This is a genomic window from Pseudomonas sp. GD04019 (assembly GCF_029837695.1).
Lineage (GTDB): Bacteria > Pseudomonadota > Gammaproteobacteria > Pseudomonadales > Pseudomonadaceae > Aquipseudomonas.
Window position 1 is genome coordinate 55743 of the sequence record NZ_JAOEEA010000007.1, and the last position, 109332, is coordinate 165074.

Annotated in this window: 107 protein-coding genes, 4 tRNA genes and 1 pseudogene (2 of these 112 running past the window's edge); 68 read left to right on the forward strand and 44 right to left on the reverse strand. The window is 65.6% G+C overall.

Features of this window, described 5'->3' with window-relative positions:
• The 5 genes from N7607_RS12500 to N7607_RS12520 all read right to left on the reverse strand — a co-directional run.
• A protein-coding gene (locus N7607_RS12500) for a TusE/DsrC/DsvC family sulfur relay protein (RefSeq protein ID WP_279865424.1) crosses the window boundary here: on the reverse strand, nt 1-153 show its 5' portion. It extends 183 nt beyond the left edge of the window; the window shows 153 of its 336 coding nt (coding positions 1-153); its start codon is at nt 151-153; the stop codon falls past the left edge of the window.
• A complete protein-coding gene (gene tusB / locus N7607_RS12505) occupies nt 150-449 on the reverse strand; it encodes a sulfurtransferase complex subunit TusB (RefSeq protein WP_279865422.1) in 300 nt (99 codons plus the stop codon). The genes N7607_RS12500 and tusB overlap by 4 nt, the downstream gene beginning before the upstream one ends.
• Entirely contained in the window at nt 449-808 is a 360-nt protein-coding gene (gene tusC / locus N7607_RS12510; protein WP_279865421.1) for a sulfurtransferase complex subunit TusC, read from the reverse strand. Before tusC ends, tusB begins: the two co-directional genes overlap by 1 nt.
• Nucleotides 808-1200 carry a sulfurtransferase complex subunit TusD gene (gene tusD, locus N7607_RS12515; protein WP_279865420.1) on the reverse strand — a complete coding sequence of 131 codons (393 nt, stop codon included), beginning with the start codon at nt 1198-1200 and terminating at the stop codon, nt 808-810. The genes tusC and tusD overlap by 1 nt, the downstream gene beginning before the upstream one ends.
• Nucleotides 1201-1292: 92 nt before the next feature.
• Nucleotides 1293-1961, reverse strand: a complete 669-nt coding sequence (locus N7607_RS12520; RefSeq protein ID WP_279865419.1) for a Bax inhibitor-1/YccA family protein — start codon at nt 1959-1961, stop codon at nt 1293-1295.
• A 121-nt stretch (nt 1962-2082) separates the two neighbouring features.
• Between N7607_RS12520 and N7607_RS12525 the strand changes: the two genes are divergently transcribed.
• The 8 genes from N7607_RS12525 to N7607_RS12560 all read left to right on the forward strand — a co-directional run bounded on the left by N7607_RS12525 (nt 2083) and on the right by N7607_RS12560 (nt 7506).
• Nucleotides 2083-2172, forward strand: a tRNA-Ser gene (locus tag N7607_RS12525).
• Between the two features lie 674 nt (nt 2173-2846).
• Nucleotides 2847-3491, forward strand: coding sequence for a UvrY/SirA/GacA family response regulator transcription factor (uvrY, locus tag N7607_RS12530; RefSeq protein ID WP_137973333.1), 645 nt, complete (start codon nt 2847-2849; stop codon nt 3489-3491).
• Nucleotides 3492-3560: 69 nt separating this feature from the next.
• Nucleotides 3561-5396: an excinuclease ABC subunit UvrC gene (uvrC, locus tag N7607_RS12535; RefSeq protein ID WP_279865417.1), complete on the forward strand. Its 1836-nt coding sequence runs from the start codon at nt 3561-3563 to the stop codon at nt 5394-5396.
• Between the two features lie 33 nt (nt 5397-5429).
• Nucleotides 5430-5990: a CDP-diacylglycerol--glycerol-3-phosphate 3-phosphatidyltransferase gene (gene pgsA, locus N7607_RS12540; protein ID WP_137973331.1), complete on the forward strand. Its 561-nt coding sequence runs from the start codon at nt 5430-5432 to the stop codon at nt 5988-5990.
• A 65-nt stretch (nt 5991-6055) separates the two neighbouring features.
• Nucleotides 6056-6131: transfer RNA gene (locus N7607_RS12545), tRNA-Gly, on the forward strand.
• 42 nt (nt 6132-6173) lie between these two features.
• Nucleotides 6174-6247 (forward strand) — tRNA-Cys (locus N7607_RS12550).
• A 122-nt stretch (nt 6248-6369) separates the two neighbouring features.
• Nucleotides 6370-6456: transfer RNA gene (locus N7607_RS12555), tRNA-Leu, on the forward strand.
• 639 nt (nt 6457-7095) lie between these two features.
• The gene (locus N7607_RS12560; protein ID WP_279865416.1) at nt 7096-7506 is read left to right on the forward strand and encodes an MAPEG family protein; all 411 of its coding nucleotides are present in this window, start codon (nt 7096-7098) and stop codon (nt 7504-7506) included.
• A gap of 47 nt (nt 7507-7553) precedes the next feature.
• Here N7607_RS12560 and N7607_RS12565 read toward each other — a convergent pair whose 3' ends face one another.
• Together N7607_RS12565 and N7607_RS12570 are read right to left on the reverse strand one after the other, a co-directional pair.
• On the reverse strand, nt 7554-7844 hold the full coding sequence (locus N7607_RS12565; protein ID WP_279865415.1) for a hypothetical protein: 291 nt from the start codon (nt 7842-7844) through the stop codon (nt 7554-7556).
• Nucleotides 7845-7967: 123 nt separating this feature from the next.
• Nucleotides 7968-8234, reverse strand: coding sequence for a hypothetical protein (locus N7607_RS12570; RefSeq protein ID WP_279865475.1), 267 nt, complete (start codon nt 8232-8234; stop codon nt 7968-7970).
• 137 nt (nt 8235-8371) lie between these two features.
• Here N7607_RS12570 and N7607_RS12575 point away from each other — a divergent pair, with 137 nt between their 5' ends.
• The 8 genes from N7607_RS12575 to N7607_RS12610 all read left to right on the forward strand — a co-directional run bounded on the left by N7607_RS12575 (nt 8372) and on the right by N7607_RS12610 (nt 18713).
• The gene (locus N7607_RS12575) at nt 8372-8833 is read left to right on the forward strand and encodes a PaaI family thioesterase (protein WP_279865414.1); all 462 of its coding nucleotides are present in this window, start codon (nt 8372-8374) and stop codon (nt 8831-8833) included.
• Complete coding sequence (locus N7607_RS12580) at nt 8833-9279, forward strand: PaaI family thioesterase (protein WP_137973326.1); 447 nt, start codon at nt 8833-8835, stop codon at nt 9277-9279. Before N7607_RS12575 ends, N7607_RS12580 begins: the two co-directional genes overlap by 1 nt.
• A 39-nt stretch (nt 9280-9318) precedes the next feature.
• Entirely contained in the window at nt 9319-10569 is a 1251-nt protein-coding gene (locus N7607_RS12585; RefSeq protein ID WP_279865413.1) for an MFS transporter, read from the forward strand.
• 99 nt (nt 10570-10668) lie between these two features.
• Entirely contained in the window at nt 10669-12573 is a 1905-nt protein-coding gene (gene htpG, locus N7607_RS12590) for a molecular chaperone HtpG (protein ID WP_279865412.1), read from the forward strand.
• Between the two features lie 189 nt (nt 12574-12762).
• Complete coding sequence (locus tag N7607_RS12595; protein WP_279865411.1) at nt 12763-16425, forward strand: PAS domain S-box protein; 3663 nt, start codon at nt 12763-12765, stop codon at nt 16423-16425.
• Complete coding sequence (locus N7607_RS12600) at nt 16422-17420, forward strand: two-component system response regulator (protein WP_279865410.1); 999 nt, start codon at nt 16422-16424, stop codon at nt 17418-17420. Before N7607_RS12595 ends, N7607_RS12600 begins: the two co-directional genes overlap by 4 nt.
• 35 nt (nt 17421-17455) lie before the next feature.
• Nucleotides 17456-17935, forward strand: a complete 480-nt coding sequence (locus N7607_RS12605; RefSeq protein ID WP_192398054.1) for a hypothetical protein — start codon at nt 17456-17458, stop codon at nt 17933-17935.
• Between the two features lie 55 nt (nt 17936-17990).
• Nucleotides 17991-18713 carry a dienelactone hydrolase family protein gene (locus tag N7607_RS12610; protein ID WP_279865409.1) on the forward strand — a complete coding sequence of 241 codons (723 nt, stop codon included), beginning with the start codon at nt 17991-17993 and terminating at the stop codon, nt 18711-18713.
• 168 nt (nt 18714-18881) lie between these two features.
• On the opposite strand, the gene N7607_RS12615 is transcribed toward N7607_RS12610, so the two are convergent.
• The 3 genes from N7607_RS12615 to N7607_RS12625 all read right to left on the reverse strand — a co-directional run bounded on the left by N7607_RS12615 (nt 18882) and on the right by N7607_RS12625 (nt 21113).
• Nucleotides 18882-19745 (reverse strand): pirin family protein, encoded by an 864-nt coding sequence (locus tag N7607_RS12615; RefSeq protein ID WP_279865408.1) that lies wholly within the window; start codon nt 19743-19745, stop codon nt 18882-18884.
• Nucleotides 19742-20140: an OsmC family protein gene (locus N7607_RS12620; RefSeq protein ID WP_279865407.1), complete on the reverse strand. Its 399-nt coding sequence runs from the start codon at nt 20138-20140 to the stop codon at nt 19742-19744. The genes N7607_RS12615 and N7607_RS12620 overlap by 4 nt, the downstream gene beginning before the upstream one ends.
• A gap of 67 nt (nt 20141-20207) precedes the next feature.
• Nucleotides 20208-21113: a transporter substrate-binding domain-containing protein gene (locus N7607_RS12625; protein WP_279865406.1), complete on the reverse strand. Its 906-nt coding sequence runs from the start codon at nt 21111-21113 to the stop codon at nt 20208-20210.
• 65 nt (nt 21114-21178) lie between these two features.
• On the opposite strand from N7607_RS12625, the gene N7607_RS12630 reads away from it, so the two are divergent.
• The 3 genes from N7607_RS12630 (at nt 21179) to N7607_RS12640 (ending at nt 24455) form a co-directional block, all read left to right on the forward strand.
• The gene (locus N7607_RS12630; protein WP_279865405.1) at nt 21179-22207 is read left to right on the forward strand and encodes an amidohydrolase family protein; all 1029 of its coding nucleotides are present in this window, start codon (nt 21179-21181) and stop codon (nt 22205-22207) included.
• A gap of 62 nt (nt 22208-22269) precedes the next feature.
• Nucleotides 22270-22740: a DUF3859 domain-containing protein gene (locus N7607_RS12635; protein WP_279865403.1), complete on the forward strand. Its 471-nt coding sequence runs from the start codon at nt 22270-22272 to the stop codon at nt 22738-22740.
• Nucleotides 22741-22829: 89 nt separating this feature from the next.
• Entirely contained in the window at nt 22830-24455 is a 1626-nt protein-coding gene (locus N7607_RS12640) for a methyl-accepting chemotaxis protein (protein ID WP_279865402.1), read from the forward strand.
• 56 nt (nt 24456-24511) lie between these two features.
• On the opposite strand, the gene fabB is transcribed toward N7607_RS12640, so the two are convergent.
• The 3 genes from fabB to N7607_RS12655 form a co-directional block, all read right to left on the reverse strand.
• Nucleotides 24512-25729: a beta-ketoacyl-ACP synthase I gene (gene fabB / locus N7607_RS12645; RefSeq protein WP_279865400.1), complete on the reverse strand. Its 1218-nt coding sequence runs from the start codon at nt 25727-25729 to the stop codon at nt 24512-24514.
• A gap of 13 nt (nt 25730-25742) precedes the next feature.
• Complete coding sequence (fabA, locus tag N7607_RS12650) at nt 25743-26258, reverse strand: 3-hydroxyacyl-[acyl-carrier-protein] dehydratase FabA (RefSeq protein WP_279865399.1); 516 nt, start codon at nt 26256-26258, stop codon at nt 25743-25745.
• A gap of 176 nt (nt 26259-26434) precedes the next feature.
• Nucleotides 26435-28309 (reverse strand): ATP-binding protein, encoded by a 1875-nt coding sequence (locus N7607_RS12655; RefSeq protein WP_279865398.1) that lies wholly within the window; start codon nt 28307-28309, stop codon nt 26435-26437.
• 277 nt (nt 28310-28586) lie between these two features.
• Between N7607_RS12655 and N7607_RS12660 the strand changes: the two genes are divergently transcribed.
• From N7607_RS12660 to N7607_RS12675, 4 genes are all read left to right on the forward strand, one after another.
• A complete protein-coding gene (locus N7607_RS12660; protein WP_192398064.1) occupies nt 28587-29609 on the forward strand; it encodes an NAD(P)H-dependent glycerol-3-phosphate dehydrogenase in 1023 nt (340 codons plus the stop codon).
• 18 nt (nt 29610-29627) lie between these two features.
• Nucleotides 29628-29975: a DUF4389 domain-containing protein gene (locus tag N7607_RS12665; protein ID WP_279865396.1), complete on the forward strand. Its 348-nt coding sequence runs from the start codon at nt 29628-29630 to the stop codon at nt 29973-29975.
• Nucleotides 29972-30424: a phosphohistidine phosphatase SixA gene (gene sixA / locus N7607_RS12670; RefSeq protein ID WP_279865395.1), complete on the forward strand. Its 453-nt coding sequence runs from the start codon at nt 29972-29974 to the stop codon at nt 30422-30424. The genes N7607_RS12665 and sixA overlap by 4 nt, the downstream gene beginning before the upstream one ends.
• Nucleotides 30425-30542: 118 nt before the next feature.
• A complete protein-coding gene (locus tag N7607_RS12675) occupies nt 30543-32207 on the forward strand; it encodes an AMP-binding protein (protein ID WP_279865394.1) in 1665 nt (554 codons plus the stop codon).
• A 156-nt stretch (nt 32208-32363) separates the two neighbouring features.
• Here N7607_RS12675 and cobA read toward each other — a convergent pair whose 3' ends face one another.
• From cobA to N7607_RS12705, 6 genes and pseudogenes are all read right to left on the reverse strand, one after another.
• The gene (gene cobA, locus N7607_RS12680) at nt 32364-33101 is read right to left on the reverse strand and encodes a uroporphyrinogen-III C-methyltransferase (RefSeq protein ID WP_279865393.1); all 738 of its coding nucleotides are present in this window, start codon (nt 33099-33101) and stop codon (nt 32364-32366) included.
• Between the two features lie 11 nt (nt 33102-33112).
• Nucleotides 33113-37094 (reverse strand): annotated as a pseudogene (locus tag N7607_RS12685) (molybdopterin-dependent oxidoreductase); the annotation flags it as partial.
• A 382-nt stretch (nt 37095-37476) separates the two neighbouring features.
• Nucleotides 37477-39141 carry a bifunctional protein-serine/threonine kinase/phosphatase gene (locus N7607_RS12690; RefSeq protein ID WP_279865392.1) on the reverse strand — a complete coding sequence of 555 codons (1665 nt, stop codon included), beginning with the start codon at nt 39139-39141 and terminating at the stop codon, nt 37477-37479.
• A 209-nt stretch (nt 39142-39350) separates the two neighbouring features.
• Nucleotides 39351-40562: a NarK/NasA family nitrate transporter gene (locus N7607_RS12695; protein ID WP_279865391.1), complete on the reverse strand. Its 1212-nt coding sequence runs from the start codon at nt 40560-40562 to the stop codon at nt 39351-39353.
• 513 nt (nt 40563-41075) lie between these two features.
• Entirely contained in the window at nt 41076-41678 is a 603-nt protein-coding gene (locus N7607_RS12700) for a hypothetical protein (protein ID WP_279865390.1), read from the reverse strand.
• 673 nt (nt 41679-42351) lie between these two features.
• Nucleotides 42352-42792 carry a thioesterase family protein gene (locus tag N7607_RS12705; RefSeq protein WP_279865389.1) on the reverse strand — a complete coding sequence of 147 codons (441 nt, stop codon included), beginning with the start codon at nt 42790-42792 and terminating at the stop codon, nt 42352-42354.
• 88 nt (nt 42793-42880) lie between these two features.
• Between N7607_RS12705 and N7607_RS12710 the strand changes: the two genes are divergently transcribed.
• The 4 genes from N7607_RS12710 (at nt 42881) to N7607_RS12725 (ending at nt 46351) form a co-directional block, all read left to right on the forward strand.
• Nucleotides 42881-43603 (forward strand): hypothetical protein, encoded by a 723-nt coding sequence (locus N7607_RS12710; RefSeq protein ID WP_279865388.1) that lies wholly within the window; start codon nt 42881-42883, stop codon nt 43601-43603.
• Between the two features lie 56 nt (nt 43604-43659).
• On the forward strand, nt 43660-44355 hold the full coding sequence (pyrF, locus tag N7607_RS12715; RefSeq protein ID WP_279865387.1) for an orotidine-5'-phosphate decarboxylase: 696 nt from the start codon (nt 43660-43662) through the stop codon (nt 44353-44355).
• A 148-nt stretch (nt 44356-44503) separates the two neighbouring features.
• Nucleotides 44504-45265 (forward strand): SDR family oxidoreductase, encoded by a 762-nt coding sequence (locus tag N7607_RS12720; RefSeq protein ID WP_279865386.1) that lies wholly within the window; start codon nt 44504-44506, stop codon nt 45263-45265.
• A gap of 189 nt (nt 45266-45454) precedes the next feature.
• Nucleotides 45455-46351 carry a bile acid:sodium symporter family protein gene (locus N7607_RS12725; RefSeq protein ID WP_279865385.1) on the forward strand — a complete coding sequence of 299 codons (897 nt, stop codon included), beginning with the start codon at nt 45455-45457 and terminating at the stop codon, nt 46349-46351.
• A 57-nt stretch (nt 46352-46408) separates the two neighbouring features.
• Here the strand turns inward: N7607_RS12725 and N7607_RS12730 are convergent, their stop codons facing one another.
• Together N7607_RS12730 and N7607_RS12735 are read right to left on the reverse strand one after the other, a co-directional pair.
• Nucleotides 46409-47614, reverse strand: coding sequence for a benzoate/H(+) symporter BenE family transporter (locus N7607_RS12730; protein WP_279865384.1), 1206 nt, complete (start codon nt 47612-47614; stop codon nt 46409-46411).
• On the reverse strand, nt 47614-48228 hold the full coding sequence (locus tag N7607_RS12735) for a LysE family translocator (protein WP_279865382.1): 615 nt from the start codon (nt 48226-48228) through the stop codon (nt 47614-47616). Before N7607_RS12735 ends, N7607_RS12730 begins: the two co-directional genes overlap by 1 nt.
• A gap of 137 nt (nt 48229-48365) precedes the next feature.
• Here N7607_RS12735 and N7607_RS12740 point away from each other — a divergent pair, with 137 nt between their 5' ends.
• Complete coding sequence (locus N7607_RS12740; RefSeq protein WP_279865380.1) at nt 48366-48989, forward strand: hypothetical protein; 624 nt, start codon at nt 48366-48368, stop codon at nt 48987-48989.
• Here N7607_RS12740 and N7607_RS12745 read toward each other — a convergent pair whose 3' ends face one another.
• Entirely contained in the window at nt 48990-49445 is a 456-nt protein-coding gene (locus N7607_RS12745) for a MarR family transcriptional regulator (RefSeq protein WP_279865377.1), read from the reverse strand.
• A gap of 82 nt (nt 49446-49527) precedes the next feature.
• Between N7607_RS12745 and N7607_RS12750 the strand changes: the two genes are divergently transcribed.
• Together N7607_RS12750 and N7607_RS12755 are read left to right on the forward strand one after the other, a co-directional pair.
• A complete protein-coding gene (locus tag N7607_RS12750; RefSeq protein WP_279865375.1) occupies nt 49528-50706 on the forward strand; it encodes a PLP-dependent aminotransferase family protein in 1179 nt (392 codons plus the stop codon).
• Between the two features lie 2 nt (nt 50707-50708).
• Nucleotides 50709-51311: a glutathione S-transferase family protein gene (locus N7607_RS12755; RefSeq protein WP_279865374.1), complete on the forward strand. Its 603-nt coding sequence runs from the start codon at nt 50709-50711 to the stop codon at nt 51309-51311.
• Nucleotides 51312-51470: 159 nt separating this feature from the next.
• Here the strand turns inward: N7607_RS12755 and N7607_RS12760 are convergent, their stop codons facing one another.
• Nucleotides 51471-51842 carry a glutaredoxin domain-containing protein gene (locus N7607_RS12760; protein WP_279865372.1) on the reverse strand — a complete coding sequence of 124 codons (372 nt, stop codon included), beginning with the start codon at nt 51840-51842 and terminating at the stop codon, nt 51471-51473.
• 166 nt (nt 51843-52008) lie between these two features.
• On the opposite strand from N7607_RS12760, the gene N7607_RS12765 reads away from it, so the two are divergent.
• Nucleotides 52009-52356 (forward strand): GFA family protein, encoded by a 348-nt coding sequence (locus N7607_RS12765; protein ID WP_279865371.1) that lies wholly within the window; start codon nt 52009-52011, stop codon nt 52354-52356.
• A 48-nt stretch (nt 52357-52404) separates the two neighbouring features.
• Here the strand turns inward: N7607_RS12765 and folE are convergent, their stop codons facing one another.
• Both folE and N7607_RS12775 read right to left on the reverse strand, forming a co-directional pair.
• The gene (gene folE, locus N7607_RS12770) at nt 52405-52953 is read right to left on the reverse strand and encodes a GTP cyclohydrolase I FolE (protein ID WP_279865370.1); all 549 of its coding nucleotides are present in this window, start codon (nt 52951-52953) and stop codon (nt 52405-52407) included.
• An 85-nt stretch (nt 52954-53038) separates the two neighbouring features.
• The gene (locus N7607_RS12775; RefSeq protein WP_279865369.1) at nt 53039-53380 is read right to left on the reverse strand and encodes a helix-turn-helix domain-containing protein; all 342 of its coding nucleotides are present in this window, start codon (nt 53378-53380) and stop codon (nt 53039-53041) included.
• Between the two features lie 80 nt (nt 53381-53460).
• Here N7607_RS12775 and N7607_RS12780 point away from each other — a divergent pair, with 80 nt between their 5' ends.
• The gene (locus tag N7607_RS12780) at nt 53461-54009 is read left to right on the forward strand and encodes a carboxymuconolactone decarboxylase family protein (RefSeq protein ID WP_279865368.1); all 549 of its coding nucleotides are present in this window, start codon (nt 53461-53463) and stop codon (nt 54007-54009) included.
• Here the strand turns inward: N7607_RS12780 and N7607_RS12785 are convergent.
• The 3 genes from N7607_RS12785 to N7607_RS12795 form a co-directional block, all read right to left on the reverse strand.
• Nucleotides 54006-54566, reverse strand: coding sequence for a Smr/MutS family protein (locus N7607_RS12785; RefSeq protein ID WP_279865366.1), 561 nt, complete (start codon nt 54564-54566; stop codon nt 54006-54008). The two genes, N7607_RS12780 and N7607_RS12785, sit on opposite strands and share 4 nt — an antisense overlap.
• A 35-nt stretch (nt 54567-54601) precedes the next feature.
• Nucleotides 54602-54931, reverse strand: coding sequence for a hypothetical protein (locus N7607_RS12790; protein WP_279865365.1), 330 nt, complete (start codon nt 54929-54931; stop codon nt 54602-54604).
• A gap of 79 nt (nt 54932-55010) precedes the next feature.
• Nucleotides 55011-55604, reverse strand: coding sequence for a cysteine hydrolase family protein (locus N7607_RS12795; protein ID WP_279865364.1), 594 nt, complete (start codon nt 55602-55604; stop codon nt 55011-55013).
• 203 nt (nt 55605-55807) lie between these two features.
• On the opposite strand from N7607_RS12795, the gene prmB reads away from it, so the two are divergent.
• A complete protein-coding gene (prmB, locus tag N7607_RS12800; RefSeq protein ID WP_279865362.1) occupies nt 55808-56722 on the forward strand; it encodes a 50S ribosomal protein L3 N(5)-glutamine methyltransferase in 915 nt (304 codons plus the stop codon).
• A 233-nt stretch (nt 56723-56955) separates the two neighbouring features.
• Here the strand turns inward: prmB and N7607_RS12805 are convergent, their stop codons facing one another.
• The gene (locus N7607_RS12805; protein ID WP_279865361.1) at nt 56956-57738 is read right to left on the reverse strand and encodes a hypothetical protein; all 783 of its coding nucleotides are present in this window, start codon (nt 57736-57738) and stop codon (nt 56956-56958) included.
• A 170-nt stretch (nt 57739-57908) separates the two neighbouring features.
• Between N7607_RS12805 and aroC the strand changes: the two genes are divergently transcribed.
• The 7 genes from aroC (at nt 57909) to N7607_RS12840 (ending at nt 62964) form a co-directional block, all read left to right on the forward strand.
• Complete coding sequence (gene aroC, locus N7607_RS12810; RefSeq protein ID WP_192320778.1) at nt 57909-59000, forward strand: chorismate synthase; 1092 nt, start codon at nt 57909-57911, stop codon at nt 58998-59000.
• A complete protein-coding gene (locus N7607_RS12815; RefSeq protein WP_279865359.1) occupies nt 58997-60151 on the forward strand; it encodes an MFS transporter in 1155 nt (384 codons plus the stop codon). The genes aroC and N7607_RS12815 overlap by 4 nt, the downstream gene beginning before the upstream one ends.
• Nucleotides 60148-60759: a methylthioribulose 1-phosphate dehydratase gene (locus N7607_RS12820; RefSeq protein ID WP_279865358.1), complete on the forward strand. Its 612-nt coding sequence runs from the start codon at nt 60148-60150 to the stop codon at nt 60757-60759. Before N7607_RS12815 ends, N7607_RS12820 begins: the two co-directional genes overlap by 4 nt.
• An 85-nt stretch (nt 60760-60844) precedes the next feature.
• Nucleotides 60845-61390: an acireductone dioxygenase gene (locus tag N7607_RS12825; protein ID WP_279865357.1), complete on the forward strand. Its 546-nt coding sequence runs from the start codon at nt 60845-60847 to the stop codon at nt 61388-61390.
• 142 nt (nt 61391-61532) lie between these two features.
• The gene (gene mtnC / locus N7607_RS12830; protein WP_279865356.1) at nt 61533-62219 is read left to right on the forward strand and encodes an acireductone synthase; all 687 of its coding nucleotides are present in this window, start codon (nt 61533-61535) and stop codon (nt 62217-62219) included.
• A gap of 53 nt (nt 62220-62272) precedes the next feature.
• The gene (locus N7607_RS12835; protein ID WP_279865355.1) at nt 62273-62485 is read left to right on the forward strand and encodes a PLDc N-terminal domain-containing protein; all 213 of its coding nucleotides are present in this window, start codon (nt 62273-62275) and stop codon (nt 62483-62485) included.
• An 89-nt stretch (nt 62486-62574) separates the two neighbouring features.
• Nucleotides 62575-62964, forward strand: coding sequence for a hypothetical protein (locus N7607_RS12840; RefSeq protein WP_279865354.1), 390 nt, complete (start codon nt 62575-62577; stop codon nt 62962-62964).
• Nucleotides 62965-63015: 51 nt separating this feature from the next.
• Here the strand turns inward: N7607_RS12840 and N7607_RS12845 are convergent, their stop codons facing one another.
• Together N7607_RS12845 and N7607_RS12850 are read right to left on the reverse strand one after the other, a co-directional pair.
• Complete coding sequence (locus tag N7607_RS12845) at nt 63016-64161, reverse strand: catalase family protein (RefSeq protein ID WP_279865352.1); 1146 nt, start codon at nt 64159-64161, stop codon at nt 63016-63018.
• A gap of 12 nt (nt 64162-64173) precedes the next feature.
• Nucleotides 64174-66051, reverse strand: a complete 1878-nt coding sequence (locus N7607_RS12850) for a di-heme-cytochrome C peroxidase (RefSeq protein ID WP_279865351.1) — start codon at nt 66049-66051, stop codon at nt 64174-64176.
• Nucleotides 66052-66273: 222 nt separating this feature from the next.
• Here N7607_RS12850 and N7607_RS12855 point away from each other — a divergent pair, with 222 nt between their 5' ends.
• Nucleotides 66274-67554, forward strand: coding sequence for a sigma-54 dependent transcriptional regulator (locus N7607_RS12855; protein WP_279865350.1), 1281 nt, complete (start codon nt 66274-66276; stop codon nt 67552-67554).
• 28 nt (nt 67555-67582) lie between these two features.
• Here the strand turns inward: N7607_RS12855 and N7607_RS12860 are convergent, their stop codons facing one another.
• Both N7607_RS12860 and N7607_RS12865 read right to left on the reverse strand, forming a co-directional pair.
• Nucleotides 67583-68197 (reverse strand): hypothetical protein, encoded by a 615-nt coding sequence (locus N7607_RS12860; protein ID WP_279865349.1) that lies wholly within the window; start codon nt 68195-68197, stop codon nt 67583-67585.
• A 7-nt stretch (nt 68198-68204) separates the two neighbouring features.
• On the reverse strand, nt 68205-69836 hold the full coding sequence (locus N7607_RS12865; RefSeq protein WP_279865348.1) for a methyl-accepting chemotaxis protein: 1632 nt from the start codon (nt 69834-69836) through the stop codon (nt 68205-68207).
• A gap of 188 nt (nt 69837-70024) precedes the next feature.
• Here N7607_RS12865 and N7607_RS12870 point away from each other — a divergent pair, with 188 nt between their 5' ends.
• Together N7607_RS12870 and N7607_RS12875 are read left to right on the forward strand one after the other, a co-directional pair.
• The gene (locus tag N7607_RS12870) at nt 70025-70858 is read left to right on the forward strand and encodes an undecaprenyl-diphosphate phosphatase (RefSeq protein ID WP_279865347.1); all 834 of its coding nucleotides are present in this window, start codon (nt 70025-70027) and stop codon (nt 70856-70858) included.
• Nucleotides 70859-70865: 7 nt separating this feature from the next.
• Entirely contained in the window at nt 70866-71570 is a 705-nt protein-coding gene (locus N7607_RS12875) for a DUF1294 domain-containing protein (RefSeq protein WP_279865346.1), read from the forward strand.
• On the opposite strand, the gene N7607_RS12880 is transcribed toward N7607_RS12875, so the two are convergent.
• The gene (locus N7607_RS12880; RefSeq protein ID WP_279865345.1) at nt 71567-71914 is read right to left on the reverse strand and encodes an MmcQ/YjbR family DNA-binding protein; all 348 of its coding nucleotides are present in this window, start codon (nt 71912-71914) and stop codon (nt 71567-71569) included. The two genes, N7607_RS12875 and N7607_RS12880, sit on opposite strands and share 4 nt — an antisense overlap.
• 75 nt (nt 71915-71989) lie before the next feature.
• On the opposite strand from N7607_RS12880, the gene N7607_RS12885 reads away from it, so the two are divergent.
• A complete protein-coding gene (locus N7607_RS12885) occupies nt 71990-72496 on the forward strand; it encodes a DUF1993 domain-containing protein (RefSeq protein WP_279865344.1) in 507 nt (168 codons plus the stop codon).
• Between the two features lie 57 nt (nt 72497-72553).
• On the opposite strand, the gene N7607_RS12890 is transcribed toward N7607_RS12885, so the two are convergent.
• Complete coding sequence (locus tag N7607_RS12890) at nt 72554-74140, reverse strand: ABC-F family ATPase (protein WP_279865343.1); 1587 nt, start codon at nt 74138-74140, stop codon at nt 72554-72556.
• A gap of 393 nt (nt 74141-74533) precedes the next feature.
• On the opposite strand from N7607_RS12890, the gene N7607_RS12895 reads away from it, so the two are divergent.
• The 3 genes from N7607_RS12895 to N7607_RS12905 all read left to right on the forward strand — a co-directional run bounded on the left by N7607_RS12895 (nt 74534) and on the right by N7607_RS12905 (nt 77581).
• The gene (locus tag N7607_RS12895; protein ID WP_279865342.1) at nt 74534-75721 is read left to right on the forward strand and encodes an NnrS family protein; all 1188 of its coding nucleotides are present in this window, start codon (nt 74534-74536) and stop codon (nt 75719-75721) included.
• A gap of 9 nt (nt 75722-75730) precedes the next feature.
• Nucleotides 75731-76171: a hypothetical protein gene (locus tag N7607_RS12900; protein WP_279865341.1), complete on the forward strand. Its 441-nt coding sequence runs from the start codon at nt 75731-75733 to the stop codon at nt 76169-76171.
• 162 nt (nt 76172-76333) lie between these two features.
• Nucleotides 76334-77581, forward strand: coding sequence for an acyl-CoA dehydrogenase family protein (locus tag N7607_RS12905; RefSeq protein ID WP_279865340.1), 1248 nt, complete (start codon nt 76334-76336; stop codon nt 77579-77581).
• Nucleotides 77582-77638: 57 nt separating this feature from the next.
• On the opposite strand, the gene N7607_RS12910 is transcribed toward N7607_RS12905, so the two are convergent.
• Together N7607_RS12910 and ytfE are read right to left on the reverse strand one after the other, a co-directional pair.
• Nucleotides 77639-79918, reverse strand: coding sequence for a nitric-oxide reductase large subunit (locus N7607_RS12910; RefSeq protein ID WP_279865339.1), 2280 nt, complete (start codon nt 79916-79918; stop codon nt 77639-77641).
• Complete coding sequence (gene ytfE, locus N7607_RS12915; protein WP_279865338.1) at nt 79911-80594, reverse strand: iron-sulfur cluster repair protein YtfE; 684 nt, start codon at nt 80592-80594, stop codon at nt 79911-79913. Before ytfE ends, N7607_RS12910 begins: the two co-directional genes overlap by 8 nt.
• Nucleotides 80595-80731: 137 nt before the next feature.
• Here ytfE and norR point away from each other — a divergent pair, with 137 nt between their 5' ends.
• The 5 genes from norR to N7607_RS12940 all read left to right on the forward strand — a co-directional run bounded on the left by norR (nt 80732) and on the right by N7607_RS12940 (nt 84183).
• A complete protein-coding gene (gene norR / locus N7607_RS12920) occupies nt 80732-82261 on the forward strand; it encodes a nitric oxide reductase transcriptional regulator NorR (protein ID WP_279865337.1) in 1530 nt (509 codons plus the stop codon).
• Between the two features lie 13 nt (nt 82262-82274).
• Nucleotides 82275-82742, forward strand: coding sequence for a cyclic pyranopterin monophosphate synthase MoaC (gene moaC, locus N7607_RS12925; protein WP_279865335.1), 468 nt, complete (start codon nt 82275-82277; stop codon nt 82740-82742).
• 75 nt (nt 82743-82817) lie between these two features.
• Nucleotides 82818-83465: a pyridoxamine 5'-phosphate oxidase gene (gene pdxH / locus N7607_RS12930; RefSeq protein WP_279865474.1), complete on the forward strand. Its 648-nt coding sequence runs from the start codon at nt 82818-82820 to the stop codon at nt 83463-83465.
• Nucleotides 83466-83480: 15 nt separating this feature from the next.
• Nucleotides 83481-83729: a MoaD/ThiS family protein gene (locus N7607_RS12935; protein WP_279865334.1), complete on the forward strand. Its 249-nt coding sequence runs from the start codon at nt 83481-83483 to the stop codon at nt 83727-83729.
• 1 nt (nt 83730) lies between these two features.
• Nucleotides 83731-84183, forward strand: a complete 453-nt coding sequence (locus tag N7607_RS12940; RefSeq protein ID WP_279865333.1) for a molybdenum cofactor biosynthesis protein MoaE — start codon at nt 83731-83733, stop codon at nt 84181-84183.
• 5 nt (nt 84184-84188) lie between these two features.
• Here the strand turns inward: N7607_RS12940 and N7607_RS12945 are convergent, their stop codons facing one another.
• Nucleotides 84189-84398, reverse strand: a complete 210-nt coding sequence (locus tag N7607_RS12945; protein ID WP_279865332.1) for a DUF3079 domain-containing protein — start codon at nt 84396-84398, stop codon at nt 84189-84191.
• Nucleotides 84399-84570: 172 nt separating this feature from the next.
• On the opposite strand from N7607_RS12945, the gene moaB reads away from it, so the two are divergent.
• From moaB to N7607_RS12970, 5 genes are all read left to right on the forward strand, one after another.
• The gene (gene moaB / locus N7607_RS12950; RefSeq protein WP_279865331.1) at nt 84571-85125 is read left to right on the forward strand and encodes a molybdenum cofactor biosynthesis protein B; all 555 of its coding nucleotides are present in this window, start codon (nt 84571-84573) and stop codon (nt 85123-85125) included.
• A complete protein-coding gene (gene glp, locus N7607_RS12955; RefSeq protein ID WP_279865329.1) occupies nt 85122-86354 on the forward strand; it encodes a gephyrin-like molybdotransferase Glp in 1233 nt (410 codons plus the stop codon). The genes moaB and glp overlap by 4 nt, the downstream gene beginning before the upstream one ends.
• A gap of 91 nt (nt 86355-86445) precedes the next feature.
• Nucleotides 86446-87441: a U32 family peptidase gene (locus N7607_RS12960; RefSeq protein ID WP_279865327.1), complete on the forward strand. Its 996-nt coding sequence runs from the start codon at nt 86446-86448 to the stop codon at nt 87439-87441.
• Nucleotides 87442-87448: 7 nt separating this feature from the next.
• The gene (locus tag N7607_RS12965; protein ID WP_279865326.1) at nt 87449-88336 is read left to right on the forward strand and encodes a U32 family peptidase; all 888 of its coding nucleotides are present in this window, start codon (nt 87449-87451) and stop codon (nt 88334-88336) included.
• Nucleotides 88333-88812 (forward strand): SCP2 sterol-binding domain-containing protein, encoded by a 480-nt coding sequence (locus N7607_RS12970; RefSeq protein WP_279865325.1) that lies wholly within the window; start codon nt 88333-88335, stop codon nt 88810-88812. The genes N7607_RS12965 and N7607_RS12970 overlap by 4 nt, the downstream gene beginning before the upstream one ends.
• Here N7607_RS12970 and N7607_RS12975 read toward each other — a convergent pair.
• The 4 genes from N7607_RS12975 to N7607_RS12990 all read right to left on the reverse strand — a co-directional run bounded on the left by N7607_RS12975 (nt 88799) and on the right by N7607_RS12990 (nt 91980).
• Complete coding sequence (locus tag N7607_RS12975; protein ID WP_279865324.1) at nt 88799-89206, reverse strand: putative zinc-binding protein; 408 nt, start codon at nt 89204-89206, stop codon at nt 88799-88801. The two genes, N7607_RS12970 and N7607_RS12975, sit on opposite strands and share 14 nt — an antisense overlap.
• Before the next feature lie 29 nt (nt 89207-89235).
• The gene (locus N7607_RS12980) at nt 89236-89913 is read right to left on the reverse strand and encodes a Crp/Fnr family transcriptional regulator (RefSeq protein WP_279865323.1); all 678 of its coding nucleotides are present in this window, start codon (nt 89911-89913) and stop codon (nt 89236-89238) included.
• A gap of 82 nt (nt 89914-89995) precedes the next feature.
• Nucleotides 89996-90736: a hypothetical protein gene (locus N7607_RS12985; RefSeq protein ID WP_279865322.1), complete on the reverse strand. Its 741-nt coding sequence runs from the start codon at nt 90734-90736 to the stop codon at nt 89996-89998.
• Nucleotides 90733-91980 (reverse strand): hypothetical protein, encoded by a 1248-nt coding sequence (locus N7607_RS12990; protein WP_279865321.1) that lies wholly within the window; start codon nt 91978-91980, stop codon nt 90733-90735. Before N7607_RS12990 ends, N7607_RS12985 begins: the two co-directional genes overlap by 4 nt.
• 196 nt (nt 91981-92176) lie before the next feature.
• Between N7607_RS12990 and modA the strand changes: the two genes are divergently transcribed.
• The 7 genes from modA (at nt 92177) to can (ending at nt 98515) form a co-directional block, all read left to right on the forward strand.
• Nucleotides 92177-92914 (forward strand): molybdate ABC transporter substrate-binding protein, encoded by a 738-nt coding sequence (modA, locus tag N7607_RS12995; RefSeq protein ID WP_279865320.1) that lies wholly within the window; start codon nt 92177-92179, stop codon nt 92912-92914.
• 12 nt (nt 92915-92926) lie between these two features.
• Entirely contained in the window at nt 92927-93607 is a 681-nt protein-coding gene (gene modB / locus N7607_RS13000; RefSeq protein WP_279865318.1) for a molybdate ABC transporter permease subunit, read from the forward strand.
• A gap of 2 nt (nt 93608-93609) precedes the next feature.
• Nucleotides 93610-94305 (forward strand): ATP-binding cassette domain-containing protein, encoded by a 696-nt coding sequence (locus tag N7607_RS13005; RefSeq protein ID WP_279865317.1) that lies wholly within the window; start codon nt 93610-93612, stop codon nt 94303-94305.
• Between the two features lie 55 nt (nt 94306-94360).
• Nucleotides 94361-96346: a TonB-dependent receptor gene (locus tag N7607_RS13010; RefSeq protein ID WP_279865316.1), complete on the forward strand. Its 1986-nt coding sequence runs from the start codon at nt 94361-94363 to the stop codon at nt 96344-96346.
• Nucleotides 96347-96365: 19 nt separating this feature from the next.
• Complete coding sequence (locus N7607_RS13015) at nt 96366-96905, forward strand: molybdopterin-dependent oxidoreductase (protein WP_279865314.1); 540 nt, start codon at nt 96366-96368, stop codon at nt 96903-96905.
• Between the two features lie 84 nt (nt 96906-96989).
• Nucleotides 96990-97799 carry a TOBE domain-containing protein gene (locus N7607_RS13020; RefSeq protein WP_279865313.1) on the forward strand — a complete coding sequence of 270 codons (810 nt, stop codon included), beginning with the start codon at nt 96990-96992 and terminating at the stop codon, nt 97797-97799.
• A 74-nt stretch (nt 97800-97873) separates the two neighbouring features.
• Nucleotides 97874-98515 (forward strand): carbonate dehydratase, encoded by a 642-nt coding sequence (gene can, locus N7607_RS13025; protein ID WP_279865311.1) that lies wholly within the window; start codon nt 97874-97876, stop codon nt 98513-98515.
• Nucleotides 98516-98524: 9 nt separating this feature from the next.
• On the opposite strand, the gene narL is transcribed toward can, so the two are convergent.
• On the reverse strand, nt 98525-99154 hold the full coding sequence (gene narL / locus N7607_RS13030; RefSeq protein ID WP_279865310.1) for a two-component system response regulator NarL: 630 nt from the start codon (nt 99152-99154) through the stop codon (nt 98525-98527).
• Entirely contained in the window at nt 99151-100953 is a 1803-nt protein-coding gene (locus N7607_RS13035) for a HAMP domain-containing protein (RefSeq protein ID WP_279865309.1), read from the reverse strand. The genes narL and N7607_RS13035 overlap by 4 nt, the downstream gene beginning before the upstream one ends.
• A 233-nt stretch (nt 100954-101186) precedes the next feature.
• On the opposite strand from N7607_RS13035, the gene N7607_RS13040 reads away from it, so the two are divergent.
• From N7607_RS13040 to narH, 4 genes are all read left to right on the forward strand, one after another.
• Nucleotides 101187-102455 carry a NarK/NasA family nitrate transporter gene (locus N7607_RS13040; protein WP_279865308.1) on the forward strand — a complete coding sequence of 423 codons (1269 nt, stop codon included), beginning with the start codon at nt 101187-101189 and terminating at the stop codon, nt 102453-102455.
• A 10-nt stretch (nt 102456-102465) separates the two neighbouring features.
• A complete protein-coding gene (locus N7607_RS13045; protein ID WP_279865307.1) occupies nt 102466-103881 on the forward strand; it encodes a NarK family nitrate/nitrite MFS transporter in 1416 nt (471 codons plus the stop codon).
• A gap of 67 nt (nt 103882-103948) precedes the next feature.
• Nucleotides 103949-107707 carry a nitrate reductase subunit alpha gene (locus N7607_RS13050; protein ID WP_279865306.1) on the forward strand — a complete coding sequence of 1253 codons (3759 nt, stop codon included), beginning with the start codon at nt 103949-103951 and terminating at the stop codon, nt 107705-107707.
• Nucleotides 107708-107807: 100 nt separating this feature from the next.
• Nucleotides 107808-109332, forward strand: partial view of a nitrate reductase subunit beta gene (gene narH, locus N7607_RS13055; RefSeq protein WP_279865305.1) — the 5' portion only. Its footprint extends 14 nt past the window's final position; only the first 1525 of its 1539 coding nucleotides appear in the window; its start codon is at nt 107808-107810; its stop codon lies beyond the right edge, outside the window.

Consider the following 109332-nt stretch of genomic DNA (forward strand, 5'->3'; position numbering starts at 1 on the left):
CAGCTCAAGGATTTCCCAGTGCTCGGCGGACAGCTGCAACTCTTCGCGGGCGGCCAGGGCTTCGGCGGTGGCCTGCGACCAGTCGCTCAGCTCTACCAGGAAGCCGTCCTTGTCCAGGGCGATTTCGCGCCCCTCGATCGACAGCGTGCTCATAGCCAGCTGTTGACCTTGGCGTAGCGGCTGCAGAGCTCGACGAAGGCTGGGTAGTCGATGGCCTGGGCGCGGGCGGGAGCGCGTAGTGCACGGGCCTGCAGGTCTTCGTCCAGCGCATACAGAGCGATACCGGCGGGCATCAGCTGCAGCGCCTGCAGCTGGGCGGTGCCGGGCTGCAAGGCATAGACGGCGTCGCCGCTCAGTAGCAGGCCATCTTCAGGGCCGAGCAGGCGCAGGCAGCTGCTCAGGCGGCTGTCGCTGAAGGGCGAGTGGGAAAGCAGGTGCAGGGTGGCCATCAGATCGTCACTACCAGATCGAAACGCTCGAGAAGCAGGGTGAGGGCGGTATCGTCCAGGCGTTCGGCGGGCAGCGCCAGCGCAGCTTCATCCAGACCACGTTCGGCCAGGCTACGGCTGGACACGAACAGCTGCTCCACGCCGAACAGCGGCAGCACCTGCAGGTTGGCGCTCAGGTCCTTTTGCTGCAGTGCGCCGGGCTGTTGGTCGGCGGCCAGCTGGAACACCCCATCGTCGAGAAACAGCAGGCCCAGCGGCAGGTCGAAGGCACCGCCGGCCAGGGCGATATCCAGCGCCTCGCGAGCGGACGGGCCGGCCCAGGGCGCCTGGCGGCTGATGATCAACATCGACTTGCTCATCAGTGACCTCCGAAGCAGACCAGGCGGTCCGCCATCTGCGCCGCTTCATGCAGCTGGCCGAGGCCGGACAGCTCCCAGGGCGCTTCCAGGTTGGCGGCCGGCTTGCCGTAGCGCTGCGCTTCCTCGGCATTCAGCACACCACGACGCAAGGCGGCGGCGATGCATACCACGGCATCGAGCCTGTTTTGCTGGACGAAGGTGCGCCATTCGCCGGAGAGGTCGAGTTCATCCTGGGGGCTGGCGATGTTGCCGGAGGCGCTGTGCACACCGTCCTGATAGAAGAACAGGCGGGCTATCTCGTGGCCACCGTCCAGTGCCGCCTGGGCGAAGCGCAGGGCGCGGCGCGAGGAGGGCGCGTGGCTCGGGGCGAACAGGGCGATGGCGAACTTCATGGCGAGTCTGCGGCTATGTGCGGATGTCGCCATGATAAACGGCGAGGCATGAAAAAGCCCGCCGAAGCGGGCTCATTCAACGGTGCGGCGAATCAGTCGTCGCTGCCCATGATGCCGAAGATCTGCAGCAGGCTCACGAACAGGTTGTAGATCGAGACGTACAGGCTGATGGTGGCCATCACGTAGTTGCGCTCGCCGCCGTGGATGATCTCGCTGGTCTGGTACAGGATGCAGGCCGAGGCGAACAGCACGAAGCCGGCGCTGATGGCCAGTTGTAGGCCGCTGATCTGGAAGAAGAAGCCGGCAACCATGGCGCCCAGCAGGACGAAGCAGCCCGCGGTGATGAAGCCGCCGAGGAAGCTCATGTCTTTGCGGGTGGTCAGCACATAGGCGGACAGGCCGAAGAACACCAGAGCGGTCATGCCCAGGGCGCTGGCGATCAGCTCGCCACCGTTGGCCATGCCCATGTACAGGTTGAGGATCGGGCCCAGTACATAGCCCATGAAGCCGGTCAGGGCGAAGGTGCTGAGCAGGCCCCAGCCGCTGTTACGCAGCTTGGCGGTGAGGAAGAACAGGCCGTAGAAGCCGACCAAGGTAATGAGGAAGCCTGGGTGCGGCAGGTTCAGTTGGGCGCTGAAGAAGGCGCAGAGCGCGCTGAACACCAAGGTCATGGCCAGCAGGCCATAGGTGTTACGCAGGACTTTGCTGGTTTCCAGCTGATCCGTCTGCGCGTGGGCGAGTGCGTAGTCTTGTTCGTGCATGGCATCCCTCCTGAAGGGGTGAAAATCCGTGGTCGGGTCGATCATAACAGAGCAAGTAGGCCTGCCAATTGCCAGAGTTTGACAGTGTGTTGCGTTCGGGTAGTATGGCGGCCCGCTACGCGGAGGGTTGGCAGAGCGGTTGAATGCAACGGTCTTGAAAACCGTCGAACGTGAAAGCGTTCCCAGGGTTCGAATCCCTGGCCCTCCACCAAATCGACAATCAAGGGTCTAGATGCCGTCTAGGCCCTTTTTTGTGCCTGTAGAAAAATGCTCCATACGGCTTCAATTGGCGAGAGCCCTCCGGGCTGTCGTCGAAGCCGCTGATCTGCGGCAGCCGGCCTGGTGAGGTCGACGCTGGTGGGTGACTGGAAGGGCTGCGAGCAGCCGATCAGCTGCGGGAGAGACCGAGCATTGCGGCAGCTCTAGTCATTGTCATAGTCGGTTCCCTGGTTGCTGCTGAGGTCTTTCGCTTGGCGCCTGTGTGTCGATGCTGCTGCACTTCCATAACTTCGCGTTGCGGTTCTGGAAGAAGGATGAGTCCTGGATGAATTTGCAATCTTGTTGCGATTGGATTGACTTGGTGTCAATTAAGTTATTGATATTTATGGAAATTGATTTTTAATTTCGATGTGCCAAAATCGCCGCTGCGCTTTGCTGGTGGCGGGTGATGCGTGTAACATTCGTGGCCTATTGCTGACCCGATTCAGGACGAAATCGGAGCGGCTAACGCGGCGAATCGCAATCTCTGGGAGAGCTGGCCCGCGCCACTTTTCCGTATCGAATTTCCTGCCAGGTACGGTTTTCTGGCGTTTGCTTTCTGGCGCAGATGCGCCAAGCTAAGTTCGTTGATTGCTCTGTTGCGACAAAGGTGCAGCGAGGTGTCGCTTGATTAAGGTGCTGGTGGTCGACGACCACGATCTGGTTAGAACGGGTATCACCCGCATGTTGGCCGATATCGACGGCCTGCAGGTGATCGGCCAGGCCGACTCCGGTGAAGAAGCGCTGAAGAAGGTGCGCGAGGTGCGTCCGGACGTGGTCCTGATGGACGTCAAGATGCCCGGCATCGGCGGCCTCGAAGCCACCCGCAAGCTGCTGCGTAGCCATCCCGATCTGAAAGTCGTCGCGGTCACCGCCTGCGAGGACGATCTGTTTCCCACCCGTCTACTGCAGGCCGGTGCCGCCGGTTACCTGACCAAAGGCGCGGCGCTGGAGGAAATGGTCCAGGCCATCCGCATGGCCTTCGCCGGCCAGCGCTACCTCAGCCCGCAGATCGCCCAGCAACTGGCGCTGAAGTCCTTCCAGCCGAACAGCGGCGGTTCGCCGTTCGACCTGCTGTCCGAGCGCGAGATTCAGATCGCCCTGATGATCGCCAACTGCCAGAAAGTGCAGACCATCTCCGACAAGCTGTGCCTGTCGCCGAAGACGGTGAATACCTACCGCTATCGCATTTACGAGAAGCTCTCGATCACCAGTGACGTGGAGCTGGCCCTGCTGGCTGTGCGCCACGGCATGGTCGATGCCGTCAGCTGAGAGTCTTAGGCAAGCCTGGGAAGAGGACGTAAACTGCGTCCTCTTCGTCTTTTCAGACTGCCGATTTCGATGACTTCCACGCACGTCGCACCTTTCGATCCAAGCGCTTTCCTCGCGACCTGCAGCGGGCGGCCGGGCGTGTATCGGATGTTCGACGACACGGGCAAGCTGCTATACGTCGGCAAGGCCTCCAATCTGAAGAAGCGCCTGGCCAGCTATTTCCGCAAGACCGGCCTGGCACCCAAGACCGCAGCCCTGGTGGCGCGTATCGCCCAGGTCGAGACCACCATAGTCGCCAACGAGACCGAGGCGCTGTTGCTGGAGCAGACGCTGATCAAGCAGTGGCGGCCGCCGTACAACATTCTGCTGCGCGACGACAAATCCTACCCTTACGTGCTGCTTTCCGATGGCGACTACCCGCGGCTGGGCATCCATCGCGGCGCAAAGTCGGCCAAGGGGCGCTACTTCGGTCCCTATCCCAGTGCTGGTGCCATTCGCGAGAGCTTGGCCCTGTTGCAGAAGACCTTCCTGGTGCGCCAGTGCGAGGACAGCTACTTCAAGAACCGTACGCGGCCCTGCCTGCAATACCAGATCAAGCGTTGCAAGGGCCCTTGCGTGGGCCTGGTGGAGCCGCAGGAGTACGCCGAGGATGTGCGTCACTCGGTGATGTTCCTCGAGGGGCGCAGCAGTGCGCTGACCGACGAACTGTCCGCGGCCATGGAGAAGGCGGCGATGGGCCTGGAGTTCGAGCGCGCCGCCGAACTGCGCGACCAGATTGCCCAGCTGCGCCGGGTGCAGGACCAGCAGAGCATGGAGGGCGGCAGCGGCGATGTGGATGTGGTGGCCGCCATCGTCAATCCGGGCGGTGCCTGCGTTCACCTGATCAGCGTGCGTGGCGGACGAGTGCTGGGCAGCAAGAACTTCTTCCCGCAGGTGGGCATCGAGGAAGAGGGCGGTGCGGTGCTGTCGGCCTTCCTAGCGCAGTACTACCTCTCCAGCCACGAGCGCGATCTGCCGGGTGAGCTGATCGTCAACACTGATCATGAGGATCTGCCGACAGTAGCCGCAGCCATTGCCGAGTCACGCGGCCGCGAGATCGGTATCAGTCACCGGGTACGCGGCACGCGCGCGCGCTGGCAGCAATTGTCGGTGACCAATGCCGAACAGGCCCTGAGCGCGCGCCTGGCCAATCGTCAGCACGTGGCCGCGCGCTTCGAGGCGCTGGCCGATGCCCTTGATCTGGACGAGCCGCCGCAGCGGCTGGAGTGCTACGACATCAGTCATTCCAGCGGCGAGGCCACCGTGGCTTCCTGCGTGGTGTTCGGTCCGGAGGGGCCGCTGAAGTCCGATTACCGCCGCTACAACATCGAGGGCGTCACCGCCGGCGACGACTACGCAGCCATGCATCAGGCGCTGACCCGGCGCTTCAGCAAACTCAAGGATGGCGAGGGCAAGCTACCGGACATCCTGCTGGTCGATGGCGGCAAGGGCCAGTTGACGATGGCGCGCGAGGTGCTGCAGGAACTGGCGGTGCCGGAGTTGATTCTGCTCGGGGTGGCCAAGGGTGTGACCCGCAAGCCGGGATTGGAAACCCTCTATCTGAACGACGCCGATCACGAGTTCACCCTGCCGGCCGACTCGCCGGCATTGCATCTGATCCAGCAGATCCGCGACGAGGCGCACCGCTTCGCCATCACCGGCCACCGGGCGCGACGCGGCAAGGCAAGGCGCACCTCCAGCCTGGAGGATGTCGCGGGCATCGGGCCCAAGCGCCGCCGCGAGCTGCTCAAGCACTTCGGTGGGCTGCAGGAGCTGAATCGCGCCAGCGTCGAAGAAATCGCCAAGGCGCCAGGTATCAGTAAAAAGCTCGCCGAGTCGATTTATGCGGCCCTGCACAGCGAGTAGAATGCGCGCTCAACTCGCTGGCCAGTGGTCCCGATGAACATCCCGAACCTGCTCACCGTACTGCGCGTCGCCCTGATTCCGGTCTTTATCCTGTTCTTCTATCTGCCGTTCGCCTGGAGCTACTGGGCGGCCAGTGCGGTATTCGCCCTGGCGGCAGTGACCGACTGGTTCGACGGCTACCTGGCTCGTCGCTGGGAGCAGAGCACCCCCTTCGGCGCCTTCCTCGATCCGGTGGCCGACAAGCTGATGGTGGCAGTAGCCCTGGTTCTGCTGGTTGAGGAGCACGCCAATCTGTGGCTGACCCTGCCGGCGGTGATCATCATCGGTCGCGAGATCGTGGTGTCGGCGCTGCGCGAATGGATGGCCGAGCTGGGCGCGCGGGCTCATGTGGCGGTCTCCAACTTGGGTAAATGGAAGACTGCGGCGCAGATGGTGGCGCTGGTGATCCTGCTGGGCAATCCGCCGCAGCTGACCATCTGGGTTGGCGGTGGCTATGTGCTGCTGATCGTGGCAGCGGGCCTGACCCTGTGGTCCATGCTGCAGTACCTGCTGGCCGCCTGGCCGCACCTCAGCATTGATGCCGAAAAGAAATAAAGTTTTTTGAATCAAGGGGTTGACGCGGCGTTTCGAATCTATAGAATTGCGCCCGTCACCAAGACGCGGGAATAGCTCAGTTGGTAGAGCACGACCTTGCCAAGGTCGGGGTCGCGAGTTCGAGTCTCGTTTCCCGCTCCAATTTGTTGACGTTGACGCCGCTTTTGCGGCGTCTTCGTTTGAGGCCGATTAGCAGAGTGGTTATGCAGCGGATTGCAAATCCGCGTACATCGGTTCGATTCCGGTATCGGCCTCCACTATAGAAAGCCCCGTAGATCTTTGATCTACGGGGCTTTTTCTTTGCAGTGCCGGCGTTCCTACAATCTTGCCGGGCTGGCACGGGCTGTATATAGTCCAGCCCTCGCTTCACAGTGCTACCGCCCGAATGGCGAAATCGGTAGACGCAGGGGACTTAAAATCCCTCGCCAGCAATGGCATGCCGGTTCGAGTCCGGCTTCGGGCACCATCTCTTTTCTAGACAACTCCGCTCTAGTACTGCCTCGCTGCTTCGGCTCCCGCCGCGGTCAGTTTGAAGGGCGCGCTCCAGTCCGCTTCTGCTGTCCTGTCCTGAATTAGCTCGCGCGCCTGCAGCTCGACAAGCGCGGCGGCCACGCGTTCGCCGCTAGAGAGTCTCTTTTTCCACGCGCCGATCCCGGCGTGTAGCAGGTTCTTCAGTTTTTCCTTCTCAAACGCTTCATCGATTGCCGTGGTTCCCTCGCAAGGCTTGCCGCAAGCGAGCGCGAGACGACCACTGACCCGCTGTCGGCGTCGATGATTCCGGCAATCTACTGTCGGGCAATGAGGTGCTGTCTGGAGGAGAGGGGGCGTTCACCAGGATTGGCGAGGCGGCTAGGCGTTTTTCGGGCAAAAGAAACCCGGCGCTAGGCCGGGTTGGAATTGGCATTCATGGAGTATCACGGCCCTACTGTGTGCCTTTCGATGTGAAAAGAATGTGAAGAGCACATAGCTCCCGTAACACCAGTGTTCGACTGCTGGGTATGTGCTGCATTTAGTTGCAACAGGCCTTAAGCCAAGCGGCTCCAAACAGAACGGCGTCGCCGTGTGCTACAGCTGATAGGTGGCCAAGTGGCCGAAGGAGAGAAGAATGAGCATTCCGTTCTGGTGTGTCTTTATTGCTGCCTTGCTGATCTACGCTGCCAAGCTGCCGGTCGCCCGGGCAATGAACGCCGAGTCCGGCGGCTACGACAATCACAACCCGCGGGCCCAGCAGGCGCGTCTCACCGGCCTGGGTGCCCGGGCGCATGCGGCGCATCTCAACAGCATCGAGATGTTCCCGCTGTTCGCCGTCGGGGTGCTGATGGCTCATACCACCGAGGTATTCGGCTGGTGGGTGGACCTGCTGGCGATCCTGTTCATCGTCACTCGTGTGCTTTATCTGCTGTTCTACTGGCGCGATCTGGCCTGGCAGCGCTCCATGGTCTGGACCGTCGGCCTGGTCTGCTGCCTGTTGTTGATGCTCAGTCCGGCGATACGTTGGTTGCTGGTAATGCCCTGAAACGAACAAGGCCCGCGTTGCGGGCCTTGTGCTAAACGCTAGCGAGCTTACTGGCCGTCAACGGCGTCCTTGGCTTCGTCGCCGGCATCCTCGAGCGCTTCGCCCGCATCGTCGGCGGCTTCTTCCATTTTCTCGCCGGTGGTGGGCTCATGGCCGGTGGCCTGATCGACCTTCTTCTCCATGGCTTCGCCAGTGTCTTCGGCGGCGTCGCCGAGCGACTCCATGGCTTCGGACGCGTTTTCCTTGGCGGAATCCATCTTGTCTTCTGGCGTCTTCTCGCAGGCGCTCAGGCCGAGGGTCAGGGCGAGAAGCAGGGCATAGGTGAGGGGCTTTTGCACGGTTGGATCTCCTTGTGATGCGAATGCGGGTAACACAGCATTCGTATCGTTTGGAGCGAGGCGGTGCGGCGAAGTTCCTGACGCACCAATGCCTGCGGGCGAGCCGCAGGCATTGGACAAGCATTACTGCTGCTGACCGGCGGGAGGCGGCGGGGCCGGAATAGCCGGAGTCGCCGGGGTTGCTTCGTTGTTTTCCTCGGCGCGTTCCTGGGCAGCCTCATTCGCCGCGCGGGCAGCGTCGTTGCTATGTTCGGCTGCTTCGTTCATCGACTCTTGGGCTTCAGATTGGGCTTCGCGGGCCTCTTCGGCCTTGTCCTCCGAAGGTTTGTCGCAGGCGGCGAGGCCGAGCGTGGCGGCGAGCATGAGCGCATAGGCGAGTGATTTCTGCATGAGATGTTTCTCCTCGTGGATGAAGGCCATCACTGTTTCGAGGCGCAGCCGTTGGCGATGGTTCAGACTGTTTTTTACCGCGACCCGGCGCCGGCGCTATCATGCGTGGCTTTCCGCATCGCCACGAGGTACCGACGATGAGCGACAACCCTGTTCTTGAGCGCGCCCAGCGCTTTCTGGCGGCCTTGCGCCACTGCCAGGTCCTGGGCCTGAGCGTGCACGAGGCCAAGCCGGAAGGGCTGACCCTACGCCTGCCGTACAGCACGCAAATCATCGGCAACCCGGAGTCCGGCGTGATCCACGGCGGCGCCATCACCACACTGATGGACACCACCTGCGGCATTTCCACCGTCTGCGTGCTGCCGGAATTCGAGATCTGCCCGACCCTCGACCTGCGCATCGACTACATGCGCCCGGCCGCGCCGCACAAGGATGTCTATGGCTTCGCCGAGTGCTACCGGGTGACCGAGAACGTCATCTTCACCCGTGGCTATGCCTACCAGGACAACCCTGACGAGCCGATCGCTCATGTGGTCGGTGCCTTCATGCGCATGGGCAAGCCGACTGATCTCAAGGCCGGCGCCAAGGGAGGTGCCTGATGACCGCGCTCAATCTGAATACCCTGGTGCGCCAGGCGCACGAGAAGAACGACTACGACGCGCTGCTCAGCCTGATTCCCTACGCCAAGCTGATCGGCATCGAGTGTCTGCGCCTGGGCGACGACATGGTGTTCCGCCTGCCGGCGAACAAGGACAACATCGGTAACCCGACCCTGCCGGCGCTACACGGCGGAGTGATCGCCGGCTTCATGGAACATGCCGCCATGCTCCATCTGCTGATGTTCATGGGCATTCCACATTTGCCGAAAATCATCGACTTCTCGATAGATTACCTGCGCGCCGGTCATTATCGTGACACCTACGCCCAGTGCCAGGTCTGGCGCCAGGGCCGGCGGGTGGCCAACGTCGCCATCACGGCCTGGCAGACCAGCCAGAGCGAACCCATCGCTACGGCCCGCGCGCACTTCAAGGTCGACGAACCCTGAGGGCGCGGCGGGTGACCGCATAACAACAAGGAATACCGAATGGATGCGCTGTTGATCCTCGGCGGCCTGCTGCTGATTCTCGCCGGCCTGGTCTGGCTGGTGATGCGAGCCTTCTCCACCGGCCTGCTGTGGGGCTGGGGCAGCCTGATCCCGCCGATCACCCTGATCTACGTGCTGCGCCACTGGCGCACCGCGCGCAAGGCCGTAGGCCTGGTGGCGCTGGGCGTGATCCCGCTGGTGGTGGGCATGGTGCTGATGGCCAGCCAAGACGCGGCGCGCCTGGAGGCGATCCTCAGCCTGCGCTGGCTCAAGGAGCAGCCCAAGGCCCCGGCCGAGCTGGCGATCCGCCTGCACGGCGAGCTCGACGGCCAGCCGTTCAACCCGCAGTACGCCGAGCTGGTCGATGGCGTGCTCAGCCTGCGCGAGGGCGAGGATTTCTTCGCCCGCCGCGAGGTGACGATTCGCCTGCCGCAGGGGCAGAAGGCGCCGATCAAGCTGGACGTGCTGCCGGAAGACGCCGGCCAGTTGCCGGAAGTGGAGATCAGCTGGCTGCTGCCGGAGCAGGACCTGCCCGAGGCCCGTCGCCTGAGCAAGGGCTACACCCTGCATCTGGACCTGCAGGCGCTGCCGCCGAACAAGCTGCAGGGCGATTTCCACCTGGTCCTGCCGCCGACCTTCAAGACCAGCCTGAGCGGCAGTCTGGAGCTGTTCTCCGACCGCCTGCGCTACAAGGACGGCCGCCTGGATGCCAGTTTCGATTCCCGCGAGACCCTGGCCAAGGTGATCGACGACTACCTGCAGCGCCGCTTCGCCACCCGCCTGGTGCAACTGGCCGAGTTGCCGGAAGTGGTCTTCCCGGCCACACGCCTTCCGGTGGCGGTACAGGCGCGGGTCAATGGCGAGGCGCAGAATCTGGAGCTGGTGCTGGAGAAGGGGGGCCGCGGCTGGCAGGTGCAGGGCGATCATTACCCGGCCCTGGCCGAACCGCGTGCCGCCGAGCCGGCCAAGCCAGCACCGGAGGCCGAGCCGGTTGTGGCGCAGAACAGCCGTCCGGCGCTGGATCGCCGCCAGCGTTTCTCCCTGCCGCGGCTGCAACGCAATCCGGAACAATACCGCAACCTCAGCATGCGCGTGAGCAAGGCCGCTGGCGGCACGGTGGAAGGACGTTTCATCGGTGTAGACGGCGACGGCAGCATTCGCTTGAGCCAACAGCTGGGCGGTGGCGGTGGCCAGGCCAGCTTCAGTTTCAAGCCGGACGAGATCGGCAAGATCGAATTGCTCGAGCCCTAGCTGTATAAACCTAGCCCCTTGAAATCCCTCACGAACTCCCCATCTGTATGACATCCGCCGCAATGGTGCGGCCTGTCATGCATGTGGAGTTCGACGACCATGAGTGTGGAAACTCAAAAAGAAACCCTGGGCTTCCAGACCGAAGTGAAGCAGCTGCTTCACTTGATGATCCATTCCTTGTATTCCAACAAGGAAATCTTCCTTCGTGAGCTGATCTCCAACGCCTCCGACGCCGCCGACAAGCTGCGTTTCGAGGCGCTGGCCAAGCCCGAGCTGCTGGAAGGCGGCGGCGAGCTGAAGATCCGCCTGAGCTTCGACAAGGACGCCAAGACCGTCACCCTCGAAGACAACGGCATCGGCATGAGCCGCGAGGAAGTGATCGCCCACCTCGGTACCATCGCCAAGTCCGGCACCGCCGACTTCATGAAGAACCTCACCGGCGACCAGAAGAAGGATTCGCACCTGATCGGTCAGTTCGGCGTGGGCTTCTATTCGGCCTTCATCGTGGCGGATAAGGTGGATGTCTTCACCCGTCGTGCCGGTAGCCCGGCCAGCGAGGGCGTGCACTGGTCGTCGAAGGGCGAGGGCGACTTCGAGGTCGCCACCATCGACAAGGCCGAGCGCGGTACCCGCATCGTCCTGCACCTGAAGAGCGGCGAAGAAGAATTCGCCGACGGCTGGCGACTGCGCAACGTGGTCAAGAAGTACTCCGACCATATCGCCCTGCCGATCGAGCTGCCGAAAGAGTTCCACGGTGAAGAGAAAGACAAGCCGGCCGAACAGGAGTGGGAAACCGTCAACCGCGCCAGCGCGCTGTGGACTCGTGGCCGCACCGAGGTCAAGGACGAGGAATACCAGGAGTTCTACAAGCACGTCGCCCACGACTTCGAGAACCCTCTGAGCTGGAGCCACAACAAGGTCGAGGGCAAGCTGGAGTACACCTCGCTGCTCTACGTGCCGGGCCGCGCGCCGTTCGACCTGTACCAGCGTGAAGCGCCGAAGGGCCTCAAGCTGTACGTGCAGCGCGTGTTCATCATGGACCAGGCCGACGAGTTCTTGCCGCTGTACCTGCGCTTCATCAAGGGCGTGGTCGACTCCAATGACCTGTCGCTGAACGTCTCCCGCGAGATCCTGCAGAAGGACCCGGTGATCGACTCGATGAAGTCGGCGCTGACCAAGCGCGTGCTGGACATGCTGGAGAAGCTGGCGAAGAACGAGCCCGAGCAGTACAAGCAGTTCTGGAAGGCCTTCGGCCAGGTGCTGAAAGAAGGCCCGGCGGAAGACTTCGCCAACAAGGAGAAGATCGCCGGCCTGCTGCGCTTCGCCTCCACCCAGGGCGACGACGGCGAGCAGATCGTCGGCCTGGCCGACTACATCGGCCGCATGAAGGAGGGGCAGGACAAGATCTACTTCCTCACCGGCGAGACCTTCGCGCAGATCAAGAACAGCCCGCACCTGGAGGTCTTCCGCAAGAAGGACATCGAGGTACTGCTGCTCACCGACCGCATCGACGAGTGGCTGATGAGCTACCTGACCGAGTTCGACGGCAAGCACTTCGTCGATGTGGCGCGTGGCGACCTGGACCTGGGCAAGCTGGACTCGGAAGAGGACAAGAAGGCCCAGGAAGAAGTGGCCAAGGCCAAAGAAGGGCTGCTGGAACGCCTCAAGGGCGCGCTGGGCGAGCAGGTCGCCGAAGTGCGCGTGTCGCATCGCCTGACCGACTCGCCGGCGATCCTCGCCATCGGCGAGCAGGACCTGGGCCTGCAGATGCGCCAGATCCTCGAGGCCAGCGGGCAGAAGGTGCCGGACGCCAAGCCGATCTTCGAGATCAACCCGCAGCACCCGCTGATCGAGAAGCTGGATGCCGAGGCCGACGAAGACCGCTTCGCCGATCTGTCACACATCCTCTTCGACCAGGCCGCCCTGGCCGCCGGCGACAGCCTGAAGGACCCGGCTGCCTACGTGCAGCGCCTGAACAAGCTGCTGGTCGAGCTTTCTGCCTGACTTGCAGTGGTGATGAGAAAGCCCGCTTCGGCGGGCTTTTTCATGCGCGCCATCCGGCGGGAAGCAGTAGAAAGCGCTGGAGCTTGTGCGGTGGTGGCTATTTAATGGCCATCTAAAGTGCATCGGTTTCTCGACCGATACGCTTGTACCTGCTCAACTTTCCGTAGCCGCCCAGTAGTTGCCGCCTGCATGTCGTATCTGACCCATCTTTTCCTTCTCGACGCCGACCCTGGCCTGCTGCTGCTCGGTAGCTACAACCCCTGGTTGGTGGCGCTGTCGCTGCTGATCGCGGTATTCGCCTCGGGCATGGCCCTGCAGGTGGCCGGCATGGCGCGCCTCAGCGACAACCGCCTGTACCGCCAGGTGGCGCTGATCACCGGCTCGCTGGCCCTGGGCGGCGGTGTCTGGGCGATGCATTTCATCGGCATGCTGGCCTTCCAGCTCTGCGCCCGGGTCGACTACGCCCCCGGTCTTACCCTGTTGTCGCTGCTGCCCAGCCTGGGCGCCTCCTGGGTGGCCCTGCAGTTGCTGGTGCGCCGCACCATCAGCAATGTCCAGTTGATCACCAGCGGCGTGTTGGTTGGCGCGGGCATCGGCGCCATGCACTACAGCGGCATGGCGGCCATGCAGATGGCGCCGTTGCTGCGCTACGACCCGTACTGGTTCGGGGTGTCGATCCTGGTCGCGGTGGTTCTGGCGATTCTCGCCCTGTGGGTCCGCTTCGGCCTGCGCGGGCGCCTGTCGTCGGGCAAGGCCATCATGGCCAGCGGCCTGGTCATGGGCCTGGCCATCGCCGGCATGCACTACACCGGCATGGCCGCGGCGCGCTTCATCGGCAGCGCCGAAGCGCTGGATCAGCAGAGCAATGCGGACAGCGTGTACATCGCCCTGGCCGTGGCCCTGATCACGGTGACCCTGACCGTGTTCGTCGCCGCCACCAACGGCCTGCTGCGCTATCGCCAGCTGTTCCGGCAGATGCAGGACAGCGAGTCGCGTCTGCGCGCGATCCTGGAGACCGCGGTGGACGGCATCGTCATCATCGACGACCAGGGCCTGATCGAGGGGCTCAACACGTCGGCCGCGCAGCTGTATGGCTGGCGCAAGGATGAGCTGGTCGGCCGCCACATCAACACGGTGATCCCCGAGAGCTATCACCAGGGCGTGCTGGACTACCTGCCCAAGGTGATGCGCGAGGGGCAGAGCGACATCGTCGGCGGTAGCCGCGAAGTGGAAGCGCTCTGCAAGGATGGCAGCCTACTGCCGATCCGCCTGGCCATCGGCCTGGTCAACCTGCCGGGCAAGACGCTCTATGTCGGCTTCGTCAGCGATATCAGCGCGCGCAAGAGCATGGAGCAGGCCCTGCGCGAGAGCGAGCAGCAGTACCGCTCGCTGATCGGCAACATTCCCGGCGTGTCGTTCCGCTGCCTGCTGGATGACGACTGGACCATGCTGTTCATCAGCGACGCGGTGGAGAAGCTGACCGGCTGGACCGCCGACGACTTCATGAGCCAGCGCAAGTCGATCAGCAGCCTGTACCACCCCGAGGACTTCCAGCGCGTGGCGGAGGAGGTGCTGGCGGCCATCGGCCAGGGGCGCAACTACACGGTCGAATACCGCCTGTATGACCGCCAGGGCGTGGAGCACTGGATATGGGAAAGCGGCAGCGCGGTGCTCGATGAGCATGGCGAGCCGAAGTGGATCGACGGCGTGCTGCTCGACATCACCGACAGCAAGCTGCGCAATGCCGAGTTCGAGAGCACGGTAACCGCCATCCGCCGGGCCCTGCTGGTGATCGAGTTCGACCTGCAGGGCAATATCCTCGACGCCAACCAGAACTTCCTCGACCTGATGGGTTACCGCCTGGAGGAAATCCAGGGCCGGCATCACCGCATGTTCTGTGCCCAGGACTATGCCGAGAGCCAGGAATACGCCGACTTCTGGGCGCAGCTGGGGCGTGGCGAACTGGAGGCCGGCGAATACCGGCGCCTCGGCAAGGATGGCCGCGAGGTGTGGATCCAGGCCTCCTACAACCCGATCTTCGACGCCGACGGCAAGCCGTTCAAGGTGATCAAGTTCGCCACCGACCTCAGTCAGCGCCGCGAAATGGAAGAGGCCCTGCGCGACGCCAAGGAGGTGGCCGAGCTGGCGGCGGTGGCCAAGACCACGTTCCTGGCCAACATGAGCCACGAGATCCGCACGCCGATGAACGCGGTCATCGGCTTCACCGAACTGCTGCTGGACAGCGTGCTCAACGAGCAGCAGCGGCGCCACCTGGGCACCGTGCGCCAGGCCGCGCGCTCGCTGCTTGGCCTGCTCAACGACATTCTCGATACCGCCAAGCTGGAGCGCGGTGCGCTGGAACTGGAGAGCCGCGACCTGTCCCTGCGCGAGCTGTGTGCACAGGTCTGCGACTCCCTGCGCCTGAGCGCCGAGGCCAAGGGGCTGAGCCTGAGCCTGGACTACCAGGAGAGCCTGGGCGACTACTTCAAGGGCGACTCCCTGCGCATTCAGCAGGTGCTGACCAACCTGGTGGGCAACGCGGTGAAGTTCACCGAGAGCGGCTGGGTGCGCCTGGAGGTGAGTGGCGAGCCGGGACGAGTGCACTTCGCCGTGCGCGACAGCGGCATCGGTATCGCCGAGGACCGCCTGCAGCACATCTTCGATCCCTTCGCCCAGGCCGATGCCTCCATGAGCCGGCGCTTCGGTGGCACCGGCCTGGGCACCACCATCGCCCGCCAGCTGACCGAGCTGATGGACGGCAGCATCACGGTGGAGAGCCGCCTGGGCGCGGGCAGCGTGTTCCATGTGCAATTGCCGCTGCAGGCCGGCGTGGAGCAGCCGAGCGAGCGTGGCGCAGGCGCACGGCGGCTACCGGCGCTGAACATCCTGGCCGCCGACGACGTGGCGCAGAACATCGAGCTGCTCAGCCTCACCCTAGGTGCCCTGGGCCACCGGGTGACCACCGCCGGCGACGGCGAGCAGGCCCTGGCCGCGTTCGTTGGCGGGCGCTTCGATGTGCTGCTGATGGATGTGCAGATGCCGCGCATGGACGGCCTGGAGGCTACCCGCCGTATCCGCCGTCACGAGCAGGACCACGGCCTGCGTGCCACGCCGATCATCGCCCTGACCGCCAGCGTACTGGAACAGGACCGCCGCGCCGCCCACGAGGCGGGCATGGACGGCTTCGCCTCCAAGCCACTGGAGATGGACAAGCTGCTGGCCGAGATCGCTCGCGTGATCGGCCTGGCGCCGGCCACCGAGCAGCCCGCCGCTGTCGAGGCGCCGGTCGACCTGGATATCGACTGGCCGCGCGGCATCCAGCTGTGGGGCAGCCGGCAGGCGATGGCCGCGGCGATTCGCCGTTTCCTCGCCGAACATATGGGCAGTTGCGCCGAAGTCGCCCGCCTGTTGCAGGACAACCGGCAGGAGGCCGCCATCGAGCTGGTGCATCGCCTGCGCGGCGCCGCCGGCAACCTGGCGCTGCTGCGTGCCAGTCGCCTGGCAGGGCAGCTGGAACATGCCCTCAAGGGCGCCATCCCGGCCTCGGTGGATGAGTTGCTGGCGGCGCTGCAAGCCGCGCTCACCCTCTTGCCAGTCGAACTGCCGGCGCCGGCTACAGTGGAAGAGGGCGCTGCGGCAACGATGCCGGCGGATGAGCTGGCCGCGCTGATCGAGCATGCCCGTGCGGCCCTGCAGCATGGCGAGTTGGCCGAGGATGCGCTGCAGCGCCTGAGCGCCGCGTTGCCGGCCCAGCAGGCCCATGCCCTGGAAGGCGCCATCAACGATTTCGACTTCGAGCGCGCCGACGCGCTGCTGGCCGAGCTGCTCGGCCGTGGAGAGATGCCGCAATGATCAAACCCGCCGATGCCCGCCCCAAGCTGTTGCTGGTGGACGACGAGCCGACCAACCTGCAGGTGCTGCGGCAGATCCTGCAGGACGACTACCGCCTGCTGTTCGCCAAGGATGGCGACAAGGCGCTGGAGCTGGCCGAGCGCGAGAGTCCGGCGCTGATCCTGCTCGACGTGATGATGCCGGGCATGACCGGCCACGAGGTGTGCACCCGGCTCAAGGCCCAGCCGGCCACGGCGGCCATCCCGGTGATCTTCGTCACCGCCCTGGCCGATGTGGAGGACGAGGCCAGGGGCTTCGAGGTCGGCGCGGTAGACTACATCACCAAGCCGGTCAGCCCGGCCATCGTGCGCGCGCGGGTACGCACCCACCTGTCGCTGGTGCAGGTCGACGAGTTGCACGAGACCCGCCTGCAGATCGTCCAGCGCCTGGGCCTGGCCTCCGAGTACAAGGACAACGAGACCGGCCTGCATGTGATCCGCATGAGCCACTACACCCATATCCTGGCCAAGGCCGCCGGCTTCAGCGAGCACGAGGCGGACGACCTGTTCAATGCCGCGCCCATGCATGACGTGGGCAAGATCGGCATTCCCGACGCCATCCTGCAGAAGAACGGCAAGCTCGACGATGCCGAGTGGCAGGTGATGCGCAGCCATGCGCAGATCGGCGCGGAGATCATCGGCGAACACCACTCCGGCCTGCTCAGGACCGCCCGCACCATCGCCCTGACCCACCACGAAAAGTGGGACGGCAGCGGCTACCCCAACGGACTCAAGGGCGAGGAGATTCCCCTGGCCGGGCGCATCGTCGCCATCGCTGACGTATTCGACGCGCTGACCAGCGTGCGTCCCTACAAGCCGGCCTGGCCGGTGCAGGAGGCGGTGGACTTCCTGCGTCGCGAGAGCGGCCGCCACTTCGATCCGGAGCTGGTGGAGCTGTTCCTCGCCCAACTGCCGGCAATCCTCGAGGTCAAGGAGCGCTGGGCCGAGACGGAGTAGGGCACAATGCCGGCTTCCGTTGCCTGGAAGTCATCATGAGCTTGCCCACCTGGGAACTGCTGTCCTACATCGTCACGGTGGTGGCGTTGCCGTTCGCCATCGGCGTGTTCCTCTTCGAACAGCGCAAGGAGCGCGAGAACGAGGAGGAGGCCATCTGGCAGCAAATCTCCGACGCCTATATCGCCTTCCTCGAAGTGGTGCTGGCCAACCCCGACCTGCGTCTGCGTAGCCAGGCCGCCACCCCAGACCTCAGCGACGAGCAGCGCGAGCGCATGTGGGTGATCTTCGACATGCTGATCTCGCTGTTCGAGCGCGCCTACCTGCTGGCCTACGAAGATGACATGAGTGAGAAGCAGCGCCGCCGCTGGCACTCCTGGGAGGACTACATGCGCGAGTGGAGCCGCCGCGAGGATTTTCGCGAGCGCCTGCCGCACCTGCTGCGTGGCGAGGACCCGGGCTTCGCCGCCTATATCCAGGGCCTGGCCGACGAAGAGGTGCGCAATCCTCAGGACTGACTAGTCTTGTCGCTTCGCGGCGGCAGCCTGCCGACGCCGGGCCAGAGGAGGCAGCATGAGCCAGATCGTCAACCGACCCCTTCGCCATGAAATCGATGGCCAGCCGTTCGAGGGCCAGCTGCTGTACGACCAGTCGCATGCGCGGCCGCGGCCGGGTCTGCTGCTGGCGCCGAACTGGATGGGGGTGTCCGCCGGCGCCATCGAGATCGCCAGCCAGGTGGCCGAGCGCGGCTATGTGGTGCTGGTTGCCGACGTCTACGGTGCCGGCATACGTCCGCAGAATCACGACGAGGCGGCCGCGGCGATGATGGCGGTGAAGGGCAAGCCGATCCTGCGCCAGCGCCTGCAGGCCTCGCTCGCTACTCTAAAGGCCCAGCCCGGCACGGCGCTGGACCCCAGTCGGCTGGCGGTATTCGGTTTCTGCTTCGGCGGCCATTGTGCGCTGGAGCTGGCCCGTGACGGCGCGGAGGTGAAGGCCGCGGTGTCCTTCCACGGCACCCTGGATACGGCCAATCCGGCCGATGCGCGGAACATCCGCGGTTCCGTGCTGGTGCTCGATGGCGCCGCCGATCCGCTGGTGCCACGCGAACAGCTGGCCGGCTTCATCGCGGAAATGAGCGCCGCCAATGTCGACTGGCAGCTGACCACCTACGGCGGCGCGGCGCACTCCTTCACCGACAAGCAGGCCAACATCCCCGGCAAGATGCAGTACGACGCCAAGGTGGCGCGCCGCGCCTTCGCCGCGATGCACGACCTGTTCGAGGAAGTCTTCGCCTGATTCGACCGACTCAGGGCGCGCTGGCCTTCTCGGTGATGGCCAGCGGATAGTCGATCAGCAGTTCCTCGGCCGAATATAGCGGTGCGGCCAGCCCGAGGGAAGCAGCACATCTGTGTGGTGGATATCGTCACTGCCGGACCAGCGGCCCGGCATGTGATGGACGCCGCATCATGTGCCGGGCAGGTCGATGCGCTCGGTCTCGCCGGGCACCCGTGGCCAGTCCCAGGCGGCCCAGTTCTGCTTGGCCTTCTCCAGCAGGGCGGCATCGCTGGCGACGAAGTTCCAGTACATGCGCCGTGGCCCCAGCGGCTCGCCGCCGATCAGCGCCAGGTGGCACTCGCCGCAGGCGGTGAGCAGCAACTCCTCGCCTTCCGGCAGCACGGCCAAGCCGCGCAGGGGCAGGTCGGCGCCTTCCAGTTGGGCTTCGCCTTCGATCAGGTACAGCGCGCGTTCACGGTGTTCGGCCGGAATCAGCAGGCTGGCGCCGGCCGCAAGCTTCAGCTCGGCATAAAGGGTGGGCGAGTGCATGGGCACTGGCGATTCGAGGCAGAAGCCGCTTCCGGCGATCAGGGTTATGTGCACGCCCATGGACTCGCTACGCGGCAGGCTGGCGGCCGAATGGTGGCTGTAGCTCGGTTCGCCTTCCTCCATTTCCTGCGGCAGGGCCAGCCACACCTGTAGGCCGTGCAGGTGTGAGCCGCTCTGCCACAGATTCTCCGGCGTGCGTTCGACATGGGCGACGGCGCGCCCGGCGGTCATCCAGCTGACGTCGCCGGGCCGCACCAACTGGTCCGAGCCCAGGCTGTCCTTGTGCTGCAGCGCGCCCTCGAACAGGTAGGTGAGGGTGGAAAGGCCGATGTGCGGGTGCTGGTTGATGTTCATGCCGCTGCCGGCCGGGTAGGCCTTTTCCAGCATGTGATCGAAGAACACGAAGGGGCCGACGCTGCGGCACTTGGCCGAAGGCAGCGGGCGCAGGATCGGCTGGCCGGCGATGTCCTCGGCCTTGGGGCGGATCAGCAGCGGCTCGCTCATGCGCCGTCGCCCAGGCGGGTTTCCACCTGCACCTCGGCGTTGGTCATCAGCTTGTGCACCGGGCACTTGTCGGCGATGCGCAGCAGTTGCTGGCGCTGGGCATCGTCCAGCGCGCCGTGCAGCTGCAGTTCGACGTTCAGGCGGTAGATGCCCTGACGCTCCTCGCTGTCGTCGCGTTGCACTTGCACGTCGAGGCTTTCCAGCGGCAGGCCTTTCTGCTTGGCGTAGAGCATCAGGGTCAGGGCCTTGCAGGCGCCCAGGGCGGCGTCGAACAGGTCGTGCGGCTCGGGGCCGGAGGCGCTGCCGCCGAAGGATTCGGGTACGTCGGTGTGCAGCAGGTGTTCGCCGATTTCGATGCTGTGGCGCAGGCCGGACTCGGTGCTGATGCGGATCATGGTGGCTCCCAGGCTAGGTTGGATGGCCCAGCCTAGCCCAAGGGCGCGAGCCTAGACCAGCCTGGTGCTACTGGGGCGTGGTCGGGCGGTACCAGAGTTCTTCGCGCTGGTGGGGCGTCTGCGGCGGCAGGTCGGGGTTTTCCAGTTCGATCACCCGGCGGCGCTGCAGCCCGGCACGCTTGAGGGTTGCGCCGTGGTACTGCTGGAACAGGGCATCGAAGCTGCCATCGGCGATCATCGCCTCCAGGCCGCGCTCGATGCTGCTGGCCAGGTCGGCGCGAGCGCGCGAGGTGAAGAAGTAGAAGGCGCTGGGGTAGTGGATGACGATGTGTTCGTCGACTTCCAGGTTGAGGCCTTGCTTGGCGGCTTGCGCCTGCTCGTCCCAGGCCACCACCACTTCGCGCGGGAACAGGTCGAAGCGCCCCGCGTCGAGCATGCGGAACAGGCTGTCGTAGCTCTGGCTGGTGATCACCTGCAGGCCGTTGCTGCGCAGGATGCGGGTGTCCGGCCAGTCGGCGCGCTGGCCGATGCGCATGGGTTTGAGGTCCGCGGCGCTGTGCACCTTGGTCAGCCAGTCCTTGTCCTCGCGCCGCACCAGGGGCACGCGCCAGCCGATCAGGCCCTTGTAGATCGGAATGCGGATCGGCAGCAGGCTTTCCTCGCGGGCCTTGGTGGTCATGGTCCACATCAGCTGCACGCTGCCGTCGTTCTGCTCCAGCGACTGTTCCGCGCGGCTCTGTGCCATGGGCCGGTGCGACGGCCGCAGCTGGTAGTCGCCGCCGCTCTTGGCCAGGGCCTGGCGCAGCAGCTCGACCACATAGGCCTCGGGGTCGGCGCCATTGGAATGCAGCGGATAGGTCAGCGGCTCGGCGGCCAGCGGTGTGGCGCAGAACAGGACGAGCAGGGTGGCGAGGCGGGCGATGGACATGCGCAGGGTTCGCAGCGAGAGATGCATCATGATGGCCTTTCGCACGCACGCTCGCCAGTGAACGGCACGGGATGGGCGGCGGTCTACTCTTGCTCGAAACGCCAGGAGTGATGCCTTTGTCCGTCCGCCGCCTGTTGTGCGCCGCCCTTTGCGGCCTGCTGGCCCTGCCAGTCAGCGCCCGCGACTACCGCTTCAGCGATGCCCATCTGCACTACGTCGACTTCTTTCAGGAGAGCGAGGGCATGACCCCGCTGCTGGAGGCCATGGAGGCCGGCAATGTCGATCACGCGATGATCAGCGGCATACCGGTGGCGAAGAAATGGCACGAGGACGAGCCCAAGCGCCCGCGCTACTACGCCGGCGACGATGCCGGCGCGTACTGGTACAGCGCTACCGACGTGCTGGTGGCCGAGGCGCTGAAGCGCCTGCCGGCCGAGCAGCGCCGCCGCTTCCACCCCTTCCTCAGTGGCTTCAATCCCGCCGACAAGAATTCCGACGCGCATATTCGCCGCATGCTGGAGCTGGACCCGGGCCTGTGGCAGGGCCTGGGCGAGGTATTCACCCGCCATGACGACCTTACCGCGCTGACCTACGGCGACACGCCCCGGGCCAACAACGAGGCCATGACCCGCATCTATCACCTGGCAGCCGAGTACGACCTGCCGGTGCTGGTGCACAGCAACATCACCTCCAAGCGCGAGCGCAACCCGCTGTATCTGGACGAGATCGAGGAGCCGCTACGCAACCACCCGCATGTGCGTTTCATCTGGGCCCACGCCGGCACCAGCCTGGAGATCCACCGCCACCAGGAGAAGCTGGATTTCCTCCTGCCGACCCTGCAGCGCATGCTCGGCGACTATCCCAATCTGTATATCGACCTGTCCTGGAGCGTGCTGCGGCCCTATCTGCTGGACGCGGCAGGCCGACCCGACCCGCGCTGGGTGGAGCTGGTCAGCCGTTATCCGGAGCGCTTCATGCTCGGCTCGGATGTGGTGGGACGCTTCGATGCCTTGGGGCAGTACATGATCGATTTCCGCCCCTTCCTCGACGCCCTGCCGGAAGAGGTGGCGCGCCAGGTGGCGCGCGACAACTTCCTCGCCGTGCTGCCGCGCAAGCATCGGGCGCAGTTGCGCGACTGACTGTCATCAGCCTGTAACCGCGGCGTCATAGCCTCGCGCCAACTTTCCTCAAGGAGCGCGAGATGAAACTGTTCAGCCTGTCTGTCCTGGCCCTGTCGCTTGGCCTGTTTTCCCACCAGGCCCTGGCCGATGTGCAGGTGCAAGGCCCCATCGAGTACGGCGTGTTCGCCAGCGCGCCGATCAAGGACCCGCAGCCGGGTGAGCGCATCCTCAGCCGCGCCAACCAGCCGATCGAGCAGACCGAGGTGGTGCCGGCGCGCCTGGGCACCAAGTTCGGTGTGCGTTACCAACTGGCCGGCAAGGCCGAGACCGAGCAGCCGCTGACCCTGATGTACTTCACCCCCGGCCTGGTCGGCCCGGACGGCAAGCGTCAGGACAAGATCGAGCTGCAGCAGAAGCTGGTGGTCGGTGCGCCGCAGGACGTAATGGCCTTCGAGTTCACCGAACACCACGAGGTGGTGCCGGGCGAGTGGCAGTTCATGGTCTTCCAGGGCGACCGCAAGTTGCTGGAGCAGCGCTTCACCGTGCGTTGACCGTCAGGCGGTTATCCGCCGCACCGCTGGCGTTTGGCGCGTCCCTTTGCTTGGCTTATCAGTCCATGGACCAAGCCAAGGACGTCGCCATGTTTCTCCGCAATCTGAAAATCGCCCCGCGCGCCGGGTTGGGCTTCGCCTCCCTGGCGCTGCTGATGCTGATCCTCGGTGTCTTCTCGTTGCTGCAGATGGGCCAGATGCAGCGCCAGTCCGCCGAGGTCAACGACAACTGGTTGCCGAGCATCCAGTCGCTCAACGAGATGAGCCAGAGCATCCTGCGCATCCGTGCGTTGACCCTGCGCCTGCTGGTCAACCGCGATCCACAGAGTCTGAGCCAGAACGAGCAGCGCCTGCAGGCGCTGAAAACCGAGCTGACGGATGCGCAACAGCGCTACGAGAAGTTGATCGGTAGCGGCGAAGAGCGGGCCGCCTATGAGCGCTTCCAGCAGTCCCAGAGCAGCTATCTGAGTGAGCAGGAACGGGTCGTCACGCTGTCCCGCGACAACCAGGTGGACGAGGCGCTGGCGGTGGCCAACGGTCCGCTCGGCCAGCATGCCGATGCAATGGCCAAGGCACTGACCGAGCTGGTCGAGCTGAACCAGCGCGGAGCCGAAACGGCGGCGCAAGAAAGCAACGCGGCCTATGGCAGTGCGGTGCGCATGGTGCTCGGCATGTTGCTGGTGGCGGCCAGCGTGACCCTGGTGCTGGCCGTGATGCTTACCCGCAGCATCGTGCGGCCGCTGGCCCAGGCGGTGGAGGTGGCCGAGGTGGTGGCATCCGGCGACCTCAGCCGCGAGTTTTCCATCGAGGGCCGGGACGAGCCGGCGCAGTTGCTGAGCGCCCTGAAAGGCATGCAGCGCAGCCTGCGCGAGACCATCCAGCACATCTCCGACTCCTCCCGGCAACTGGCCTCGGCCTCCGAAGAGCTGACCGCGGTGACCGAGGGCTCGACCCGCGGCCTGCATCAGCAGAGCGCGGAGATCGAGCAGGCGGCCACCGCGGTGAACCAGATGACATCGGCGGTGGAGGAGGTGGCGCGCAATGCGGTGAGCACCTCGGAGGCCTCCCGCGAGTCGGATCGCAGTGCCCAGCACGGCCGCGAGCAGGTCCGCCAGACGGTGGACTCGATCGGCCAGCTGGCCGGCGACGTGACCGAGACCTCGACCCAGATCGGTCGCCTGGCCGAGCAGGTGCGCGGCATCAGCCAGGTGCTCGACGTGATCCGCTCCATCGCCGAACAGACCAATTTGCTCGCGCTCAATGCCGCCATCGAAGCGGCGCGTGCCGGTGAGGCCGGACGCGGCTTCGCCGTGGTGGCCGACGAGGTGCGCGCGCTGGCCCATCGCACCCAGCAGAGCACCCAGGAAATCGAGCAGATGATCGGTGGTATCCAGCAGGGCACGGAGCGGGCGGTCAGCGCCATGCACAACAGCACCCAGCGCACCGGTTCGACCCTGGCCCTGGCCCAGTCCGCCGGGCGTGCGCTGGACGAGATCGCCCTGGCCATCACCTCGATCAACGAGCGCAACCTGGTGATCGCCAGCGCCTCGGAGGAGCAGGCCCAGGTGGCCCGCGAGGTGGATCGCAACCTGGTGAATATCCGCGACCTGTCGTTGCAGACCTCGGCCGGCGCCAATCAGACCAGCGCCGCCAGCCAGGAGCTGTCGCGCCTGGCGGTGGGCCTCAATGGCCTGGTGGCGCGCTTTCGCGTGTGAACGGCACGGAACGAAAAACGGCGCCCGAGGGCGCCGTTTTTCATGTCGCGGGGCGATCAGCCCTTGTAGCGCTGCAGGATCAGCGTGGCGTTGGTGCCGCCGAAGCCGAAGCTGTTGGACATGATGGTATCCAGCTGGGCGTTCTCGCGGGTCTCGCGCAGGATCGGCAGATCGGCCACTTCCGGGTCCAACTCGTCGATGTTGGCCGAGCCGGCGATGAAATTGCCTTCCATCATCAGCAGGCAGTAGATCGCCTCATGAACGCCGGCGGCGCCCAGGCTGTGGCCGGACAGACTCTTGGTCGAACTGATGGCCGGCGCCTTGTCGCCGAACACTTCACGCACGCCACGGATTTCCGCCACGTCGCCGACCGGCGTGGAGGTGCCGTGGGTGTTCAGGTAGTCGATCGGGGCGTCGACGGTGGTCAGGGCCTGCTGCATGCAGCGGATGGCGCCTTCGCCGCTCGGCGCGACCATGTCATAGCCATCGCTCGTCGCGCCATAGCCGACGATTTCCGCATAGATCTTGGCGCCGCGCTTGAGCGCATGCTCCAGCTCCTCGACCACCACCATGCCGCCACCGCCGGCGATGACGAAGCCGTCACGCTTGGCGTCGTAGGCGCGGGAGGCTTTCTCCGGGGTCTCGTTGTACTGGGTGGAGAGGGCGCCCATGGCGTCGAACAGGCAGCTCTGGCTCCAGTGTTCTTCCTCGCCGCCGCCGGCGAAGACCACGTCCTGCTTGCCCAGCTGGATCTGTTCCATGGCCTGGCCGATGCAGTGCGCGCTGGTGGCGCAGGCCGAGGAGATGGAGAAGTTCACGCCCTTGATCTGGAACGGCGTGGCCAGGCAGGCCGACACGGTGCTGCCCATGGTGCGGGTGACACGGTATGGGCCGATGCGCTTGACGCCTTTTTCGCGCAGGGTGTCGATGGCTTCCATCTGGTTGACGGTGGAGGCGCCGCCGGAGCCGGCGATCAGGCCGGTGCGCGGGTTGGAGATCTGCTCCGGCGTCAGGCCGGAGTCCTTGATCGCCTGCTCCATCGACAGGTAGGCATAGGCCGCGGCGTCGCCCATGAAGCGCAGCACCTTGCGGTCGATCAGCTCTTCCAGGTTGAGGTTCACGGAGCCGGATACCTGGCTGCGCAGGCCCATTTCGGCATATTCCGGATTGAAGCGGATGCCCGCTTTGCCGGCGCGCAGGCTGGCGGAAACGGTGTCCTTGTCATTGCCCAGGCAGGAGACGATGCCCAGACCGGTGATCACGACGCGACGCATGCGGAAATGTCCTTCAGAAGCTGTCGGTAGAGGTGAACAGGCCGACGCGGAGGCCTTCGGCACTGTAAATTTCGCGGCCATCGACGCTGACGCTGCCATCGGCGATACCGAGGATCAGCGAGCGGCTGATGGTACGTTTGATATGGATGGTGTAGGTGACTTTCTTCGCGGTGGGAAGCACCTGGCCGAAGAACTTCACTTCGCCCGAGCCCAGTGCGCGGCCGCGGCCGGGGTTGCCCTGCCAGCCGAGGTAGAAACCGACCAGCTGCCACATGGCGTCGAGGCCCAGGCAACCTGGCATGACCGGGTCGCCTTCGAAGTGGCAGGCGAAGAACCAGAGGTCCGGATTGATGTCGAGTTCGGCGATGATTTCGCCCTTGCCGTACTTGCCGCCGGTGTCGCTGATATGGGCGATGCGATCGATCATCAGCATGTTGGGGGCGGGCAACTGCGCATTACCCGGGCCAAACAGTTCGCCGCGGCTGCAGGCGAGCAATTCTTCCCGGGAATAGGCGTTTTGCTTGGTCATGCGAACTCCTCAAATGGTCCCCTTGGCGGGGCTAAAGCTGTGCCGCGAATGTTCTTGTGTAGCGGCAGACTAGTCATAGACTGTTGCGTCCTGGTGAAAGTCACAGCCTCTTGTGAACACTTGTATACCGGCTGAGTGTGGCGCAAATCGTCGACGCTTCGTTCGCTCGGCTGATTCTAGTACTCCTGCTGCAGCGTCTGGTTGCGTTTACCCAGCCAGCGCAGCAATACCCGTTCCAGATCGGCGCGCTTGAACGGCTTGGCTAGGTAATCGTTCATGCCAGCCTGCAGGCAGGCTTCACGATCGCCCTGCAGGGCGTTGGCGGTCAATGCGATGATCGGAGTAGCGCATTGCGGCGCCTGGCGGCGGATCTGCCGGGTGGCCTCGTAGCCATCCATTACGGGCAGACGGCAGTCCATCAGCACGGCGACGAAGCGCTGCGGGTCGAAGTGCTGTACCGCCTGGGCGCCATCGCCGACCAGCTCGACCCGATAGCCCAGGCTGCGCAGCATGGCCTCAATCACCGTCTGGTTGACCGGGTTGTCTTCCACCAGCAGCACTTCCTGGCCTTCGCCGGACGGATACTCGCTGCGCTCCTGAGGTTCCAGGCCGGGGCTGCTCAGACAGAACGGCAGGGGAATCTCCAGGGTGAATACCGAGCCGCTGCCTTCTTGGCTGGTGGCGTGCAGGGTTCCGCCCATGCGCTCGGCCAGGGTGCGGGCGATGGACAGGCCCAGGCCGGTGCCGCCGTAGCGCCGGGAAATCGAGGTATCGGCCTGCTGGAAGGCATCGAACATGTGCTCCAGGCGCTGCGGGGCGATGCCGATGCCGCTGTCGTGCACGGCGCAGGTGAACCACAGTACCTCGTTGTCCAGCGGCTGCCAGTGGGGCTCGATGCGGATGCCGCCTTCCTCGGTGAACTTCAGCGCGTTGCCCAGCAGGTTGACCAGGATCTGGCGGATACGCGTCGGGTCGCCCTGCACCTCGAACTGTTCCAGCCCCGGCGGGGTGTCCAGGCGCAGGTAGAGGCCACGCTGCTGGGCGCTGTGCTGGAACACCTGGATCGAACCCTGCAGCAGTTCCTGCAGGTTGAAGGGAATGCGCTCCAGCTCCAGCGCGCCGCGCTCGATACGGGAGAAGTCGAGGATGTCGTTGATTACCTTGAGCAGGTGCTCGGTGGATTCGGTGGCCAGGGCCGCGTATTCCGCCTGTTCCTGGGTCATCTCGGTGGTTTCGAGCAACTGCAGCATGCCCAGCACGCCATTCATGGGCGTGCGCAGCTCGTGGCTCATCATCGCCAGGAAGTCGGACTTGGCGCGGCTGGCCTGCTCGGCCTCCTCGCGGGTCTGGATCAGCTGCTGCATGGCCTCGCGCTGCTCGCGGCTGGCGTTGTCCAGTTCCTCGGCCAGGTTGTTGATGTGTCGGGCCAGGTCGCCCAGTTCGCCGGTATCGCTCTCCGGCAGCTGGGTCTGGTAGTCGCCGGCCTTGATCGCCTCTACCGCCTCGCCCATGGCGCTGATCGGCTGGGCCAGACGCCGTGCCAGCTGGCGCGCGAGGAAGAAGGTCAGCAGCAGAGCGACCAGGGCCAGCACCGTGGCCTTGAGCAGGATCGCCTGCTGGCGGCTGGTGAAGGCCTCATCGGACATCCCCACCACCACCCGGCCCAGATAGCCGTCGGGCTCGGCGCCGTTCTCCTGACGGATCGGCGCATGGAAGATGCCGACTCGCGAGGCGCTCTGCTCGTTGTGTTGCTCGACGTAGACCAGGATGTTCTCGGCTCGGTCGCGTACCTCGAGGAAGCGCACGTTGGGCGTCTGCAAGGTGGCGCGCAGCAGGTTCTTCAGCACCTTGGTATCGCCGGCCGCGACGCCATGCACCGAGGCCGGCGCCAGCTGGTTGGCCATCAACTGGCCGGCGTGGTTGATCTCCTGGCGCAGGTCTTCCAGCCGCGAGTGGGTGAAGAAACCGGTGAGCAGCAGCGTCAGCAGCAGGGCAGGGCCGACGCTGATCAGCTGGGTGCGGGTATGGATGTCCCAATTACGCCCGAACATCGGCCGGCTCGCGCAGTCGCAGATAGAGGCCTGCCATGCCGGCAGGTTCGGGTGTCGCGCGCCGCGCGGCCCGGTTGAATAGGCGCGGGAGTCGGCGGGGAAGGGATGTGAGCACGGAACGGCCTTGTTCTCTGGGCATGACTGCCGCATGTTAACCGAGAAGCCGCGCTTTGCCAGCGCAGGCTCTGCGCGGCGGGTCACGCTGGGGACTGGTCGGTCGGCCGGGGCTTCGTGATAATGCGGCTTTCGCCATCTGGATGGCCTGTTTGGAACTCATATGACCGAGCAACAACCTGTTGCAGTACTGGGCGGCGGCAGCTTCGGCACCGCCATCGCCAACCTCCTGGCCGCCAATGGCCAGCGCGTCCTGCAATGGATGCGCGATCCCGAGCAGGCCGAGGCGATGCGCACCCAGCGCGAGAACCCGCGCTACCTCAAGGGCATCAAGCTGCTGCCCGGCATCGAACCGGTCACCGACCTGCCGGCCACCCTGGCCGCTTGCGAACTGGTCTTCGTCGCCGTGCCGTCTTCGGCTCTGCGCAAGGTTCTGCAGCCGATCGCCGACTCCCTGGCCGGCAAGCTGCTGGTCAGCACCACCAAGGGCATCGAGGCCGACGGCTTCAAGCTGATGAGTCAGATCCTCGCCGAAGTGGCACCGCAGGCGCGCATCGGCGTGCTGTCCGGCCCCAACCTGGCCCGCGAGATCGCCGAACACGCACTGACCGCCTCGGTGATCGCCAGCGAGGACGACGAGCTCTGCCAGCGCGTGCAGTCGGCCCTGCACGGCCGCACTTTCCGCGTCTACGCCAGCCGTGACAGCTTCGGCGTGGAGTTGGGCGGCGCGTTGAAGAACGTCTACGCCATCATCGCCGGCATGGCCGCGGCCATGGGCATGGGCGAGAACACCAAGAGCATGCTGATCACCCGCGCCCTGGCGGAGATGACCCGCTTCGCCGTCAAACTCGGCGCCAACCCTATGACCTTTCTCGGTCTGGCCGGCGTCGGCGACCTGATCGTCACCTGTTCCTCGCCGAAGAGCCGCAACTACCAGGTCGGCTATGCGCTGGGCGAGGGCCTGAGCCTGGAGGACGCGGTGGCGCGCCTGGGCGAGGTGGCTGAGGGCGTCAATACCCTCAAGGTGCTGAAGACCAAGGCCGAGGAGCTGCAGGTATACATGCCGCTGGTGGCCGGTTTGCATGCCATTCTGTTCGAGGGCCGCACCCTGGCCCAGGTGATCGAAGCGCTGATGCGCGGCGAGCCGAAGACTGACGTCGATTTCATTTCCCCCAGCGGTTTCTGACCATCCAAGGAGAGCACCATGAGCGAACCGAACAAGGAACTGGAGCGCGAGTCCATCGCCCTGCGCATTCTGTGGATGGTGATCTTCGCCATCGTCTGGCAACTGGCGGAGATCATCCTCGGCGGCGTGGTCCTGCTGCAGATCGGCTATCGCCTGTTCTACGGCGCGCCCAACGGCACCCTGCAGGGCTTTGGCGACAGCCTCAGCCAGTACCTGCAGCAGATCGGCCGCTTCGGCACCTTCAATAGCGAGGAGAAGCCCTGGCCGTTCGCCGATTGGCCGACGCCGCGCGCCCCGGAAGGTAACGAGCCGCACAGCATTCCGCCGGCGCCGCATCCCGTGCGCGACGAAGAGCCCAAGCTGTGACCCTCTGGCTGCTGCGCCACGGCGAGGCCGAACCGCGTGCGCGCAGCGACGCGGAGCGGGCCCTCACCGAGCGCGGCCGCAAGGAAGTGCGCAAGAGCGCCGAGCACCTGCGTGGCCGGGATCTGGCGCACATCCTGGTCAGCCCCTACCTGCGTGCCCAGCAGACCGCCGAGCTGGTGCGCGAGACCCTCGGCCTCACGCTGCCGCTGACCACGGTGGACTGGGCCACGCCGGATGACTCGCCGCGCACGGCCGCCGATCGTTTCGAGCACTACCCGGGCGAGTGCCTGCTGGTCAGCCACAATCCGCTGCTCGGCAGCCTTTCCGGCTTTCTGCTGCATGGCAATCTGCAGCAACCTCTGGGCCTGCACACCGCCAGCCTGGTCGCCCTCGACGGCGACATCGTGCCTGGCCTGATGCACCTTTCCGGCCTGCATCACCCGCACTAGAGCGACACCGCGCTCCTGTAACATTTCTTCACTTGCCGCACCTCCTGACGCATGGAATATTCGACCAAGCAAGTGCTTGGTTGCTCCCTGTGACAAAAACAACAAACAAGGAGGCCCCGTGGCCAGTGCAGTCCGTTTGCCGCTCGAAGCGTTTTTCGAGCGCGAGTCGCGTCATCCGAACAAGACCTACCTGATTCAGCCCCTGGGCGGTGGTCGGGTGGAACAGCTGACCTGGGCCGAGGTGGGTGAGCAGGCCCGTCGTGCCGCCAGCTGGCTGCGCAGCCTGGAGCTGCCGCAGGGCAGCAAAATATCGATCATTTCCAAGAACAGCGCCCACTGGATAGTCACCGACCTGGCCATCTGGATGGCCGGGCACGTCTCGGTGCCGCTGTATCCCAACCTCACCGCCGACTCGGTGCGCCAGGTACTGGAGCATGCGGAGACCAAAGTGGCCTTTATCGGCAAGCTGGACGACTGGCCGGGGATGGCCCCCGGCGTGCCCGAAGGGGTGATCACCGTGGCCCTGCCGCTGCACGCCGAAGGCAGCTTCGACAAGCAATGGAGCGACCTGCAGGCCTGCGCGCCGATCCAGGATCAGCCACGTAGCCAGCCCGACCAGCTCGCCACCATCATCTACACCTCCGGCACCACCGGCATGCCCAAGGGCGTGATGCACAACTTCGGCAACTTCGGCTTTACCGCCAGTCATGCCACCGACCTGTTCGGTGTCGGCGAGCAGGACCGCGCACTGTCCTACCTGCCGCTGTGTCATGTGGCCGAGCGCATGTTCGTCGAGCTCAACTCGCTGTACAGCGGCATGAGCGTGTTCTTCGCCGAGAGCCTGGACACCTTCCTCGACGACCTGCGCCGCGCGCGGCCCACGGTGTTCTTCGGCGTACCGCGGATCTGGACCAAGTTCCAGATGGGCGTCTACTCGAAGATGCCGGCCCAGCGCCTCGATTTCCTTCTGTCTATCCCGCTGCTCGGCCGCCTGTTCGGGCGCAAGGTGCTGCGTGGGCTGGGGCTTGATGCGGTGCAGTTCGCCCTGTCCGGCGCCGCCCCGGTACCCGACGCGCTGCTGGCCTGGTACCGCCGCCTGGGCCTGGAGCTGCAGGAGGTCTACGGCATGACCGAGAACTGTGGCTACTCGCACGTCTGCCGCCCCGGCAAGTTCAAGAAGGGCTGGATCGGCCAGAACAACCCGGGCACCGAGGTGCGTATCAGCGAGGAGGGCGAGGTGCTGGTGCGCAGCGGCTCGACCATGCAGGGCTACTACAAGGAGCCGGGCAAGACCGCCGAGGTGCTGACCGAAGATGGTTACCTGCGCACTGGCGACAAGGGCGAGCAGGATGCCGAGGGCAACCTGCGCCTGACCGGACGGATCAAGGAAATCTTCAAGACCAGCAAGGGCAAGTACGTGGCTCCGGCGCCCATCGAGAACCGCCTGGCCGTGCACAGCCATATCGAGCAGGTCTGCGTGGTCGGCGACGGTCTGCCGCAGCCGCTGGCCCTGTGCGTGCTGTCCGAGGCCGGGCGCAAGGAATCCCGCGAGCAGCTGGAGGGCAGCCTAAAACGTCTGCTGGAGGAAACCAACCAGCTGCTGGACAAGCACGAGCAGCTCAACGGCCTGGTGCTGGTGCCGGAGGTGTGGGCGGTGGACAACGGCTTCCTGACGCCGACCCTGAAGATCAAGCGCGCCTCGGTGGAAACCGCCTACAGCCCGCACTTCGACGCCTGGGGCGAGCGCCGCGAAGGTGTGGTCTGGCACCAGCAGGTCGGCTAGTCACCTGCGCAGCTGGTGATCATCCAAGCCCGGTCATTGACCGGGCTTTTTTGTGGGGGCGCGATCCGGTATCGACAGGCCATGGCCGATGCGCGGGCAAAAAAAAGCCCGGCCAAACCGGCCGGGCTAAGCACTACTCCGCAGGAGCGAAGGGGATCAGGCAATCTCTGCCAAAGCTTGAATCTGTTGCTGCGCGGCCACTTCGCCGATCACCAGGATCGCCGGGCTCTTGAGCTGGAAGTCGTGGGCTGCCTGCTGCATGCCGGCCAGGGTGCTGCGGCATTCGCGTTGTTGCGGCAGCGAGGCGTTCTCGATCATCGCCACCGGCATGTCGGCGCGCATGCCGCCGGCCAGCAGGCTGTCACGCACTTCCGGTAGCTTGGCCACGCCCATGTACACCACCAGGGTGGTGCCGCCCTGGGCCAGGGCCTGCCAGTTGAGGCTGCTGTCGTCCTGGGTGTGGGCGGTGACCAGAGTCACGCCACGGGCCACGCCACGCAGGGTCAGGGGAATGCCGCAGTTGGTGGCGCCAGCCAGGCCGGCGGTGATGCCGTTGACCATTTCCACCTCGACGCCATGCTCGGCCAGCCAGTCGGCTTCCTCGCTGCCACGGCCGAAGATGCACGGATCGCCGCCTTTCAGACGCACCACGCACTTGCCCTGGCGCGCATAGCGCAGCATCAGACGATGGATGAAGGCCTGCGGGGTGGAGCGGCAGCCGCCGCGCTTGCCCACCGGCACAATGCGCGCATCTGGGCAGTGCTCCAGCACGGCCGGGTTGACCAGGTCGTCGATCATCACGATATCGGCTTGTTGCAGGGCCTTCACTGCCTTGAGGGTCAGCAATTCCGGATCGCCAGGGCCAGCGCCCACCAGCCAGACTTTTGCATTCATGTCTCTACTCCTCAGGCTTCCACGGCGACGGCGGCCACCTGGGTGACCAGCAGTCGTTTGATTTCCGGCACGCACGAGCCGCAGCTGGTGCCGCACTTCAACTCGCGCTTGAGTCCGTCCAGGTCCAGGCCGCGCTCGATACCGGCGCACACCGCGTCCTGGCTGACGTTCATGCAGTTGCACAGCACCTTGCTGGCCTTCATGCCGCCACTCGGCGGGGTGGCCAGCGGGGCCAGCAGCCAGCGGCGCAGGTCGGCATCGGTGCTGCCCTGTTCCCACAGCCCCTTGAGCCAGTCGCGGGCGGCGGTTTCGCCGGCCAGGCGCACGGCGACGATGCGCCCGTCCTCGATGCGTACGCGCTTGCCCACGCGGCGCTTGGCGTCGTCATAGGCCAGCACCGGGCCCTGGTCGACGCCGAGCAGGCTGTCGATCTCGGCCAGCAGATCGGCATCCGGCGCCGCCTCGGCGGCGGCCTTGATCAGCAGGGCCGGGCGCTGCTCGCGTCCGGTCGGCGTCAGGCTGGCGTAGGCGAAGCGTTCGAACAGCGGGCGCAGCGCTTCGAAGCGGCTCTGCACCTCGCCTTCGACCAGGGCGAAGAATTGCCACGGCAGCTCGGCACGCTCGACGTCCACGCTGCTGATCTTCAGTTCGGGCTGCTTGGACAGCGGGTCGAAGGCCGGCTGGGTCAGCACGTTGGTGCCCAGGCCCTTGAGGAAGCGGTCGCCCCAGTGCATCGGCAGATAGGCCTGGCCGGGGCGCAGTGCGTCGTCGGCCTGCACCGGCAGGATCAGGCCGCCGCGGCGGCTGCGCAGGTGGATCAGCTCGCCCGCCTGCAGGCCGCGCTGGCGCAGCTCGTCCGGGTGCAGGCTCAGCACCGCCTCGGGGGCGTGGCCGAACAACCGGGCGGCGGTGCCGGTACGGCTCATGCCGTGCCACTGGTCGCGCAGGCGGCCGGTGTTGAGCAGCAGCGGGAAGTCCGCCTCGCGACGCTCGCGCGCCGGTACATAGGCATCGGCGACAAAGCGCGCGCGGCCGCTGGCGGTGGGGAAGATGCCGTTCCCGTACAGCCGCGCGGTGCCTTGGTGGGCGCCGGCCGGGAAGGGCCATTGTTGCGGACCTTGGTCGTCCAGGATCGCGTAGCTCAGACCGGAGAGGTCCAGGTCGCGGCCCTGGGTCAGGTGCTTGTATTCCTCGAACAGCGCTTGCGCGCTGGCGAAATCGAACAGGCTTGGCAGGCCGGGGCGGAGCTTGGGTTCAAGGCGACGGGCGAAGTCACAGACGATCGCCCAGTCCGGCCGCGCCTCTGCGGGCGCTGGCACGGCGCGACGCACATGGGTGATGCGCCGCTCGGAGTTGGTCACGCTGCCTTCTTTTTCTCCCCAGCTGGCGGCTGGGAGCAGAAGGTCGGCGTAGTGGCAGGTTTCGGTGGTGAAGAAGGCTTCCTGCACCACCACGAAGGGGCAGGCGGCCAGGGCCTCGTGGACTTTCTGCTGGTCCGGCAGCGACTGGGCCGGGTTGGTGCAGGCGATCCACAGGGCCTTGATCTTGCCGACGCGCACCGCCTCGAACACTTCGATGGCGGACAGGCCGGTGCTCTCCGGCAGGCTGTCGACACCCCAGTAGCGCGCCACTTCGGCGCGATGTTCGGCATTGCCGGCCTCGCGGTGGCCGGGCAGCAGGTTGCTCAGGCTGCCGGTTTCGCGGCCGCCCATGGCATTGGGCTGGCCAGTCAGGGAGAAGGGACCGGCGCCGACCTTGCCGATCTGGCCGGTGGCCAGGTGCAGGTTGATCAGCGCGCTGTTCTTGGCCGATCCGGCGGTGGACTGGTTGAGGCCCATGCACCACAGCGAGAGGAACGCAGGAGAGCGGCCGATCAGCTCGGCGGCGCGGCGCAGGTCGGCCTCGTCGATGCCGCACAGGCGCGCCACTTCGCTCGGCGGGTAGTCGGCGGCCAGCTCGCGGAGGGCTTCGAAGCCTTCGGTGTGCGCCTCGATGTAGGTGAAGTCGTAGTCGCCATTGACCAGCAGCAGGTGCAGCAGACCGTGGAACAGCGCCACGTCGGTACCCGGGGCGATGGCCAGGTGCAGGTCGGCCAGGTCGCAGGTATCGGTGCGCCGCGGGTCGACGACGATGATCTGCACCTCCGGCCGCGCGGCCTTGGCCGCTTCCAGGCGGCGGAACAGGATCGGGTGGGCGTAGGCCATGTTGCTGCCGGCGATCAGCAGGCAGTCGGCCTGCTCGATATCCTCGTAGCTGCAGGGCGGGGCATCGGCGCCCAGGCTGCGCTTGTAGCCGACCACGGCCGAACTCATGCACAGGCGCGAGTTGCTGTCGATGTTGTTGGTGCCCACCAACGCTCTAGCCAGCTTGTTGAAGGCGTAGTAGTCCTCGGTCAGCAATTGGCCGGAGATGTAGAAGGCCACGCTGTCCGGGCCGTGCTCGCGGATGGTCTCGGCGAACACGTTGGCGGCGTGATCGAGGGCGCTGTCCCAGCTGCTGCGGGCGCGGGCCAGGCCCTTGCCAAGACGCAGCTCGGGGTACAGGGCGCGGGCGTCGAGATCGCCGGTCAGGTGCAGGGTCGAGCCCTTGCTGCACAGACGACCGAAATTGGCCGGATGGCTGGGGTCGCCCTGCACGCCGAGGATCTTTTCGCCATCGTGCTCGATCAGCACGCCACAGCCCACGCCGCAGTAGCAGCAGGTGGCGGCCGTGATCTGGTTGACGGGTTGCAGGGCGGCTTCAGACACGGGCGGCACCTGCTTCCATGCCCAGCCCCGCGGCCTCGATACTGGCCTGGCCGAACATCAGGTGGTCGCGCACGCCGCTGATATCCGCGCCGCCGCAGATCTGCTGGAAGTACCAGCTGCCGTCCAGGGTGTCGCCGTACAGGCAGCCGCCGACCAGCACGTCGTCCTTGATCACCAGCTTCTTGTACACGCTGCCGATGGGGTCGGAGAGGATGATGCTCTCGGTGCCGTCGCCGCCCATGAAGTCACCGGCGGAGAACAGGTCGATACCGGTGACCTTGAGCTTGGTGGAGGTCACCGAACCCTGGTAGCGGGCAGTGCCGAGCATGGCCAGGTGGTTGGCGCAGACCTTGGCCTGCTCGAACAGCGGGGCGACCAGGCCGTAGGCGATGCCACGGTGATTGGCGCATTCGCCGACCGCATAGACGCGCGGGTCGTAGGTCTGCAGGCAGTCGTCCACCTGGATGCCGCGGTTGCAGGGGATGCCGGCCTTCTCGGCCAGTTCGGTGTTGGGCCGCACGCCGGCGGCCATCACCACCAGATCGGCGGGAATCACGTCGCCACCCTTGAACTGCACGGCGCAGACGCGGCCGGTGCCATAGTCGAGCAGCTCGTCGGTCTGTTCGCTGAGGCGGAAGCGGATACCTCGCGCTTCCAGAGCCTGCTTCAGCAGCTCGCCGGCGGTCTTGTCCAGCTGGCGCTCCAGCAGCCAGTCGGCCAGGTGCACCACGGTCACGTCCATGCCGCGCTGGCGCAGGCCGTTGGCCGCCTCCAGGCCGAGCAGGCCGCCGCCGATGACTACCGCGTGGCTGTGGGTGCGCGCGGTCTCCATCATCTGCTCGGTGTCGGCGATGTCGCGGTAAGCAATCACGCCCTCCAGGCGGTTGCCTGGGACCGGCAGGATGAAGGGGTTGGAGCCGGTGGCGAGGATCAGCCGGTCGTACTGGGCGGTGCTACCGTCGTCGGCGGTGACCAGGCGCTTCTTGCGATCGATGCTGACCACCTTGCGGCCCAGGCGCAGGTCGATGCCGTGCTCCTGGTACCACTCGATGCCATTGAGCACGATGTCGGCGAAGCTCTGTTCGCCGGCCAGCACCGGGGACAGCAGGATGCGGTTGTAGTTGGGGTGCGGCTCGGCGCCGAACACGGTGATCTCGTACAGGTCGGGGGCGAGCCTGAGCAGCTCCTCCAGGGTTCTGACGCCGGCCATGCCGTTGCCTACCATCACCAGCTTGAGTTTGTTCATGCCGGTTCTCTCCTGTTGAAATCACGGTAAATGTCGGGAGCACGCTCCGCGACGACTCGAACGTTGGCTGCCGGGGCAGGCCATAACGCAAAAAAGGCGTCCCGCTAGTTGCCTAGCGAGGACGCCTTTGTCCTGGTCCCGATCTGCCGGGAAGCACTGCCTTCTACGTTGACGGCGATGCTTTTATGTAATGTCGATTTGTCTTTTGCAGGGGGCGTGCCAACTTACTGGAGCCCTTGTTTTCTTTGGTTTCTGCCGTCTTTCGCGGGGCTTGTCGGGGTTTTGCGCACTCGTTTAAAGCGGTGTTGCGTCGTTGTGGTGCGACTTGGCGCCGTAGAGCGGGTGAAACCCGCGAGTTGTGGGGCGGGGGTTTCCACCCGCGCTACAGAAGGGCGACCAGCAGGATCAGGTTGAGCAGCAGCGAACCCAGCGCCACGCCACGCCAGACCTTCAACGGTTCGCGCTCCAGCAGCGGGCGCGGGCGTACGTTGAGCGCCTGGCGTTCGCCCTGTTCCAGGCTGAGCAGCCATTCCTCGGCAGTCTCGAAACGCTCCTGCGGGTTGGCGGCCACGGCGCGCAGCAGGCTGTCGTCGAGCCAGCTCGGCAGGTCCGGGCGATAGCGGCTGGGCGCGGCCGGAGTGCCGAAGCGCGGATGCTGGAAGGCCTCGATCTCGCCATAGGGATAGTGGCCGGTGAGCAGGCGGTAGAGGGTGACGCCGGCGGCGTAGAGGTCCTGCTGACGATCCGGGGCGCTGCCGGCGAAAGCTTCCGGGGCGATGTAGCTGGGCGTGCCGGGCAGGGCATGCTGCTCGTCGCGGGACAGCCCGGGGCAGTAGGCCAGGCCGAAGTCGAGCAGACGCAGCTCGCCGTCGTCGCACCAGAGCAGGTTTTCCGGCTTGATGTCGCGGTGCAGGATGTTGCGTCGGTGCAGCAGGCCCAGGGCTTTGAGCAGGCGCGGCGCCAGGTCCAGCCATTCCGGCAGGCCCAGCGGGCCAGAGAGGCGCAGATGCTCGGCCAGGGTCTGGCCTGCGTATTCGCGCTGCACGTAGTAGAGGTGCTGGCGCTGCGGCAGCGGATGGACCTCGGGGAAGTGGCGCCCGGCCACGCGGCGCAGGAACCACTCCTCCAGCAGCAGGGCCGGGCCGGCCTGGGTCTCGTCGTGGCGGCTGTTCGGCAGAGTCTTGAGCAGCCAGCGCCGGGCCTGGTTGTCACGCACCCGGTACACCAGTGACTGGCGCGACTCGGCCAGCACGCGCTCGATCTGCCAGCCCTCGAATTCCTGGCCCTCGCGCAGCTTGGGCGGCAGCGGCCACTGCTGCAGCTGGGCCAGGGTGTCGGCCAGGTCGTTGTCCGGCAGCTCGTCGACCTGCACCAGCACGGCGCTGGCATTGTCCTGGCTGCCGGCCAGGTGGGCGGCGGCGACCAGCGCCTGGCAGGCGGCAGTCGCATCACTCTCGTCCAGCAGCAGGCTGCGGATGCCGGAGTCGCCGAGGGTCGACCACACGCCGTCGCTGACCAGCAGGTAGCGCTCGCCCTCGCGCAGCTCGCCTTCCAGGTAGTCCACTACCAGATGCTGATCGAGGCCCATGGCGCGCTTGAGCACATGCTGCATGCCCGGCTGCTCCCACACATGGTCCTCGCTGAGGCGCTCCAGTTGGCCTGAATGGAAGCGATAGACGCGGCAGTCGCCGACATGTGCCAGGGTGAAGCGGCGCCCGCGCAGGACCAGAGCGGAGAGGGTGGTGAGCAGCGGCTGGCCGCCGCCATTGGCCTGCAGCCAGCGGTTGTGCGCCACCAGCAGACGGTCCAGCGACTGGGCCACGGCCCAGGTTTCCGGCGTGGCGTAGTAGTCCAGGGCCAGGGCCTGCAAGGTGGCGCGGGCGGCCAAGCCGCCATCGGCGCACTGGCTGACGCCATCGGCCAGGGCGAACAGGAAGCCCTTGCTGGCCGCCAGGGTCGGCGCCGGGGTGACTACGCGAATGGCGTCCTGGTTCTCCGTGCGAGGGCCGGTGGCGGTGGCTTCGCCGAAGCTCAGTTGCAGGGCCATCGGGCGCTCCTGTGGCGGGACATGAGGAAGGGCGCCATGGCGCCCCTTGAGTGTTCAAGTCGGTTGAGACAAAGGCTGAGCCGGCGCGGCTCCCAGGAGTGTTGCCACTCCACCTTTCCTGACCAGTGCGAGGAGTCTGTTGCCAGCCCCGCCTTTGTCGCAACCGTCCTGCGGAAAACGCCGGGCGCACGAGGCGCCCGGCGGGTGGATCAGACGCGGGCTGCGGTGACGGCTGCCGAACCCCAGGTGGTGCGCCAGCGCAGCTTGACGCCATGCAGGCCGAACCAGGCCAGCACGCCCAGGCTGGCGAACAGCCACAGGCCCATCTGGTAGTCGCCGGTGGCCTGCTTGATGGCGCCGAGGCCGGCGGTCAGGCAGAAGCCACCGATGCCGCCCGCCATGCCGACCAGGCCGGTCATCACGCCGATTTCCTTGCGGAAGCGCTGCGGCACCAGCTGGAACACCGCGCCGTTGCCGGCGCCCAAGGCGAGCATGGCGGCCACGAACAGGCCCAGGGCGGCGTAGGCGCTAGGCAGGTTGAAACCGACTGCGGCGATGCACAGCGAGGCGCAGGTGTACATCACCAGCAGCGAGCGGATGCCGCCGATGCGGTCGGCCAGGGCGCCGCCCAGCGGGCGCATCATGCTGCCGGCGAACACGCAGGCGGCGGTGTACAGGCCGGCCTTGACCGGGTCGAAGCCGTACTGGTCGTGGAAGTAGCCGGGCAGGGTGCTGGCCAGGCCGAGAAAGCCGCCGAAGGTGATGCTGTAGAAGAACATGAACCACCAGCTGTCGCGGTCGCCGAGCGCCTTGAGGTAGTCGGCCAGGGCCTTGGGCTTGGGCCGCTCGGGAGCGTTCTTGGCTACGCTGGCGAAGATCACCACGGTCAGCACCAGCGGAATCAGCGCCAGGCCGAACACGTTGCCCCAACCGAAGATGGCAGCCAGGCCCGGTGCGAACAGCGCAGCCAGCACGGTGCCGGAGTTGCCGGCGCCGGCGATGCCCATGGCCTTGCCCTGATGCTGCGGCGGGTACCACTGGGAGGCCAGCGGCAGCGCCACGGCGAAGGAGGCTCCGGCGAAGCCGAGGAACAGGCCCAGCAGCAGTGCCTGCTCGTAGCTGTGCACGCCGTGCAGCCAGGCAACGGCAAGGGCGGCGATGACCACGCTCTGGCCGATCAGGCCGGCGGTCTTCGGCGAAGTGCGGTCGGCCAGGGCGCCCATGAACAGGCGCAGCACGGCGCCGGCGAGGATCGGCGTGGCCACCATCATGGCGCGTTGCTGGGTGGTCAGGCCCAGATCGGTGGCGATCTGCACGCCCAGCGGGCCGAGCACGTACCAGACCATGAAGCTCAGGTCGAAATAGAGAAACGCGGCGAACAACGTCGGTGTGTGGCCGGCTTTCCAGAAACTTGTATTCATCCAACACCTCATCATCGAGAACAGAATCCCGCCGGTTGCGCGGCTCGGTGATCGTGGGCACCTTGCCGCGCAACCCTTGGGAGAGGCCCGGAGCTTGTGGCGCCAGGCCCCGTGGCCGGAAGCCACAGACAGGTTGAGAGAGTTACCGGCTGGCGCCCGGATCGCGGCCCGCCAACCGCCCCATTCGCTGGGGCTGAAACGCAAAAAGCGCCGCACCACTGACCGCCTGAGCGGAAGAGGTGCGACGCCTTTGTCGTATCGGTGGCAACCGCCGTTGGATGCCTGTGACAGAGCTTGAGCAAGACTCGGGCCAAGCTTGTTCAGGCCAGGGAATCAGTGGTTCAGAGCGGTTCAGGGAGGGTTTGCTGGTTCAATACGGTGCGCAGGTTTGGGTGTGCGCACTGAGTTGAGGCAGGAGAAATACTGCGGGCGTTATTCTTGGAAATGTCTCCATGCGGACTAGGGCATTGTTCGCGGGAGCACAGTATTCAAACTGGTCTTGGGTAGCTCCGACTAGGGCGCTAGCCAAGCGGTGAGTTCGTAGATCACCTCATCCGCTGACGGCTCTTCAGGCATGAAACCGCTGAATGTTTCCAGGATAATCGCCATGCTCTGATCCTGGGACATGACTGCGATTTCTTCGATATGAAGCTCTAGAGCTGCCTTCCGGACTGCAGAGACGTCTAGCAAAAAAGCTGGAAGATCGGATACCCAAGCGCCTGCATCATCAAAAACCACTCCATTGCCTCTACCGAAGACTACTGCGTATTCACCCTCTGACAGCACCTCCAGGCAGTGCAGTAGCAGTGATTTCGCTTTTTCGTGGGACGAGGTCTGCAGCACAACCAGGCTTGATGTCGATGGGAGTGCCAGTTTCTGTATTTCGTTTGCCTGGTGAATGCGCAAAGCAAAGAGATCGGATACGTCGGGATGATAGATACGTTCAGCCTCATCAAAGGCCGACCTTAGACCGCTGGGTAGTACAGCGATAAACTCCTTCTCCGCATTTCTCTGCGCATTCTTCTGGACTAGGTCGAAGAGCTTACGATCGTAGACATTGCGGTGACCAAAGGATGATGAGTTCTGTGAGTGTCCCAAAATCTGCGGGGCATACAAAATGCCAGCTTCTATCGCAGAGACGTTGGCTTGTAGATGGCGTTATTGATGGTTCTCAGGCTTTGCGAGGATGGACAGCTTTTTCAAAAGGAGATGTCTTGGATGGTCGTTTAGGCCTGTTGGGCCGAAATGCTCTGCAAGGCTTGGATTACCTCTGAGTAGATACCCTGAAGGTCCTTGAGCGGTAGCTCGATGCGCCCCATTTCACCGCTAGTTAAATGCACTGATATCTGAGCGATACCGGAGTTGAGGCGAAGTCTTACTCGCGCATCGTCGGTGTTTGGGCCTAGGAGTAGGAGCGGCATGGGGTAGGCGATCTCATGACCCAATGCATCTAATTCTATCTGCAGCCGGCGGATGAAAGAGGGGAGGTATACGAGATCGTCAACGTAGGTTACGTGCAGCCCCGCACACCTGATACTTACTTTGACCAGACCTCCTTGGTGCTCTGGGTCTATTACGAAGAACAGCTTGTCCGGGGTTCCGACGCTAAGCACTGAGTCCATTTCAGGTGTGTCCCCCAAACAGTCTATTTCTACAAAGTGTCAGTACTTTTGGGGCTTGAGGCAGCCATAACGCCAGACTTCACGAGCTTCCAGTACATATAGCCTTGGTGCTGAATTCGTAATGCGGAACAGAGGGTGAGCTTGCTCGGATTGGAAAATCTGGCCACTCAGCCCAGCCAATTCACATCTGGAAAGGTCGCGCGAAACTCTTCCGGCATCGGCACCACCTTGCCCAGCTGATAATCGAAGAACACGAAGCCGGACTTGGCCAATGCGATCAGAGTGCCGTCCGCCGGGCGGGTGATGCGGAAGATGATATCGCCGCCGTAGCGGTTGAAGTCCATCACGCCGACCTCGAACAGCAGCTGGTCGCGTGAGTGCGACTCGGCGCGGTACATGGTGGCCAGGTCTGTGACTATGATGCCGTGCTGTTGGTCGGCCTCGCGGATGCCGAAATCGAACAGAAAGCGCGCCCTTGCCTCGGAGATCATCGAGATCATGGCGTCGTTGCCCAGGTGGTTGCTGGCATTGATGTCGGTGCTGCGCACGGTCATGTGGGTGCTGTAGCAGAACTGCTGCTGGGAAAAGTCGAGCTGGAGACGGGCCATGACTGCTGCCTGGTCTGGAGGAAAGGGGCGCCAGTCTACCCCTGGCGTCGCGTTACGGAAGCATTGCGGCAGTGAATGAGGAGGGCACATGGAGTTGAGCATGACCCTGCAGGCCGGCCTGTGGGGCTGGTTGGCGGCCAGCAGCCTGTTGCTGGGCGCGGCGATCGGCTTGCTGTGCAAGCTGCCGCGCAAGGTGGTGGCGTCGATCATGGCCTATGGCAGCGGCGTGCTGATCGCCGCCATCTGCTTCGAGCAGTTGCCGGATGCACTGCGCCTGGGCGGGCATCTGGCGACCCTGGGCGGTATGTTCTGTGGCGGCCTGGTGTTCGTGCTTGCCAGTCGCTGGCTGGAACGTCTGCAGGGCGGCGGGCAGGGCGCGCTGGTGGGGCTGCTGATCGCCGCAGGAGCCTTTCTCGATGGTATTCCCGAATCCCTAGGTCTGGGGCTCGGTCTGTTGCAGGGTGGCCAAGTCAGCCTGGTGATGCTGGTGGCGATCTTTCTCTCCAACCTGCCGGAGGGGCTGGCCAGCGCCGCCAGCCTGCGTGACGAAGGGCGCAGCCGGGCCTGGGTGTTCGGCCTGTGGGGCGTCATCGTGCTGCTCTCCGGGCTGGCAGCCATGGCCGGGCCGGGGCTGTTCGCCGGGCTGCCGGACATCTGGCTGGCCTTTGTCCTCGGCTTCTCCGCCGGTGCGGTGCTGTGCATGCTGGTGGACAGCATGATTCCCGAGGCCTTCGCCGAAACCCACGCGCTGACCGGGCTGATCACCCTGAGCGGGTTCATGACCGCGCTGGCGCTGGACAAGGTGATCTGACCGCGGCGGGCGGCTTCCGCTACAATGCCGCGGTTTTCGATTCCTGCGAGCCCGCCATGTCCTGCCAGACCCCGATCATCGTTGCCCTCGACTTCCCCTCCCGTGACGCCGCCCTGGCCCTGGCCGAGCGGCTGGACCCTAAGCTGTGCCGGGTCAAGGTCGGCAAGGAACTGTTCACCCGCAGCGGCCCGGCGGTGGTCGAGGCCCTGCAGGCCAAGGGTTTCGAGGTGTTCCTCGACCTCAAATTCCACGATATCCCCAACACCACGGCGATGGCGGTCAAGGCTGCCGCCGAGCTGGGCGTGTGGATGGTCAACGTGCATTGCTCGGGCGGCCTGCGCATGATGGCTGCCTGCCGCGAGGAGCTGGACAAGCTGGCCGGCGCCAAGCCGCTGCTGATCGGCGTGACCGTGCTGACCAGCATGGAGCAGTCCGACCTGGCCGGCATCGGCCTGGACGTGGTACCGCAGGAGCAGGTGCTGCGCCTGGCCGAGCTGGCCGCCGAAGCCAAGCTGGACGGTCTGGTGTGCTCGGCCCAGGAAGCTCCGGCGCTGAAGATCGCCCAGCCGACCCTGCAGCTGGTCACTCCCGGTATCCGCCCGGCTGGCAGCGCTGCCGACGATCAGCGCCGCATTCTCACTCCGGCCAAGGCCATGGCTGCCGGTTCCGACTTCCTGGTGATCGGTCGCCCGATCAGCCAGGCCGCCGATCCGGGCAAAGCCCTGGCGGACATAGTCGCCGAGCTGGGCTGACCCGCTTTGCATCCAGAGGAATGATAGAGGGTATGAGGCCTTCATCATTCCTTTGGATGATCCTGCACATCGCCCCCTGATAGTGCTGCTCGCCGTCGCTGGCGCTGGCTAGACTCCGCTCACTTCCAACTCCTGCGAGGATGCAGAAATGAGCATGACCTTCTCCGGCAAAGTAGCCCTGGTGACCGGCGGTGCCGCCGGCATCGGCCGCGCCACCGCCCAGGCCTTCGCGGCCGAGGGCCTGCAGGTGGTAGTGTCCGACGTCGACGTGAGCGGCGGCGAAGGCACTGTGCAGCTGATTCGCGATGCCGGTGGCGAGGCCGTGTTCGTGCGTTGCGACGTGACCCGCGACGCCGAGGTCAAGGCCCTCATGGAGCAGGTGATCGCCAGCTTCGGTCGCCTCGACTACGCCTTCAACAACGCCGGCATCGAGATCGAGAAGGGCAAGCTGGCCGAGGGCAGCGAGGCCGAGTTCGACGCCATCATGGGCGTCAACGTCAAGGGCGTATGGCTGTGCATGAAGCATCAGCTGCCGCTGCTGCTGGCCCAGGGTGGTGGCGCCATCGTCAACACCGCCTCGGTCGCCGGCCTCGGCGCCGCACCGAAGATGAGCATCTACGCCGCCTCCAAGCACGCGGTGATCGGCCTGACCAAGTCCGCGGCCGTCGAGTACGCGAAGAAGAAAATCCGCGTCAATGCCGTGTGCCCGGCGGTGATCGATACCGACATGTTCCGCCGCGCCTACGAGGCTGATCCGAAGAAGGCCGAGTTCGTCGCCGGCATGCACCCGGTCGGGCGTATCGGCAAGGTCGAGGAAATCGCCGCGGCGGTGCTCTACCTGTGCAGCGATGCGGCCGCCTTCACCACCGGCCACTCGTTGGCCGTGGATGGCGGGGCGACTGCGATCTGATGAGAAAGGGCGCCGCGAGGCGCCCTTTTTGCATTGCTGCGACTATCCAAGTCGTCTGTCGACCGGATACGGCGCCGCAGTCGAGTAGCTGGGCCATGCCAGGTAACTATTTGGCACACAAAGCCAGTTACAAGGCCTGGCCGGCTCGTCAAGAATCGCAGGGCTAGTTCGTTCTGGAGAACAATAACAATGACAGCAAGTGCCTTGACCACCACCTTCCTCCCCATCGCCCTGGGCATCATCATGCTCGGCCTGGGGTTGTCGCTGACCCTGGCGGACTTCGCCCGGGTGGTGAAATTCCCCAAACCCGTGCTGATCGGCCTCGGCTGCCAACTGCTGCTGTTGCCGCTGGTGTGCTTCCTGATCGCCAAGGGCTTCGGCCTGGCGCCGGCTCTGGCCGTGGGTCTGATGCTGCTGGCCGCATCCCCGGGCGGCACCTCGGCCAACCTCTACAGCCACCTGGCCCATGGTGACGTGGCGCTGAACGTGACGCTGACCGCGGTGAACTCGGTGGTGGCGATCCTCACCATGCCCTTCATCGTCAACCTGTCGCTGGCTCACTTCATGGAAGGCGACCAGGCCATTCCTCTGCAGTTCGCCAAGGTGGTGCAGGTGTTCGCTATCGTCCTCGGCCCGGTGGCCATCGGCATGGTCATCCGCAAGCTGGCGCCGGGCTTCGCCAATGCCATGGAGAAGCCGGTGAAGATCATCTCCGCGCTGTTCCTGCTACTGGTGATCGTGCTGGCCTTCGTCAAGGACTGGCAGACGGTGGTCGACTACGCCCCGGTGGTGGGCCTTGCCGCGCTGCTGTTCAACCTGATCAGCCTGGCCGTCGGCTACGGCGTGCCGCGTCTGATGAAGCTGCCGCGCCGCCAGGCGGTGGCCATCGGCATGGAAATCGGCATCCACAACGGCACCCTGGCCATCGCCCTGGCGCTGAGTCCGATGCTGCTGAACAACGCCACCATGGCGGTGCCGGCGGCGATCTACAGCTTCATCATGTTCTTCACCGCCGCGGCCTTCGGCTGGTGGGTCAATTTCGCCCATGGCAAGGAACTGGCGGCCGAGGAAGCCCAGGCGGCCTGAGCGGTTGCCGCATGAAAAAGCCCGGGACCTGCCCGGGCTTTTTCGTTTCTGCGCGACTCAGCGCTTGCGCCAGTTGAGGATCAGCAGGGTGATGGCGCCGCCGACCAGGCCCCAGAAGGCCGAGCCGATGCCCAGCAGGCTCATGCCCGAAGCGGTAATCATGAAGGTGATCAGCGCCGCGTCGCGCTCGGCCGGGGCGTTCATCGCCTGGGCCAGGCCGTTGCCGATGGAGCCGAGCAGGGCGAGCGCTGCGATGGACAGGATCAGGGCGCTGGGCAGGGCGGTGAACAGTGCGGCGAGGGTGGCGGCGAAGATCCCGGCGATGCCGCAGAACACGCCATTCCACAGGGCTGCGGTGTAGCGCTTGCGCTTGTCCTTGTGGGCCTCGGCGCCGGTGCAGATGGCCGCGCTGATGGCCGCCAGGTTGATACCGTGGGAGCCGAAGGGCGCCAGTAGCAGCGAGGCGATGCCGGTGGTGGCGATCAGCGGCGAGGGTGGCACGGCGTAGCCGTCGGCGCGCAACACGGCCAGGCCGGGGATGTTCTGCGAGGCCATGGCCACCACGAACAGCGGCAGGCCGATGCTGATGGCTGCACCCAGGGAGAAGCTCGGCGTGGTCCATACCGGTACCGCCACTTCCAGCGTGAGGTGGCTGAAGTCCAGCATGCCCAGTGCCGCCGCCATCACCCCACCGACCAGCAATGCGGCGAGCACCGCGTAGCGCGGCGCCAGGCGCTTGCCGAGCAGGAAGGTGAAGAACATCGCCAGCACCAGCGCGGTACTGGTCTGCGCGGCGACGAAGATCTCGCTGCCGATGCGGAACAGGATGCCGGCCAGCAGCGCCGCCGCCAGCGAGCCGGGCAGGTGACGCATGACTCGCTCGAAGGCGCCGGACAGGCCGAGCAGGCTGAGCAGCACGGCGCAGACCACGAAGGCGCCGACCGCTTCCGGATAGCTCACGCCGGGCATGCTGGTGATCAACAGGGCCGCGCCGGGTGTCGACCAAGCCACCACAACAGGCGTGCGATAGCGCAGCGACAGGGCGATGGTGCAGATGGCCATGCCGATCGACAGCGCCCACAGCCAGGAGGAAATCTGCGCGGCGCTCAGCCCTGCGGCCTGGCCGGCCTGGAACATCAGCACCAGCGAGCTGGTGTAGCCGGTGAGGGCCGAGACGAAGCCGGCCACCACGGCGGAAGGCGCGGAGTCGGCGAGGGGGCGTAGTCGACGCGAGGTATCCATGGCTTCCGTGACGTTGCTCATCAGAAGGTTCCCTTGACGTCGATCAGGATAGGGTAGAGCGAAGCCACCAGCAGCAGGGCCATGCCGATGTTGAAGGCACGCAGCACGCGCGGCTTGTCCAGCCAGCGGCGCAGCAGGCTGCCGGCCACCGTCCACAGGCCCACGCTGGGGCAGTTGACCAGGGCGAACAGCGCGGCGATCAGCAGTACGTTGGCCAGGAAGCCGTCCTGCGGGGTGTAGGTGGTGATGGCGCCGATGGCCATGATCCAGGCCTTGGGGTTGACCCACTGGAAGGCGGCCGCCTGGAGAAAGGTGAACGGCTTGCCGGCCGCCTTGCCACTCGCATCCGGGCTGCCTGCGCCGGCGATCTTCCAGGCCAGGTACAGCAGGTAGGCGGCACCAGCGTAGCGCAGCGCGGTGTATAGCGGCGGGAACTGTTCGAACAGCTGGCCGAGGCCCAGGCCCACGGCCGCCACCAGCACCATGAAGCCCAGGCTGATGCCGAGCATATGCGGCACGCTGCGGCGTACACCGAAGTTCACCCCGGAGGCGAGCAGCATCATGTTGTTCGGGCCGGGCGTCACCGAGGTGACGAAGGCGAAGAGGATGAAGGCGATCAGCAGTTCCGGGGTCATGGCGATTCTCCTTGGATGCTGGCAGCCTATGCGCAGCCCGCCCGGGCGTCGCGATACAGCGGCACCGACAATCGTCGGTACAGTTTCAGATGGCTGTTCGGGCGAAGGAGACTGTTCCACTACTCAAGGACATTGCCATGGACCCGACTAATCCTTACGCCGCCCCCACGGTGGAGCTGATCGACGCGCAGGCGCCGCAGAGCCTACCGGGCTGGAGCCCGAGCCAGCTGCGCCTGCAAGGTTGGCTGAATCTGGTGTCACTAATGGCGACCCTGGTGGGTATCGGCCTGGCCTTCGCGCCGGACCTGCTGACGCTGAGCAATTGGCTAAGCGCGGCCAGCACCCTGTTGGGCTGCTACCTGGTCGTGCGGCTCAAGGCATTCCTCGAGGCGCGCTTCGATGCCCGTGGCCTTGGCTGGCCGGTGTGGTCGAGCGTGGTGCTGGGGATCGTGCTGGAGGTGGTTCAGCTGTATTGGGGCGACGCCGAGCTGGCCCAGTTCAGCGCGCCTTCGTTCCTGTACTTCGGGCTGCTGGCCCTGCTGGGCCTGGTCGTGCTGTGGCTGGGCATTGTGCTGCTGAAAGTGGAGAACGCCTACCCGGTGCTGCGTGTGCTGGCGTGGCTGGAGATCGCCAGCGGCGTGATGGTCGCCTCGGTGGTGCTACTGGTGGTGGGCGTGCTGCCGCTGCTGGCGGCCATGGTCGCTACGGCCTTGGTGTTCTTCCGTGGCGCCAAGGAGCTGGAAGGCAGCCAGGCCGCCTGATCAGTCCTCGCCGCCCCCCGCCTGGCGGGCCTTGCCCAGGGCCTGGTTGATTGCCAGCCAGGCCTGCACGGCCGGTTCGCCGGCCTCCTTGAACACTTTCGCCAGCAGCCGCGACTGCTCGTGGCGCAGCGCCTGTTCCAGCTTGGCGCCCTCGACGGTGAGGCCGAGCTGGCGTTTGCGCTTGTCGTCGCTGGCGGCCACGCTCTCCACCATCGACATTTCCTGCAGCTGGCGCAGCGGCGTATTCAGCGCCTGCTTGGTCACGCCCAGGTAGCCGAGCAGCTCCTTCACGCTCAGGCCGGGATGACGGGCGATGAAGAACAGGATGCGGTGATGCACGCGGGACAGGCCGCGGCGCGCCAGCATCTCGTCGGGCTTGGCGGTGAAGGCCTGGTAGCCAAAAAAGAAGGCTTCCATGGCGGCTTGCTGGGAACTCGGCTTTTTCAGGTCAAGCATATTGACGTATCCGTCCTGGCCGTCGTAGTTTCGGTCAAACAGTTTGACCCAATTTATCCTGCCTGTGCTACCGGTGACTCCCATGGCCTTCTCCGAACGCGTTGCCCGCCTGAAAAGCTCCCTGATTCGTGAAATCCTCGCTGCGGCGCAACGTCCGGAAGTGATGTCCTTTGCTGGTGGCCTGCCGGCCGAGCCGATGCTGCCGAAGGTGGACTGGAACGAGATGCCGGCCTCCATCGGTCAGTACGGCATGAGCGAGGGCGAGCCGGCGCTGCGCGAGGCCATCGCGGCCGAGGCCAACAAACTGGGCGTGAAGTGCGACGCCAGCCAGGTGCTGATCGTCTGCGGCTCGCAGCAGACCCTGGACCTGGCCAGCAAGCTGTTTATCGATCCGGGCACCGAGATCCTGGTGGAAGCGCCGACCTACCTGGCTGCGCTGCAATCCTTCCAGCTGTTCGGCGCCGATTGCATCACCGTGCCGCAGGAGGCCGACGGCCCGGAGCTGGAGGCCCTGCGCGAGCGCCTGCAGCAGCACAAGCCGGCCTTCGCCTACCTGATTCCGACCTTCCAGAACCCGTCCGCCGTGCGCTACAGCGAGGCCAAGCGCGATGCAGTGGCGGCGCTGCTGGACGAGTTCAACGTCACCCTGATCGAGGACGAGCCGTACCGCGAGCTGGTGTTCGATGCCGGCAGCGCCACGCCCATCGTCAGCCGCCTGCAGCGCACCAGCTGGATCTACACCGGCACCGTGTCCAAGACCCTGCTGCCGGGCCTGCGCGTCGGTTTCCTGATCGCCAGCCCGGACCTGTTCCCCCATCTGCTGCGCCTGAAACAGGCGGCCGACCTGCACACCAATCGCATCGGCCAGTGGCAGGCGCTGCAGTGGATCGGTACCGAGAAGTACCAGGCCCACCTGGCCGAGCTGCGCGATTTCTACCGCGTGCGTCGCGACGCCATGCAGGTGGCGCTGGAGGAGCATTTCGGTGATCTAGCCACCTGGCAGGTGCCGCAAGGCGGCCTGTTCTTCTGGCTGACGCTGAAAAACAAACTGGATACCCGCACGCTGCTGCAGCCGGCCATGTCGCAGAACGTGGCGTTCATGCCCGGCGAGCCGTTCTTCACCGAGCCGGACGCCAATCCTGGCCATCTGCGACTCAACTTCAGCCATGTGCCGCCGGAGAAGCTGGGCGAAGGCCTGTGTCGTCTGGCGGCCGTTATCCGCGAAGCGCAAGGCGCGCTCGCTGCTCAGGGAGGTCAGTAGTCATGCTCAAGGTTTACGGCGATTACCGTTCCGGCAACTGCTACAAGGTCAAGCTGATGCTCAATCTGCTCGGCCACCCGTATGAGTGGCTGCCGATCGACATCCTCAAGGGCGAGACCCAGACCGCGGAGTTCCTGGCCAAGAACCCCAACGGCAAGATTCCGGTACTGGAGCTGGAGGATGGCACCTTCCTCTGGGAATCCAACGCCATCCTCAACTTCCTCGCCGATGGCAGCGCGTTCATTCCCACGGAGCCGCGCCTGCGCACGCAGATGCTGCAGTGGCAGTTCTTCGAGCAGTACAGCCATGAACCCTATGTGGCGGTGGCGCGCTTCATCCAGCTGTACCTGGGCCTGCCGGAGGCGCGCCGCGCCGAGTACGAGCAGTGCCACAAGGGCGGGCACAAGGCCTTCAAGGTGATGGAGCAGCAGCTGCAGCGCACGCCGTACCTGGTGGGCGAGCAGTACACCCTGGCCGATATCGCCTTGTACGCCTACACCCATGTGGCGGACGAGGGCGGCTTCGACCTGGCCGCCTACCCGGCGATCAACGCCTGGCTCGATCGCGTCGCCAGCCATCCCCGGCATGTGAGCATGTTTGGCTGACAGCTGATCCGGGGCAGTTTGTTTGCCCCGGCTGGTCTGCTGCCGGTGAGCCCATTCGCGGCGTAACGGGCGGTGGAAAATGCTTCGCAGTTTTCCACCCTACGCGGCTGGTTCGTTGCGTAGGGTGGATAACGCTCTGCTTATCCACCATGGCGTGGCTTACTGAGCGGCGAAGCGTTCGTTCAGGTAGGCACCGATGGCCTTGGACTCATACAGCCAGCGCACTTCGCCCGATTCCTCGATGCGCAGGCAGGGCACCTGCACCTTGCCGCCCTGTTCCAGCAGTTCCTGACGGCGCCCGGCGTCGTTCTTGGCGTCGCGCAGCGCCACTGGCACATTCAGGCGGTGCAGGGTGCGGCGGGTCTTCACGCAGAACGGGCAGGCATGGAACTGGTAGAGGGCAAGGCCCTGGGCTGCGTTCTCGACCTGGGCCTGTTCCTGCGGGCTGCGCTTGAGCTTGCGCGGGCGGGTGATGAAGTCGAGAAAGATGATGATCTGGCCGAGGCCGATCCGCAGTGCCTTGATAAGCATCGCCGGTCATTCCTGGAGTGATGAAAGGGGCGGCAGGGTACCCGAGTTGCTCGGGCTTGGCAGCGCCGGATATCGCTTCGCGGGTGATTTTCCCCGACGTAGCTGGCGAGCGAGGTGACGGCGAACTAGCTTGCAGTCCTGTCCAAACCGCACAGGAGTGCCAGCCATGAGCCACCAAGGGAGTTGCCACTGCGGCAAGATCAGTTTCAGCGTGAGCGGCGAGATCGACAGCCTGACCGAGTGCAATTGCTCGCTGTGCAGCAAGCGGGGCGGGCTGCTGTGGTTCGTCGGGCGTGACCAGCTGCAGCTGAAGTCTCCGGACGGCGAGCTGCCGACCTACCGCTTCAATACCCGCAAGATCGCCCACCATTTCTGCGACGTCTGCGGTTGCGCGCCATTCAGCGAGGCACCGGGGCAGGACGGACGGCTGATGGCGGCGGTCAACGCGCGCTGCCTGGACGATGTCGATCTGTCGCCGTTCAAGATCGTGCCGTGGAATGGGCGGGATCACTGAAGCATGAAAAAGCCGGCGCGAGGCCGGCTTCGTTCACCGCGACGTTGCTCAGCCTTTGATCAGACTGAGGAACTCGCTGCGGGTGGCGGCGTTCTCGCGGAACTCGCCGAGCATCACCGAGGTGACCATGGAGGAGTTCTGCTTCTCCACGCCGCGCATCATCATGCACATGTGCTGCGCCTCGATCACCACGGCCACGCCGAGGGCGCCGGTGACCTGCTGGATGGCCTCGGCGATCTGCCGGCTGAGGTTCTCCTGGATCTGCAGGCGGCGGGCATACATGTCGACGATGCGCGCCACCTTGGACAGGCCCAGCACCTTGCCGCTGGGGATGTAGGCCACGTGAGCCTTGCCGATGAAGGGCAGCAGGTGGTGTTCGCACAGCGAGTACAGCTCGATGTTCTTCACCAGCACCATTTCGCTGCTGTCGGAGCTGAACAGGGCGCCGTTGGTGACTTCCTCGAGGGTCTGCTCATAGCCGCGGCAGAGGTACTGCATGGCTTTGGCGGCGCGCTTCGGGGTGTCGAGCAGGCCTTCACGGGATACGTCCTCGCCGAGTTGGCCGAGAATCGCGGTGTAGTGCTGTTCCAGGGACATGGGTCTTCCTGTGGGTGGTAATGCTCAGGGGCGCAGGGTAGGGCGCAGCAGAGGCGCTGGCAAGGGCAGAGTGCGCCAAGACGGCCTATTTCTCCGGCCTCGCGGGTAGCTGCGCGGCCCAGCCTTCGGCCCATACCGCCAGCGGCAGGCAGCGCTGCACCAGCTCAAGGCCGAGGGCGGAAAGCTGGTAGCCGTGCTCGCCGTTCTCCAACAATTGCGCCTCGCGCAGCTCGCCCAGACGGGTGTTCAGCACCGACGGCGACACACCTTCGCAACGCGCCTGCAGCTCGCGGAAGCTGGCCGGCGCCTGGTGCAGTTCCCACAGCACACGCAGGGTCCAGCGTCGGCCGATCAGGTCGAGCAGCGCCATGATCGGCCTGCCGCTGGCGGAGCCGCGGACCGGATCGCCGGGTTGGGGAAAGCTCATGCAAGCTCCTTGCTTCTTTTTTAGTAGCGGTGATAGGTTCTGCTTGCTACTTATTTCGTAGCATGACAGGAGTCCACCTTATGAACCAGCCTCGCGTCCAACCCCTGAACCCTCCCTACAGCGCCGATATCCAGGCAGCCTTCGACCGGGTCATGCCCCCCGGCATGCCGCCGCTCAAGTTGTTCCGCAGCATGGCCCACAATCCGCGCGTGCTGCAGCGCATGTTCGCCGGCGGCCTGCTGGATCGCGGCAGCATCGAGCTGCGCGAGCGCGAACTGTTGATCCTGCGCGCCACGGCGCTGTGCGGTGCGGAATACGAGTGGGGCGTGCATGTGGCGGCGTTCGCCGGCAAGGCCGGTTTCAGTGCCGAGCAGATCGCCGATACCTGCAGCGGGCGTATCGATCCGACCCTGTGGAGCCAGGCGGACCAGGCCCTGCTGGAGCTGGCGGACAGCCTGCACGCCAGTTCCACCGTCGGCGAGGGGCTGTGGCAGCGGCTGGGCACGCACTTCAGCGATGAACAGTTGATCGAGTGTCTGCTGCTGGTCGGCTTCTACCACGCGGTGTCCTTCGTGGTGAACGGCCTGCGGGTGGAACTGGAGGACTACGCTCCGCGGTTCAGCGCCTAGTCTTCGTCGCGCCCGTCGAGCATGGTGCGCTTGAGCAGCACATACACCGCACCGGTACCGCCGTGCTTGGCGATGCAGGAGGTGAAGCCCAGCACCTGCGGGTGCTGGCGCAGCCAGGTGTTGACGTGGCTCTTGATCATCGGCCGCTTGCCGTCGGTGCGTGCGGCCTTTCCATGGGTGATGCGCACGCAGCGCACTTCCATGCGCGCGGCCTCGTCGAAGAAGCTCCACAGGGTCTCACGCGCCCGTTCCACGCTCATGCCGTGCAGGTCCAGGCTGCCTTCGAAGGACACCTGGCCGGCCTTGAGCTTGCGCATCTGGCCGTCCTGCACGCCGTCGCGGGCCCAGTAGAGTTCGTCCTCTGCGCCCACGTCGATGACGAACTGGTCGGACAGGCCATCCACCTTGACCGCGTCGACCTTCACCGTCGCCGCCTGGCGCAGCGTGCTGATGCGCTGGCGATCGGCCTTGGGCTTGCCGGTGTCGGCGCGGTCATGGCTGATCGGCTTGACCCCGCGCACGGCGGATTGGAACAGGGAAAAATCGTCGTCTTGCATGAAAGGCCTCCACGGAAGAAGCCAGTTTACCGGCTTCAGCCGCGCTTTTTCAGCAGGCCTGGTGACAGGCTCAGCTCGTCGCCGTGGCTCCGACGCATACGCCGCCGGCAGCGGCGCCAGACATTGATGCCGCCCCACAGCAGGAACAGGCCGAACAGCAGCAGGACGATGGCAGCGCCGATGCTGTCGTTCAGCGGCCCGAGGGCCGGTGGGCGGCCGAGCAGGGTGGCGGCGCCAGCCATGCTCAGCATCACGCCGAAGGTGGCGAACAGGGCAGCCAGTGCGGCGAGACAACGCCAGCGCCAGCCGGATGCGCCGCGGGGACGCAGGCGGCGGGCATCGAATCCATCTTCAGACAACTTCATCCCGATTTTCCTCTTGGAGTATCGGCGCTATGACCGGTCCTGCCCGCCTGGGTTCCGGCCGAGAAGTCGCTCTGCCCGGTCAGATCAGTGCGCGGGCCTGCGGCACCACCATCGCATAGTTGTCGGCCAGGGCCGCCAGGGTCATGCGGTGCAGGGCGCGCGCCGGAATCAGCTCGCCGTCGTAGGGCAGATCGCGGGTGGCGCAGGCGGCGTCCACCAAGGTGCAGCGGTAACCATAGTCCTTCGCCGCGCGCACAGTGGTGCTGACGCTGGAGTGGGTCATGAAGCCGCAGATGATCAGGTCCAGATGGCCGAGCTGCTGCAGGCGCTCATGCAGATCGGTGCCGGCGAAGGCATTGGGCAGGCGTTTCTCCACGATCGGTTCGCCGGCCTGCGGTGCCAGGCCGTCGATGAAGTGGCCGCGCGGGCCTTGCGGGTCGAGCAGGCCGCCGGGAATGCCCAGGTGGCGCACATGCAGCACCGGCGCGCCGACATTGCGGGCGGCACCGAGCAGGGTGGCGATTTCCGCGATGGCGGACTCCACGTCCGGCAGTTGCAGGGTGCCGCTGCGGTACTCCTCCTGGGCGTCGATCACCAGCAGGGTGGCCTTGCCCAGGATGGCTGGGGCATAACCGCGTCCGAGCAGTTGGAACAGGGTTTTCGGATCGGACATGGGAGGGCTCCTGTGGCGGCGATGTGTCTATTCTCTGCTCGCCAGCGCGATCTGTGAACCTCTAGTGCGCATCGAGGACGCGCAGATGGCCTGGTGATGTGGCTCAGGCCGCGCCTTGCGTGGCGTTGCGCCGTCGTTCATGGGGCAGGGGCAGTTTTGTCACAGCCTGTTAGAATCGCGCACCGCTTTTCGAGGTCAGAACCGTGTCCCCATCCCGCCTGCGCACCGTGCGCGACCATATCCGCTGGGCCGTCAGCCGCTTCCATGAGGCCGGGCTGTTCTTCGGCCACGGCACCGACAACGCCTGGGACGATGCTCGCCAGCTGGTGCTGGGCGCCCTGCACCTGCCGTTCGAGATCGCCGATTCCTACCTGGATTGCCGGCTGGAGGAAGACGAGCAGCAGCACCTGCTGGAGCTGATCCGCCGACGCGTCGAGGATCGCGTGCCCACCGCCTACCTGCTGGGCGAGGCGTGGTTCTGTGGCCTGCCATTCCTGGTCGATGAGCGCGTGCTGGTGCCGCGCTCGCCGATTGCCGAGCTGATCTCCAACCAGTTCGCGCCCTGGCTGCCCGCTACGCCGGCGCGCATTCTCGACCTGTGCACCGGCTCCGGCTGCATCGGCATCGCCTGCGCCTATGCCTTCCCCGACGCCGAGGTGGTGCTGGGCGATCTGTCCTTCGATGCGCTGGAAGTGGCCAACCACAATATCGAGCGGCATGAGCTGGAAGACCGTGTCTACACCGTGCAGGGCGATGGCTTCGCCGGGCTGCCGGGACAGCGCTTCGACCTGATCGTGTCCAACCCGCCCTACGTGGATGCCGAGGACTTCGCCGACATGCCGGCCGAGTACCAGCATGAGCCGGAGCTGGGCCTGGCCTGCGGCGACGATGGTCTGGATCTGGTGCGGCGCATGCTGGCCGAGGCCGCCGACCACCTGACCGAAAAGGGCCTGTTGATCGTCGAGGTGGGCAACAGCCAGGTGCACGTCGAGGCGCTGTACCCGGAAATCGACTTCACCTGGCTGGAGTTCGAGCAGGGCGGCCACGGCGTGTTCCTGCTGGCCGCCGCCCAGTGCCGCGAATACCAGAAGCTATTCCGCTCGCGGGCCAAGGGCTGAGTCCAGCGACGAGGCGGTTGCGTGTAGCCCGGATGCAATCCGGGGTCGGAGCCGCCCGCTTCCCGGATTGCATCCGGGCTACAGACTCAGGTCAATGTTGATGTCGTAGGGCGTACTCGCCGCAGGCAGTGCACCGTAGGGCAGGGCAGTGCTCAATCCGTAGGAGCGAGCTCTGCTCGCGAAGCCCTGCACAGTCATGTGCGAGCAGAACTCGCTCCGACGGTAATTTGGACCTAGCGCGTGGCGATCCAGATCAATAGCCCGGCCTGGAACAGCGCCAGCGCCACCAGGCAGGCGATGGTGAAACGCAGGCCGCTGTCCTCGCGCTTGAACACGTCGATACGTCGTTCCAGCTTGCTGATCTTCACCTGCTGCTCGTGCAGGTTGTGGTCGGCCTGCTGCAGCATGGCGCCACAGTCGAGCAGGTCGATGACCTGCACCCGCTCCTGGTTCCACTCCGGATTGAGCACGCTGACCCGGCTGGCAGCGTAGCTGGCCTTGACCTGTGCCAGGTCCTGGTAGCTCACCTCGAAGCCTTGGACGCGCAGGAAATGGTCGCGGCGCAGGCGCGCGTCCTCGCTGAGGATGTCTTTCGCCGCCAGTGCGCCGCCTTCCACCGTGTAGCTGCCCCAGCGCTGGCGTGCCCAGATGATGCCCTGGGCCAGCAGGAAGCGGCCCAGGCCGCGGTTCTGCGGCTCGATCTGCAGGCCCTTCTCGGCGCCGAAGCGTACTTCGCGGCTGCGATGGTCGACCCACACCTCCAGCAGATTCTGTTCGCGGCGCAGGCGCTGGCCGGGAATGTCCACCGACAGGCGCAGCAGACTCTGCTCGTTGTTGTGCCGCTCGGCGCGTCCGAACCGTACGAAACGCAGGGGGCGCAGACCGGTACTGCGATCGGTCGGCAGTGGCGCCAGGCGCAGCAACTGGAAATGCTCCGCCTCCAGTCCTTCCCACGGATGGGGCTGCGGAGTCTGTTCGGCCTGTTCTTCGGGTTGCTGGGCGTCGGTATCGCTCATCGCGGCGTCCTTGGGCATGCGTACAGGCATTATCGGCAAGTTTCGGCGCAACTGCAGGCTGGCCAACTGCCATTTGCCGCGATCCGCCGCTGTTTCGCAGGTGAACTGGCCGGGCGCGGGGGGTATACTCGCCGACCTTTGTTCGAGGCAGATTTCGCGGAGCGCCCTGCATGTCCGGCAACACCTACGGCAAGCTGTTTACCGTCACCACCGCTGGCGAGAGCCATGGCCCGGCGCTGGTCGCCATCGTCGACGGTTGCCCGCCGGGCATCGAACTCTCCCTGGAAGACCTGCAGCGCGACCTCGACCGCCGCAAGCCGGGCACCAGCCGCCACACTACCCAGCGCCAGGAAGACGACGAGGTCGAAATCCTCTCCGGGGTGTTCGAGGGCAAGACCACCGGTTGCCCGATCGGCCTGCTGATCCGCAATACCGACCAGAAGTCCAAGGACTACTCGGCGATCAAGGACCTGTTCCGCCCGGCCCACGCCGACTACACCTACCACCACAAATATGGCATCCGCGACTACCGCGGCGGTGGCCGTAGCTCGGCGCGCGAGACCGCCATGCGCGTCGCCGCCGGCGCCGTGGCGAAGAAGGTGCTGGCCGGCCTGGGCATCCAGGTGCGTGGCTACATGAGTCAGCTCGGCCCCATCGAGATTCCGTTCAAGACCTGGGACAGCGTCGAGCAGAACGCCTTCTTCAGCCCCGACCCGGACAAGGTGCCGGAACTGGAGGCCTACATGGACCAGCTGCGCCGTGACCAGGATTCCGTGGGCGCAAAGATCACCGTGGTCGCCGAAGGCGTGATGCCCGGCCTGGGCGAGCCGATCTTCGACCGCCTGGACGCTGACCTGGCCCACGCGCTGATGAGCATCAACGCGGTCAAGGGCGTGGAAATCGGCGCCGGCTTTGCCAGTGTGGCCCAGCGCGGTACCGAGCACCGCGACGAGCTGACGCCGGAAGGCTTCCTCAGCAACAACGCCGGCGGCATCCTCGGGGGCATCTCCAGCGGCCAGCCGATCGTCGCCCACCTGGCGCTCAAGCCGACCTCCAGCATCACCACCCCGGGCCGCTCCATCGACGTCGACGGCAACCCGGTGGACGTGATCACCAAGGGCCGTCACGACCCCTGCGTCGGTATCCGCGCCACGCCCATCGCCGAGGCGATGATGGCCATCGTGCTGCTCGACCATCTCCTGCGCCACCGTGCGCAGAATGCCGACGTGCGGGTCAACACCCCGGTACTGCCGCAGCTGTGACCGGCCAGCCGCTGCCGTACTGGCGGCTGTCCGCGTTCTACTTCTTCTACTTCGCCATGCTGGGCGCCACCGCGCCTTTCCTGCCGTTGTACTTCCAGCACCTGGGCTTCTCGCCGGCGCGTATCGGCGAATTGGTGGCCATTCCCATGCTGATGCGCTGCCTGGCGCCCAACCTGTGGGGTTGGCTGGGTGACCGCAGCGGCCAGCGCTTGCGCATCGTGCGCTTCGGCGCGCTGTGCACGCTGCTCAGCTTCGCCCTGATCTTCGTCGACCAGAGCTACGCCTGGCTGGCCCTGGTGATGGCGCTGCACGCGTTCTTCTGGCACGCGGTGCTGCCGCAGTTCGAGGTGATCACCCTGGCCCACCTGCAGGAGCAGACGGCGCGCTACTCGCAGGTCCGCCTGTGGGGCTCGATCGGCTTTATCGTCGCGGTGATCGGTCTGGGCTGGCTGTTCGAGCTGTTCAGTCCGGGACTGTTCCCGATCATGGTGGTGCTGATTCTCGCCGGCATTCTGGTCGGCACCCTGTGGGTGCCCAACGCGGTGCCGCAGCCACGGGCCGGGCAGGGCGGTGAGGGTGGTTTTGTGACCCAGCTGCTGCGCCCGGGCGTGCCGGCGTTCTTCCTCTGCGTGTGCCTGATGCAGCTGTCCCATGGCCCGTACTACACCTTCCTCACCCTGCACCTGGAGGGGCTCGGCTACGAGCGCGGCTTCATCGGCCAGATGTGGGCGCTGGGCGTGGTGGCGGAGATCGTGTTGTTCCTGTTTATGGCGCGCATCCTCAACCGTTTCTCAGTGCGCTGGGTGCTGGCGGCCAGCTTCCTACTGGCGTCGCTGCGCTGGTTGCTGCTGGGCAACCTGGCCGATCACCTGGGCGTGCTGCTGTTCGCGCAATTGCTGCACGCGGCCACCTTCGGCAGCTTCCACGCCGCCGCCATCCATTTCGTCCAGCGCAGCTTCGGGCCCAACCAGCAGGGCCAGGGCCAGGCGTTGTATGCGGCGCTGGCCGGTACCGGCGGCGCCCTGGGCGCGCTGTACGCCGGCTACAGCTGGGTCGATCTCGGCTCGAGCTGGACCTTCGCCATCGCCAGCTTGGTCGCCCTGGCCGCGGCCTTTATCATTGCCATCCGTTTGCATGAGGAGCGGGCATGAACCGTGAACAACTGACCCGCCAGATCATCGAGGCCGGGCGCTTTCTGTACGGCCGCGGCTGGTCGCCGGCCACCAGCAGCAACTACTCGGCGCGGCTGGCGGCCGACCAGGCGCTGCTGACCGTCTCCGGCAAGCACAAGGGCCAGCTGGGCGAGGACGACGTGCTGGCCACCGACCTAGATGGCAACAGCCTGGAACCGGGCAAGAAGCCCTCGGCCGAGACCCTGTTGCACACCCAGCTGTACCGCTGGAAGCCGGAAATCGGCGCCGTGCTGCACACCCATTCGGTCAACGCCACCGTATTGTCGCGCCTGACCATGGCCGACTCGCTGGTGTTCGCCGACTACGAGCTGCAGAAGGCCTTCAGCGGTATCTCCACCCACGAGAGCCAGGTGCTGGTGCCGATCTTCGACAATGACCAGGACATCGCCCGCTTGGCCAGCCAGGTGCAGCCCTGGCTGGACGAGCACGCGGACTGCGTCGGCTACCTGATCCGCGGCCACGGCCTGTACACCTGGGGCGCGACCATGGCCGACTGCCTGCGCCAGGTCGAGGCCTTCGAGTTCCTCTTCGAGTGCGAGCTGAAGGTGCGCGCGCTGCAACGTTGAATACCTGGGGTGCGCACGGCGTACCCTGCACATAAGCATCCAGCCACAGCACGAGCTGAGCGACCCACCCGCGAGGACGCCGCCGATGAGCAGCCTGACCGTCTACCACCAATCCAGCCCCGATGTGCCCAACAAGGTGCTGACCCATGTCGAGGACATCGCCAGCACGCTGGCCACAGTCGGCGTGCACTTCGAGCGCTGGCAGGCCAGCGCGCCGATCCAGCCCGGCGCCGGCCAGGACGAGGTGATCGCCGCCTACCGCCCACAGATCGACAAGCTGATGAGCGAGCGCGGCTACGTCACCGTCGACGTGGTCAGCCTGAACAAGGACTACCCGCAGAAGGACGAGCTGCGCGCCAAGTTCCTCGACGAACACCGTCATGGCGAGGACGAGGTGCGCTTCTTCGTCGCCGGTCGCGGCCTGTTCACCCTGCATATCGACGACTACGTCTATGCCGTGCTGTGCGAGAAGAACGACCTGATCTCGGTGCCGGCCGGCACTCGCCACTGGTTCGACATGGGCGAGTTCCCGCACTTCGTGGCGATTCGCCTGTTCAACAACCCGGAAGGCTGGGTGGCCAATTTCACCGGCGACGATATCGCCGGTCGCTTCCCGCGCCTGGAAGACTGAAAAGGCCGCTTTTTTCCCCTCTCCCTTCGGGAGAGGGGCCAGGGGTGAGGGACTTGAGGGCAACTCACACCCTCACCGGTACGCCGGCCGCCCCAACCCTCTCCCGGAAGAGGGAGTTGTCCGTGTATCCCAGGAGTCATCTATGCCGATCAAAGCCATCCTTACCGATATCGAAGGCACCACCAGCGCGGTGAGCTTCGTCTACGACGTGCTGTTCCCCTTTGCCGCCGAGCACCTGCCGCAGTTCGTCATCGAGCATGCCAGCGACGCCGAGGTGGCGCTGCAACTGGACGCCGTGCGCGCGCTGAGCGGCGAGACCGGGGCGGACCTGATCCGGGTGATCGAGATCCTCCTGCAGTGGATCGCCGAGGACCGCAAGGCCACACCGCTCAAAGCCCTGCAGGGCATGGTCTGGCAGCAGGGCTACGCGGCCGGGCAGCTCAAGGGCCACGTCTACCCCGACGCGGTGGAGGCGCTCAAGCGCTGGCACGAGGAGGGCTACGCCCTGTACGTGTATTCCTCCGGTTCGGTACAGGCGCAGAAGCTGATCTTCGGCTGCTCCGAGGCCGGCGACCTGAGCCCGCTGTTCAGCGGCTACTTCGACACCACCAGCGGCCCCAAGCGTGAAGCCCAGTCCTACCGCAACATCGCCGCAGACATCGGCCTGCCGGGCGAGGAAATCCTGTTCCTCTCCGACATCGTCCAGGAACTGGACGCCGCCCAGCAGGCGGGCATGCAAACGGTCGGCCTGGCCCGTGATGGCGGCCGGTTGGCCGGTCACGAAACGGTGGCCAGCTTCGCGGTGATCGACCTCGACCGTTTGGGTTGAACCCCAGCCCGGCGGCGCGACCCTAACAGGGAACCGCTGCCGGGAGATTGCCGATGTTCGATTCACTGATGCACCTGCCGGACTGGCTGTTCTACGGCGTGCCGGCGCTGCTCTATCTGCTGTTGACGATCTGGGCGCTGTGGCATGTGCAGGGCAGCGCCAGCCGACGCCCGCAGAAGCTGCTGTGGGTGGCGCTGCTGGTACTGTTCCCGCTGCTCGGGCTGTTCAACTGGCTGATCATGGGGCCGCGCCGGGCGCGCAGCTGACGCCGGGGCGTGAGCAGCCGCCATGCCTCGCCGCCAACAAGCGCCGGCCTGCTAGGCTTGGCCAGTCTCAGCCACTGCGAGGGCCAGCAGTGCCCATTGCCCGCCATCTGTTATGGATCGACTCCGCCGCCGCGCTCATGGCCGGCTGCTTCGTGTTGCCGCTCGCCACCTGGCTGAGCGAGCTCTACCGCCTGCCACATGGTCTGTTGCCGTTCATCGGCACGGTCAATCTGCTCTACGCCGGCTACGCGGGCTCGCTGGCCATACGCCGTGAGCGGCCGCGAGCGCTGCTGTATGTCCTGATCATCGGCAACAGCCTGTGGATGGGCGTGTGTCTGGCTCTAGCGCTGCGCTTCGCCAACCAGGCCGCGCCGCTGGCCCTGGCGCACCTGATCGGCGAGGCCCTGTTCGTAGGGGCGCTGGCCGCCTGCGAGTGGCGCTGGCGTGGGCAGATCTGCGCATCGCCTCAACCCGCCTGATCTCGTTACTCGCCACACAGAACAAGGCCGCCCGAGGGCGGCCTTGGCGTTTCAGTGTGCCTGCCGGGCGTCGTTGCGTTGGTGGCGGTACACGCTGACGGCCTCGTACACCGCCTTGCGCAGGCGGTTGATGCCGCCGATGGGACGATGCTCGGGCAGGGCGTGCCAGGGGTTGAAGGAAAGGTTGTCGCAGGCGAGGTTCTTCTCGCGGCTGTCGAAGTCCTGGGCCGGCACCTTGATCGTCGCCACCGTCTCGAACGGCGAGATGTCCTCGCTCCACTCCACGCTGGTGTCCTCGATGGGCATGTAGTAGTTGGCGTCCTGCCGCTGCACCTGCAACGCGAAGCAGGCCGGCACCCGGTCCAGCGACAGCTGCTGGTACAGGGCGTTGCGCAGGAAGTTGGGCAGGGCGGTGTTCTGCTCCGGCAGCTCGTAGGACGGGCAGCTCGTAGGATCGGGGATCACCCGGTACTTGATGTTGTGTGGGCCGAGCTTGAACGGCGCGATGGAGTTGTAGGTGGCGGCCACCGGGCTGTCCGGCGCCGGCGCCAGGGTCTTCAGGGCGATGATCAGGTGGCGGATTTCCCAGGTGCGCGGATCGAGGCTGGGGAAGAACGCCTGGATCTTCTGCCCGCTGGCCTGGGCGGCGAAGTTCTGTTTGTACTCGGCCACGTCGCGCACGAAGAACACCGGATGGTTGAACATCACGAAGTCCTGGTTGCCGGCCGTGGCCTTGCTGCTCAGCAGCTTGTCGCCGGGTACGTCGAGCAGCTTGATCGCCATGCCGCGGGCGTCGCGGGCGCTGTCGAACTGCGGATAGGCGTTGCCGTTGGACAGGCGCATCCAGGCCTGCCAGGTCTTGCCCGGCTCGCCCAGCACGCCGTGGCGCAGGCTCTGGTCGAGGTCCGGCAGCACGGTGAACTGCGCCTTCACGCAGCCGTGGGCCTTGGCGTGGGCGTCGCGCAGTACGCGGGTGTTGTCGCGATGCTGCTCGACGATGCGGATGGCGTCCTCGATGATGCCCTGGGTCAGGGCCGCCTCGTCCTTGGGAATCTCCTCTTCGGCCGACACCGGGCCGGAGAATTTCCAGGCGTAGTAGGCGGCGCCCAGGCCCCAGCCGAGAGCGCCGACGACCAGGAGAATCAACAGCAGACGGCCGAGCAGGCGACCGAGCCAGAGCCAGAAGCGTTTGAGCATGGTGACGATTCCTTAGTTGTTCTGGCAGCTGGGGCCGGGAGTCCAGGGGCGGCTCTCGGCGGGCTTGAGCTGGCTTTCCAGGCGCTCGTCGCCCATCACCTTGAGGTATTCGATCAGGGCGAAGCGCTCCTCCGGCTCGAGGAAGCGGCCGATCACCCCTTCGTTGCGGCAACCGTCGCGGAATTCATGGCCGCGATTGCCGTTGCCGGTAACGCTAGTGTCGAACAGGAAGCCGCCGTCGAACTTGCCGATGAGGAAGCCGGCGCGCTTGGGGTCGTACTCGAAATTGCCGACCCAGAAGCGGGTATCGCGCTCGACCACCGGCGACAGCACCTGGAACAGATTGGGCACCGAGCCGTTGTGCAGGAACGGCGGGGTGGCCCAGATGCCGTGCAGCGGGCGGGCCTTGTAGCCGCGCTTTTCCTGCACGCCGATGGCCAGGCCGTAGCCGTCCATGCGCCAGCGTTCCCGGGGCTGGATGCCGGCGTCGCGGTAGGCGCGGTCTTCCACGTAGGCGGTGACGTAGGCCAGGCCCTTGGCGCTGGAGATGCTGGCGAAGTCGACCTCGTCCAGGCTGGCGCCGAACAGCTTGACGTCGAGCTTGGCGAGTTCGGCCTTCTGCCAGCCCAGTTTGCTGATGTCGAAACGGTGGTCGGCGATGTTGTCGGCGGTGGTCGGGTCGGTGCCGACGATGCGGGTCGGCACGATGCGCAGGTGCCATTCCGGATCGCGCGCCGGCGCCAGGCGCTGGTCGCGCGGCACTGGATCGGGGGCATGGCAGTAGGCGCAGTTCTCGGCGAACAGGGCGCGGCCCTGGCTGGCCAGCTCCAGGTCGACCTTGCCGAATATCTCTTCCGGCCAGGTCGGCGGCTTCAACTGCTTGAGGGTTTCTTCCAGGGTGTAGAGGTCGCGCAGGCGCACGCTGGAGGGGTAGCGCTCGTCGTGGGTCAAGGCCTTGCCCTCGTCATCGAACAGGTGCAGGGACGCACCCACGCCAAGCGCCTCACCGCTATTGCGCGCCATCGGCTGCATGGCCGAGCCGTTCCACTGCACCCAGTCGAACTTCCAGATATCCCACACCTGTGGGTAGCTGACCGGCGCGTTGGCGATCCGGTAGTTGCTCTCGTCGATGGCATCGCCGAACACGCTGTTGGCGATGCGGCCGAAGGCGTCGGTGCGGCCGAAGCCTTCCTCGGTGGGGTAGAGGCCGCGGTGCCAGTCGTTCAGCGCGGTGCCGAGCAGGCGGTCGAGCACGGCCTTGAAGTCGTCGCGCAATTGGCCCTTGTCCCGGTCGTAGTGGTCGCCCAGCACGGTCTTGGCGAAGCGCTTGAACTTGATCGGGTTGTAGTAGGTGAAGGCCATGCTCATGCCCAGCGCCTGGCCGAAGCTGCCGCCCTTGAGGGTGGGCACGGTGGAGGCCAGTGAGTGCAGGGCGGCGCCGCCATCGATGCGCACGGCCTGGCCCTTGTATCGCAGCTCGCCGGTGTGGCAGGCGGCGCAGGTGATGTCGAGGTACTGGTTGCCGGTCTCGTCATCCGCGTGGCGAGCGAAGCCTACCGGCAGGTTGCCCGGGTTGAGTTCGCTGGCCTGCTGGCGCGGATCGGTGAGGAAGCCGAAGCGGGCCAGGTAGTCGGGGTTGGCGAACTTGTCCTGGGAGAAGGGCAGCTCCAGCGCGGTGAACCACTCGTAGCGCAGGCCTTTCACCGTGGTGCCCTGGGGCGTGTAGTAATAGGTCTGGCGCGCCTGTTCGTCCCACTGGCCGAGGTAGTTGACCTGCTCCGGCTTGTCGAACACCGGCAGGTTGGGGCGGGCGATGTAGTAGAGGACGACCGCGAGGGCGGCGAGGGCGAGCAACAGGACGACGATCAAGGCACGGCGCAGCAATCGCATGTCATCAACATCCGTGTGGTGATTTTTTAGTGGGTACGTTTATGCCAATACGTAGGGACGATGGCAAGCGGCCATAACACTTGGAAAGGTGCGCGACTCTTTGCCGTTTTTATAGAGAAACGTTCCTAGAAACTGCCGATTCGCTTGCTAGGGTTGAGTTGTCTGCGCCAAGCGATTGTTTTACCTGGATATTTCAAAAAATTGGCGCCAAGGATTGGTAGATTGCACACCCAGGTCGCTACGCCTCGGCGCCTTCTGGTCGTCGATCCCTGTATCGAATGTGAGCGCTTGCTGCCGCAATTGCGGGCCGGCGGCTGGCAGGTGCAGAGCTGCACACTGGCGGACGCCCAGGACCAGGCCTGCGATGTCGGCCTGGTGCGCCTGGCGCCGGAGCATCTGGACAATCCCCAGCAACTGAAGCGCCTGATCAGCCTCAGCGGCACCGAATGGATCGCCGTGCTCAGCCCGGAAACCCTGCAGATGCTCGACGCCGGCAATTTCATCGGCGAGTGGTTCTTCGACTATCACACCCTGCCGTTCGACCTGGACCGGGTCGGCGTGGCCCTCGGCCGTGCCTTCGGCATGGCCCGCCTGCGCGGCAAGGTCGCCGCCGGCGAGGCCGGGCAGCACGAGTTGCTGGGCAACAGTCGCAGCGTTGCCGAGCTGCGCCACCTGCTGGCCAAGCTGGCGCCACTGAGCGCGCCGGTGCTGATCCGCGGCGAAAGCGGCAGCGGCAAGGAGCTGGTGGCGAATACACTGCATCGCCTGTCCCTGCGTGCGAATGGGGTGCTGATCCATGTCTGCAGCAGCGCGCTGGACGAGCAGGAGCTGTTCGGCTCGGAGCGCACGCCGGGGCTGATCGAGCAGGCCGACGGTGGCACCCTGGTGTTCGACGAAATCGCCGAGCTGCCACAGCGCCTGCAGGCGCGACTGCTGCGTGTGCTGCAGGAGATGCGCGTGGAGCGCGGCGGCCAGGCGGTGCCGCTGAATGTGCGGGTGCTGGCCACCAGCCGCTTCGATCTGGAGGCGGCCGTGGAGCGCGGCGCCTTCCGTGAAGACCTCTACTACCTGCTCAGTGCGCTGCAGGTGCGCACCACGCCGCTGCGCGAGCGGCGTGAGGACATTTCCTGCCTGGCCGGCTACTTCGCCCGGCGCTATGCGGTGGAGGTCGGCCGTCGCCCGCGCAGCTTCAGCGACCAGGCCATCCGCGCCCTGGCCGACCACGACTGGCCCGGCAATGTGCGCGAGTTGGCCACGCGGGTACGGCGCGGCACGGTGATGACCGAGCAGCGGCAGATCGATGCCGAAGATCTGGGGTTGGTCGCCGGGGAGGGCGTGGAGGGGCTGTTCAGCAGCCTGGCCGACTACATTCGCCGGGCCGAGCGCCAGGCGTTGCACGATGTGCTGTTGCGCCACGCCGGCAATATGAGCCACGCGGCCAAGGTGCTGGGTATCTCGCGGCCAACCTTCTACCGGCTACTGCACAAGCACCAGATGCGTTGAGCGCGTTCGGGCTTGGAGGGCGGTAAGGTTAGCAGCCCAGGCTGTCGGACTGCCGGTAAAGCGCCAGCAGCTTACGGGTGATGCTCTGCTGGATGTCGTCGCGCTCGAAGGACGACAGGCGAGTGAGCTTCTGTACCTGCAGGCGATGCAGGTGGATGTAGGGCATCTTCTGGTCGAACTCGCGCAGGTCGCCCTTCATCAGGATCGGCAGGAAGACGTCGTTGATCTTCTTCTGGTTGCTGATGATCTGCGCCAGGGCCTGCTTGAACGGCATGGTCTTGGGCGCCGGGCCGCCATCCTTCATCTGCGTGGTCAGCAGCAGGCCGGGCTTGCCCAGCACCACGCCAGGTAGCACGCAGAGGCCGGTCTTGCGCACGGCCAGCGGGTCGATGCCGTGCAGGGTGTCATGGAAGGCGTAGGGATTGGGCAGCACCACCATCTTGCGCCCGTAGTCGGTGGGGAAGTGCAGGTTGTAGTTGGTGTACAGCTGGCTGGTCGACTCGGAGTACACGCACAGGCGGTTCTCGAACAGCTTGATGAAGCGCTCGGCCAGCTCGCGGCGAGCGATGCTGTCCAGATCCCAGATCAGGTCCTGGTTCTGCTGCTTGCCGAGGTTGACCTCTTGATGCTCCATACTGCTCATCGACACCTCATACGCGGAATTGCCCCAACAAACGATTCAGCTGCCCGGCCAGTTCGCCGAGGTGGCGGCTGGCTTCGCTGGAGTGATCGGCCGCCAGGGCATTCTCGTGCGCCAGCGTGGCCGCCTGGGTGACATTGTGGTTGATATCGTCCACCACGTGCGACTGTTGCAGCGTGGCACTGGCGATCGAAGCATTCAAGCCCGTCAGATTACGTAGGGAGGCGGCGATCTGGCCCAGGCTCTCGCCGGCCTGGCGCGCCTGCTCGACGGTCTGTTGGGAGGCCTGGCTGCTGGCGTTGATGACCTTGACCGCGGCCTCGGAGTTGCCCTGCAGGCGCTCGATCATGCTCTGGATTTCTGCCGTGGATTGCTGGGTGCGCTGGGCCAGCATGCGCACCTCGTCGGCCACCACGGCGAAGCCGCGACCCTGCTCACCGGCTCGCGCCGCCTCGATGGCCGCGTTGAGCGCCAAGAGATTGGTCTGCTCGGCAATGGAGCGGATCACCTCCAGCACGCTGCCGATTTGGGTGCTCTCCTGGGCCAGGTTCTGCATCACCTGCACGGCCTGGTCGATGGTCGCCGACAGTTGGTCGATCTGCCGCAGGCTGCCGTCGATGTTCTGCTGGCCCTGCAGCGCCTGCTGCTCGGCCAGACGCACCTCGCTGGCGGCGTGCTCGGCGTTCTTCGCCACGTCCTGCACGGCATAGGACACCTCGTTGATCGCGGTGGCCACCAGCTCCATCTGCTGCGACTGTTGCTGGCTGTGCTGCTGGGCATTGCCGGCGATCTCGCCGAGGGACTGCGAGGCCTGGTTGAGGCTGCCGGCGGCCTGCAGCGATTCGCCGATAACCCCGCGCAGCTTGCCGGTGAAGGCGTTGAAGTGGCCGCCCAGGGCGGTCAGCTCGTCGCGGCCGTGGTTGTCCAGGCTGCGGGTCAGGTCGGCCTCGCCACTGGCGATGTTGGCCATGGCGCTGACCGCTTCGTCCAGTGGCCGGGCGATGCTACGGGCGATCAGGGTGACCAGCGCCGCCAGCAGCAGGGTGATCACCACCAGGATGCCGACGGCGCGCAGGGCCTGCTCGCGGAACTCGGTCTGCACGTCGTCGACATAGATGCCGGAGCCGAGAATCCAGCCCCAGGGCTGGAACAGTTCGACGTAGGAGATTTTCGGCACCGGCTCGTCCGAGCCCGGCTTGGGCCAGCGGTAGTCGACCTGGCCGGAGCCGCTCTGCTTGGCCAGGACGACCATCTCGTTGAACAGGAACTTGCCGTCCGGGTCCTTCAGGCCGGAGAGGTTCTGGCCCTCCAGCTTGGGGTTGGTCGGGTGCATGACCATCACCGGGGTCATGTCGTTGATCCAGAAGTAGTCGTCCTGGTCGTAACGCAGGCCGCGGATCACCTCCATCGCCTGCTTCTGCGCCTCCTCGCGGGCCAGGCCGCCGCTCTCCAGACCCTGGAAGTGCTTGAGCACGCCCAGGGTGCTTTCCACCACGTGGCGGGTCTTCAGAGCCTTGGCTTTGTACAGGTCGCCGTGGATCTGCTGCAGCATCAGCCCGGCCAGGACCAGCAGCATGACGATGGACGACAGCAGGATCAGCCACAGGCGGCGGCTGATGGGGAGGGTACGCAGGCTGTTCATGGAAGGGCGACTCCGGTTTCTTGTTATTGCCGCTAGCTAATAGCCAGTCTAGAAGCTGCGCCATTAACCGTTGGCCAGGCAGCGCGGCAAGGGGCTATCTGGTAGCATGCCCGCCGTTTTCTGCCTGCTCGCCAGGCGCCAATTCTGTTATCGGCCGTTTCACGGGAAGGGCCAGTTCGAGGTAATTCATGGATTTGTGGACAGCCCTGCAGGTACTGATTCTAGGCATCGTCGAGGGCCTGACAGAGTTCCTGCCGATCTCCAGCACCGGCCACCAGATCGTCGTCGCCGACCTGCTTGGCTTTGGCGGTGAACGGGCAATCGCCTTCAACATCATCATCCAGCTCGGCGCCATCCTGGCGGTGATGTGGGAATACCGCCGCAAGATCCTCATCACCGTGTTCAATGTGCCGCGCCAGCGCCAGGCCCAGCGCTTCACCGTCAACCTGCTGATCGCCTTCCTGCCGGCCGTGGTGATCGGTGTGGCCTTTGCCGACCTGATCCACGAGTACCTGTTCAACCCCATCACCGTGGCGGCAGCCCTGGTGGTTGGCGGGGTGGTGATGCTCTGGGCCGAGCAGCGCAAGCACGAGGTCACCGTGGAAGAGGTGGACGACATGACCTGGAAGGAGGCACTGAAGATCGGCTTCGCCCAGTGCCTGGCGATGATTCCCGGCACTTCGCGCTCGGCGTCCACCATCATCGGCGGCCTGCTGTTCGGCTTGTCGCGCCGCGCCGCTACCGAGTTTTCCTTCTTCCTGGCCATGCCGACCATGGTCGGCGCCGCCGTGTACTCCGGCTACAAGTACCGCGACCTGTTCCAGCCCGGCGATCTGCCGGTGTTCGCCCTGGGCTTCGTGGTGTCGTTCGTGTTCGCCATGATCGCCGTGCGCGGCCTGCTCAAGTTCATCGCCAACCACAGCTACGCGCTGTTCGCCTGGTACCGCATCGGTTTCGGCCTGCTGATCCTGGCCACCTGGCAGTTCAGCCTGATCGACTGGAGCAGCGCCCAGGCGCACTGAGGCCGACATGGAGCGGCGCGGCACGCTGAAGAGCTGGAACGACGCCAAGGGTTTCGGCTTTATCCAGCCCGAGGGCGGCGGCGAGCCGCTGTTCGTGCATATCTCCGCCATGCGCGGGGATAGCCGGCCGCAGGTCGGCGACACGGTGGTTTATGTGGCCGGTAGCGATGCCCAGGGCCGGCCGCGGGCTCAGCACATGCGCCACGCCGGGCTGAGCCTGGATCGCCCGGCGATTCGTCGCAAGCCGGCTGGGACTGCCAAGTCATCCAAGCCCGCTACACCGAAGAGCACGCGCCCGGCGCGCGGCGAGCGATCGACGCAGCCGGGCATTCAGCAGCTGCCGCTCAAGCTGCTGGTGCTGGCGGCGCTGTGCGTGCTGCCGGTCTGGGGCGGCCTGGTGCTGCTGGAGCAAGGGCTGGTCTGGGTGCTGCTGGCCTATCCGCTGGTCAGTCTGTTCAGTTTCTGCCAGTACTGGCTGGACAAGCAGTCCGCGCGGAAGGGCCGCTGGCGCACGCCGGAGAACAGCCTGCATATCGCCGAGCTGCTCGGCGGCTGGCCCGGCGCCCTGGTGGCGCAGCAGGTGTTCCGCCACAAGACGCGCAAGCTGTCCTTCCAGCTGGTGTTCTGGGCCATCGTCGCGCTGCACCAGGCCTTCTGGATCGACCAGTTGACGCTGGGCGGCCGTTATCTAGGCCATCTGCTGCCGCTCTAGTCGAGCAGCAAACCCACCTGGCGAATCTTCGGTAGCTTGCGCACCACCAGCTGATGCGAGCAGCGCAGGCGTTCGCGCAGCTCGTCGTCACCGAGGGGGAAGGGCGGCGCCATGCTGATCCAGTGGGCGCGCGCCAGATAAGGAGCGGGATGGATGCCTGGGCGGTCGACGTAGCCGAGGAACAGCTCCGCCTCGACCTTGAACGCCAGCCGCTCGCCCATGAAGTCGAGAATGGCGAACATTTTATTGCCCGCTATTGAGAACACCCGGTTGCTGCCCCATTTAAGGTCCTCGCGGGCGCCGGGCAGGCTCAGGCAGTACGCGGCGATCTGTTCGTTGGTCATCAGGCTTCATCTTTCTGGCTGAACCGCGGCTACCCTAGCAGAGTCGCGTCGCCTCTTCCCAAAGGAGTTCCCCCGATGTCGCTCTCCCTCTACCAGGCCTCCGTGCCGCAATTCGTGCGTATGTTCGGCAACCTGTCGGCCATCCTCGACAAGGCCGTGGCCTATGCCGAAGCCAAGAAGATCGACCCCAGCGTGCTGCTCAATGCGCGCCTGGCGCCGGACATGCACCCGCTGACCCGCCAGGTGCAGATCGCCAGCGACGCGGTCAAGGGCTGCGCCGCGCGCCTGGCCGGGGTAAACGTACCGAGCTTCGCGGACACCGAGAGCAGCTTCGCCGACCTGCAGGCGCGCATCGCCAAGACCCTGGACTTCGTGAAAGGCCTGACGCCGGAGCAGATCGACAGCGGCGCCGGGCGCGAGATCGTCATGAAGTTCCCCGGCGCCGAGATGAAGTTCACCGCCGAGGACTACCTGCTGCACTTCGTGCTGCCCAACTTCTATTTCCACGTCACCACGGCCTACGCCATCCTGCGCCACAACGGCCTGGACGTCGGCAAGATGGATTACCTGGGCCGCGTCTGATTCGCCCGGCAATGAAAAAGCCCCGCATTGCGGGGCTTTTTCGTGACGGCGCAGGCGTCAGACGAAGATGCCCTGGCTGCGCAGGTAGTCGTCGTAGGTGCCGCTGAAGTCGGTCACGCCGTTCTCGGAGAGCTCGATGATGCGGGTGGCCAGAGAACCGACGAACTCGCGGTCGTGGCTGACGAAGATCAGCGTGCCCGGGTAGTTCTCCAGTGCCAGGTTGAGCGCCTCGATGGATTCCATGTCCAGGTGGTTGGTCGGCTCGTCCATCACCAATACGTTGGGCTTCTGCAGGATCAGCTTGCCGAACAGCATGCGGCCCTGTTCACCACCGGAGATGACCTTGACCGACTTCTGGATCTCGTCGTTGCTGAACAGCATGCGCCCGAGGGTGCCGCGGATGGTCTGCTCGCCCTGGGTCCACTGGCCCATCCAGTCGAACAGGCTGACATCGTCCTCGAAGTCATGGGCATGGTCCTGGGCGTAGTAGCCGACCTCGGCGCTCTCGGTCCACTTCACCTCACCGGCGTCCGGTTGCAGCTCGCCGACCAGGGTGCGCAGCAGGGTGGTCTTGCCGATGCCGTTGGGGCCGATGATGGCTACGCGCTCGCCGGCCTCGATCTGGAAGCTGAAGTTCTTGAACAGCACCTTGTCGTCGAAAGCCTTGGACAGCTTCTCGATGGTCACGGCCTGGCGGTGCAGCTTCTTGTTCTGGTCGAAGCGGATGAACGGGCTGACACGGCTGGACGGCTTGACCTCGGCCAGCTGGATCTTGTCGATCTGCTTGGCGCGCGAGGTGGCCTGCTTGGCCTTGGAGGCGTTGGCCGAGAAACGGCTGACGAAGGTCTGCAGCTCGGCGATCTGCGCCTTCTTCTTGGCGTTGTCGGCCAGCAGCTGCTCGCGCGACTGGGTCGCGGCGGTCATGTACTCGTCGTAGTTGCCCGGGAACAGGCGCAGCTCGCCGTAGTCCAGGTCGGCCATGTGGGTGCAGACCGAGTTCAGGAAGTGACGGTCGTGGGAAATGATGATCATGGTGCTGTTACGCGCCGTGAGGATGTTTTCCAGCCAGCGGATGGTGTTGATATCCAGGTGGTTGGTCGGCTCATCCAGCAGCAGCACTTCCGGATCGGAGAACAGCGCCTGGGCCAGCAGCACGCGCAGCTTCCAGCCGGGAGCAACTTCGCTCATCGGGCCGAAGTGCTGTTCCAGCGGGATGCCCAGGCCGAGCAACAGCTCGCCGGCACGGGATTCGGCGGTGTAGCCGTCCATCTCGGCGAACTCGCCTTCCAGCTCGCCCACCTTCATGCCGTCTTCTTCGCTCATCTCTGGCAGCGAATAGATGCGGTCGCGCTCGGCCTTGACCTTGTACAGCTCTTCGTGGCCCATGATCACGGTGTCGATCACGGTGAACTCTTCGTAGGCGAACTGGTCCTGGCGCAGCTTGCCCAGGCGCACGTTCGGCTCCAGCATCACCTGGCCGCCGGAAGGCTCCAGATCGCCACCGAGGATCTTCATGAAGGTCGACTTGCCGCAGCCGTTGGCGCCGATCAGGCCGTAGCGGTTGCCGTTACCGAACTTGACGGAAACGTTCTCGAACAGCGGCTTGGCGCCGAACTGCATGGTGATGTTGGCGGTGGAAATCAAGAGGCTCTATCTCGCGGGTTGCAAAGGTTTACGTTTCGGTCTGGGGCACTTTGAGGCAAAAGTCAGTTTTTCCATCTCGGCCCAGTCGCGCGCCATCCGGCCGGCGGGGTACCGAGTCAGCAGGATCTAAATCGAATGGCCGAGCTGCTTGGGATGGGTGCAGGCATCATGCCAGCCATCAGACACATGGTTGCGTAGGTGTGGCGCGCATTGTACGGGGGTCGGTAGCGAATACCCAGCATCTTTAGGGTTGTCGCCATCGATGGTGCAGATCCGAGGCCTGCTTTACATGCCTGTCGTGCTTGAGAGGAGGGACGGCTGACTGCTCTGCGCTTGACTCCGATCATGGTGCTGTCTCCGACTTTAGGCATGATGCCTTCAAAGGAGGGCATCATGCAGATTCTCGATAAACGTAAGGCGATGAGCATCCCGCCGCTGTTGCGTCTCGGCTTCAGGCCGTTCTTTCTGCTCGGCAGCCTGCTGGCGGTGCTGGCCGTTCCCGGGTGGATCTTCGCCTTGCAAGGGCTGCAGCCGTTGCCGCAGCCAATGGGCGGGTGGCTGGCCTGGCATCGTCATGAGTTGGTCTTCGGTTTTGCCGGAGCCATCATCGTCGGCTTCTTGCTCACCGCAGTGCAGACCTGGACCGGTCGGCCCAGCTTGTCCGGCAAGCCGCTGGCGGGGCTGGCCGCCCTGTGGGTTCTGGCCCGCCTGGCCTGGTGGCTGGGCTCGCCCGTGTTGCTGATCCTGGCCAACCTGGCCTTCCTGATCGCGGCGACGCTGGTCGTGGCGCATCTGCTCTGGGCGGTGCGCCAGAGCCGCAACTATCCGGTCGTTGCCGTACTGGCCTTGTTCACGCTGGCCGATCTGCTGACGCTCATCGGGGTCGCCCAGGAGCAGGATGGGTGGCAGAGACAGGGCGTCTGGGCCGCCGTCTGGCTGGTGGCGGCGATGATGGGGTTGATTGGCGGTCGGGTGATTCCCTTCTTCACCCAGCGCGGCCTGGGGCGGGTGGCCATGGTCCAGCCATGGCCCTGGCTCGACTGGGCGCTGCTGGGGCTCACCGCGTTGCTGGCCGTGCTGCATGCCGTCGGGGTGGCGCTGGTGGCGCAGCTCTGGCTCGCACTGCCGTTCGCCGCGCTGGCGCTCGGTCACGGCATTCGCCTGGTGCGCTGGTTCGATGGCGGGCTGCTGCGAGTGCCGCTGCTGTGGTCGCTGCATCTGGCCTACGCCTGGCTGGTCGTTGCCTGCTTGGGCATGGCGCTCTGGCATGGCGGGCTGATCGCCGGTGCCAGCCAGGCGCTGCACGCACTGACGGTCGGTGCCATGGGCGGGCTGATCCTGGCGATGCTGGCGCGGGTTTCGCTGGGGCATACCGGCCGACCGCTGGAGTTGCCTGCCGGCCTGCCCATGGCCTTCGTGCTGCTCAACCTGGGCGGCCTGTTCCGCGTGGTCGGCGTCGGCTTCTGGTACCTGCCGTCGCTGTGGCTGGCGGCCGCCTGCTGGGTGTGCGCCTTCGGCCTGTACCTCTACCACTACGCGCCCATGCTCTGTCGCACGCGTGCTGACGGCCACCCGGGATGAGGATCTGACATGGTCTATCTGCTGCTGAAGTTCGCCCATCTTGCCGCTGCCGCCTTCTTCATCGGCGGCGTGTTCTTCGAGGTGATGATTCTCAGCCGGGCTGCCCGCAGCCTGGAGCCCGGGCCCCGCGAACAGCTGTCCAGGGCGCTGGGTCTGCGGGCGCGCAAGGTCATGCACTGGGTGGTGCTGGTGCTCTTTGCTGCCGGCCTGGGATTGGCCTGGCATTACCGCGCGGCGCTGGCCGATCCCTTCGCCAGCAGCTTCGGCACGCTGCTGACGCTGAAGATCTGCCTGGCCCTGAGCATCCTCGGGCACTTCCTCGGCGTGGTCTTCCTGATGCGCCGCGGGCGCATGACGCCGGCGCGTTCGCGGCTGATCCATCTCAGCGTGCTGGTGCAGATGCTGGGCATCCTGTTCCTGGCCAAGGCCATGTTCCTGCTGAACTGGTAGGCGCAGCCAGGCACCGGCGTTTGCCGCCTGCCTTGACCGGCGTCAAGCACGGCGCCGTTCGCGGGCAGCGTGATGCAGGGGTATCCAGGCGGCCGAGTATCCTTCGATCCACAGGCCGCGCTCCTTAGGCTGGGACTTCCGATCCCAACCGAGGAAGACGCGATGGATTTTGCCTTCAGCCCGCGAGTGGAAGCGCTGCGCCTGCAGCTGCAGGGCTTCATGGATGCCCACCTGGTGCCGCGCCACGCCCAGTGGCTGGCCGAGACCCGCGCCGGGCGCCTGCCGGTGTCCTTCATGGACGATCTCAAGGCCCTGGCGCGCAGCGAGGGGCTGTGGAACCTGTTCCTGCCGGGCCTGCGCGCCGACGAGCCGGGCACCCGCCTGGGCAACCTGGAATACGCGCCCCTGGCGGAGATCATGGGGCGGCTGCCCTGGGCCTCCGAGGCGTTCAACTGCAGCGCCCCGGATACCGGCAACATGGAGCTGCTGCATCTGTTCGCCAGTGCCGAGCAGCGCCAACGCTGGCTGCAGCCGCTGCTGGACGGCGAGATGCGTTCGGCCTTCGCCATGAGCGAGCCGGACGTCGCCTCGTCGGATGCGAGCAACGTGCAGACGCTGATCCGCCGCGACGGCGACCACTACGTGGTGAACGGTCGCAAGTGGTTCATCACCAATGCCACGCATCCGCACTGTCGCCTGCTGGTGGTGATGGGCAAGACCGCGCCCGACGCCGAGCCCCATCGCCAGCAGAGCATGCTACTGGTGCCGTTGGAAAACCCGGGCGTGCAGGTGCTGCGCAACATCCCGGTGCTCAATCACCTGTCGTCCGAAGGGCACGCGGAGATCCTCCTGCGCGACGTCCGCGTGCCGCTGGACCATCTGCTCGGCCGGGAGGGCGACGGCTTCATGATGGCCCAGGCCCGCCTGGGGCCGGGGCGTGTGCATCACTGCATGCGCGCCATCGGCATGGCCGAGCTGGCGCTGCAGCTGTTGCTGGAGCGCTGCCAGGAGCGGCGTGTGTTCGGGCGTCATCTGGCGCAGTACGCCAACGTCGGCGACTGGATCGGCGAGTCGCGGCTGGACATCGAACAGGCCCGCCTGCTAGTGCTGAAGACCGCCTGGATGCTGGACGAGGTGGGGGCCAAGGCGGCCAGGAGGGAGATCGCCATGATCAAGGCGCAGGTGCCGCGCATGCTCTGCCGTGTGGTGGATCGCGCCATGCAGGTATTCGGCGCCATGGGCCTGAGCCCGGATACCCCACTGGCCGATTTCTATACCCTGGGACGCGCCCTGCGCTTCGCCGACGGCCCCGACGAGGTCCACCTGCGCAGCCTGGCGCAGTGGGAGCTGGCCGAGAGTGCCGCGCGCTTCGGCCAGTCGGCGGCCTACCTGACGCCTTTCGGCGCCTGAAAGCGACTCGGCCCGCTTGCGCGGGCCGAGTCTAGCCAATACACATCTAACGCTGATTCAACTAGCCGATTGGGCACCTCCTTCCGCGCGCTGCGGCACGGTCTTGCCGGTGGGGGAGAAGAAGCCGCTGACGACTTGCCAGGCCATGGCCAGGGCGCCGACGATGAATACCACGTCCCCGAAGGTGCGCACCCAGCGCAGGGTCTGCAGCAGGTCCTGCTGCATGAAGGCCTCGCTGCGGGCATACCACAGGCCCTGGCTGACGCTGGCGTGGAACTGGATGATGCCGATCGGCAGCAGGCTGGTGGCGATCATCAGCACCAGGCCGCCGTTGAGCCACCAGAAGGCGACCTTCATCAGTCCTTCGTTGAATTGCATCTGCGGGCGGATGTAGCGCAGCACCAGCAGGGTGAAGCCGAGGGCGAGGAAACCGTAGACCCCGAACAGTGCCGCATGGGCATGCACCGGCGTGGTATTGAGCCCTTGCACGTAGTACAGCGAGATCGGCGGATTGATCATGAAGCCGAAGACCCCGGCGCCGAGCATGTTCCAGAAGGCCACGGCGACGAAGCACAGCAGCGGCCACTTGACCCGCTCCATCCATACCGCGCGGCTCTTCAGGCGCCAGTTCTCCCAGGCCTCATAGCCGAGCACGATCAGCGGCACCACTTCCAGGGCGCTGAAAGTGGCGCCGACCGCCATCACCGGCGTAGTGGTGCCGGCGAAGTACAGGTGGTGGAAGGTACCGGGCACGCCGCCGAGCATGAACAGCGAGGCCGAGGCCAGGCTGGCGGTGGTGGCCATGCGCTTGGACACCAGGCCCATGCTGGAGAAGATGAAGGCCAGTGCGGTGGTGGCGAATACCTCGAAGAAGCCTTCCACCCACAGGTGCACCACCCACCAGCGCCAGTATTCCATCACCGACAGGTGGGTCCGCTCGCCATAGGCGAAGCCGGCGCCGTAGAACAGCCCGATGGCGATCACCGAGGCGGACAGCAGGGCCAGCAGGTTCTTGTCGCCAGGCTGGCGGAAGGCCGGCAGGATGCCGCGCAGCATCAGCAGCAGCCAGAAGGCCACGCCGGCGAACTTGCCGATCTGCCACAGGCGGCCGAGGTCGACGTATTCGTAACCCTGGTGGCCGAGCCAGAAGTTCCACTCGGCCGGCATGATCTGGGCGATGGCCAGGTAGTTGCCGACGAAGGAGCCCAGCACCACGGCTACCAGCGCCCAGAACAGCACGTCGACGCCGAGCTTCTGGAACTTCGGATCCTTGCCGCCGTTGATGATGGGGGCGAGGAACAGGCCGGCGGTGAGGAAGCCGGTGGCGATCCAGAACAGCGCGCTCTGGATGTGCCAGGTGCGCAGCAGCGAGTAGGGGAACCATTGCGACAGCGGGAAGCCGTAGAAGTCCTGGCCCTCCACCGTGTAGTGGGCGGTGGCGCCGCCGAGCAGCACCTGGAAGCTGAACAGTCCGACCACCAGCAGCAGGTACTTGCCCAGCGCCTTCTGCGATGGCGTCAGTGCCACCAGGCTCAGCGGGTCGTGTTGCGGGGCGACGGGCTCGTCTTCCTCGTGGTCGCGCAGGAAGGCCCAGGCCCAGACTAGGAAGCCGATGCCGGCGATCAGCAGGATCACGCTGGCGATCGACCACATCAGGTTTTCCGCGGTCGGCTGGTTGCCGATCAGCGGCTCGTGCGGCCAGTTGTTGCTGTAGGTCGCCTCCTGGCCCGGGCGCTCCGTGGCAGCCACCCAGGCGGTCCAGAAGAAGAAGCGGGTCAACTGCTCGCGCCGGGCGGCATCGGGCAGGGTGTCCTCCTTCATGGCGAAGCTCTTGCGGCTGCCCTGCAGCGCCGGATCGTTGCCGAACAGCGCGTCGTAGTAGGCGGCGGTCTGGACCATGGCTTCGATGCGGCGCTCGCTGAGCACCAGTCGCTCACCCTGTACCTGGTTGCCGCGGTACTCGCGCTTCAGTTGCTGGCGCAGCAGGGCCTGGTGATCCTCGTCCACCTCGGCGTAGGGCTTGCCATACTCCTGCCGGGCGGCCAGGTCGAGCCAGGCCGTCAGCTCACGGTGCAGCCAGTCGGCGGTCCAGTCCGGCGCCTGGTAGGCGCCGTGGCCCCAGATCGAGCCGAGCTGCATGCCGCCAACGCTCTGCCAGGCGGTCTGGCCATCGAGGATATCGTCGGCGCCGAACAACTGCGTGCCGTCCGCGCTGACTACTTGTGCGGGAATCGGCGGTGCCTGCCGGTACACTTCGCGGCCGAACCAGCCGAGCAGGCAGAAGGTCACGCCGAGCACGGCGATGAGCAGCCACCAGAGTTTGCGATATTCACCCATGTTGCACCTCCTCGCCCTGAGCACGAGGGAACAGCAGGTTGTTTTCCAGGTGGATGTGCTGCATCAGGTCGATGCGCAGCTCGTCCAGGCCGCGGTACAGGGCGCGCCAGGTGTTGCAGGCACCTGCTGGCGGCTGCATGTCGCCGGTCAGCTCGATCAGGCGCTCCAGTGCCTCGCCGTGCTGATCATGCTCGTAGCGCATCACCGAAATCGGCCCGCCGACCATCCCCCCGGCGCCACGGATGATCATCGGGAAGAGGATCTGTTCCTCCTTCTGCATGTGGCTCTCCAGCTCCTGCTGCATGGCGATCAGCAGTTCGGTCAGACCGTTCGGGCATTCCGGCCGGCTGCCGTGGACCTGTTCGACGCGCGCAGACAGTCGGATCAGCTCGGGCAATTGCTGGCGGTGAACGTCGTGGTAGCGCTGCAGGATATGTTCGATCAGGCGCTCGGAATCGGCCCGACGCCAGTCGGCCTCCAGGGCCTGCTGCGGATCGAGCGCGAGTAGGCGGGACTCCACCTGGTAGGCATCGATGCCGCGTTCGAGCGCGGCTTGGCGCAGACTCTTCTGGCCGCCACAGCAGAAGTCGAGATGGAATTCGTGGAACACCCGGGTAGCGCCGGGAATGTTGCAGGCCAGGTTGCCAAGTGTGCTGTCGAGCAGAGGGGTGGCCATATGGCTCTCCTTATCAGGCTGATACTCACCCGCTCTATCGCAAACCCCGTGCCTGCTCTGGACTTGACGTAAATCAAGGGCTTGCGGGGTGACGAGGTCTAATCTACCCGGGAACTTCAAGGTGCTGGATACCCGAAATGGTAGATTTGACCCCGCTCCAGAATGCCCTGCTCGCCGACCTCGCCGGCGAATTGCCGAGCGCTGTCCGCTTGCAACGGCTGGTGGTGGTGCTGCGCGAGGTGTTCTCCTGCAGTGCCGTGGTCCTGCTGCGCCTGGACGGCGAGAGCCTGCGCCCACAGGCGGCCGTGGGCCTGGCCCACGAGGTGCTCGGGCGCAGCTTCCTGCTGGCCAAGCACCCGCGTCTGGCGCAGATCCTGGCCCAGCGCGAGCCCCTGCAGTTTGCTTCCGACAGCGATCTGCCCGATCCCTACGATGGTCTGTTGCAGGACACCCCGGACGAGCCACTGCCGGTGCACGACTGCATGGGCATGAGCCTGTACCTGGATGGGCGGCTGTGGGGCGCGGTGACCCTGGACGCGCTGGACCCCGGCAGCTTCGATCGTCGCGCTACCGAGCGCCTGCAGCGTTACGCCCTGCTGATCGAGACGGCGCTGCGGGTCAGCCGCCTGGAGTCCGAAGTGCGCAGCCTGCGCCTGGCGCGCCGCGAGGCGGTGGAGGGCGACGACGAGGCCAAGGGCATGATCCTCGGCGAGAGTCCGGTGCTGCGGCAGCTGCTCGAGGAGCTGGCGGTGGTGGCCGACTCCGACCTGCCGGTGCTGCTGCAGGGCGAGACGGGGGTAGGTAAGGAACTGTTTGCCCGCTGGTTGCATGCCCACTCGCCACGCGCCCGCAAGCCGCTGGTCTACGTGAACTGCGCCGCGTTGCCGGAGACCCTGGCCGAGAGCGAGCTGTTCGGCCATATCAAGGGCGCGTTCTCCGGCGCGGCCCAGGATCGCCCGGGGCGCTTCGAGGCCGCCAACGGCGGGACCCTGTTCCTCGACGAAATTGGCGAGCTGCCGCTGTCGATCCAGGCCAAGCTGCTGCGCGCGCTGCAAGGTGGCGAGATCCAGCGCCTGGGCGCCGACCAGCCGCGCCATGTGGATGTGCGGGTGATCGCCGCCACCAACCGGCGACTGTGGGAGGAGGTGAGGGAAGGGCGCTTTCGCGCCGACCTCTACCACCGACTCTCCGTCTACCCGGTGCACATTCCGCCGTTGCGTGATCGCGGGCGTGACGTGCTGGTGCTGGCCGGCCATTTCCTCGAACTCAACCGCGCCCGGCTGGGACTGCGCTGTTTGCGCCTGTCGCCGGATGCCGAGCGCACCCTGCTGGCCTATTCCTGGCCCGGCAACATTCGCGAGCTGGAGCACGTGATCAGCCGCGCGGCCCTCAAGGTGCTGAGCCAGGCCGAGTCGCGCACTGCGCTGCTGAGCATCGAGGCCCCCTGGTTAGGGCTGGATGCGCCTGTGTTGGAGCCTCAGGTCGCCACCGCGACCACGCCGCTGCTGCCGCAGGAGTCCCTGCAGCAGGCGCTGGATCGCTACCAGCGCGAGCTGATCGAGAGCGTGCTGCAGCAGCACGACGGCAAGTGGGCCGCCGCCGCACGCGCGCTGAAGACCGACCCGAGCAACCTGCGCAAACTGGCGCGGCGCCTGAACCTCATCTGACTGGAGATTTTCCGTGCTCACTCATCTCGATTCCCAAGGCCGCGCCAACATGGTGGACGTCACCGACAAGGCGGTGACCTGCCGCGAGGCCGTGGCCGAAGCCCGCGTGCGCATGCTGCCCGCGACCCTGGCGATGATCGCCGACGGCAGCCATCCCAAGGGCGACGTGTTCGCCGTGGCGCGCATCGCCGGTATCCAGGCGGCGAAGAAGACCTTTGAGCTGATCCCGCTGTGCCACCCGCTGCTGCTGACCAGCATCAAGGTCGAGCTGGAAGCCGAGGGCATCGACTGCGTGCGCATCCAGGCGCGCTGCAAGCTGGCCGGGCAGACCGGCGTGGAGATGGAGGCGCTGACCGCCGCCAGCATCGCCGCACTGACCCTCTACGACATGTGCAAGGCGGTGGATCGCGGCATGTGCATCGAGGCCGTGCGCCTGCTGGAGAAGAGCGGCGGCGCCTCGGGGCACTTCTGTGCGCCTTGAGTTTGGTCAAGGTGCATCCAGGCTTGAACGCCCAGACTGCTGGCATCTTCCAGCCAAGAGTCGCTGCAGATGGATATGAATGATCGCCTGAGCGGCATGCGCCAGCAGTACGGAACCGATGTGCTGCTGGAGCGCGGTGCGCCCGACTCGCCGCTCCAGCTGCTGCGCAGCTGGTTGCATGATGCCGTGGTGCACGAGCGGCCGCCCGTCGAAGCCAACGCGATGTTCCTGGCCACGGTGGATGCCGAGGGCCAGCCGCATTGCCGCGTGGTGTTGCTCAAGGGGGCTGACGAGCAGGGTCTGGTGTTCTACAGCCACCTGGGCAGCGCCAAGGGCCAGGAATTGGCCGGCAATCCGCGGGCCGCCCTGGCGTTCCACTGGCCGGCACTGGAGCGCCAGTTGCGTATCGAGGGCACGGTCGAGCCCGTCGCCGCGGATGAGGCGGATGCCTATTTCAACAGCCGCCCGCTCCCCAGTCGGCTGGCCTGCTGGGCCAGCGAACAGAGCCAGGTCATCGCCGGGCGTGGCGAGCTCGAGGCGCGGCTGGCGCTGGCCAGGTACCGTTTCCTCGATCGCGAGCCGCCGCGCCCGGCGGGCTGGGGCGGTTACCGGGTGAGCCCGGTGAGTCTGGAGTTCTGGCAGGGACGCCCTGATCGCCTGCACGACCGCCTGCGCTACAGGCGCACGGCCGAGGGTTGGTGCAGAGAAGTGTTGGCGCCCTGAAGCAGGAGAGACGAGATGCTTGAAATTCATTACTTCGCCGGTTATCGCGAGCGCTTGGGTGTGGACCGCGAGCGCTTGAGCTGGCAGCCCGAGCTGGCCAGCGTCGGCCAGCTGCGTCAGCTGTTGCTGGACCGGGGCGGGGCCTGGGCGGTGTTGGCCGCAAGCAACCTGATGTGCGCCCGCAATCAGGAAATCTGCGGGCTGCAAGAGGCGCTTTGTGACGGTGACGAGATCGCCTTCTTCCCGCCCGTGACCGGAGGTTGAGATGACCGTCAGCGTGCAGGCCGCGACCTTCAGCGCGGCACAACTGCTGGAGTCGCTGCAGCAGGGCAATGGCGAGGTCGGCGCGGTGGTTGGCCTCGTCGGCCTGGTGCGGGACTTCAACCCGGCGGGGACGGTCAGCGAGCTGTACCTCGAACACTACCCCGGCATGACCGAGAAGTCCCTCGCCGGCATCGAACGCGAGGCGCGCGCGCGCTGGCCGTTGCTGGCGGTGGAGATCGTGCATCGCGTGGGCGCATTGGCGCCGAGCGAGCCCATCGTCTTCGTCGGCGTCAGCAGCGCCCACCGCCAGGCGGCATTCGAGAGCTGCGCCTACATCATGGATCAGTTGAAGACGCGGGCGCCGTTCTGGAAGAAGGAGTCGGCCGGACACAGCGGCCACTGGGTGGATGCGCGAGCCGAAGACCGCGTGGCGGCACAGCGCTGGGACAGCTGAGCGCCTCACTCGTCCTGCGGCTGCTTATCCTCCTGGGTGGGCGGCTCTATCCCCCAGTCGCCGAACAGGTACCAGTCCTCGCCCAGGGTTTCCAGCGGATGCATGGTGCGGTCTGCGCCGTTGCCGCAGGCCAGCGAATTGGCCGGGCAGTAGCGGTCGCATCCCCAGCAGACACGCTCGGGGTGGCTGGGGTGCAGGGGGAATTTCTTGCTCATGTTCCCACCTTGGGGTTGCTCGACTGGCCTTCAGGTTAGCCGAGCGTGATGGTCGGCCATTGACCTCGATCAAGGTCGGTCGGCGATATCGCAGGTGGTACCTCCATCGGGGAATGGGCGGGGCCGGCGCGCTGGCGCAGGCTGCCGCTAGATCACCCGTGGAGGTTGCGGTATGGCTCACTTGTCGAACGTCGAATTCCAGGCACTGCGCATCGCCGTGCTGACCATCAGCGATACGCGAACGCTGGCCACGGACGGCTCGGGGCAGACGCTGATCGACGCCCTCGAAGGCGCCGGCCATGCACTGTACGAGCGGGCGCTGGTGCCGGACGACATCTGGCAGATACGTGCGCGTCTTTGTGCCTGGATCGCCGATCCGCTGGTGCAGGTGGTGCTGCTCACCGGCGGCACCGGCTTCACCGCCCGTGACAACACACCCCAGGCCGTGGCGCCGCTGCTGGACAAGACGGTGGATGGCTTCGGCGAGCTGTTCCGCCAGGTCTCGTTGCAGGAGATCGGCACGTCCACCGTGCAGTCGCGTGCACTGGCAGGCATCAGCAACGGCACCCTGGTGTGCTGCCTGCCCGGCTCGCCGGGCGCCTGCTGCACCGCCTGGAGCGGCATCCTGGCCGAGCAGCTGGACAGCCGCACCCGCCCCTGCAACTTCGTGCCGCATCTGAAGCGCCTGCCGGAGCAACCGGTGGCGCTGTGTGGGGGCCGCTTATGAGCGCCTGCGATTGCGGCCACGGCGAGCTACGGCCGGTGGATGAGGCCATAGCCGCTCTGCTGGAACTGGCGCCCAGCCCACCCGCGGCCGAATGGGTGCCCCTGGCCGAGGCGCTTGGCCGCACGCTGGCCGAGCCGGTGCATGCGTTGCGGCCGATGCCGGCCTGGGACAACAGCGCCATGGACGGCTACGCCCTCCGTGCCGCCGACCTGCCCGAGCAGGGCGGCTGCCTGCCGCTGGCCGGGCGCATAGCCGCCGGTGACTCGGTGCAGGCGCTGCTGCCGGAGGGGCATGCGGTGCGCATCTTCACCGGCGCGCCGCTGCCGCGGGGGGCGGACAGCGTGGTGCCGCAGGAACAGGCGCGCGTCGAGGGCGACAGGGTCTGGCTGCCGCCCTGCAAGGCCGGCGACCATGTGCGCCGGTGTGGCGAGGAGTGCGAGCGTGGTGAGCGCATCCTCGAATCCGGCAAGCTGTTGCGCGCCCAGGAACTGGGCTTGCTCGCCAGCCTGGGCGTGCCCGAGGTGGCTGCCCGTCGACGCCTGCGCGTGGGCCTGCTGAGCAGTGGCAACGAACTGCGCGAGCCTGGCGAGATCCTTCTGCCCGGGCAAATCTACAACGCCAACCGTTACAGCCTGGGCGGCGTGCTGCGTGGCCTGGGGCTGGAGGTGGACGACTGCGGCGTGCTGATCGACGACCTGGCCACCAGCCGCGATGCGCTCAGCCTGGCAGCCTCGGAGTGGGACGTGCTGATCACCTCCGGCGGCGTGTCGGTGGGCGAAGAGGATCATCTCAAGCAGGCCGTGCGCGAATTGGGCGAGCTGCACCTGTGGCGCCTGGCGATCCAACCCGGCAAGCCATTCGCCTTCGGCCAGGTCTGTGGCACGCCATGGATCGGCCTGCCCGGCAACCCGGTGGCGGCGCTGATCACCGCGCTGGTGGTGGCCCGGCCATTCCTGCTGCGGGCGCAGGGGCGCCGCGACGTGTTGCCGAGAGCCGTGCCGGTAGCGGCGGGGTTCTCCTGGCCCAAGGCCAACCCGCGGCGCCAGTACCTGCGCGCGCGTCTGCAACAGGGGGGCTCCGGTCTGCAAGTGATGCCATACGAGAAGCAGGGCTCGGCCATGCTGACCAGCGCCTGCTGGGCCGACGGGCTGGCGCTGGTCGAGTCCGGGGGCACCCTCGCGGTCGGCGAGCCGGTGGACTTTCTGCCCTTCAGCGAACTCTTCGGCTGAGGGCGCGCTCCGCGGCGGCTTGACCGCAGTCAAGGCGTGCAGCGGCCCGCCGCATAGAGTGGCGCGGTGCAGTTGGAGTGAGAGGTCGATCATGCATCTGGTATGTCCGGCGGGCAGCCTGCCCGCCCTGAAGGCTGCTCTGCAGCAGGGAGCGGATGCCATCTACGTTGGCTTTCGCGACGACACCAACGCCCGCCATTTCTCCGGGCTCAACCTCGACGAGCGACAGCTGGAGACCGGCATCCAGCTGATCCACCGGCAGGGCCGCAGGCTTTACGTGGCCGTCAACACCTACGCCCAGCCGGGGGGCTGGAGCCGCTGGCAACGCGCGGTGGACAAGGCGGCCGAGCTGGGGGTGGACGCGCTGATCGCCGCCGACCCCGGCGTGCTGGCCTATGCCAGTCGACGTCATCCCGATCTGTGCCTGCACCTCTCGGTGCAAGGCTCGGCCACCAATGCCGCCGCGCTGGCCTTTTACCAGCAGAGCTACAACATCCGCCGTGCGGTACTGCCGCGGGTACTGTCGCTGGCCCAGGTGCGCCAGTTGGCGGAGAGGACCACGGTGCCGCTGGAGGTGTTCGCCTTCGGCAGCCTCTGCATCATGGCCGAGGGGCGCTGCCACCTGTCCTCCTACGTCACCGGCGAGTCGCCCAATCTCTGCGGCGTGTGCTCGCCGGCCAAGGACGTGCGCTGGCAGGAGGACGCCCAGGGGCTCAGCTCGCGCCTCGGCGGCGTGCTGATCGACCGCTACGCCCTCGACGAGCCGGCCGGCTACCCGACCCTGTGCAAAGGGCGCTTCCTGGTCGGCGACCAGCGCTTCCATGCGCTCGAGGAGCCCACCAGCCTCAACACCCTGGACCTGATTCCGCAACTGGTCGAGATGGGCGTCGCCGCGGTGAAGATCGAGGGGCGCCAGCGCAGCCCCGCCTATGTCGAGCAGGTGACCCGCGTCTGGCGCGATGCGCTCGACGCCCACGCCCGTGCGCCGCAGCGGTTCCTCGTGCAGGAGCACTGGCGCAAGGTGCTGGAGGGCCTCTCCGAAGGCAGTCAGACCACGCTCGGCGCCTACCACAGATCCTGGCAGTGAGGACGTTATGAAACTGAGTCTTGGCCCTGTGCTGTTCTACTGGAGCCGCGAGAAACTGGGCAACTTCTACGCCGAGATGGTGGAGCAGCCGCTGGACATCATCTACCTGGGAGAGACGGTCTGTTCCAAGCGCCGCGCCATGTCGCTCGACCACTGGCTGGGGCTGGCCCGCGAACTGCGCGAATGCTGCCGTGCCGAACTGGTGCTGTCGGGGCTGGCGCTGGTGGAGGCCGCCTCCGAACTATCCAGCCTCAAGCGCCTGTGCGAGAACGGCGAGCTGCTGGTGGAGGCCAACGACATGGGCGCCGTGCAGCTGCTGCGCGAGCGGCGCACACCCTTCGTGGCCGGGCCGGCGCTCAACCTGTACAACGCCCATGCGCTGAGTGAGCTGAGTGATTGCGGCATGTGCCGCTGGGTGCCGCCGGTGGAGTGTTCCGGCCGCCTGTTGCGCGACTGCCTGAGCCAGCTGGAGCTGCTGGGGCACCCACGCCCGGAGGTGGAGCTGTTCGCCTATGGCCACCTGCCGCTGGCCTACTCGGCCCGCTGCTTCACCGCGCGTGCCGAGAACCGGCCCAAGGATGACTGCCGCTTCTGCTGTCTCAACTACCCCGAGGGCATTGCCCTGCAAAGCCAGGAGCGTCAGCCGCTGTTCACCCTCAACGGCATCCAGACCATGTCCGCCGAGGTCTGCAACCTGCTGCCCGACTATCACCAGCTGGCCTCTACCGGAGTGGATGTGCTGCGCATCAGCCCGCGCCACGAGGGCACGGCGGAGGTCATCCGCCAGTTCGCCGAGGTGCGCGACGGGGCCTTGCCGCCCTTGGCCATGGAGGGTTGCAACGGCTACTGGCATGGTCGCCCGGGCATGCTGCGCATCGATGAGGTGAGCCTATGAGCCTGGTCCATCTGGCTCTGCGCATCGGCGAGCCGCTGCTGCCTCTGGGGCGGCATCTGCCTTTCGTCCTGCAGTGCCAGCTGCTGGAGCGGGTGGCCGGTCGGCTGTTCGCCGAACCGCTCGCCGAGGGCGCCTTCGATCTGTTGCAGGGACGCTGGCTGCGTCTGGAGATCAGCGACCTGGGGCTGGCCTGGTGCCTGACTTGCGAGGGCAAGCGGTTGCGAGTGGCGCAGCGCAGCGCCAGCGATGTCTGCATTCGCGGGCGCTGGCGCGACTTTCTGTTGCTGGCCAGCCGCCAGGAGGACCCGGATACCCTGTTCTTCCGGCGTCGCCTGGTGATCGAGGGCGATACCGACCTGGGGCTGGGGATGAAGAATCTGCTCGATGGGCTGGACCCCGAGCAGCTACCGCCACGCTTGTGGCTGCTGCTGCGGGAGATGGGCGAGGTGGTGCAGAAGGAGGTTACTCGTCACTGACCAGGCGTGGCTGCTGGTAGCGCACCTGCATGCGGTCGCTGGCCAGCAGTTGCACCACGCCGCGGTAGGCCTCGTCGACCGTCTCGCTGGCGAAATCCTCGCCGTAGCGCTTCTTCAGACCGTATTTGCTGAGAATCAGATGCTGGCTGGCCTTCACGCCGTACTGGTCCAGGCAGCCGCGTACGCATTGCAGCGGACATCCGTCGATGGCCAGGATCGGTCTGCCGCTGTTGGCCTTGCTGACCAGCGAGGCCACCCGGCCTCCGACCCCGGCGATGCAGGACATTTCGGCGAGCCCCGCGCGGTCCAGGCGTACGGCCAGGGTGTTGGCCAGTTGGGCGACGTTGGAGCAGCCGGAGCAGGAATAGACCAGGGGCAGTTTCGGGTCTTGCATGGAGGCTTCCTTCCACTAGGGCGATGTGATCAGTCGTGGTAACTGGCCAGGTTGGGACGGTCCAGCACACGGATAACGCGCCTCTCCATGGCGATCAGGCCGGCGTCGATAAGGCGATGCAGGATGCGTGAGAAGGTTTCTGGCTGAATGCCCAGCTGAGAGGCGATCAGGCGTTTAGGCACGCTCAGCTGGATCTGCCCGTTGCCCGAATCCTGCTCCTGGCAGAGGTAACGCGCGACCCGACGGCTGGCATTGCCCAAGGTCAGGGTGTCTATCTCGTTAAGGCGCTGATTCAGGCGCATGCTCAGGCTGCTCAGCAGCTCCAGGCAGGCCTTGGGCTGTTCTTCCAGCAGGCGCCGGTAGTGCGGGCCGTCGATGCTGACCAGGCTGCTGCTCTTGAAGGCGCAGGCGGTCACCGGGTAGTAGCGCTCGCTGCCGAACAGCAGGGCCTCGGCGAAACTCTGGCCAGGTGCCACCACCTCCACCAGCTTCTCCTGGCCTTCCGGCAACACGCGGGTCAGTGTCATCTGACCCTCCAGCAGCAGATAGAAGCGCTCCGCTTCTTCGCCCTGGTGGAAGAGGGTGGCACCCGCTTCCAGGCGACGGTGGATCGCCAGGCAGCAGATCTCCTGAAAAAGCGGATCCGGCAGGCGATCAAACAGGTGATGCTGGCGTAGGAACGCCTGTGTCGAGGAATCGGTAAGCATGGTCCACCTCCATGTCAGGCATGGTAGGCGGCGGGCTGCGGCCAGCCCATTCCTCCTAGGCGCTACCTCCAAAGAGAGGGGTTCAGGTGCCTATCTCCTCGAGGCGTTGCAGGCTGTGCAGCAGACTGGCGCTGACATGATGCAGCCAGGCACCGTCCGGGTTGTCGGGCGGCATCTGGTGCAGCTTCTGCAGCTCACCGAGCAGCGGTGCGATATCGGCTCCGTGCTGGGTGAGGCCGCGCAGACGGTCGAGGGTCTGTCGACACTGCGCGTGACAGCTGTGCAGTTGCGACGATCGGTCCAGCCCCAGCGCCGCGGGGTGTTCCACGGCCAGCAGGCACAGCGCTCGCTGGCTGTAAGCGTAGATCCGCCCGCACAGGCTCAGCCACTGCGCCTCGGGGGTGGCCAGTTGGCTCGCCAGCGCCTCGACGACTGCCAGGGAGCGCTCCAGGACGCGCTCGCCGAGGGCCAACGCGCAGGCGCGCAGGGCGTCGTCATTGGCCGCGTGCAACAGCAGGCTGTAGCCCTGCAGCAAAGGTTGCAGGTTGTCCGCGCCGGCGCCCAGTTCGAGCAGGCGCTGTTGTGTGCGTTCCAGCGCCACGCGGCTTTCCTGAAGATGCAACCCGGCCCAGCGCTGGTCGCGCAGCAGGCAGTAGAGCAGGGCATGCTGGCCGAGCGAGGCCTGCCGGTTGGCCAGGTGCAGCGCCCGCAGGCGACGGGCCCGGCTGCCTGCCGGTACCTCGAACAGTGGCAGACCGAGCACCAGGAGGGAGAGCAGGCGCGCTGGCAGGGAGGTTCTCCTGCGACTCTTGCCGGCGTTCACAGGCTGTACTGCAGCTGCAGCCAGGCCTTGTCCGTATCCACGCTGCGAGCCTCGTCCGCGGAGTCGTAGGTGGCGTACTTGACCAGGCCGACCAGGCCCTTCACCCCGAGAATCGGGTGGGCGTAGGACAGGTCGATCTCGTCGCCGTAGTCATCGCTGCCCTGCTCGGTGGCGAAGTCGTGGTACCAGGCCTGCAGGGTGCCACCGAACAGCGGTGCGGTGACGCCGAAGTAGGCGTCCTCGATGCCGTCGGCCGGAGTGGTGAGGAACACATCCGCCCAGCCCTGGAAGGCATGCTTGGTCGCCAGCGGCGTCTGGAAGGCGCGGTTGCCGGCGCCACCGTCGCCGCCCAGCACCTCGTAGCCGGCCTTCAGCTGCACGCCCTTGACCGTGTAACCCAGCTCGAGGAGGCGGTACTCGCTGTCGAGGTCCAGCGGGTTGTCGCCATGGTCCTGCTGCTGGGCGTATTCGAGCACGTAGCTGATGCCGGCGACGGCGCCGTTCAGGCGCAGGCCGGTGGTCTGGCTGGACAGGCTGCCTTCGGCGGCGGTGGGTGCCACGGCGATGTTGTCGAGGTCCAGCAGGTAGCGGTAGGCGGTGGCCGTCAGCTGCGGCATGAACACGTACTGGGCGTTGACCAGGTGGCTGTGGCCGTCGATGTTGGCCGGGTTGGTGGGGTTGTCGTAGCGGCCGTTGTCCGGGCCGAAGACGGTGTTGACCTGGTCGAGGTAGGCGTAGCTCAGGGTCAGGCCGTCGATGGGCTTGAGCTGAGTCAGGGCGCCGTCGTAGGTCTGCTCGTTCTGCCGCCAGGCCACGCTGCCGATGAAGCGCTGGTTGTCCAGATTGATGCGCTGGCGGCCGAGCACGGCGCTGCCGAGCTTGTGGTCGTAGCGCAGCAGGGCCTGGTTGACCTCGCTGCCGTCCGGGTCGGCGACCACCGCGTATTCGCGCTGGCCGTTGCGGGTGTCGTTGTAGGCGGCGTCGCCCAGGCGGCTGACGTTGTCCACTTCGATCAGGCCGGACAGGCCATACCATTTGCCGCTCTGGAAGCCGGCGCGGGTGCGCAGGGTCTGGGCATTGGCGTCGCGCAGGGCGTTCTCCTGGTCGACGTTCTCGAAGCGGTAGCGGGCGTCGAGGATCGGCTTGCCCTGGGTGAGCAGATCGCTGAACGCGGGATCGGCCGAGGCCGGTGCGGCGAGGCAGAGGAGGGCAAGAGACAACCATTGCGGCGAGCGGGATTTCATGGAGGCAACTCCGTTAAGAAATTACCGCCGACGATAAGCAGGCCCCATACCGCAGCCTTGATGCCTATCAAGTTCACCGCGCAGTGGACGGCATTTTGCCGTTCTTGATTTTGGTCAGTTTCGTCCCGAGGGTCGTTGGGTAGCGTGATATCCAACCCTATATTGCGCCCCTGGCGCAGGCTCTCTGGAGAACTTCATGCTGCGCTCTATCTGCTTCCTCGTCTTGCTGCTCGCCGGTTGTCCGGCTATGGCCGGCGACCTGACGGTGTCTGCCGCCGCCAGCCTGACCGACGCCTTCCGCGAAATCGCCGAGCACTATCAGGCAGAGCACAAGGACACCCGCGTGCTGCTCAATTTCGGCGCCTCCGGCGCGCTGCTGCAGCAGGTGGCCAAGGGCGCCCCCGTCGATGTGTTCGCCTCGGCCGACCAGCAGAGCATGGACCGCGCGCAGCAGATGGGGCTGGTGCGGCAGGCGGCGCGGCATGACTTCGCCGGCAATGCGCTGGTGCTGGTGGTGCCCAGCGACAGTACGCGGAACCTGGCGCGGCTCGATGATCTGTTGGCCGCCGACAGGGTCGCCATCGGCAATCCCGATAGCGTGCCGGTAGGGCGCTACGCGATGCAGGCTTTACAGGCTGCCGGCCTGTGGCCGCAGCTACAACCCAAGGTCGTTGGCACCCAGAACGTGCGCCAGTCCTTGGACTATGTGGCCAGGGGCGAGGTGGACGCGGCGTTCGTCTACCGTACCGATGCCCGCAGCATGCCGGACAAGGTGCGTGTCGCCCTGGAAGTACCGCTGGCGCAAGCGATTCGCTACCCCATCGCACCTATCGCCCAGAGCGAGGCCGCGGAGCAGGCGGTGGATTTCGTCGACTACGTGCTGTCACCGGCCGGCCAGGCGGTGCTTGCCCGTCATGGTTTTCTGCGGCCCTGAGCGAGGCGCCTCATGGACGCAGTGTGGAGTGCCTTCCTTCTGTCCCTGCAGGTTGCCGGTTGCGCCACGTTGCTGACCCTGCTGTTCGGGGTGGCAGTGGGGTTCCTGCTGGCGCGCGGCCGCTTTCCGGGACGCGACCTGCTGGACACCCTGCTGACCCTGCCGATGGTGATGCCGCCGACCGTGCTCGGCTACTACCTGCTGGTGTTGCTGGGGCGCCGCGGCTGGCTGGGTGGCTGGCTGCACGACAGCTTCGGCGTGAGCCTGATCTTCTCCTGGCAGGGAGCGGTGGTGGCTGCCTCGATCGTGGCCTTCCCGCTGGTGTTCAAGCCGGCTCGTGCCGCCTTCGAGGCGGTTGACGGGCAGTTGGAGCAGGCCGCGCGGGTGCTTGGCGTGAGCGAGGTGGCGCTTTTCTTCCGCGTGACCCTGCCGTTGGCCTGGCGCGGCATCCTGGCTGGCGTGTTGCTGGCGTTCGCCAGGGCGCTCGGCGAGTTCGGCGCGACACTGATGGTGGCCGGCAGCATTCCCGGCAAGACCCAGACCCTGTCGGTGGCGGTGTACGAGGCGGTGCAGGCGGGCCAGGACGACCTGGCCAACGGCCTGGTGCTGCTCACCTCGCTGGTATGCATTGCCGTGTTGCTGGCCGCCGGGCGTTTGGCGCCCGGACAGGTCGGCCAGCAGCGAGGTGGATGAGCATGCGTCTCGAAGTGGACCTGCACAAGACTCTGCGCTCTGCCGGACGCGCCTTTCACCTGCAGCTGAATTTCCGCGTCGATGGTTCCCGGCTGGTCATCCTCGGGCCCTCTGGTTCGGGCAAGAGCCTGACACTGCAGGCCATTGCCGGTCTGCTGCGTCCAGACTCCGGCCATATCCGCCTGGACGGGCGCACCCTGTTCGACAGCGCCGCAGGCATCGACCTGCCTCCCCAGGCCCGGCAAATCGCCTACCTGTTTCAGGACTACGCGTTGTTCCCGCACCTCAACGTGGCCCAAAACATCGCCTTCGGTCTGCACGGGGGCTGGCGCAATCCTGCCGTACGGGGCAGCTGTTCCGAGGTTCAGCACTGGCTGGAGCTGTTCCAACTGCGCGCAGTAGCCCTCCAGTTGCCTGGCGAGCTTTCCGGCGGTCAACGCCAGCGCGTGGCCCTAGCCAGGGCCCTGGCGGCCCGGCCGCGGGCGCTGCTGCTGGATGAGCCATTCGCCGCCCTGGACCAACGCCTGCGCGGGCAGATGCGCACCGAGCTGGATGCCCTGCAACTCGAGCTGGGCATTCCGCTGCTGTTGATCACCCATGATCCGGAGGACGCCAGGGTGTTTGGTGAGCAGGTTCTGCAGTTGTGCGATGGCGGTCTGCTGAAGGGCAGCTGGGAGGAGGCGCCCGCAAGGGGATAAAAAATTTATCAATCGCTATATGCAAGTTGCTATTACGACCTGGGAGCAGAAACAGATGAATGAAAGAAGCACGCGGCGCCTGAGGCGCTCCGGCCTGGCGGTTGCCGTCGCCCTGGCGATGCAGCCAGTGGCATGGGGGCAGGAGCAGACCTTCTCGCTCGGCAGCATTCTGGTGGTGGGGCAGGCGCAGGAGGTCGGCGAAATCGGCAGTGCTCAGGTCGCCTCGGTGGTGAGCCAGGAAGAGATGCGCCGCTACAACCGAAACAATGTCGGGGATGCCTTGGCGCTGCTTTCCGGTGTGACTCTCTCGAACAATTCGCGCAACGAGAAGACCATCCATGTACGTGGTTTCGATTCGCGCCAGATACCGCTGTTCATCGATGGCATACCAGTCTATGTGCCCTATGATGGCTACATCGACTTCAACCGCTTCACTACCGCCGATCTGTCGGCCATCCAGGTGGCCAAGGGCTTCAGTTCGGTGGCCTACGGGCCCAATGCGCTTGGCGGTGCGATCAACCTGATCTCGCGCAAGCCGACCCGGGAGCTGGAGGGGGACGTCTCGGTGGGCATGGGCTCGGAAAGCGAGCGACGAACCTCGGTCAATGTCGGCTCCAACCAGGGCTCCTGGTACCTGCAGGGCGGTGCTTCCTACCTGGAGAACGAGGGATTCCCGCTGCCCTCGGATTTCCATCCGACCCCGAGCGAGCGCGGCGGGCAGCGCAATAATGCCTATCGCGAAGACGGCAAGCTGTCGTTCAAGCTAGGGCTGACGCCGAGAGAGGGCGACGAGTACGCCCTCAGTTACTACAGCCAGAAGGGCGAGAAGGGCCAGCCGCCCTCTACTGACCCGAGTGTGGCGCGCTACTGGCAGTGGCCCTATTGGGACAAGGAGAGCCTGTACTTCGTCTCGCAAACGGCTTTGGGCGACCTCGAGAGCCTCAAGCTGCGTCTTTATCATGACCGTTATGACAACGAGGTCAGGTCTTACACGGACGACGCCTACGACCGGCTGAAAACAGCTGGACGCGGCAGTCTCGGTACTGGCCGCAGCATCTATCACGACCGTACCAGTGGTGGCTCGGTGGAACTCGAGTCGCGCCGCATGGCCGCTCAGACGCTGCGCCTGGTTGGCCATTACAAGTCCGACGAGCACGAGGAGGTTGACGGCGCCGGCACCACCAATGCCCGCTTCCAGGATGACCTCAGTTCCCTGGCACTGGAGGACAATATTCAGCTGGGTTCTCGCTGGCTGCTGTCGCTGGGCGCGTCGCGTCACAGACTCGAACCCGAATCGGTCTTCAGTCGCGGCAACCCCTATGCGTTGCCCGATAGCCAAACGGCCAGCGATGCCCAGGCCGGGCTGTTCTTCGACCTCAGCACGAACGCGCAACTGTACGCCACGGTGGCGCGCAAGACGCGCCTGCCGACGCTCAAGGATCGTTACTCCCAGCGTCTGGGTAGCTATGTGGAGAACCCGGACCTGCAGCCCGAGCGAGCCCTGAACTATGAGCTGGGCTACCGTGGCACGGCCTGGCGGCAGCTCGAGATAGAGGCCGCGCTGTTCTACAGCGACATCAGCGACAAGATCCAGTCCGTGGCCAATGTGGTGGGCACTGCTGCGCAGATGCAGAACGTCGGCAAAGTCCGCTCCCAAGGGCTCGAGCTGGGCCTGGCGAGCCCCGTAAGCCGCTGGCTGGAACTGGGCGGCAACTACACCCTGACCGATCTGGACAACCGCTCCGACTCGCGCAAATTGACCGATGTGCCGCGACACAAGCTGATCGTTCATGCCTCGTTCTATCCCGCCGAGCGCTGGGAGCTGGTGGCCTTCGCCGAGCACGACAGCAGCCGCTGGGCATCCGATCAGGTATCCCTGGATGGATTCACCACACTCAATTTCAAGGCCGCCTACAGCCTGCAGGAGGCCATGACTTTGGAGACCGGCCTGAACAACCTCACCGACGAGGACTACAGCCTGGCCGATGGCTTCCCCAGTGCCGGGCGCACCTGGTTCGTCAACGCCGACTACCGCTTCTGATCACATGGAGAAACTCACAATGGGCGCATTTCGCATTCTCTCGACTCTTACTGCAATGCTGCTGTGCGGCGAGCTCGCTGCCGCCGAGCAGTTACTGGATCCTGGGCGCTTCGTGACGCAATCCGTTGTCATTTCCGGTGCTGTCGAGCACAGCCTGAACCTCGATGTGGCGCAGCTGCGCAGCTTTCCTGTTCAGCAACTGACGGAGGTCAAACTGGTCTGCCAGTCCGGTGCCGACCGGGGCAAGCTGGAGGACATCAAGGGAGTAAGGCTGAGGGACGTGCTGGACAGGGCGAAGATCAAGGCGCCTGCTCACAATGATGTGAAGAAGATGGCAATAGTCGCACGCGCCAGCGATGGCTATGCCGTGGTGTTCTCCTGGAACGAGGTATTCAACTCGCCGCTGGGCGATGGTGTGCTGGTGTTCTTCGAGAAGAATGGTATGGCCCTGGGACAGGATGAGGGGCGCCTAGCCCTGATTTCGGCGCAGGACACAAGGACCGGACCACGCCATGTCAAATGGCTGCAGGACATCTCGGTGGTCAAGGTCGTCGAGTGACTCGCGCTCACGCAAGGCCGCCAGGGACGGCGTCGGGCGCATCACGGTCAACAAGAAAAAGTGCCACCTAGGCGAGAGGTCAGAATGGAAAAGGACAACGCGATACAGCTGCATGGCTCGTTGTGGATGACGGTTGCCGGTGAGAACTTCGGGGGGCGTGGCCGAGTGGCGTTGCTCGCCAGGGTCGCCGAGTGCGGATCCATCACCCAGGCGGCCAAGTCGTTGGGCATGAGCTACAAGGCGGCCTGGGATGCCATCGATACCATGAACAATCTGGCGGGCGAGCCGCTGGTGCAGCGCCTGGTAGGCGGCAAGGGCGGCGGAGGTACGCACCTGACGACGCGCGGACAGCGCCTGGTGGACAACTTCCGGCTGATCGAGCGCGAGCATCAGCGTTTCGTGACTCAGCTCGGTGGCCAGGCGGAAGGCATGGCCGACGACTATCTACTGGTGAGGCGGATGGGTATGAAGAGCAGTGCACGCAATCAGTTTCTCGGCACCGTGAGCGGTCTGAAAATCGGTGCCATCAACGACGAAGTGGAGCTGTCGGTGGCAGGCGGTGCGAGGATTGTCGCCGTGATCACCCATGACAGCACGCAGGCGCTTGGGCTGGACTTGGGTAGCGAGGTCTTTGCGCTGATCAAGTCTTCCTCCATCGTTCTGGTCGCCGACGGCGAAGGTGCCCGTTTCTCGGCGCGTAACCAGTTGCCAGGTTCGGTGGTCAGGCTCCAGCCGGGAGCGGTCAATACCGAGGTGGTGATAGCGCTGCCGGAAGGGCCTACCTTGGCGGCGATCATCACCAATGACAGCGCTCGGTCGCTCGATCTGCGGCAGGGGCAGGCGATCACCGCGATCTTCAAGGCCTCCAGTGTGATCCTCGGCGTTCCCGCCTGAGCCGCTTCGCCGAGCTTGATTTTGGACAAGATCGGCCAGCGCGGGGCATGCCATTTTCGCGGCTGTAACCTGACGTGGAGAATCCTGCCGTGGACGTCGAGCGTTTACTGGCCAACAACCGTTACTGGGCGGAGTCGCTGCGCGCTCGCGATCCGAACTTCTTCGCCCGACTGGCGCGCCAGCAGCGCCCGGAGTTTCTCTGGATCGGCTGCTCGGACAGCCGGGTGCCGGCCAACGAGGTGGTCGGGCTGATGCCGGGCGAGCTGTTCGTGCACCGCAACGTGGCCAACATGGTAGTGGCCACGGACATGAATTTTCTCTCCGTGCTGCAGTACGCGGTCGATGTGCTGCAGGTGCGCCAGGTGATCGTCTGCGGCCACTACGGCTGCGGCGGTGTGCGCGCGGCGCTGGGCCACGAGGAGCTGGGCCTGATCGACAACTGGTTGCGGGCGCTCAAGGCCCTGTATCACCAGAACCTGCAGCGCTTCGAGGGGCTGGATGCGGAGCAACAGGTCGACCTGCTGTGCGAGCTGAACGTACAGCGCCAGGTGCGCAATGTCTGTCACACCACCATCGTGCAGAACGCCTGGCGTCGAGGCCATCCGCTTGCCGTGCACGGCTGGATCTACGGCCTCGACGATGGCCTGGTAAAAGACCTGCAGGTGACGGTTGACGATGCCGCGCAGCTGGACAACACCTTTCTCTACGACCAGTGACGCGGCGGCTCAGCGCAGGTTCTCCAGGGCCCACACGGCGGCCTCCACGCGGGAACGCAGGCCGAGCTTGTGCAGCAGGTTCTTCACATGCACCTTCACCGTGCCCTCGGTGATGCCGAGCTTGTTGCCGATCATCTTGTTGCTCAGGCCGGCGGCGATCATCTTCAGCACCTGCCGCTCGCGGTCGGTCAGGTCCAGCGAGCTGGCGCTCTGCGGCGCGCGCAGGGCCTGGGCGAGAACGGTGGTCAGGGAGGGGCTGACCACCAGGGTACCGTGCAGCACGTCGCGCAGGCGGGCGATCAGGTGCTCCGGCTCCATGTCCTTGAGCAGGTAGCCGTCGGCACCGAAGCGCATGGCGTCGCGCACGTCGTTCTCGGCGTCGGAGACGGTGAACAGCAGCACCTTGCCGACGAAACCCTGATCGCGTAGGCGCTTGAGGGTCTCAACGCCATTGAGCTGGGGCATATTGTTGTCCAGCAACACCAGGTCGGGAACCAGCCGCGCGACCTGGTCGCAGGCTTCTTCACCATTGTTGGCCTCGCCGACAACCACCAGGTCGCTTTCCAGTTCGATCAGCTGGCGGATACCGCGACGCATCATGGGATGGTCGTCGACCAGCAGCAGGGTGTGAGCGTTCATAGCGAGGTCTCAAGAGTCGGTTGGCGCAGAAATTCGGGGCAGAAGCGCAGTTCCACGCATGTGCCCTGAGGCTTGCGCGCGGTGATGGCGAGCTTGCCGCCCAGACTGCGGGCGCGTTCGTGCATGATGTTCAGGCCGTGGTGCAGGCGGGTGTCGAAGCCCGGCGTGATGCCAATGCCATCGTCCTCTATGAGCAGCTGCACTTCCTCGCCGGACTGCTGCAGTTTCATCCAGGCCTGTTCGGCATGGGCGTGGCGGGCGCAGTTGGAAAGTGCCTCGCGGGCGATCTGCAGCACATGGATCTGCTCCGTGGCCGATAGACTGAAGGCCAGCGCAGAGCTTTCGAACAGCACCCGGATGCCGCCGCGCTCGGCGAATTCGCGAGCGGTTTCGTCCAGTGCCTGCTCGATGCCGCCGTCCTGGATCTGCAGGCGGAAGGTGGTGAGCAGTTCGCGCAGCTGGCGGTAGGCGTTGTTCAGGCCATCGCGCAGCTCGTCACTGACCTCCAGCAGGCGCTCGCCTGCTTCGCCACGGCGGATCAGCGTCTGCAGGCGGCTCACCTGCAGCTTCATGTAGGACAGGGCCTGGGCCAGCGAGTCGTGCAGCTCGCGGGCAATGGTGGTGCGCTCGTCGAGCAGCAGCAGGCGGTTGTCCTGCTCGCGCTGGCGCTCCAGCGACAGCGAGGTGCCGATCAGGTGCGACAGCGCCTGGATCAGTTCGCGCTCCCAGGGGTGTGGCGAGTGGCGGTCGATGTAGTGGGCGCGCAACTCGCCGAGATTGTTACCCTGGGAGCTGATCGGGTAGATCAGGCTGTTATGTCCGCCGTGACGCGTGCAGTTGGCACAGTCGGCGGGAGCGCAGATGTCCCGTGCGGCGCTGCCGTGCAGGGCGATCACATGTTCGACCGGGTCCTGCGCGTCGCCTTTCAGGCACAGGCTCAGGCGCAGGCCGGGCAGGCGTTGCTGGAAGCTGTCGATCAGCGCGTCGAGCTGCCCGGCGTTGGCCGAGCTGCTGGCGAGGCTGCGGCTGCTCTGGTAGAGCAGCTCCAGGGCGGCATTGCTCTGGGCCAACTGCTGGGTCTTCTCGGCGACCCGCGATGCCAGGGTCAGGTGGGAGTCCTCGATGGCATCGGCCATGGCATTGAAGCTGTCGGCCATCTGCCCCAGCTCGTCGCTCGACCTGTACTCGATACGTGCGTTGAGGTCGCCACTGCGGAAGCGCTCGGTGGCGCCGACCAGCTCCTGCAGCGGGGTGATCACGCTGTTCTGCAACTCGAACATGCCTACCAGCAGGATCACCACCGTCATCAACAGTGCCGCACCCTGGATGCTCTGCTGCCAGCCCTGGCGTTTCTCGCTCTGCTTCTGCAGCAGCAGCACGAAGTGCTCGAGCTGGCCGATGAAGACCTCCGACTGCTGCTGGAAGGTGATCCTGTCGCCGCGCTCCAGCGCCGGTAGCAGCTGGTCCTGCCAGCTGTCGCTGACGCTCTTGAAGGCTTGTGCCACGGCGCTCTGGCCGTCGCTCTCGATCATGTGCTTGAGCGAGCTGCTGTCGAGCCGGCGCTGCATGTCGTCGCGCAGATGGGCGATGGCCTGGGGCGATGCATTCGCCTCCAGCTGCCAGTTCAGGCGGTAGGTGGCCATGCGCAGGGAGCCTGCGGTGTTGATGGCCGCGGCGTCGTCCTCGCTGACCCAGGCAATCAGCACGGCGCTGAAGGCGCTGGAGAAGGCGAGGGTGGCGATGAGCACCACCGCCAGGCCTGCGCGGGCGGGTAGGGAGCCTTTCAGCCAATCCAGCATGGCGGCTACCTCCAAAGAGTTCCGAGGGGCACGCAGGCCCGCGAAAGGCGCCTATTCAATTTTGTATCTAATTGATTTCAAAAGAATATTTTTCATATTTTCGGCCTATCCCTTTAGAGGTATGTGGGCCAATGGTAGGAGCAGTGGCGGTCTGTGCTCCTTGATCTGGATCAAGAGAGACGAGGGGGCGGGGCATAGCCTGCGAGCCATGAGAGTCGCTTGGGAGAGCGGTCATGGCGAGTCGGCAAGTGCAACAGGGGCTGGTGCTGGGAATGAGCACCGCTGCGTTCACCATCTGCTTCATGGTGTGGATGATGTTCGCGGTGCTCGGCGTGCCCATCAAGGAGCTGCTGCAGCTCAACGAGACCCAGTTCGGCCTGCTGGCTTCCACCCCGGTGCTCACGGGGTCCCTGGTGCGCCTGCCGCTGGGCATGCTCACCGACCGCTTCGGCGGGCGCATCGTCTTCTTCGTGCTGATGCTGGTCTGCGTGCTGCCGATCTACCTGATTAGCCAGGCCACCCAGTACTGGCAGTTCCTCGTGCTGGGGCTGTTCGTCGGCCTGGCCGGCGGCTCATTCTCGGTGGGCATCGCCTACGTCGCCAAGTGGTTCGAGAAGTCCAGCCAGGGTCTGGCGATGGGTATCTTCGGCGCCGGTAACGCCGGTTCCGCGCTGACCAAGTTCCTCGCCCCGGCGATCATCGCCGCGGCCAGCTGGCAGATGGTGCCTAAGGTCTACTCGGCGATCATGTTCATTTCCGCGCTGCTGTTCTGGTTCCTCACCTACGAGAACAAGGCGCATCGCGTACCGAGCAGTGTGTCCCTCGGCGAGCAACTCAAGACCCTGAAGGACCCGCGTGTCTGGCGCTACTGCCAGTACTACTCGATCGTCTTCGGTGGCTACGTCGCGCTGGCCCTGTGGATGACCAAATACTACGTCCAGGAGTACGGCTTCAGCCTGCAGAGCGCGGCCCTGCTGGCCGCCTGCTTCTCCCTGCCGGGTGGCGTGCTGCGCGCCATCGGCGGCTGGATGAGCGACCGCTGGGGCGCCCACAGCGTCACCTGGTGGGTGATGTGGGTGAGCTGGGTATGCCTGTTCGTCCTGTCCTACCCGCAGACCGACTTCACCATACACACGGTCAACGGCCCGCAGACCTTCCATATCGGCCTCAACGTCTGGGTGTTCACCGCGCTGATGTTCGTCATGGGCATTGCCTGGGCCTTCGGCAAGGCCTCGGTGTTCAAGTACATCTCCAACGAATTCCCCGATCGCATGGGCGCCGTGTCCGGCATCGTCGGCCTGGCCGGCGGCCTGGGCGGCTTCGTCCTGCCGATCATGTTCGGCGCCCTGGTGGACCTCACCGGCGTGCGCAGCTCCTGCTTCATGCTGATGTACGGCGTGGTCTGGGTCTCCCTGATCTGGATGTACCTCAGCGAAGTTCGCAAAACCCCAGTCATGGGTTCCGGCTCCACCGGCCCCATGAGTTCTGCTTCCGACGCTTGAGGAGACGAGCATGTCTGCAACCAAGAATCCGACCATGGGGCAGCCGCCCCGGCAAGGCTCGGTGATCGAGGATTGGCGCCCCGAGGACCCGCACTTCTGGGGCTCCACCGGCAAGGCCATCGCCACCCGCAACCTGTGGATCTCGATCCCGGCGCTGTTCCTGGCGTTCGCCGTGTGGATGGTGTGGAGCACCGTGATCGTGCGCCTGAACGCCATCGGCTTCGGCTTCAGCACCGACCAGCTGTTCTGGCTGGCCGCGTTGCCGGGGCTGTCCGGGGCGACCTTCCGCATCTTCTACTCCTTCATGGTGCCGGTATTCGGCGGACGGCGCTGGACCGCGCTGAGCACGGCGTCGTTGCTGATCCCCTCGCTGTGGATGGGCTTCGCCGTGCAGGACCCGAGCACTCCCTACAGCGTGTTCGTGATCATCGCCCTGCTGTGCGGTTTCGGCGGCGGCAACTTCGCTTCCTCGATGTCCAACATCAGCTTCTTCTATCCCAAGGCCCAGCAGGGCACCGCGCTGGGGCTGAATGCCGGGCTCGGCAACCTGGGCGTATCCGCCATGCAGTTCCTGGTGCCGCTGGTGATCGGCTTCGGCCTGTTCGGCGTGGTGGGCGGCAAGCCCCAGGAGCTGGCCGACGGCAGCCAGCTGTGGCTGCAGAACGCCGGTCTGATCTGGGTACCGCTGATCGCGGCGGTGACCCTGGCGGCCTGGTTCGGGATGAACGATCTGGCCAGTGCCAAGGCCTCCTTCGCCGAACAGGCGGTGATCTTCAAGCGCAAGCACAACTGGCTGATGTGCTGGCTATACCTGGCTACCTTCGGCTCCTTCATCGGTTTTGCCGCGGCCTTCCCGCTGCTGATCAAGACCTCCTTCCCGGAAGTCACCGCGCTCAAGTTCGCCTTCCTCGGCCCATTGGTCGGCGCCCTGGTGCGTCCGCTGGGCGGCTGGGTGGCCGACAAGCTCGGTGGTGCGCGGGTCACCCTGTGGAACTTCGTGCTGATGATTGGCGCCGTGTTCGGGGTGATCGCCTTCCTGCCGCAGAACGGCCAGGGCGGCAATTTCTACGGTTTCCTCGCCATGTTCATGCTGCTGTTCGTCACCACCGGCATCGGCAACGGCTCCACCTTCCGCATGATCCCGGTGATCTTCCGCACCCTGCACGAGCGCGCGAGCGCCGGCAAGGGAGCAGCGGTCCGCGAGCAGGCGCTCAAGGCCGCCGGCAAGGAGTCGGCCGCGGTGCTCGGCTTCAGCTCGGCCATCGGGGCCTTCGGCGCCTTCTTCATTCCCAAGTCCTTCGGCAGCTCCATCGCCCTCACCGGCGGGCCCGAGGTCGCCCTGTATCTGTTCGTTGGCTACTACGTCAGCTGCATCCTGGTCACCTGGTGGTGGTACTCGCGCAAGGGCGCGCAGACCCCCTGCTGAGTTTGCCTTCACCAATGATGACGAGCGCGGGGTTAACCGTCCGCGCTCAGCCTGAGAGGAAAAGAAAATGAGCCACATACTTGACCAGCTGCGCTTCTTCAACCGCAAGCAAGGAGAGTTCGCCGACGGTCACGGCGAGACCCGCAAGGAGTCGCGCGACTGGGAGAACGTCTACCGCGCGCGCTGGCAGTACGACAAGATCGTGCGATCCACCCACGGGGTGAACTGCACCGGATCGTGCTCCTGGAAGATCTACGTGAAGAACGGCCTGATCACCTGGGAAACCCAGCAGACCGACTACCCGCGTACCCGTAACGACCTGCCCAACCACGAGCCGCGAGGCTGCCCGCGGGGTGCCAGCTACAGCTGGTACATCTACAGCGCCAATCGTCTGAAGTACCCCAAGGTGCGCAAGCCGCTGCTGAAGCTCTGGCGCGAGGCGCGCCGCACCCTGGCGCCGGTGGAGGCCTGGGCCAGCATCGTCGAGAACAAGGCCAAGGCCGAGTCCTACAAGAGCAAGCGCGGCATGGGCGGCTTCATTCGCTCCAGCTGGAACGAGGTCAACGAAATCATCGCTGCCTCCAACGTGTACACCATCAAACAGTACGGCCCGGACCGCGTGGTCGGCTTCTCGCCGATCCCGGCCATGTCCATGGTCAGCTACGCCGCCGGCTCGCGTTACCTGTCGCTGATCGGCGGCGTGTGCCTGAGCTTCTACGACTGGTACTGCGACCTGCCGCCATCCTCGCCGCAGGTGTGGGGCGAGCAGACCGACGTGCCGGAGTCGGCCGACTGGTACAACTCCAACTACATCATCGCCTGGGGCTCCAACGTTCCGCAGACCCGTACCCCCGACGCCCACTTCTTCACCGAGGTGCGCTACAAGGGCACCAAGACCGTGGCCATCACCCCGGACTACGCCGAGGTGGCCAAGCTCACCGACCTCTGGCTCAACCCCAAGCAGGGTACCGACGCGGCGCTGGCACAGGCCTTCGCCCACGTCATCTTCAAGGAATTCCACCTGGAGAACCCCAGCGCCTACTTCACCGACTACGCCAAGCGCTACACCGACCTGCCGATGCTGGTGCTGCTCGAGGAGAAGGACGGCAGCTACCGCGCCGACCGCTTCCTGCGTGCCTCCGATCTCGACGGTGACCTCGGCCAGGACAACAACCCCGAGTGGAAGACCATCGCCGTGGACGCCGGCGGTGAACTGGTCTCGCCGCTGGGCTCGATCGGCTATCGCTGGGGCGAGAAGGGCAAGTGGAATATCGAGGCCCGCGAGGGCCGCGAAGGGCGCGGCGTCGACCTCAAGCTGAGCCAGCTGGACAGTGGCGAGGTGGCCGAAGTGGCCTTCCCGTACTTCGGCGGCCAGGCCCACGAGCATTTCACCCATGTGCCGGGCGAAGAGATTCAGCTGCGCCGCGTGCCGGTGCGTACCCTGATCCTCGCCGACGGCAGCCAGGGCAAGGTTGCCAGCGTGTTCGACCTGATGGCCGCCAACCTCGGCATCGACCGCGGTCTGGGTGGCGCCAACGTCGCCAACCACTATGACGACGACCGCGTGCCTGGCACCCCGGCCTGGCAGGAGAAGATCACCGGCGTCAGCCGCGAAAAGGCCATCCAGATCGCCCGCGAGTTCGCCGACAACGCCGACAAGACCAAGGGTCGCTCCATGATCATCGTCGGTGCGGCGATGAACCACTGGTACCACATGGACATGAACTACCGCGGCCTGATCAACATGCTGATGTTGTGCGGCTGCGTGGGGCAGACCGGTGGCGGCTGGGCCCACTACGTCGGTCAGGAGAAGCTGCGCCCGCAGTGCGGCTGGCTGCCGCTGGCATTCGGCCTCGACTGGCACCGCCCGTCGCGGCAGATGAACGGCACCAGTTTCTTCTACAACCACAGTTCGCAGTGGCGCCACGAGAAGATGAGCATCCACGAGGTGCTTTCGCCCCTGGCCGACAAGAGCCAGTTCCCCGAGCACATGCTCGACTACAACATCCGCGCCGAGCGTGCCGGCTGGCTGCCGAGCGCGCCGCAGCTCAACCGCAACCCGCTGCAGATCACCCGCGACGCCGCTGTGGCCGGCCTGGACGCCAAGGACTACGTGGTCAAGTCGCTGGCCGACGGCAGCCTGCGCTTCTCCTGCGAGCAGCCGGACAACCCGGTGAACTTCCCGCGCAACATGTTCATCTGGCGCTCCAACCTGCTCGGCAGTTCGGGCAAGGGCCACGAGTACATGCTCAAGTACCTGCTGGGCACCAAGAACGGCGTGATGAACGAAGACCTCGGCAAACGTGCCGACGGCTTCAAGCCGAGCGATGCCGAGTGGGTGGACGAGGGCGCCATCGGCAAGCTCGACCTGGTCACTACCCTCGACTTCCGCATGTCGTCCACCTGCGTTTACTCCGACATCGTCCTGCCGACCGCCACCTGGTACGAGAAGGACGACATGAACACCTCGGACATGCACCCCTTCATCCATCCCCTGTCGGCGGCCATCGACCCGGCCTGGGAAGCCCGCTCCGATTGGGAGATCTACAAGGGCATCGCCAAGGCCTTCTCCGAAATGGCCAAGGGACACCTGGGCGTGGAGAAGGACCTGGTGACCGTGCCGCTGCTGCACGACACCCCCGGCGAACTGGCGCAGCCCTTCGGCGGCAGCGACTGGAAGACCGCGGGCGAGGCGCCGCAACCGGGCAAGAACTGCCCGAACATCACGGTGGTCGAGCGCGACTACCCGAACACCTACAAGAAGTTCACCTCGCTCGGCCCGCTGCTGGACAAACTCGGCAACGGCGGCAAGGGCATCAACTGGAACACCGAGCACGAGGTCGAGTTCCTCGGCGAGCTGAACTACAAGGTGCGCGAGGAGGGCGTCAGCCAGGGGCGGCCGAAGATCGAGTCGGCCATCGACGCGGCCGAGGTCATCCTCTCGCTGGCCCCGGAAACCAACGGCCATGTCGCGGTGAAGGCCTGGGCGGCGCTGTCGGAGTTCACCGGCCGTGACCACAGTCACCTGGCGCTGCCCAAGGAGCACGAGGCGATCCGCTTCCGCGACATCCAGGCGCAGCCGCGCAAGATCATCTCCAGCCCGACCTGGTCCGGCCTGGAAGACGAGCACGTCAGCTACAACGCCGGCTACACCAACGTCCACGAGCTGATCCCGTGGCGCACCATCACCGGCCGCCAGCAGTTCTACCAGGACCACCCCTGGATGCTGGCCTTCGGCGAGGGACTGATGAGCTATCGGCCGCCGATCAACACCCGTTCGACCGGCTACGTGCAGGGCAAGATGCCCAACGGCAACCCGGAGATCTGCCTGAACTGGATCACCCCGCACCAGAAGTGGGGCATCCACAGCACCTACACCGACAACCTGATCATGCTCACCCTGAGCCGTGGCGGCCCGATCGTGTGGATGAGCGAGATCGACGCGAAGAAGGTCGGCATCGAAGACAACGACTGGATCGAGTGCTTCAACGCCAACGGTGCGCTGACCGCTCGTGCGGTGGTCAGCCAGCGGGTGAAGGAAGGCATGGTGATGATGTACCACGCCCAGGAACGCATCGTGAACGTGCCCGGCGCGGAGAGCACCAAGACCCGCGGCGGCCACCACAACTCGGTGACCCGTGTGGTGCTCAAGCCCACCCATATGATCGGCGGCTATGCCCAGCTGGCCTATGGCTTCAACTACTACGGCACCGTGGGCTGCAACCGTGACGAGTTCGTGGTGGTGAGAAAAATGAACAAGGTGGACTGGCTGGATGGCCCCAATGGGGACGACCTGCCACAACCGCTGCCGACCGAGATCGAGTGAGGAGAGCTGCCATGAAGATCCGTTCACCCAAGGTGGCAACGCATGGTCCCCGGACCATCGCGGCGCGAGATATCCAGGTTCCGGTTGTGGAGACAGCACAATGAAAATTCGCTCACAAGTAGGCATGGTCCTGAACCTGGACAAGTGCATCGGCTGCCATACCTGCTCGATCACCTGCAAGAACGTCTGGACCAGTCGCGAGGGCATGGAATACGCCTGGTTCAACAACGTCGAGACCAAGCCCGGCATCGGCTATCCCAAGGAATGGGAGAACCAGGACAAGTGGAAGGGCGGCTGGGTGCGCAACAAGGATGGCTCGATCAACCCGCGCATCGGCGGCAAGTTCCGGGTGTTGGCGAACATCTTCTCCAACCCCGATCTGCCGAGCATCGACGACTACTACGAGCCGTTCGACTTCGACTACCAGCACCTGCACACCGCGCCGCTCGGCGACCACCAGCCGGTGGCGCGCCCGCGCTCGGCCATCTCCGGCAAGCGCATGGAGAAGATCGAGTGGGGCCCCAACTGGGAGGAGATCCTCGGCACCGAGTTCGCCAAGCGGCGCAAGGACAAGAACTTCGACCAGGTACAGGCCGACATCTACGGCGAGTACGAGAACACCTTCATGATGTACCTGCCGCGCCTGTGCGAGCACTGCCTCAACCCGGCGTGCGCGGCTTCCTGCCCGAGCGGCGCGATCTACAAGCGCGAGGAGGACGGCATCGTCCTGATCGACCAGGAGAAGTGCCGCGGCTGGCGCATGTGCATCAGCGGCTGCCCGTACAAGAAGATCTACTTCAACTGGAAGAGCGGCAAGTCCGAGAAGTGCATCTTCTGCTACCCGCGCATCGAGGCCGGCATGCCCACCGTGTGCTCGGAAACCTGCGTGGGCCGCATCCGCTACTTGGGCGTGCTGCTGTACGACGCCGACCGCATTCACGAGGTGGCCAGTACGCCGGACGAGCATGATCTGTACAAGAAGCAGCTGGAGATCTTCCTCGACCCGAACGATCCCAAGGTGATCGAGCAGGCGCTCAAGGACGGCGTGCCGATGTCGGTGATCGAGTCCGCGCAGAAGTCGCCGGTGTACAAGCTGGCGGTGGACTGGAAGCTGGCGCTGCCCCTGCACCCGGAATACCGCACCCTGCCGATGGTCTGGTACGTGCCGCCGCTGTCGCCCATCCAGAATGCCGCCGCGAAGGGCGCGGTGAGCATGGACGGCGTGCTGCCGGACGTGGACAGCCTGCGCATCCCGGTGCGCTACCTGGCCAACCTGCTCACCGCCGGCGACGAGCAGCCGGTCAAGCTGGCGCTCAAGCGGCTGCTGGCGATGCGGGCCTACAAGCGTGCCGAGCAGGTGGATGGCGTGCAGGACCTCGAAGTGCTGCGCAGCGTCGGCCTGAGCGTGGCGCAGTGCGAGGACATGTATCGCTACCTGGCCATCGCCAACTACGAGGACCGCTTCGTGATCCCCACCGCGCACCGCGAAGAGGCCATGAGCGATGCCTTCGCCGAGCGCTCCGGTTGCGGTTTCAGCTTTGGTAGCGGCTGCAGTGGCGCTTCCGACACCAACATGTTCGGCGCGAAGAAGGCCAACCGCCGTGACGTGCTCAAGACCGTGCAGA

What these genes read in the sequence shown, in the direction of transcription:
- N7607_RS12640 (WP_279865402.1), top strand. Translation starts at nt 22,830, where the DNA reads ATGTTTCTCCGCAATCTGAAAATCGCCCCGCGCGCCGGGTTGGGCTTC.
- N7607_RS12725 (WP_279865385.1), top strand. Translation starts at nt 45,455, where the DNA reads ATGACAGCAAGTGCCTTGACCACCACCTTCCTCCCCATCGCCCTGGGC.
- fabA (WP_279865399.1), bottom strand. Translation starts at nt 26,258, where the DNA reads ATGACCAAGCAAAACGCCTATTCCCGGGAAGAATTGCTCGCCTGCAGC.
- N7607_RS12585 (WP_279865413.1), top strand. Translation starts at nt 9,319, where the DNA reads ATGGATGCGCTGTTGATCCTCGGCGGCCTGCTGCTGATTCTCGCCGGC.
- pdxH (WP_279865474.1), top strand. Translation starts at nt 82,818, where the DNA reads ATGAATGATCGCCTGAGCGGCATGCGCCAGCAGTACGGAACCGATGTG.
- N7607_RS12575 (WP_279865414.1), top strand. Translation starts at nt 8,372, where the DNA reads ATGAGCGACAACCCTGTTCTTGAGCGCGCCCAGCGCTTTCTGGCGGCC.
- N7607_RS12785 (WP_279865366.1), bottom strand. Translation starts at nt 54,566, where the DNA reads ATGCAAGACGACGATTTTTCCCTGTTCCAATCCGCCGTGCGCGGGGTC.
- N7607_RS12750 (WP_279865375.1), top strand. Translation starts at nt 49,528, where the DNA reads ATGGCCTTCTCCGAACGCGTTGCCCGCCTGAAAAGCTCCCTGATTCGT.
- folE (WP_279865370.1), bottom strand. Translation starts at nt 52,953, where the DNA reads ATGTCCCTGGAACAGCACTACACCGCGATTCTCGGCCAACTCGGCGAG.
- N7607_RS12630 (WP_279865405.1), top strand. Translation starts at nt 21,179, where the DNA reads ATGCCTTTGTCCGTCCGCCGCCTGTTGTGCGCCGCCCTTTGCGGCCTG.
- N7607_RS12935 (WP_279865334.1), top strand. Translation starts at nt 83,481, where the DNA reads ATGCTTGAAATTCATTACTTCGCCGGTTATCGCGAGCGCTTGGGTGTG.
- N7607_RS13010 (WP_279865316.1), top strand. Translation starts at nt 94,361, where the DNA reads ATGAATGAAAGAAGCACGCGGCGCCTGAGGCGCTCCGGCCTGGCGGTT.
- uvrC (WP_279865417.1), top strand. Translation starts at nt 3,561, where the DNA reads ATGACTTCCACGCACGTCGCACCTTTCGATCCAAGCGCTTTCCTCGCG.
- N7607_RS12755 (WP_279865374.1), top strand. Translation starts at nt 50,709, where the DNA reads ATGCTCAAGGTTTACGGCGATTACCGTTCCGGCAACTGCTACAAGGTC.
- norR (WP_279865337.1), top strand. Translation starts at nt 80,732, where the DNA reads ATGGTAGATTTGACCCCGCTCCAGAATGCCCTGCTCGCCGACCTCGCC.
- N7607_RS12940 (WP_279865333.1), top strand. Translation starts at nt 83,731, where the DNA reads ATGACCGTCAGCGTGCAGGCCGCGACCTTCAGCGCGGCACAACTGCTG.
- N7607_RS13015 (WP_279865314.1), top strand. Translation starts at nt 96,366, where the DNA reads ATGGGCGCATTTCGCATTCTCTCGACTCTTACTGCAATGCTGCTGTGC.
- N7607_RS12635 (WP_279865403.1), top strand. Translation starts at nt 22,270, where the DNA reads ATGAAACTGTTCAGCCTGTCTGTCCTGGCCCTGTCGCTTGGCCTGTTT.
- modA (WP_279865320.1), top strand. Translation starts at nt 92,177, where the DNA reads ATGCTGCGCTCTATCTGCTTCCTCGTCTTGCTGCTCGCCGGTTGTCCG.
- N7607_RS12610 (WP_279865409.1), top strand. Translation starts at nt 17,991, where the DNA reads ATGAGCCAGATCGTCAACCGACCCCTTCGCCATGAAATCGATGGCCAG.
- mtnC (WP_279865356.1), top strand. Translation starts at nt 61,533, where the DNA reads ATGCCGATCAAAGCCATCCTTACCGATATCGAAGGCACCACCAGCGCG.
- N7607_RS12965 (WP_279865326.1), top strand. Translation starts at nt 87,449, where the DNA reads ATGAAACTGAGTCTTGGCCCTGTGCTGTTCTACTGGAGCCGCGAGAAA.
- N7607_RS13020 (WP_279865313.1), top strand. Translation starts at nt 96,990, where the DNA reads ATGGAAAAGGACAACGCGATACAGCTGCATGGCTCGTTGTGGATGACG.
- N7607_RS12860 (WP_279865349.1), bottom strand. Translation starts at nt 68,197, where the DNA reads ATGAGCAGTATGGAGCATCAAGAGGTCAACCTCGGCAAGCAGCAGAAC.
- N7607_RS12665 (WP_279865396.1), top strand. Translation starts at nt 29,628, where the DNA reads ATGAGCGAACCGAACAAGGAACTGGAGCGCGAGTCCATCGCCCTGCGC.
- N7607_RS12595 (WP_279865411.1), top strand. Translation starts at nt 12,763, where the DNA reads ATGTCGTATCTGACCCATCTTTTCCTTCTCGACGCCGACCCTGGCCTG.
- N7607_RS12975 (WP_279865324.1), bottom strand. Translation starts at nt 89,206, where the DNA reads ATGCAAGACCCGAAACTGCCCCTGGTCTATTCCTGCTCCGGCTGCTCC.
- glp (WP_279865329.1), top strand. Translation starts at nt 85,122, where the DNA reads ATGAGCGCCTGCGATTGCGGCCACGGCGAGCTACGGCCGGTGGATGAG.
- N7607_RS12735 (WP_279865382.1), bottom strand. Translation starts at nt 48,228, where the DNA reads ATGACCCCGGAACTGCTGATCGCCTTCATCCTCTTCGCCTTCGTCACC.
- modB (WP_279865318.1), top strand. Translation starts at nt 92,927, where the DNA reads ATGGACGCAGTGTGGAGTGCCTTCCTTCTGTCCCTGCAGGTTGCCGGT.
- N7607_RS12905 (WP_279865340.1), top strand. Translation starts at nt 76,334, where the DNA reads ATGGATTTTGCCTTCAGCCCGCGAGTGGAAGCGCTGCGCCTGCAGCTG.
- pyrF (WP_279865387.1), top strand. Translation starts at nt 43,660, where the DNA reads ATGTCCTGCCAGACCCCGATCATCGTTGCCCTCGACTTCCCCTCCCGT.
- fabB (WP_279865400.1), bottom strand. Translation starts at nt 25,729, where the DNA reads ATGCGTCGCGTCGTGATCACCGGTCTGGGCATCGTCTCCTGCCTGGGC.
- N7607_RS12745 (WP_279865377.1), bottom strand. Translation starts at nt 49,445, where the DNA reads ATGCTTGACCTGAAAAAGCCGAGTTCCCAGCAAGCCGCCATGGAAGCC.
- htpG (WP_279865412.1), top strand. Translation starts at nt 10,669, where the DNA reads ATGAGTGTGGAAACTCAAAAAGAAACCCTGGGCTTCCAGACCGAAGTG.
- N7607_RS12805 (WP_279865361.1), bottom strand. Translation starts at nt 57,738, where the DNA reads ATGAGCGATACCGACGCCCAGCAACCCGAAGAACAGGCCGAACAGACT.
- N7607_RS12720 (WP_279865386.1), top strand. Translation starts at nt 44,504, where the DNA reads ATGAGCATGACCTTCTCCGGCAAAGTAGCCCTGGTGACCGGCGGTGCC.
- N7607_RS12780 (WP_279865368.1), top strand. Translation starts at nt 53,461, where the DNA reads ATGAACCAGCCTCGCGTCCAACCCCTGAACCCTCCCTACAGCGCCGAT.
- tusD (WP_279865420.1), bottom strand. Translation starts at nt 1,200, where the DNA reads ATGAAGTTCGCCATCGCCCTGTTCGCCCCGAGCCACGCGCCCTCCTCG.
- N7607_RS12620 (WP_279865407.1), bottom strand. Translation starts at nt 20,140, where the DNA reads ATGATCCGCATCAGCACCGAGTCCGGCCTGCGCCACAGCATCGAAATC.
- N7607_RS12600 (WP_279865410.1), top strand. Translation starts at nt 16,422, where the DNA reads ATGATCAAACCCGCCGATGCCCGCCCCAAGCTGTTGCTGGTGGACGAC.
- N7607_RS12690 (WP_279865392.1), bottom strand. Translation starts at nt 39,141, where the DNA reads ATGGCCCTGCAACTGAGCTTCGGCGAAGCCACCGCCACCGGCCCTCGC.
- narL (WP_279865310.1), bottom strand. Translation starts at nt 99,154, where the DNA reads ATGAACGCTCACACCCTGCTGCTGGTCGACGACCATCCCATGATGCGT.
- N7607_RS12885 (WP_279865344.1), top strand. Translation starts at nt 71,990, where the DNA reads ATGTCGCTCTCCCTCTACCAGGCCTCCGTGCCGCAATTCGTGCGTATG.
- N7607_RS12895 (WP_279865342.1), top strand. Translation starts at nt 74,534, where the DNA reads ATGCAGATTCTCGATAAACGTAAGGCGATGAGCATCCCGCCGCTGTTG.
- N7607_RS12740 (WP_279865380.1), top strand. Translation starts at nt 48,366, where the DNA reads ATGGACCCGACTAATCCTTACGCCGCCCCCACGGTGGAGCTGATCGAC.
- N7607_RS12560 (WP_279865416.1), top strand. Translation starts at nt 7,096, where the DNA reads ATGAGCATTCCGTTCTGGTGTGTCTTTATTGCTGCCTTGCTGATCTAC.
- moaB (WP_279865331.1), top strand. Translation starts at nt 84,571, where the DNA reads ATGGCTCACTTGTCGAACGTCGAATTCCAGGCACTGCGCATCGCCGTG.
- ytfE (WP_279865338.1), bottom strand. Translation starts at nt 80,594, where the DNA reads ATGGCCACCCCTCTGCTCGACAGCACACTTGGCAACCTGGCCTGCAAC.
- N7607_RS12910 (WP_279865339.1), bottom strand. Translation starts at nt 79,918, where the DNA reads ATGGGTGAATATCGCAAACTCTGGTGGCTGCTCATCGCCGTGCTCGGC.
- N7607_RS12570 (WP_279865475.1), bottom strand. Translation starts at nt 8,234, where the DNA reads ATGCAGAAATCACTCGCCTATGCGCTCATGCTCGCCGCCACGCTCGGC.
- N7607_RS13045 (WP_279865307.1), top strand. Translation starts at nt 102,466, where the DNA reads ATGTCTGCAACCAAGAATCCGACCATGGGGCAGCCGCCCCGGCAAGGC.
- N7607_RS12520 (WP_279865419.1), bottom strand. Translation starts at nt 1,961, where the DNA reads ATGCACGAACAAGACTACGCACTCGCCCACGCGCAGACGGATCAGCTG.
- N7607_RS12795 (WP_279865364.1), bottom strand. Translation starts at nt 55,604, where the DNA reads ATGTCCGATCCGAAAACCCTGTTCCAACTGCTCGGACGCGGTTATGCC.
- N7607_RS12790 (WP_279865365.1), bottom strand. Translation starts at nt 54,931, where the DNA reads ATGAAGTTGTCTGAAGATGGATTCGATGCCCGCCGCCTGCGTCCCCGC.
- N7607_RS13050 (WP_279865306.1), top strand. Translation starts at nt 103,949, where the DNA reads ATGAGCCACATACTTGACCAGCTGCGCTTCTTCAACCGCAAGCAAGGA.
- N7607_RS13040 (WP_279865308.1), top strand. Translation starts at nt 101,187, where the DNA reads ATGGCGAGTCGGCAAGTGCAACAGGGGCTGGTGCTGGGAATGAGCACC.
- N7607_RS12865 (WP_279865348.1), bottom strand. Translation starts at nt 69,836, where the DNA reads ATGAACAGCCTGCGTACCCTCCCCATCAGCCGCCGCCTGTGGCTGATC.
- N7607_RS12710 (WP_279865388.1), top strand. Translation starts at nt 42,881, where the DNA reads ATGGAGTTGAGCATGACCCTGCAGGCCGGCCTGTGGGGCTGGTTGGCG.
- N7607_RS12580 (WP_137973326.1), top strand. Translation starts at nt 8,833, where the DNA reads ATGACCGCGCTCAATCTGAATACCCTGGTGCGCCAGGCGCACGAGAAG.
- N7607_RS12730 (WP_279865384.1), bottom strand. Translation starts at nt 47,614, where the DNA reads ATGAGCAACGTCACGGAAGCCATGGATACCTCGCGTCGACTACGCCCC.
- N7607_RS12820 (WP_279865358.1), top strand. Translation starts at nt 60,148, where the DNA reads ATGAACCGTGAACAACTGACCCGCCAGATCATCGAGGCCGGGCGCTTT.
- tusB (WP_279865422.1), bottom strand. Translation starts at nt 449, where the DNA reads ATGGCCACCCTGCACCTGCTTTCCCACTCGCCCTTCAGCGACAGCCGC.
- tusC (WP_279865421.1), bottom strand. Translation starts at nt 808, where the DNA reads ATGAGCAAGTCGATGTTGATCATCAGCCGCCAGGCGCCCTGGGCCGGC.
- N7607_RS12605 (WP_192398054.1), top strand. Translation starts at nt 17,456, where the DNA reads ATGAGCTTGCCCACCTGGGAACTGCTGTCCTACATCGTCACGGTGGTG.
- N7607_RS12765 (WP_279865371.1), top strand. Translation starts at nt 52,009, where the DNA reads ATGAGCCACCAAGGGAGTTGCCACTGCGGCAAGATCAGTTTCAGCGTG.
- N7607_RS12845 (WP_279865352.1), bottom strand. Translation starts at nt 64,161, where the DNA reads ATGCTCAAACGCTTCTGGCTCTGGCTCGGTCGCCTGCTCGGCCGTCTG.
- N7607_RS12695 (WP_279865391.1), bottom strand. Translation starts at nt 40,562, where the DNA reads ATGAATACAAGTTTCTGGAAAGCCGGCCACACACCGACGTTGTTCGCC.
- N7607_RS12655 (WP_279865398.1), bottom strand. Translation starts at nt 28,309, where the DNA reads ATGTTCGGGCGTAATTGGGACATCCATACCCGCACCCAGCTGATCAGC.
- N7607_RS12760 (WP_279865372.1), bottom strand. Translation starts at nt 51,842, where the DNA reads ATGCTTATCAAGGCACTGCGGATCGGCCTCGGCCAGATCATCATCTTT.
- N7607_RS12945 (WP_279865332.1), bottom strand. Translation starts at nt 84,398, where the DNA reads ATGAGCAAGAAATTCCCCCTGCACCCCAGCCACCCCGAGCGTGTCTGC.
- N7607_RS12775 (WP_279865369.1), bottom strand. Translation starts at nt 53,380, where the DNA reads ATGAGCTTTCCCCAACCCGGCGATCCGGTCCGCGGCTCCGCCAGCGGC.
- N7607_RS12705 (WP_279865389.1), bottom strand. Translation starts at nt 42,792, where the DNA reads ATGGCCCGTCTCCAGCTCGACTTTTCCCAGCAGCAGTTCTGCTACAGC.
- N7607_RS12660 (WP_192398064.1), top strand. Translation starts at nt 28,587, where the DNA reads ATGACCGAGCAACAACCTGTTGCAGTACTGGGCGGCGGCAGCTTCGGC.
- N7607_RS12835 (WP_279865355.1), top strand. Translation starts at nt 62,273, where the DNA reads ATGTTCGATTCACTGATGCACCTGCCGGACTGGCTGTTCTACGGCGTG.
- N7607_RS12880 (WP_279865345.1), bottom strand. Translation starts at nt 71,914, where the DNA reads ATGACCAACGAACAGATCGCCGCGTACTGCCTGAGCCTGCCCGGCGCC.
- N7607_RS12870 (WP_279865347.1), top strand. Translation starts at nt 70,025, where the DNA reads ATGGATTTGTGGACAGCCCTGCAGGTACTGATTCTAGGCATCGTCGAG.
- N7607_RS12980 (WP_279865323.1), bottom strand. Translation starts at nt 89,913, where the DNA reads ATGCTTACCGATTCCTCGACACAGGCGTTCCTACGCCAGCATCACCTG.
- N7607_RS12875 (WP_279865346.1), top strand. Translation starts at nt 70,866, where the DNA reads ATGGAGCGGCGCGGCACGCTGAAGAGCTGGAACGACGCCAAGGGTTTC.
- N7607_RS12615 (WP_279865408.1), bottom strand. Translation starts at nt 19,745, where the DNA reads ATGAGCGAGCCGCTGCTGATCCGCCCCAAGGCCGAGGACATCGCCGGC.
- aroC (WP_192320778.1), top strand. Translation starts at nt 57,909, where the DNA reads ATGTCCGGCAACACCTACGGCAAGCTGTTTACCGTCACCACCGCTGGC.
- N7607_RS12970 (WP_279865325.1), top strand. Translation starts at nt 88,333, where the DNA reads ATGAGCCTGGTCCATCTGGCTCTGCGCATCGGCGAGCCGCTGCTGCCT.
- N7607_RS12900 (WP_279865341.1), top strand. Translation starts at nt 75,731, where the DNA reads ATGGTCTATCTGCTGCTGAAGTTCGCCCATCTTGCCGCTGCCGCCTTC.
- N7607_RS12990 (WP_279865321.1), bottom strand. Translation starts at nt 91,980, where the DNA reads ATGAAATCCCGCTCGCCGCAATGGTTGTCTCTTGCCCTCCTCTGCCTC.
- N7607_RS12960 (WP_279865327.1), top strand. Translation starts at nt 86,446, where the DNA reads ATGCATCTGGTATGTCCGGCGGGCAGCCTGCCCGCCCTGAAGGCTGCT.
- pgsA (WP_137973331.1), top strand. Translation starts at nt 5,430, where the DNA reads ATGAACATCCCGAACCTGCTCACCGTACTGCGCGTCGCCCTGATTCCG.
- N7607_RS12850 (WP_279865351.1), bottom strand. Translation starts at nt 66,051, where the DNA reads ATGCGATTGCTGCGCCGTGCCTTGATCGTCGTCCTGTTGCTCGCCCTC.
- N7607_RS12825 (WP_279865357.1), top strand. Translation starts at nt 60,845, where the DNA reads ATGAGCAGCCTGACCGTCTACCACCAATCCAGCCCCGATGTGCCCAAC.
- cobA (WP_279865393.1), bottom strand. Translation starts at nt 33,101, where the DNA reads ATGAATGCAAAAGTCTGGCTGGTGGGCGCTGGCCCTGGCGATCCGGAA.
- N7607_RS13005 (WP_279865317.1), top strand. Translation starts at nt 93,610, where the DNA reads ATGCGTCTCGAAGTGGACCTGCACAAGACTCTGCGCTCTGCCGGACGC.
- N7607_RS13035 (WP_279865309.1), bottom strand. Translation starts at nt 100,953, where the DNA reads ATGCTGGATTGGCTGAAAGGCTCCCTACCCGCCCGCGCAGGCCTGGCG.